The organism is Amycolatopsis sp. EV170708-02-1 (assembly GCF_022479115.1).
Classification (GTDB): domain Bacteria; phylum Actinomycetota; class Actinomycetes; order Mycobacteriales; family Pseudonocardiaceae; genus Amycolatopsis.
Window position 1 is genome coordinate 6,440,520 of the sequence record NZ_CP092497.1, and the last position, 111,962, is coordinate 6,552,481.

Consider the following 111,962-nt stretch of genomic DNA (forward strand, 5'->3'; position numbering starts at 1 on the left):
CTTCCCGTCCCGTTTTTCCAGCAGGGTCACCGAAGTCAGGCCGAAGTTCTCGCGGACCTTCTCCAGCAGCCGCTCGATCGGATTGGTGTGGGTGAGCACGGTCCGCGCGTACGACGCCAGCAGCGCCGCCTCGGTCCGCGCGCGTGCGGCCTGCGTCGCGCGCCGGGCCGCGGTGTCGACGACCGCCGCGACGAGGACCGCCACCAACACCATCGCGATCAGCGTGATCACGTTGCGCGGCTCGTGGACGGTCAGCGTGTACAGCGGCGGGGTGAAGAAGAAGTTCAGCAGTCCGGCCGAGACCACCGCCGCGAGCAGCGCGGGCCCGAGCCCGCCCGCGAGCGCGACGAGGACCGTCGCCAGCATGTAGGCGACCATGTCGGTCGAGAAGTCGAGTTGCTCCTTCAGCAGGACACCGAGCAGCGTCGCCAGGACGGGCAGGACGACGGCGAGCGCCCAGCCGGTCAGCCGCCGCGAAGGCGTGAGCGGGCTCCGGTTGAACCGGGCGCGCAATCGTCCGCCCGCTTCGGCGTGCGTGACCATGTGGACGTCGATCGGGCCGGACCGCTGGACCACGGCCGCGCCGATGCCTTCGTCGAACAACCGCGCCACCCGTGACCGGCGCGAGGTCCCGACGACCAGCTGGGTCGCGTTCACCCCCTGCGCGAAATCGAGCAGCGCCGTCGGCACGTCGTCGCCGACGACGGTGTGGAAGGTGGCGCCGACCTCTTCGGCCAGTTTCCGGTATTTGCCGATCGCCGTCGGCCCCATCCCGGCGAGCCCGTCGCCGCGCAGGATGTGCAGCACCTGCAGTTCGGCGCCCGCGCGGTTCGCGATACGCCTCGCGCGCCGGATCAGCGTCTCGCTCTCCGGGCCGCCGGTGATGGACACGACCACCCGTTCGCGGGCTTCCCACGTGTCGGTGATCTTCTGCTCGGCCCGGTACCGCTGCAGCGCCACGTCGACCTGGTCGGCGACCCACAGCAGCGCAAGCTCGCGCAGCGCCGTGAGGTTGCCGGGCCGGAAGTAGTTGCCCAGCGCCGCGTCGATCCGCTCGGCCGGGTACACGTTGCCGTGCGCCAGGCGCCGCCGCAGCGCCTCGGGTGTGATGTCCACCAGCTCCAGCTGCTCGGCCCGCCGCACGACCTCGTCGGGCACCGTCTCCTGCTGGACGACGCCGGTGATCCGCTCGACGACGTCGTTGAGGCTCTGCAGATGCTGCACGTTGACCGTGGAGAGGACGTCGATGCCGGCGGCGAGCAGTTCGTCGATGTCCTGCCAGCGCTTCTCGTTGCGCGAACCGGGCACGTTGGTGTGCGCGAGTTCGTCGACCACCGCGACCTCGGGGGCACGGGCGAGCAGCGCGTCGAGGTCCATCTCCTCGAACTCGTGCTCCCGGTGCGCCGACCGGCGGCGCGGCACGATTTCGAGCCCTTCGAGAAGCTCGGCCGTCTTCTTCCGCCCGTGCGTCTCGACCAGGCCGATGACCACGTCGGTGCCCCGGTCGAGGCGTCGCCGCGCCTCGCCGAGCATCGCGTAGGTCTTGCCGACGCCCGGGGCCGCGCCGAGGTAGATCCTCAGCTCACCCCGGCGCGGCTTGGTCGTGTTCTCGTCCACGTCTGTCAGTGTGCTCCTCCGGCCGCGTCACGCACGGCCAAGTTGACCTTCAGCACATCGACACCCGGCACACCGATCCCGGCGCCACTCGTGTTCTCCGCCACGAGCTGCCGGATCTTCTCCTCGGGCAGGCCCGTGTTCCTGGCCACTCGCGGGATCTGGAGGTCGGCGTAGGCGACGCTGATCGCCGGGTCCATCCCGGAACTGGACGCCGTCACCGCGTCGGCGGGCACCCGCGACTCCTCGACGCCTTCCCGCGCCGCGATGAGCTTCTTGCGCTCACCGATCGCGGAAACCAGGTCCTCGTTGTACGGGCCCTTGTTCGACGCGCCGGACGACGACGGGTCGCCGGGGCCGAGGACGTCCTTCGATCCCGCGGACGGGCGGTTGTGGAACCACGGGTCCCTGGCCGGGTCGGCCGCGACCGGGTCGATGCCGATCAGGGACGAGCCGACCGCTTGCCCGTCCTGGGTGATGATCGAGCCCTCGGCGTTGCCTTCGAGGCCGGGGATCCGGGAGATCGCCCACACGCCGAGCGGGTAGACCACGCCCAGCAGGACCGTGAAGACGAGCAGGACGCGCAGCCCGGCGAGGGTCTGCTTCAACAGTGCGTTCATGGGTTATCCGATTCCGGGGATGAGGCGGACGAGCAGATCGATCAGCCAGATCCCGAGGAAGGGGCTGACGATGCCGCCGAGGCCGTAGACCAGCAGGTTCCGGCGCAGCAGCGCCGAGGCCGAGGACGGTTTGTACCGGACGCCGCGCAGGGCGAGCGGGATCAGCCCGACGATGATCAGGGCGTTGAAGATGACCGCCGACAGGATCGCCGACTTCGGCGTCGCCAGCTGCATGATGTTGAGCGCGCCGAGCTGGGCGAAGATCCCGGTGAACATCGCGGGCAGGATGGCGAAGTACTTCGCGAGGTCGTTGGCGACGCTGAAGGTGGTCAGCGCGCCGCGGGTGATCAGCAGCTGTTTGCCGATCTCCACGACCTCGATCAGTTTCGTCGGGTCGGAGTCGAGGTCCACCATGTTCCCCGCCTCCTTGGCGGCGGAGGTCCCGGTGTTCATCGCGACGCCGACGTCGGACTGCGCGAGCGCGGGGGCGTCGTTGGTGCCGTCGCCGGTCATCGCGACCAGCCGCCCGCCCTCCTGCTCCTTCTTGATCAGCGCCATCTTGTCTTCGGGCTTGGCTTCGGCGAGGTAGTCGTCGACGCCCGCGTCCTGTGCGATGGCCTTCGCGGTGAGCGGGTTGTCCCCGGTGATCATGACGGTCTTGATGCCCATGGCGCGGAGCTGGACGAACCGCTCCCTCATCCCGGGTTTGACCACGTCGGACAGCCGGATCACGCCGCGCACGAACGCCTTCGCGCCGTCGTATTCCGCGACCACCAGCGGGGTCCCGCCCTGCTGGCTGATCTCGTCGACGACCTTTTCGGTCTCGTCCGGCATGTCGCCGCCGCGTTCGCGGACCCACTCCCGCACCGCGGCGGTGGCGCCCTTGCGGACCTGGCGTTCGCCGATGTCGATACCGCTCATCCGGGTCTGCGCGGTGAACTCGACGAAGTCCGCGAGCTTCTCGTCGTCGGACGCCGTCTCCGCGAGCCCGTGTTCCCGCGCGACGAGCTCGACGATGCTGCGGCCTTCCGGCGTGCCGTCGGCGAGACTGGACAGCCTGGCCGCGTGGGCGATGTCGTCCACAGTGGACGTTCCGACCGGGATCAGCTCGGTGGCCTTGCGGTTGCCGAAGGTGATCGTGCCGGTCTTGTCCAGCAGCAGCGTCGAGACGTCGCCGGCGGCCTCCACCGCGCGACCGCTCGTGGCGAGCACGTTGCGCTGCACCAGCCGGTCCATCCCCGCGATCCCGATCGCGGACAGCAGCGCGCCGATCGTCGTCGGGATCAGGCAGACCAGCAACGCGGTCAGCACGATCACGGACTGCTGGCTGCCCGAGTAGCCCGCCATCGGCTGCAACGCCACCACGGCGAGCAGGAAGATGATCGTGAGCGTGGAGAGCAGGATCGTCAGCGCGATCTCGTTCGGCGTCTTCTGCCGGGAAGCGCCTTCCACCAACGCGATCATGCGGTCCACAAAGGACTCACCGGGTTTGGTGGTGATCTTCACGACGACGCGGTCCGAGAGCACAGTGGTGCCGCCGGTGACCGCGCACCGGTCGCCGCCCGATTCGCGGATGACCGGGGCCGATTCGCCGGTGATGGCCGATTCGTCGACGGTCGCGATGCCCTCGACGACGTCGCCGTCGCCCGGGATGACCTGTCCGGCCTCGACGACCACGAGATCGCCGACGCGCAGGTCGGCGCCCGGCACGGTCTCCTCGTCGCCGTCCTCGGTGAGGCGGCGCGCGACGGTCTCCTTCTTGCTGCGCCGCAAGGTTTCCGCCTGCGCCTTGCCGCGGCCCTCGGCGACGGCCTCGGCGAGGTTCGCGAACAGGACGGTGAACCACAGCCAGATGGTGATGAGGATGGTGAACACGCTCGGATCGGTGATCGCGAAGACCGTGGTCAGCGCCGAGCCGATCCACACCACGAACATGACCGGGTTGCCGAGCTGGTGCTTGGGGTTGAGTTTGCGCAGCGCCTCCGGGAGCGAGGTCAGCAGCTGGCGCGGGCTGAAGATCCCCGCGCCGACCCGGCCCGTGTTCTCCACGTGGTGCTGGGTCGTCTCTTCAGGGGTGCGTTCTTGGGTGGCGGTCATGCGAGTGCCTCTGCGATGGGCCCGAGCGCGAGCGCCGGGATGAAGGTGAGGGCCGCGACGAGCACGATCGTGCCCGCGAGCATCGTGCCGAAGAGCGGTCCGGTGGTGGGCAGCGTGCCGGCGGTCTCCGGGACCTTCCGCTGCGAGGCCAGGGATCCGGCGAGGCACAGCACGGCGAGGATCGGGACGAACCGGCCGAGCAGCATCGCGACGCCGAGCGAGGACTGGAACCAGTCGTTGGTGACGGTGATCCCCGCGAACGCGCTGCCGTTGTTGTTGCCCGCCGACGCGTAGGCGTACAGGACTTCGGAGAGCCCATGGGCGCCCGGGTTGTTCAACGCGGCCAGGTTGCCGGGGTTCATCAGCGCGATCCCGGCGCCGAGCAGGACCACCGTCGGCATGGCGAGCATCGAGACCGCCGCGCAGGTGACCTCGCGTTTGCCGAGCTTCTTCCCCAGGTACTCCGGCGTCCGGCCGACCATCAGCCCGGCGAGGAACATCGCGATCACGGCCATCACGAGGATGCCGTAGAGACCGGTGCCCACCCCGCCCGGAGAGATCTCGCCCAGCAGCATGTTGAGCAGCGCTCCGCCGCCGCCGAGCCCGCTGTAGCTGTCGTGCATGCTGTTGACCGCGCCGGTGGACGTGCCGGTGGTGGCGTTGGCGAACAACGAACTCAGGCCGATGCCGAACCGCTGTTCCTTACCCTCCAGGTTCGCCCCGGCGGCCAGCGGCGCGGGCCCGCTCGCGTTGGCCTCGGACAGCCAGGTCACCGCGAGCATCGCGGTGAACAGCCCGGCCATCACCGACAGCAGGACGTAGCCCTGTTTCGTGTTGCCGACGAGCTTGCCGAACGTCCGGGTGAGCGAGACCGGGATGACCAGGATCAGGAAGATCTCGATCAGGTTGGTCCAGGCGTTCGGGTTCTCGAACGGGTGCGAGGAGTTGGCGTTGAAGATGCCGCCGCCGTTGGTGCCGAGTTCCTTGATGGCCTCCTGGCTCGCGGCCGGGGCGAGCGCGATCTTGCTCGTGCTGCCATCGGGGTTGAGGACGTCGACGCCGCTCTTGAGGCTCTGGACGACGCCGAGCGCGATCAGCACGAGCGCCGCCACGAACGCGATCGGCAGCAGGATCCGGATCGTGCCGCGCGTCAGGTCCACCCAGAAGTTGCCGAGGCGGTCGGTCTTCGAGCGGACGAAACCGCGGACCACCGCGACGGCGACCGCGAGCCCGACGGCCGCGGACAGGAAGTTCTGCACGGTCAGGCCGGCCATCTGCACGAAGTGACCCATGGTCGCTTCGGGGCTGTAGGACTGCCAGTTCGTGTTGGTCACGAAGCTGACGGCGGTGTTGAAGGCGACCGCCGGCGAGACGGGTTCCTTGCCGAGGCTCCACGGCAGGATCGCCTGGAGCCGCTGAAGCAGGTACAGGAGCACGACGGAGACGAACGAGAAGCCGATCACGGCGGACGCGTAGGTCTTCCAGTGCTGTTCCGATCCGGGGTTCACCCGGAACAGGCGGTACAGGCCGCGTTCGGCCTTCGTGTGCTTCTCTGTCGAGAAGACGCGCGCCATGTAATCGCCCAATGGCCGGTAGACCACGGCGAGCGCGACGAGGAGGAGGCCGGCCTGCAAGAGGCCGGCCATCGTGTCTGACATCAGAATTTCTCCGGCCTGACCAGTGCGATGAACAAATAGACGATCAGCCCCAGCGCCAGCAGTCCGCCGACGACGTTGGCAGGAGTTCCCGTGCCGGTCACAGCTTTTCCAGACCGCGAAGGGTCAGGGCGAGAACCACGAATACGCCGATCAGGAGCACGGCGTAGAGCAAGTCGGCCACTAGGCACCTCTCAGGACAGGTCACCCCATCGGTGACCAGGACCCCGCAACACTGCGCCTGGTACAGACCATCGCGACCACGGCCTGACGGCCTCTTGATGCCCCGATCGGGTGCCTTTACGACTTCTTGATGCCCGGTGACGTACCCCACAGACCGTGACGCACTGCGGACGGAGCGTGCAATTCGGGCAGACAAGCCCGCCGAAGCGTGTTACACCAGTGTTACGGATAGTTGTATGCGCTAACTAATCACCGGGAGGTAGCGATGTGCGGAATCGCAGGGTGGGTCTCCTTCGGCACGGACCTGACACAACGCCGTGAGGTCGTCGACGCGATGACCGCGACCATGGCGTGCCGCGGACCGGACGACTCGGGCACCTGGGTCCGGCCGAACGTGGCGCTGGGCCACCGGCGGCTGGCGATCATCGACCTGCCGGGCGGCAGGCAGCCGATGGCCGAGGCCGGGCTGGCCGCGATGGTCTACAGCGGCGAGGCGTACAACTTCACCGAGCTGCGCGAGGAACTTCTCAAGCGCGGCCACAAATTCGAGACCGACAGCGACACCGAGGTCGTGCTCCACGGCTACCTCGAGTGGGGCGACGAGGTCGTCGATCACCTCAACGGCATGTACGCCTTCGCGATCTGGGACGAGCGCGACGAGAAACTCGTGATGATCCGCGACCGCATGGGCATCAAGCCGTTCTACTACTACCCGACCCCGGACGGTGTCCTCTTCGGTTCCGAGCCGAAGGCGATCCTCGCGAACCCCTTGGCGCGCAAGGTGGTCGACACCGACGGCCTGCGCGAACTGATGGCCATGACCAAGACGCCCGGCTGGTCGCTGTGGAAGGGGATGCACGAGGTCGGCCCGGGCACCATCGTCACCGTCGACCGCTCCGGGATCCGCACGCGGACGTACTGGAAGCTCGACGCGAAACAGCACACGGACGACCAGGAGACCACGGTCGAACGCGTCCGCGAGCTGATGACCGACATCGTGCACCGGCAGCTGATCGCCGACGTGCCCCGCTGCGTCCTGCTCTCGGGCGGGCTCGACTCCAGCGCCGTCACCGGTCTCGCCGCCGCCCGGCTGGCCGAACAGGGCGAGCGGCTGCGCACGTTCTCCGTCGATTTCCAAGGCCAGGAGGAGAACTTCAAACCGGACGAGGTGCGGGACACCCCGGACTCGCCCTTCATCCGTGACGTCGCGCAGCTCGTCGGCTCCGACCACAAGGACGTCGTGCTGAACCCGGCCGAGCTCAGCGATCCGGAGGTCCGCCGCAAGGTGCTGGCCGCGCGGGACATCCCGGCCGGGCTCGGGGACATGGACACCTCGCTGTACCTGCTGTTCAAGGCCATCCGCGCCGAGTCGACGGTGGCGCTGTCCGGCGAATCCGCCGACGAGGTCTTCGGCGGATACCGCTGGTTCCACGACGAAGCCGCGGTGAACTCGGGGACCTTCCCCTGGCTCGCCTTCCGGATGGGGCTCACCAGCGAGCGGGGCGCCCTCCTGCGCGGCGAGGTCCAGGAGAAGCTCGATCTGCCCGGCTACATCGCCGACCAATACGCCACCGCCGTCGCCCAGGTCGAGCACCTCGACGGCGAGAGCGAGCAGGACCGCAAGATGCGCACGGTCTGCAACCTGCACCTGAGCCGGTTCGTGCGGATGCTGCTGGACCGCAAGGACCGGGCATCGATGGCCGTCGGGCTCGAAGTGCGTGTGCCGTTCTGCGACCACCGCCTCGTCGAGTACGTCTACAACACGCCGTGGTCGCTGAAGACGTTCGACGGCAGGGAAAAGAGCCTGCTGCGGCACGCGACCGAACACGTGCTGCCGACGTCCGTGCGGGACAGGGTCAAGAGCCCGTATCCGTCCACTCAGGACCCCGGCTACGCGGCCGCGTTGCAGCAGCAGGCCAAGGAGGCCCTGACCGAACGGGACAACCCGGTGTTCGAGCTGGTCGACCGCGACTGGCTGCATCGAGTGTCCGAAGTGGACCCGGTGACGATGTCCTCGGCCCAGCGCTCCGGGATCGACCGGGCGCTGGACCTCTACCACTGGTTCGACCTGTACCGGCCCGAATTGCAGCTCGACTGAGTCCCGGTCCGCCGCCGTCTCAGCGACGGCGGCGGACCGTGCCCCCTGCCGCGACGCCCCCGAGCACCGCGGCCGCGGCGAGCAGGATGCCCGCCTCGGTCCACTGGAACCGCCAGAACCGGCCGGCGGGCTGGTAGACGGTGAAGTCCCGGTAGCCCGCCGCCTCGACGCAGGCGTTCATCCCCTTGCCGCGAGGACATTCGGGCACCTCGTCGAGCAGGCCCAGCTCCCGGCCGTCCGGCGCGACCCGGCCCGCCCGCACGATCAGCCCGTCCTTTGTGGAGGGATCAAGGCCGACCGTCCGGACCGGCTCGGCGTAGTGCGGGCGCAAGAGCATCAGGGCGATCGAGGCGGCGACGAACACCGCGGCCGTGATCGCGATGGCGGGCAAGGTCTTGCGCACCAGCACCCCGCGGCGGTACCGAGGGCGAACGCGAACAACCACCACGCGGCCGGCGCGATGCCGACCGCGCCGAAGTACGACGTCTCGCTGAGCGTCTCCGCCTTGCCGGGGAAGATCTCCAGCCACCGGCCGAACATCTGCCCGAGGCGAGCCCGGCGAGCGTCGCGGCCGCCGCGAGGACGCCGAACTTGGCGCCCAGCCAGCGGCCGCGGCTCACCGACTGGGTCCAGACGAGCTGATACGTGCCCCGTTCGTATTCCCTGGCGAGCAACGGCGCGCCCCAGAAGACGCCCGCCAGCAACGGGACGAACGGCAGGATCACGATCAGCGGGTAGATCTTCTGGTAGAGGTCTTCGAGCCCCGCGTCGTACTCGCGGCAGGGCACGCCGCCGCCGTAGCAGTACGAGGAGATCTTGCCGCTCGCGGCGCCGAGGGCGGCTTGCCCGGACAGGAGCAGGATCCCGCCGACCACGGCCAGGAACCCGAGGGTGACGAGCAGCTGGGTGCGGTGCTGCCGCCAGGTGAGCCAAAGCAACGAGAAGTGCCTTTCTAGGAGCGGCGGCGGATGGCGAAGGTCGCGGCGACGGCTAGCAGCAGCGAGAACCCCGCCAGGATCGCGGCTTCGGTCCATTGGAAGCGCCAGTACCAGTCCTGCGGCAGGACCTTGAGCGCGGTGATCTCCCCAGCGGCGTCCCTGACCATCTCCACGACCCGGCCAACGGGGTCCTTGCCGAGCGGGACGAGTTCGGGTTCCGCGTAGCCGTCACGGAGGTTGCTCAGGCCGATCATCAGGCCCACCGCCACCGCGATGGTGACGGCGATGGCGGGCAGTGTCTTGCGGATGAGCGCGCCCGCGGCGGTGCCGAGCACGAACCCGAAGAGCCACCACGCGCCGGGGGCGACGCCCGTCATCGTGAACAGGACCGGATTGTCGAAGCGGCTGGTGAAGGCGGTGTCGCCTCGATCGGCGGGGAAGACCTCCACCCAGCGCTGCATCATCGCGCCGAACGCGAGCCCGCCGAGGGTGGCGAGAACGGCGAGGAACCCCAGCTTCACACCGAGCCAGCGGAACCGCGAGATCGACTGGGTCCAGGCGAGTTTCGTGGTGCCGCGTTCGTATTCGGCCGCGACCAGCGGGGCGCCCCAGAAGACACCGATCGCCACCGGGACGACCTGGAGCCAGGAGAGGTAGGTGTACAGATCCTTGAAGAGTTTCGCCGGATCCGGGCTGTCCGCGGCGGCGTTCCCGTTGACCAGCAACAGGATCCCGACGGCGACGAGCAGACCGGCCGTGATCAGCAGCTGCATCCGGTGCTGGCGGTAGGTGAGCCAGAACATCGTTCCCCCTTACGCCGAAGCCAGTGTCGGGCGAGGCAGGCTCGCGGAATCGGGCCGTCGCAGGTACGCCAGCACCAGCTCTTCGAGGTTCGCCGGCCGTTCGCTCCACTGTGGACCGAGCGGAACCGGCTCGGTGCGGGCGAAGACGGTCGCCTGTCTCCCCGCGCGGGCCTCGTCCACGACGGTGACCCGCCTGGCCAGCGCGTCGGCCTCCTCCACCGGCCCGGTGAGGGTGCGGTGCCCGGCGACGAGTTCGTCGATGTCGCCGCTGACCTGGACGCGGCCGCCGTTGAGGACGATCAGCCAGTCGCAGGTGTTCTCCAGATCGGAGACGACGTGGGACGAGAGCAGCACGGTCATGCCGGTTTCGGCGACCGCCTCCATCAGCCCGCGCATGACCTCGTGGCGGGCCAGCGGGTCGAGGTTCGCGAGCGGCTCGTCGAGCACCAGCAGGTCCGGGCGTTTCGCGAGCGCGAGGGTGAGCGCGACCTGCGCGCGCTGCCCGCCGGACAGCTTGCCGACCTTGTGGTCCGGCGCGAGGCCGAGCGCGTCGATGCGCTTGAGCGCGAACTCGTCGTCCCAGCCGGGGTTGAGGCGCCTGCCGAACTTGAGCATCTCGGCGATGCTGAAGCCCGGGTACAACGGCTTGTCCTGCGCGAGGAAGGCGGCCGTTCCCTGGATCGAGACCGAGCCTTGCGTCGCCCCGAGCAGACCGACGGCCAGGTGGAGGAAGGTCGTCTTGCCGGCCCCGTTCGGCCCGACCAGCGCGACGACCCGCCCTTTCGGGACGGAGAGGGAGCAGTCGCGCAGCGCCCATTTGCGGCGATAACGCTTGGCGAGGCCGGTCGCCTCGATGACGGGTTTCTCAGTCACGCGGTTCGCTCCCCTCGAAAGCCGTCGACCACCACGGAGGTGAACAGCGCCTCGACGTCTTCCTGATCCAGCCCCGATTCCCGCGCGTCGCGGACCCAAGCCCCCAGGCTCTTCCGCAACCGCGTGCGCTCCGCGAACGAAGCGCCTCCGAGGGTCTTCTGCACGAAGGTGCCGAGGCCCGGCTTCCCTTCGACAAGCCCTTCGCGCTCCAGCTCGCGATAGGCCTTCAGGACGGTGTTGGGGTTGATCGCCAGCTCGGCGACGACCTCCTTCGCCGTCGGCAGCCGGTCTCCCGGCTCCAGCAATCCCAAGCGCAGGGCGTTCTTGACCTGCTGGACGAGCTGGACGTACGTCGCGACGCCCGAGCCCTTGTCCAGGTGGAAGGTGACCACTGGCAACACCCTTTCACTAATTAAGTAGTGAAAGGGTGCAGGCAGACTGGTTCGCCTGTCAAGTGGTGATCACGCGGAAAAGACGTGAAGGCCCCTTGAGGGACTCTGAGTCCCTCAAGGGGGCCTTCACGGACAACCCCAGCCCCAGTCAAAGAAGAAGCGCCAGTTCGACGACACGGGGGAAGACGTCGAGCTGGCACTACCCCCAACCCCCACCGCCGTCAGAGGGCGGTGCCTGTGCAAGTTGAAGGTGCCCACCGTCGTACCGGAACCGAATGGGGGGTCCTGCCCGTCTGGTTGGTTGGGCACGGTTCCGGCGACGGGTCCTCGGTGGACACCCGGCAAGGATCACGCGGTCCGGATGCAGGGCGCTTGCACTACGCTTGCAGGCTCTGACGAGGGTGAGCGGAGGTGGCCGGGTGGAGTTCCGCGTCCTCGGCGCCGTCGAGGCGTGGGCCGGTGGCGTTCCGGTCGATCTCGGCTCGCCCAAACAACGGCTCGTGCTGGCGGTGTTGCTGCTGGAGGCGGGCAAGCCGGTACCGCGCGACCGGATCATCGACCTGCTCTGGCCCGAAGAACCGCCCGCCAGCGCGCGGAACACCGTGCAAGCGCTGGTGTCCAGGCTGCGTGCGGTGTTCCGCGGCGCGGGCGGGCCGGAGATCGTCTCCGAGGGGACCCGGTACCTGCTCAAGGTCGACGCGCGCCAGGTCGACCTGCACCGCTTCACCGAGCTGACGGCGCAAGCCCGCGACGCCGACGACGAGACGGCCGTGGAACTCCTGGACGAGGCCCTCGGCTTGTGGCGCGGCGACGCGTTGTCCGACGTGGTGACCGGCGAGGTCGCCCAACGGCTCCGCGGCGGGATGCACGAGGCACGCTGGACGGCGCTGGAGGATCGCGCCGAGGCGCAGCTGCGGCTCGGCCGCGGCAGGCAGGTCCTCGCGGAGCTGACCGAACTGGTCGCCGCGCATCCCCTGCGGCAGCGGTTCGTCGGGCAGCTCATGCTCGCGCTGCACCGCGAAGGCCGCACCGACGACGCCCTCGAGGCCTTCCGCGCGCTGCGGGACCGGCTCGGGTCCGAGCTGGGTCTCGATCCTTCCCCGAGCTGCGACGGCTGGAAACCGCCATCCTCGGCGAAGATCCCGCGCTGGAACCCTCGACCAGGCCGGAGCCGGTCCGCCCGGCCCAGCTGCCGCACGACGTCCGCGGGTTCGCCGGGCGCGCGGCCGAACTGGAGCGGCTCGACGAGGCGACCCGGCACGCGGGCGAAGGCACCGACATCTGGGTCATCAGCGGGACCGCCGGCGTCGGCAAGACCGCGCTCGCGGTCCGCTGGGCCCATCACGTCCGCGACGCGTTCCCCGACGGGCAGCTCTATCTCGACCTGCGCGGCTTCGACCCCGACCACGAACCGCTCACCCCGGCCGTCGCGCTCACCCAGCTCCTGCAGGCACTCGGCACCGCGCCCAAGGCGATCCCGCCGGACATCGACACGCGAGCCGCGCTGCTCCGTTCCCTCCTCGCCGACCGGCGGGTGCTCCTGGTGCTGGACAACGTGCGCGACAGCGGCCAGGTGCTGCCGCTGCTGCCGCCGTCGGGCACCGTCCTGGTCACCAGCCGCCAGCGGCTCGGCGACCTCATCGCCCGCACCGGCGCCCGCGCGCTCCCGCTGTCGGTACTGCCCGCCGAGGACGCGCGGCACCTGCTGGAAGCCGTGCTCGGCAGTGAGACCGTCGCCGCGGAGGAAGGCGCCGCCGCGGAGCTGGCCCGGCTGTGCGGGCATCTCCCGCTCGCCCTCCGGATCGCGGCGGCCAACCTCGGCGCCAGCGGCGAACCCGAGATCGCCGAACTCGCCCGCGAGCTGGCCGGTGGCGACCCGCTCGCGGAACTGACCGTCGACGGCGCCGAGGAAAGTGCCGTGACCACGGCCTTCGGCGTCTCCTACCGCGCGCTTCCCGAGGAGCATCGCGAGCTGTTCCGCCGTCTCGCGCTCGTTCCCGGCCAGACGTTCACCGCCCCCGCCGCCCAGGCGCTGACCGGTGTCCCGCACTCGAAGGCGAATCAGCAGCTCAAGGCGCTCGCGGCGGCGCATCTGGTCGAGCGCTACACGCCGGGGCGCTACCGGTTCCACGATCTTCTCCGCAGTTTCGCGGCGGGCCGCACCCTGTCGGAGGACACGAAGGCCGAACGCGAGGCCGCGGAGAGGCGGCTCTTCGAGAGCTACCTGACCACGGCCGACGCCGCGGGCCGCGCCCTCATCCCGCATTTCCTGCGCCTGCCGCGCGAAGAACCGGCGGGCGACCCCTTCGCCGACACCGACGAGGCGCTGGCGTGGCTCGACGCCGAGTGGCCGAACCTCGCCGCCGCCGTCGAGCACAGTGCCGAACACGGGCCCCCGAGTTCTCGTGGCATCTCGCCGACGCGCTCCGCGCCTTCTTCCACCAGCGCGGTCATCACGCGGAGTGGATCGACACCGCGTCGACGGCGCTCAAAGCCGCACGCCGCAGCGAAGCCGGGCAAGCACAAGCCGCGATGCACCTGAGCATCGCGCTCGCCTGCGTCAACAGCGGCCGCTACGACGAAGCGCGCGAGCACCTCACCAGCGCCTTGCGCGGCGACCTCCTCGACGGCTGGGACGCCGGCCGCGCGGCCGTGCTCAACAACCTGAGCGCGGTGCACCAGCGGCTCGGCGACCCGCAGGAAGCGATCCGCTGCGGCCTGGAATCCCTGCGGCTGTGCGAAGAACTGAACATGCCCGCCGTCTCGATGGCGCTGGCGAACCTCGGTTTCCCGTACTGGCAGACGGGCCAGCTCGACGAGGCGCTCGCCAACTTCACCCGCGCGCTGGCGGTCTCCGAACGGGACGGCGCGCGGTTCAGCGTCGCGGTGCTGCTGGTCGACCTCGGCAACGTGCACCGTGACCTCGGCCTTCCCGACGACGCCTACGACTTCTACACCCGCGCGCTCGCGGCCAACCGCGAACTGGGCTGCACCTACGGCGAGGCGACCGCCCTGTCCGGCAGGGCCGTGCTCGAAAGCAGGCGCGACCCGAGCGAGCAGAACCGCGCGGACGCGCTCGAAGCGGTCGAACTCACCCGCAAGATCGGTGACCGGGGTACCGAGGCGTGGACGCTCGTCGGGCTCGGCGAGGTCTGCCTGCGGCTCGGCCTGCCCGGCGAGGCGGCCGAGCACTACCGGCTGGCGTTGTCCATCGCGCGGACGACCAGCTTCTTCTGGTGTGAGGCCGCCGCACGGACCGGGCTCGCGGAAACCCTGCTGAAACTGGGGAAACTCACGGAAGCCCGGACGCACGGCGAGCTGGCGCTCGAACTCGCGGCGCGCTCCGGCTACCGGCTCGTCGAAGAACGCGCGAAGCTGATCCTGGACGAGCTCTAGTTCTGTTTCCCCGGCGACTTCACACTGGCGGCGATCGCCGCCGCGACCGCTGCCAGCACACCGAAGACGATCATCAGCGCCATCGCGGTGCTGTCGCTGTCGTCGAAGCTGAAGAGCCACTTGAGCTGAGCGCCGAAGGTCGTGGCCGACACCAGCGGCGTCCCCGCGAAGACCGCCACCACGGAGAACACGCAAAGCCCGAACAGCGTCCACGCGCCCGGAATCGCGCGGGCCAACGTGAATCCCGCGGCCACCACCAGCAATCCCGCGGAGAGGATGCCGAAGACCGTGTTCTGCACCATGATGCCCGACCAGCGGCCGTTCACCTCCGCGGCGACGAAGACGTTGTAGAGCGCGAACCAGACGAGCATGGCGGCGGCGAGCAACGCGAAGACACCGGCGATCACCGCCGCCGGGGCGTTGGCCCGCGGTTTTCGCCGTGCCGCCGGGATCGGCCCGGCGGCCATCGGCGGCTGACCGTACTGAGGAAAGCCGGGCTGCGGTGGATTCGGCTGCATCCGCTCTCTCTCCTCGCGCGTTCGGTCCCTGTCGTTCGCGACCACCGTAGCGGTCGGGTCACCTTGGCGGCGGCCGATGGCAGGAAGCTGCCTTCGTCGCTGATCGCCGACCAGGTCCGTGAGGGACTCCTTACCTACCCTGAAGGTAGTGAAGGAGGCCCTCACGGACGGGGCGAGGTCGCTCCGAGCCGTGTCGCGAAAGCCACTTTCGCGACGTCTGATGTCCCGAAAGTGGCTTTCGCGACATCCTCGTGGGCGTTCGGTTACCTCGACGGGCAGGTCCTGGACCTTCGTGCGTTTCCAAGTACGTGAAGGGGTCCTTCACTGCGCTAGACGCAAGGAAGGTGGCCTTCATGTACTCCGAAGGCGAGGTGCGTACCGGCCGGTGCGCAGCGGGCGGTTTCGCGTGACCGGACGGACGACACGCGTGACCGGGCGGACGGCTCGCGGCGGTGAGTGGCGCCTCAGACGCGGACTTCCTCCACCCGCACGGGGCGGCGTTCGCGGCGCGAGACCTCGCATGCCTCGGCGATGTAGAACGCCTCCAGCGCGTCCGCCGCACCGCACGGGCTCGGCGCGCGGCCGGCCGCGACGTCGAGGAACGCCTTCAACTCGCTGATGTACGCGGGGCGGAAGCGTTCCATGAAGCCGGGATAGGCCGGGCCGGGCAACGGCTGGACGCCGGGTTCCACCGAGGTCAGCGGCGCTCGGTCGTCCAGGCCCACGACGACGTTGCCCGCCGAGCCGAGCACTTCCAGCCGGACGTCGTAGCCCGCGCCGTTGTAGCGCGTCAGCGAAACCACCGCCAGCGTTCCGTCGTCCAGCGTCAGGGTCGCGGCCGCGGTGTCGACGTCACCGGCGTCGGCGAAGAAGCGCTCGCCCTTGTTCGTCCCCACGGCGTAGACCTCGACGACTTCACGGCCGCTCACGAACCGGACGACGTCGAAGTCGTGCACCCCGCAGTCGCGGAACAGGCCACCGGAGTGCGCGACGTACTCGGCGGGCGGAGGTGCCGGGTCGAGCGTGGTCGCGCGCAAGGTGTGCAGCCAGCCGAGTTCGCCCGAAGCCACCGCCGCCCGGGCGGCGGCGTAGCCCGCGTCGAACCGGCGCTGGAAACCGATCTGCACCGGGACGTCCGCACCGGAGATCTTGTCGATCACCGCGAGCGTTCCCGGGATGTCGGCGGCGACCGGTTTCTCGCAGAACACGGGGATTCCCGCGTCCACGGCCTTGAGGATCAGCTCCGGATGCGCGTCCGTCGCCGCGGCGATCACCAATCCGTCCAAAGAGGACGCGAACAGCGAAGGGATGTCCGCCGCCGCTTCGACGCCGAGTTTGGCCGCGGCGGCCTGGGCGCGGGCGGCGTCGACGTCGGCGACGACCACGGACGAAACCTCGTCGAAGCTCTTCAAGGTCTCGGCGTGCGAAGTGCCGATCCGGCCGGTGCCGGCGAGTCCCAACCTCATCTGGTTACCTTTCTGGGGCGGCGGTGGTCGAACGGACCACCAGCGACGGGTGCAGCAGATGCCGGACCGGTTCGGCGCGTTCACCCCGGATCCGTTCGAGCAGTGCTTCGACGGCCAGCCTTCCCATCTCCGTGCGCGGCTGGTCCACAGTGGTCAGTGACAGGTGGCGCAGCGCGGCGAGCGAGGTGTTGTCGTAGCCCACCACGGAAACGTCTTCGGGCACACGCAGGCCTGCCTCTTCCAACGCGGAGATCGCGCCGACGGCGTTGAAGTCGTTGCCCGCCACCAGCGCCGTGGGCATTCCGCCCATCGGCGGGTCGCCGAGCAGTTCGTGCACGGCCTTCTCGCCCGCGGTGTCGGTGTGCTCGCTGTGCACGATCACCGGATGCAGCCGATGCCGCCGCATGGCCCGCAGGAATCCCCGCCGCCGGGCCGCCGCACCGGCCGCGAGCCCACCGTCCAGATGGGCGATCCTTTTGTGCCCCAAGGAGACCAGGTGATCGACGGCGAGCGCGGAACCTGCCTCGCCGTCGTCGTTCACCGTGTCCACGCCCGCGGCACGCGAGGTGCGCGACACCAGGACGACAGGGCTTTGCGCGGCCGCTTCCTCGATCGCCGAAGCGGGGACCACCGGCGACAGCAGGATCACCCCGGCTGGCCGGAAGGACAGCAGGCTCTTCAGCGCGGCACGCTCCCGCGCGGGACTGCGGCCACCGGTGTTGAGGATCAAGTGGAACCCGGCCGCCTCGGCCGCCGCGTCCAGCCCTTCGACCACGTCGGCGAAGAACGCGTTGCGGAGATCGGAGACCATCACGCCGAGGACGGTCGACGTCCGGCTCGCCAGCGACCTGGCCATCGCGTGCGGTTCGTAGCCCAGCTCGTGTGCCGCGCACAGCACGCGCGTGCGCCGTTCGTCGGAGACGTTCGGCGCGTTCCGCATCACCAGCGACACGAGCGCACGGGACACCCCCGCTTTCGCGGCGACGTCCTCCATCGTCGGTCGCGCCATTTCCGCCTTCCCCCTACCCTTGCGCCTCTGCCCTTGACTTTACTGTGACGGACGCTACATGATTAGAGCGCTCTAATCAATAGAGCGCTCTAACCCCGATCCCCCGGAGGCCGCCGATGACAGTCACGACACCCCGGATCCGAATCGCCGCCGCCCCGATCTCCTGGGGTGTCTGCGAAGTCCCCGGCTGGGGCCGTGTGCTCGACGCGGAGACCGTACTGGCCGAAATGGCGGAGCTGGGAGTGCGCGCCACCGAGCTCGGCCCGCCCGGCTACCTGCCGCGAGACCCGGCCGAGCTGCGCGAACGGCTGAGCGGCCACCGGCTCGCACTGGTCGGCGGCTTCCTCGCCGTCGTCCTGCACGAGAATCCCGAAGCCGCGCTGGCGGAGGCCGAAGAATCCGCCGCGCTGTTCGCCGCCTGCGGTGGCGACCTGCTCGTCCTCGCCGCCGCGACCGGGCTCGACGGTTACGACGATCGGCCCGAACTGAGCGACGCCGAATGGACGACCCTCGTGGAAACCTCCGGCGAGATCAGGGAAATCGCCGCGCGGCACGGCCTCCGCACCGTGCTGCACCCGCATGTGGGGACGCATGTGGAGACCGAGCGCGAGGTTGAGCGGTTCCTCGCCGATTCCGATCTCCCGCTGTGCCTGGACACCGGGCACCTCCTGATCGGCGGGACCGATCCGGTCGCACTGGCGAAACGCCATCCCGGCCGGATCGGGCACCTGCACCTCAAGGACGTGCGCGGCGAACTCGCCGAGGACGTCCGAGCCGGAAGGCTTCCCTATGCCGAAGCGGTGGGCAAAGGTCTGTATGTCCCCTTGGGCGACGGGGACGTCGACATCGAAACGATGGTCAGGTTCGTCCACGAGGCGGGCTACGACGGGTGGTACGTGCTCGAACAGGACACCGCGCTGAGCGAGGGGAGCCCGGAGGATCTGCCGAAGCGGGATGTCGCCAGGAGCCTGGCGCATCTCGACGGAATCGTCAGCCGGCTCCCGGCTGCCAGGTAACGGAAGAAGCGAGGAGAGACGACGATGTCCCATCGCTTGAAAGCGGCTTTGGTGGTCGTGGCGGGGCTGTTGCTCCTGTCCGCGTGCACCGGGCCGAAGGCCGAGGAGAAACCCGCCGCCGGCGCGGGCCCGGCGACGACCCAGCCCAGCGGGCCGCTGCGGGTGGCGGTGATCTCGCACGGCACGGCCGGTGACGCGTTCTGGAACGTGGTCAAGAACGGCGCCGAAGAGGCGGGCAGGCAGCTCGACGTCCAGGTCGAGTACAACTCCGACGGAGACCCGGGCAACCAGGCCAAGCTGATCGACAACGCGGTCGCCCAGCGGGTCGGCGGGCTGGTGGTGTCGATGGCGAACCCGGAGGCGCTCAAGACCTCGATCGAGAACGCGGTCCGCGCCGGGATCCCGGTCATCACCATCAACTCCGGCGAGGACAAGAGCGCCGCGTACGGCGCGCTCACCCACGTCGGGCAGAACGAGACCATCGCCGGCGAGGAGGCCGGGAAGAAGTTCCGGGAGCTCGGCAAGAAGAAGCTGCTCTGCGTGGTCCACGAAGCGGGCAACGTCGGGCAGGCTCAACGCTGTGACGGCGCGAAGACCGGCTTCGCGGGCGACGTGCAGACCCTGCAGGTCGACATCAGCAACCCCACCGACGCCGAATCCCGGATCAGGGGCGCCGTGCAGACCGACCCGTCCCTCGACGCCGTCCTGACGCTGAACTCGCAGGTCGCCGCCCGTGCGGTGAGCGCGATCAAGGCGGTCGGCTCGAAGGCCCAGGTCGGCACGTTCGACCTGAACACCGACGTGGTCGGCGCGATCAAGGCGGGCGACGTGGTCTTCGCGGTCGATCAGCAGCAGTACGAGCAGGGCTATCTCCCGGTGCAGTTCCTCAAGCTCTACCGGGACAACGCGAACGTCGTCGGCGGCGGGAAACCGGTGCTCACCGGGCCCGACCTGGTCGACAAATCCACTGTGGACACCGTCGGCCAGTACGTGCAAAGGGGCACGCGATGACAACCACCACCCTCGACGAACGGATCGCGAAACCGCGGCTCCTGGACAGGCTGGTCGTCCGGCCCGAGATCGGCGCGCTGCTGGGCGCCGTCGTCGTCTTCCTGTTCTTCACCGTCGTCACCGACCAGTTCTTCAGCGGCAGCGGCGTGGCGACCTGGCTGGACGACGCCTCGACGCTCGGCATCATGGCGGTCGCGGTGTCCCTGCTGATGATTGGCGGCGAGTTCGACCTCTCGGCCGGCGTCATGACGGCGTCCACCGCGCTCGTCACCGCGACACTGGCGACGCAGGCCGGCTGGAACGTCTGGCTCGCGCTGTTCGCGTCGCTGGTCTTCGCCCTCGCGGTCGGCGCGTTCAACGGCTGGCTGGTGATGCGCACCGGCCTGCCCAGTTTCATCGTCACCTTGGGCACCTTCCTGGCCCTGCAGGGGCTCAACCTCGGCGTCACCCGCCTGGTCACCGGCACCGTCCAGGTGTCCGGGATGCGCTCGACCGACGGCTACGAGTCCGCCGGTTTCGTCTTCGCGTCCACTGTGGACATCGGCGGCACGGCGTTCCAGATCTCGATCCTCTGGTGGATCGGGTTCGCCGTCCTGGCGGCCTGGCTGCTGGTGAGGACCCGCTTCGGCAACTGGATCTTCGCCGTCGGCGGCTCCGCGCAGAGCTCGCGCGCGGTCGGGGTGCCGGTGGTGCGCACCAAGATCATGCTGTTCATGACCACCGCGCTCGCCGCGTGGCTGGTCGGCTCGATCAACATCCTGCGGTTCGCGAGCGTCCAGGCGAACCAGGGCATCGGGCTGGAGTTCCAGTACATCATCGCGGCCGTGATCGGCGGCTGCCTGCTGACCGGCGGGTTCGGTTCGGCGATCGGCGCGGCCATCGGCGCACTGATCTTCGGTATGGCGAGGCAGGGCATCGTGTTCGCCCGCTGGGACAGCGACTGGTTCATGCTGTTCCTCGGGGTGATGCTGCTGTCCGCGGTCCTGGTCAACAACGCCTTCCGGCGGCGAGCGGAAAGGGTCCGGCGATGAGTCGTCTCCTCGAGGTGAAGGACGTCGGCAAGACCTACGGCAGCGTGATCGCGCTGCGCGACGTCTCCACGGTGGTCGACGCGGGCGAGGTCACCTGCGTGCTCGGCGACAACGGCGCCGGGAAGTCCACGTTGATCAAGATCCTGGCGGGCGTCCATCAGCACGACCGGGGCGAGTTCCTGGTCGAGGGCGAGCCGGTCAAGTTCGCTTCACCGCGTGAAGCGCTCGATCGCGGGATCGCGACGGTGTATCAGGATCTCGCGGTCGTCCCGCTGATGAGTGTGTGGCGGAACTTCTTCCTCGGCTCCGAGCCGACGGTCGGTTTCGGCCCGTTCCGCGCGCTCGACCGGAAGAAGGGCCGCGAGACGACCAAGAAGGCGTTGTCCGACATGGGCATCGACCTGCGCGACGTCGAGCAGCCGGTCGGCACGCTGTCCGGCGGCGAGCGACAATGCGTCGCCATCGCGCGGGCCGTGTACTTCGGGGCGAAGGTGCTGATCCTCGACGAGCCGACGGCCGCGCTGGGCGTCAAGCAGGCGGGTGTCGTGCTCAAGTACGTCGCGCAGGCCCGTGATCGCGGGCTCGGCGTCGTGCTGATCACGCACAACCCGCATCACGCGTATCCGGTGGCGGATCGCTTCCTGCTGCTGAAACGGGGCGTTTCGCTCGGCGCGTACGAGAAGTCCGAGATCGACCTGGCCGAGCTGACCAGGCAGATGGCGGGCGGAGCGGAACTGGAAGCCCTCGAACACGAATTGCGAGCCGCGGAGTCCCCTTCATGACCGCTCTCGAAGCACTGACCGTCGGCCGGGTCGGGGTGGACCTCTACCCCGAGCAGAGCGGCGTGCCGCTGGCCGGGGTCAGCACCTTCGCCAAGTCGCTCGGCGGCACCGCGACCAACGTCGCGGTCGCCGCCGCGCGGCTCGGCCGCTCGACGTCGGTGCTGACGAAGGTCGGCCCGGACGGCTTCGGCGAGTACGTGCGGCAGGCGTTGCGGGAGTTCGGCGTGTCCCCCGAGCACGTCGGGACCTCGGCCGGGTTGCAGACGCCGGTGGTGTTCTGCTCGCTGGACCCGCCCGCGGATCCGCCGCTGCTGTTCTATCGGTCCCCGATCGCCCCGGATCTGACCATCGACGAGCACGATGTGCCCTGGGACGTCGTGGAATCCGTTCCGCTGCTGTGGGTCACCGGGACCGGCGTCTCCGTCGAACCGGCGCGCGGCACCCAGCGCAAGATGCTCGAACGGCGCGGACGCCGGTCGCATACCGTGCTGGACCTCGACTTCCGGCCGATGTTCTGGCCGGACGTCGAGGCGGCGCGCGAGGAGATCGGCTGGATGCTCGACCACGTCACGGTCGCGGTCGGCAACCGCACCGAGGCGGAGGTCGCCGTCGGCACGGCGGATCCCGACGAGGCCGCGACCCGGATGCTGGCCAGGGGCGTCGAGCTGGCGGTGATCAAGAAGGGTGCGGAGGGTGTGCTGGTGGCCACCGCCGAGGGCCGCTGGACTGTGCCGCCCCAGCGGGTCGAGGTCGTCTGCGGGCTCGGCGCCGGGGACGGTTTCGGCGGCGCGCTGATCCACGGCCTGCTGTCCGGCTGGGATCCGGTGCGCATCGCCACGTACGCGAACGCGGCGGGCGCGCTCGTCGCTTCGCGGCTCGCCTGCGCCGACGCCATGCCCACCGCCGACGAGATCGAGGAGTTGCTGTGAGCAAGCTGCACCGTCCACTCGGGACGCTTTCGGACGAGCGGGACCCGGTCCGGCTCACCCCGGATTCGGCGGGCTGGGACTACAGCGGCCTGAGGGTCCTCTCGCTGGCCGCCGGTGAGTCCAGGGTCGTGCGCACCGGCGAGTACGAAGCGTTCGTCCTGCCCTTGGCGGGAGCGTGCACGGTCCGGGTCGACGGGCAGGTCTTCGAGCTGGCGGGCCGGGACTCCGTGTTCACCCGGGTCACGGATTTCGCCTACGTGCCTCGCGACGCCGAAGTCGAGTTGTCGACAGCGGCCGGGATCGAGGTCGCGCTGCCGATGGCCCGCTGCGGCCGCCGTCTCGAACCGCGCTACGGGCCGGCCGAGCACGTGCCGGTGGAGGTACGCGGGGCGGGGCAGGCGACCAGGCAGGTCACCAACTTCGGTGTGCCGGGCGTCTGGGACCACGCGGACAAGCTGAACGCGTGCGAGCTGATCACCCCGGGCGGCAACTGGTCGTCGTACCCGCCGCACAAACACGACGAGGTGTCCGAATGCGAAGTGGTCAACGAGGAGATCTACTACTTCCGCATCGCCGGCCGCGACGGCGTGACCCCGTCCCGCGAAGGGTTCGGCCTGCACCGGACGTACACCTCCGACGGTGAGCTGGACGAGGACGTCGCGGTCCGGGACGGGGACGTCTTCCTGATCCCGCGCGGCTATCACGGTCCTTGCGTCGCCGCGCCGGGTTATCCGATGTATTACCTGAACGTCCTGGCCGGGCCCGCCGACGAGCGGTCGATGGCGTTCTGCGACGACCCCGCGCACGGCTGGGTCCGCGAGACGTGGAACGACCAGGAACTCGACCCCCGCTGCCCGGTCACGAGCCACGAAGGGCGGGTCTCATGAAGCTGACCACGGCACAGGCCCTGGTGCGCTGGCTGCTCGCGCAGCGGTCGGAAACCCTGGACGGGCGGGAAGTCCCGTTGTTCCCCGGGGTGTTCGCGATCTTCGGGCACGGCAACGTGCTCGGTCTCGGCACCGCATTGGAAGAGCACCGCGACGAGCTTCCCTTGTGGCGTGGGCAGACCGAGCAGGGCATGGCGCTCGCGGCGGTCGGCTACGCCAAGGCGACGCATCGGCGCCAGGTGGGCGTGGTGACGTCGTCGATCGGGCCGGGCGCGCTGAACATGGTCACCGCGGCCGGGGTCGCGCACGCGAACCGGTTGCCGGTGCTGCTGCTCCCCGGTGACACCTTCACCAGCCGCGCCCCGGATCCCGTGCTGCAGCAGGTGGAGCATTTCGGTGATCCGACGGCCACGGTCAACGACGCCTTCCGCGCGGTGAGCCGCTACTTCGACCGGATCACCCGGCCGGAGCAGCTGCTTTCGACGCTGCCGCAGGTCGCCAGGGTGCTGACCGATCCGGCGGACGCGGGGCCGGTGACGCTGGCGCTCCCCCAGGACGTCCAGGCCGAGACCTACGACTTCCCGGACGCGTTGTTCGCGCCGGTGACCCATCGCCCGCAGCGTCCGCGCCCTGATCGCCGGGCGATCACCGAAGCGGCGGGCGCGCTGCGGGCGGCGCGGAAACCGTTGCTGGTGCTCGGCGGCGGTGTCCGGTATTCCGGCGCGGGCGAGCGGGCGCTGGCCTTCGCCGAACGGCACGGCATCCCGGTCGCCGAAACCACGGCGGGACGCACCCTCGTGCCGCACGGCCATCCCCTGCACGCCGGTCCGCTCGGGGTCACGGGCTCGACCTCGGCGAACGTGCTGGCCGCCGAGGCCGACGTCGTACTGGCCGTCGGCACGCGTTTGCAGGACTTCACCACCGCGTCCTGGACGGTGTTCTCCCCGGACGTCCGGCTGATCACGCTGAACGCCGCCCGGTTCGACGCGGTCAAGCACGGCGCGCTGGCCGTCGTGGCCGACGCCGACGCGGGTCTCGTGGATCTGTCGGCCCAGCTCGAAAACTGGCGGGTCGATCCCTTGTGGACAGAGCGTGCCGCGGCGGAGCGCGGCCGCTGGGACGCGCATATCGACACCCTGCGCGCCGTTTCCGGCGATGTGCCGACGTATGCCCAGGTCGTCGGCGTGGTCAACGATCTCTCCGAGCCGCACGACTACGTGATGACCGCGTCCGGCGGGATGCCGGGCGAACTCATCGGCGGCTGGCGCGGATCGGGCTCGATCAGCATGGACGTCGAGTACGGGTTCTCCTGCATGGGTTACGAGCTCGCGGGGGCCTGGGGTGCGGCGATGGCACACACCGGCGGCCTGGTCACCACGATGCTCGGCGACGGTTCGTACCTGATGCTGAACTCGGAACTGTTCTCGGCCGCCTTCGCCGGGCATCCCTTCGTGGCCGTGGTCTGCGACAACGACGGCTACGCGGTCATCGCGCGGCTGCAGGAGGGACAGGGCGGTAAACCGTTCAACAATCTCCTCGGCGACTGCCGGAGCGCCCACGCCGCGCCCCCTCGGGTCGACTTCGCGCGGCATGCGGAGTCGCTGGGCTGCGCGGTGTTCACCGCGTCCACTGTGGACGATGTGCGCGCGTCCTACGCGAAAGCACGGGAAGCGGCGGTGGCCGAAAAGCGACCGGCGGTGGTCGTGGTGCGGACCCAGCCGGACTCGTGGACCGAAGCCGGCGCCTGGTGGGAAGTCGGCGTTCCGGAGCACCTCTCGGGAAGGGAGGAGATCGAGCGCGGCAAGGCGGCGCAGGTGCGGTACCTGACCGACCGCGTTTAGTCCTCTAGACGCGGTTGGTGGTGAAGCTGGCGAAGTAGCCGGCCGCCATGTCCTCGTCGCCGTGTCCGGCCTCGGACGCGCGTGCGAAGCGGGCTCGCCCGGCTTCGACGGCGTCCATCCGGACGCCCGCGCGGGCCGCGGCCGCCAGGACCAGCCGGGCGTCCTTCTCGGCGTTGTCGACCGAGAAGGCGGTGGTGTAGTCGTCGTTGAGGATCGCGGCGGATTTGGCCTGGAAGTAGCCGTTGTCCATCGGGCCGCCGGTGACGACGTCGACGAAGTGCCGCGGGTCGACACCGAGCCCTTCGGCCAGCGCCAGCGCCTCGCCGACACCGTGGGTCAGCGCGATCACCCAGGTGTTCAGCACCAGCTTGAGCCTGCTCGCCGCGCCGGTGCGGCCGTCTTCGCCGACCCACAGGGTGCGCTTGCCGATCGCGTCGAACAGTGGCTGGACGGTCTCACGCGCGCCGGCCGCGCCCGCCGCCAGCACGATCAGCTGGCCCTGTTCGGCGGGCTGGCGGGTGCCCTGCACCGGCGCGTCGACGAAGACGAGCCCCTGCTCGTCGGCGTACGCGGCCAGCTCGTCGACGGCGTCGCCGACGGTGCTGAGCTGCACCCAGATCGTGCCCGCGGCGGGGGCGGCCGCGCGGATCGCCTCCAGCACCGCCGGGCCGTCCGTGAGGACCGTGATCACGACCGGCGCGCCCTCGACGGCTTCCGCGGCGCTCCCGGCGACCTCGACACCGTGCTCGGCGAGGGCTTCGGCCTTCGCCGCGGTGCGGTTCCAGGCCCGGACCGCGAATCCGGCCTTGCTCAGGTTGCGCGCGACCGGGGCGCCGATGATTCCGGTGCCGAGCACCGCGACGGTCTCCGTCATGAGTTGCCTGCTCCTCGCCGATAGTGGAATGAACGTTAAAGAACGCGGCCCGGAAAAATCCGGGTGCGCGCTGGGGTTCTGTCACGAAACCTGGAACATCACAACGCCTGGATGGTGGTTTCGACTACCTGGGTGAGCGCCTGCCGGTCCGCGGTCTTGCCCAGCACCCGCAGGCCGTACATCGCGGCGAGGGTGAACCTCGCCAACGCCCTCGGATCCCGCTCGCCGCCGATCTCGCCCTGCTCCCGCGCGGCGGCGAACTCGGCGTGGAACGCGTTCTCCACGCGCTCGAAGTTGTGGCGGACGCGGGCGGTGACCTCGTCGTCGATGCCGCCGAGTTCGAGGGCGGCGTTGACCGCCAAGCAGCCGCGATGCGCGTCGGACGAATCCAGCTCGTCGTCGACGACGTCCATGAGGACCCGTCTGATCCGCGCCCGGATGGTGCCCGGCGCGGCCAGCATCTCCTCGACCCGGGTGGCGGACGTCTCCTCGTAGCGGCGAAGCGCCTGGCTGAACAGCTGCTGCTTGCCCGAAAACGTGTTGTACAGGCTGCCCCGCCCGAGCCCGGTGCCGTCGACCAGGTCCTGGGCCGACGTGGCGGCGTACCCCTTGCGCCAGAACGTGCCGACCGCGGCGTCGAGCACCTCGGTGGGATCGAAACCCTTGGGGCGGGGCATGCCGCCAGCATCCCATGTTCTGTAACGATCAGTCAAATACCGGTCAATGCTCCGCCAGCAGGGAGCCGAAGCCGGGTACGCGATCGGCGACACCGTTCTGGCGCAGGGCGTGCCAGTACAGGACGACGTTGTTCGAGAGGACCGGTTTGCCGAGCCAGAACTCGGCGGCCGCCGCGAGCCGCGCCATGGCGACGTTGGTGCCGACCTGCACGATGGCTTCGACGTCGGCATGGTCGATCTCCTTGACCGCGTCACGGAGCACGGTCTCGGGGACGTGGGAGATCATGGCCGGGCTGGGCATGCCGAGGCCGTGGAGGCGCAGCAGGTCGTAGCCGTTGTCGGCGAAGAAGCGGCGCACCGGATCATCGCCGACCGGCAGGTACGGCGTGATGACCGCGATCCGGCGGACGCCGTGTGCCGCGAGCGCGGCGTTGATCGCGTCCGGGCTCATGGTCACCGGACGGCCGCCCGCGGCCTCCCGCATCGTGTGAAGGACGCGGCTGTGCGCCTCCGTTCCCTCCCAATGACTTTCCGGGGAGACCGCGATGATCACACAGTCGGGATCGCAGCCGACGACACCGCGGATCGCCGGCCGTGTGGACCGCCGGATCCCGTGCATGACGTGCTCGAACCCGGGTTCGTCGACCATCGGGTCGTCGTCGATCACCATCCGGCCGGTGTGGTTGGTGACGCCGTCGGGGCGCAGCGCGTCCAGTTCCGGCTGCGCCGAGGTGTTGGTGGACGGGACGACGACGCCGACCTTGAGGCGGGGACCGAGGGAGTCGGGCACTGGCGCTTCTCCTTAGCTCAGCCGGGCACGGATCGCCGAAACCAGTTCGGCGACCCCGTTCTCCTTGAGGACGCTGTAGTGATCGCCTTCGAGCGTCACCACCTCCGGGGGCGTGGCCGAGTACCCGGAGCTGTTCTCGACGAACGAGTAGTCGTCGCCGTCGGCCTTGAACAGCGTCACCCGCGCCGCGATCTGCCGCCGCGCGAGTTCACGGAAGGTGTAGTCGAACTCGTAGGTCTCCTCGACGATCCGGACGATCCGCCGGATCAGCGGCTCGCCGAGTGTGGGCAGCAGCTTCGCCACGAAGGCCACGAAGCCGTCTTCGTCGCGAACGGTTTCCCGGCAGGCCACCGTTTCCGGCCCGGAGATCGATCCGAGGAAGACCGACAGCAGGATCGTCAGGTACGCCGGGTTCGAGTAGCTCGCCACCCGCTCCCCGCCGCCCTCGACCCGGGGATTGCCCGGGCAGATCAGCAGCAGATCGGCCACCCGCTGCCCCTGCTGTTCCAGTTGCCACGCCGTTTCGAACGCCACCCGCGCGCCGAACGAGTAGCCCCACAGCGTGTACGGCCCCTCCGGCTGGACGCGCCGGATCTCGGCGACGTCGGCCTTCGCCATCTCCTCGACGGTGGCGTACGGCGTCTCGCCGGCGTTGATCCCGTGGGCCTGCACGCCGTAGAAGGGCCGCCCCAGGCCGCTTTCCGAAGCGAGCGACCGCAGGTTCATCGGATAGCCGCCGAGGCCGGGCCAGCAGAACACCGGGTGGCCACCGCCGGTCGCCAACGGGACCAGCCGTGACGACGGCTCGGCGGAGTCCTCGCCGATACGGGCAGCCAGGTCGGCCAGCTTCGGGCATTCGAAGACGACCTGCAGCGGCAGCCGGGTGCCGTACTCGCGATTGATCCGGTTCACCAGGGAGACCGCGGTCAGCGAGTTGCCGCCCGCGGCGAAGAAGTCGTCGCGCGCCGAGACGTCGTCGTAGTTCAGTGCCTTGCCCCACACCCCGGCCAGCCAGCATTCATGGCTCGTCGAAGGAGCGACGTACGGCGCGCCCCCGCTCGCGGAGCGGACGGCGTCGGTCTCCGCCAGCGCGTGCGCGTCGACCTTTCCGTTGGCGGTCAACGGCAATGTGTCCAGCACCAGCACCCGGTTCGGGATCATGTAGTCGGGCAGGATGCTCGCGAGTTCGTCGCGGATGAGCTCGGCCGGGCCCTTCATGTGCACGGCGTCTTCGCGCATGCCCTCGCTGAGCACCTGCTCCGGGCTCACCTTGCCGCCGAGGAAGAAGTACGACGGCCCCGGGGCGATCCCTTGCCCGGCGAGGATGTCGTCGACCCGCCGGGCGGCGGGCAGTGGATGGCCGCTCTTCGAGCTGTAGCCCGACGACATGAAACCGAACCCCGAATCGTTGCGCTGCAAGTGATGCAGCTTCGCGCCGAGGCCGATGTACGCCAGCCGCTCGTCGGCCGTGCGGCTCACCGCGGTGATACCGAAGGCGGCGCGCCCGTACACCTGCTGGTTGATCGCGATCACGTGTTTGGCCTCGATCAGGTCGCCGGAGATCCGTTCGAAGTCCCCATCGCGCCAGCGGTAGGTACCGGCGGGCAGGCCCTCGACGCGGCCCGGATGAGCCTGCACGAACAGTTCGATGTCGTCCCACCGGCGCTCGCCTTCGTCGGCGTGCAAGGAGAACGTACCGAGGTAGTGGTCTTCGGCCGCGGCACCCGCCCGCGCGGAGACCGCGGGATCGGACGCCGCCGGGCTGATCGTGAGGCCGTATCCGGGCAGGATCTCCTCGAACACCCCGACCATATGGCCCGTCTCGAATTCGAGGACCTCGCGGATGTTGTTCTTGTAGACCGGTTCGATGGCACCGGTGCGGCCGATGAAGTGCACCGAGTGGCCATCAGCGATGTTCGCGCCGATCCGGACCAGCTTGTGGTCGAGGGGGTGGTAGTAGTACAGCCCGGCGCCGAGGCCGTCGAGACCGCTGGTCTCCAGGTACAGCTGCGTCGCGTACAGCGCGCCCGGCGACGCGTACGCGTACTTCGGCAGCAGCCGCTCGTCGCTGCGGAACCGGCCGAACCACCGCAACAGCTCACCCAGTTCGGCGAACGCGAGTTCGCCGGGTTCGCGCGAACACGTGCGAACCGGCCCCGGTGTCAGGAGCGCGGCGAGGTCGTCGCGGGTGACCTCGCCTCCCTCGTAGTAGCGATACGTCTTGCGGGCGAACACTTCCCGCCGCTGAAGAGCGGTTTCCCGCTTACCCGGCAACGCGACGGCGGGGCGATCGGCGAGGTCGCGGACGCCGGGATTCGACAGCTGCGCCTTGACCTGCAGTTTGCTGGCCTTCGACTGGTGATGCCCGCCGTGGTTGCCCTGATCCATCACCGCGGCTTCGCGCGGATTCAGCTCCACGCAGGCGACGAGAGCCTTCGAGCCGGTCCGCGCGTCGTCGGTCACCACCGCGGCGGCCCGGCGCACCCACGTGTGCTCCTCGATCGCTACCGCGATCTCGTCCAGCTCGACGCGGTAGCCGCGCAGTTTGACCTGGTTGTCGGCGCGGCCGGCGAACTGGAGGGTGCCGTCCGGGTTCCACTGGACGAGGTCACCGGTGCGGTACAGCCGCCCGGTCGGCACGAACGGGTTCGGCACGAACTTCTCGGCCGTCTGCTCCGGCCGGTTCAGGTAGCCCCGCGCGAGCTGCACACCGCCGATGTACAGCTCACCCGTCTCCCCGATGTCGACCGGGGACAAGGCGGCGTCGAGCACGAAGCACTGGGTGTTGTCGACCGGCACGCCGATCGGGACCGTTCCGGCGCTCTCGCCGATCGTTTCCGGATCGACGACGTGGGCGGTCGCGTTGATCGTGCACTCTGTCGGCCCGTAGAGGTTGATCAGCCGTGCCGACGGCAGCTCACCGGCGATCTCCTTGGCCAGCCGCCGGGAGAGCGCCTCGCCTCCGGAGAACAGTTTCCGCAGCGTGGCGCAGGTCGAGAAGCGCTCGGTGTCGAGCAGCGCCTGCAGCAGTGTCGGGACGCACTGCAAAGTCGTGACGCCGTGCTTCACCACCGTGTCGATCAGGGCTTCGGGATCCCGGAAACTCCCGGGCGCGCTCATCACCACGCGGGCGCCGGCGGCGGGCGCGAGGATCTCCCATTGCGCGGCGTCGAAGCTCATCGGTGTCTTCTGCAGCACCGTGACGCTCGGATCCAGGTGACCGCAGGCCTGCAACCAGCGCAGCTGCGACACGACACTGTGATGCTCGATCATCACGCCCTTCGGTTTCCCGGTGCTGCCGGAGGTGTAGATGACGTACGCGAGCGAGTCCGGCCGAGGGCCGCGCGGCGCTTCTCCGGTCGCACCGCAGTCGGTCACCGAGACGAGCCGTGTCCCGGCGGGCACCAGCCCGGCCAGGCGTCCGGCGAGGTGCGGCTGAGTGACGACGACGCCGGTGCCGCTGTCTTCGAGCATGTACCGCAGCCGGTCTTCCGGATATTCCGGGGACAACGGCAGATAAGCGGCCCCGGAGGCGAGAATGCCCCACGCGCCGGTCATCAGGTCCGCGGAGGGCTCGACGTGCAGGCCGACGGTGTCGTCCGCGCCTATTCCCAGATCCGCGAGATACGCGGCGAGTGCCGTGCTCGTTTCTTCGAGTTCGCGAAAGGTCGTTTCCCGGTCGCCGTCGACGACGGCGACCGCCTCCGGCCGCATGGCCGACCAGTACCCGAGCAGATCGGTGAGGCAGGTGCCGGAACGGACACTATGCGGCGGTGCGAGGTTGTCGATCGGTGGCATGGCCATCCCCCAGTACGAATTCCGTGGGTTTCGTTTCCCTTGCCAAAGGAGTGACGCGGTCTTCGCGAGATACCGGCCGCTGAACGAGAACGCACGGCCGTTCCTTCTTTGCCACCCTTTGGGGCGACCGCTCTCTTTCGTGCGCTCGATTCCGCCACAATCGAACGCATGATTCCCACTTTCGTCTTCGTGCACGGTTCGGGGAGCTCGGCGCATTCCTGGTCGGCCACTCAGCGGGAAATGGCGGCCAGGGGGCATCGGACGTTCGCGGTCGACCTGCCCGGCCGGGGCGCGGGATTCACCAGGGCCTATCACGAACAGGACCTCGAAACCTTCGCGGCCGAGCCGTCGGTGATGAGCGGCCTGACCGGGGAGGACTTCGTCCGGCCGGTCGTCGAGGCGGTCCAGCGGGTGCGTCACCACGGGCCGGTCTACCTCGTCGCGCACAGTTTCGGCGGGCTCCCGGTGACCGCCGCCGCCAACGCGATCCCCGAACTGATCGACCGGGTCGTCTACATCGCCGCCCAGTGCCCGGTGGACCGCGCGCCCGGCGAGTACCCGGCGCTGCCCGTGTGGTCGACGTCGGCGCTCTTCCCCGCGACAGCCCCGCTTCTCGTCGGCGACCCGTCGCGACAGGGGTTCGTCCGGGTCAATTGGCGTGGCGCCGACCGGGCCCAGCGCGACGCGCTGCGGAAGGCCATCGCCGCCGAACTCACCGAGGAGGAGTATCTCCAGGTCGTCGTCACGAGCCAGCCGGACGAGGTGTTCTGGCTGACCGGGCAGGAATGGGATCTTCGCGCGGACAAGGACTCCTGGGGCCTGATCCCGCGCACGTTCGTCCGGCTGACCGAAGACCGGTCGATGCCGCTCGCCGCGCAAGACCTCTACATCGCCGAGGGCGACGCGCTCACGCCGGACAACCCGTTCGACGTCCACGACCTCGCGAGCAGCCACGCCGGATTCTTCCGGCGGCCCACCGGCCTGGCCGCGATCCTCGACGGCCTCAGCGTCCGAGCAGGCGCCGGATCTCGGTGACGGCCGCGCGGCCCGCCCGGTTCGCGCCGACGGTGCTGGCGGACGGCCCGTAGCCGACCAGGTGCAGCCGCGGTTCGGCGACGACGCGGGTGCCGTCCATCCGGATCCCGCCCCCGGCGGCACGCAGCCGCAGCGGCGCGAGATGGTCGATCGCGGCGCGGAACCCGGTGGCCCACAGGATGACGTCGGCGGGCTCGAAGGTGCCGTCCGCCCACTCCACACCGTCCGGCGTGATCCGGTGGAACATCGGGCGGCGGTCGAGGATGCCGGCGTCCAGCCCCGCGCGTACTTCGGGGGTCACGGCCAGATCGGTCACGCTGACGACGCTTTCCGGCGGCAGGCCCTGGCGGACGCGACGGTCGACCTTCGCGACGGCCTCACGACCCCAGTCCTCGCTGAAGGGCTCTTCGCGCCACACCGGCGGGCGCCGGGTCACCCAGCGGGTCGAGCGCGCGAACGGCGCGATCTCCAGCAGCAGCTGGACGGCCGACGAACCACCGCCGACCACGACGACCCGCTTCCCGCGGAAGTCCCCGGCGCCGGTGTAGTCGGCGGTGTGCAGCTGGCGGCCGCGGAAGGTCTCCTGCCCGGGATAGTGCGGCCAGAACGGCCGGTCCCAGGTGCCGGTCGCGCTGATCACCGCCCGCGCGGCCCAGGTCTCCGTCGCGCTCGCCACGACCAGCCGATCGTCCTCGGCGCTGACCGACAAGACATCGACCGGACGATGGACCGGGAGGTCGTAGGTACGTTCGAAGCGGCCGAAGTACTCGGAGACGACGTCGGCGGCGGGCAGCTTCGGATCCGGGGTGCCGAAGGCCATCCCGGGGAGGTCGTAGAAGCCGTGCACCCTCTCGACGATCAGCGAAGGCCAGCGGTACTGCCACGCGCCGCCAGGCCGTTTGCCGTGGTCGAGCACGACGAAACCCGCCTCGTTGGCGAATCCCGCGCGGCGCAGGTGATACGCCGCCGACAGACCGGCCTGGCCCGCCCCGATCACCGCCACGTCGACTTCGTGATCCGCCTTCATACCGGGTTCAACGGCTCCCGGAAGCAGCTATTTCGTCCGCTGCGTCACAGCCCGCACGATGGCGACGACGAGGAGCACCCCGGCGAGCACCACCAGCACCGGAGCCACCCGTTTGACCACGGATTCGCCCGCGTACTCCATCAGGTCGATGGCTTCGCCCTCCGTCACCGGCTTGACCGCTTGCAACGGCGGGCGTTCCTGGGGCTTCTCGGGTTCGGGAGTGCCGAGTTTTCCGGACAGGCACTCCGCGAACGAGTCGAGGATCTTGCCGCCGACCTCGGAGATCATCCCCCGCCCGAACTGCGCCGGCTTACCGGTGACCGCCAGGTCGGTGGCGACGGCGCCATGGGTGACGCCGTCCTTCTCGGTCAGGGTGAGCGTCACCGTCGCCGACGCCGTGCCCGCCCCTCGCGCGTCTTTGCCTGCGGCCTTGATCACCACTTTCTTCGCGTCGGCGTCCTTCTCGACGAAATGGCCGGTTCCCTTGTAGAGCAGGGAGATCGGCCCGAGCTTGACCTTCACCGTGCCTTTGAAGGCGTCCCCGTCGACTTCGGTGACGGTGGCGCCCGGCATGCACGGCGCCACCCGTTCCGGGTCGACGACGGCCTTCCAGACCTCGCCGACCGGGGCGGGAACGGTGAATTCGTGGTCGAGCCGCACGGGCCGACCTCCCTTCTGACTCAGCTACCCGCGGCGGCGAGGACCGCGCGGCCGGTGAGCACCCGCGCGAGGTGCTGCCGGTATTCGACGTCGGAATTGCCGTCGGCCGTGGGGTTCGTGCCCTCGGCCGCGCGTTCGGCCGCGCCGCGGATCGCCTCGGCGGTGGCCGCGCAGCCGACCAGCGCCTCCTCGACCCCGGCCGCCCGCACCGGCGTCGAGCCCATGTTGGTGAGCGCGACCCGCGCCTCCTCGATGGTGCCCGCCTCGGTGCGGACGCAGGCCGCGACCGCGACCATCGACCACGCCTGCGCGACCCGGTTGAACTTCTCGTAGTGGGCGTGCCAGCCGGTGTGCTTCGGCACCCGGACCTCGACGAGCAGCTCGTCCGCCGCCAGCGCGGTGGTGAACATGTCCTGGAAGAAGTCCGCCGCGGCCACCGTCCGCCGCCCGCCCGGCCCGGCGACGACGAGTTCGCAGCCGAGCGCGAGCACGGGCGCGAGCAGGTCACCGGCGGGATCGGCGTGCGCGATGGCGCCGCCGAACGTGCCGCGATGGCGGATCTGCGGATCGGCGACCGTGTCGGTGGCGGCCTTGAGCAACGCGGCGTGCTCGGCGACCATCGCGTCCCGCTGGACGTCGTAATGCGTGGTCATCGAGCCGATCACCAGCGCGTCTCCGTCCTCACGGATCCCGCGCAGCTCGGCGACCTTCCCGAGGTCGACCAGCGTGGTCGGGGTGGCGAGCCGCATCCGCAGCACCGGCAGCAGGCTCTGCCCGCCTGCCAGCACCTTGGCGTCCTCACCGGCTTCGGCGAGCGCGGTGACCGCCTCGTCCACTGTGGACGGAGCGACGTAGTCGAACGGGGCCGGGATCACTGGGCACCTCCGGTGGCTTCGAGCGAACCGAGACCGCCACCGGCTTCCGAGCCCAGCCCGCCCGCGGCGGCCGACCCGTGCTGGATGGCGTGCCAGACCCGCATCGGGGTCAGCGGCATTTCGATGTCGTTCACCCCGAAATGCCGGACGGCGTCGACCACGGCGTTGACCACGGCCGGGGTCGAGGCGATCGTGCCCGCCTCCCCGACTCCCTTGGCGCCCAACGGGTTCGTCGTCGACGGGGTCTCGGTGCGGTCGGTGGTGAAACTGGGCAGATCCGCCGCCGACGGGAGCAGGTAGTCGGCGAACGTCCCGGTGGTCAGGGTGCCGCCTTCGTCGTGGACGGCCTCTTCGAACAACGCCTGCGCGATGCCCTGCGCGAGCCCGCCGTGCACCTGGCCTTCGACGATCAGCGGATTGACCGCGACACCGACGTCGTCGACGCAGACGTAGGAGCGCAACCGCACGCGTCCGGTCTCCGTGTCGACCTCGGCCGCGCAGAGATGTGTGCCGTGCGGGAAGGAGAAGTTCTCCGGATCGAACGTGTCCGACGAGTCCAGTGAGGGCTCGACGCCGTCCGGCAGGTTGTGCGCCGAGAACACGGCCCACGCGATGTCCTGGATGGACGTCGAGGAATCCGTGCCCTTGACCGAGAACTTGCCCGCGGAGAATTCGAGGTCGTCCTCGGAGCACTCCATCAGATGCGCCGCGATCGGCTTGGCCTTGGCGAGCACCTTGTCCGCCGCCTTGACCACCGCGATCCCGCCGACCACCAGCGACCGGGAGCCGTAGGTGTCCATGCCCTTGTGCGAGGACTGGGTGTCGCCGTGGATGACCTCGATGTCCTCGAACGGGACGCCGAGTTTGTCGGCGACGATCTGGCTCCACGCCGTCTCGTGGCCCTGTCCGTGCGCGGAGGCGCCGGTGATGACCTCGATCTTGCCGGTGGGCAGCACCCGGATCTCCGCGTGCTCCCAGCCGCCCGCCGCGTAATCCAGCGAGCCGAGCACCCGCGACGGCGCGAGACCGCACATCTCGGTGAACGTCGAGATGCCGATGCCGAGCTGCACCGGGTCGCCCGATTCCCGCCGTTCCTTCTGCTCGCGGCGGAGGCCGTCGTAGTCGAAGAGTTCCTTGGCCTTGGCGGTGGCGGCCTCGTAGTTACCCGAGTCGTAGGTCAGCCCGGCGATCGTGGTGAACGGGAACTCCTCGTGCTTGATCCAGTTCTTCTCGCGGATCTCCATCGGGTCCATGCCCAGCTCGACGGCGAGCTCGTCCATCATCCGCTCGATCCCGAACGTGGCCTCCGGCCGCCCGGCGCCGCGATAGGCGTCGGTGAGCGTGGTGTTGGTGAACACGTTGGTGCAGGCGAAGTGGTACGCCGGGAACTTGTAGATCGCGTTGAACATGAACGCGCCGAGGATCGGCACGCCGGGGCCGACGAGGCCGAGATACGCGCCCATGTCGGCGAGCAGTTCGACCTTGAGGCCGGTCACCGTGCCGTCGCGGTTCGCGGTGATGGTGAGGTCCTGGATCTGGTCGCGGCCGTGGTGCGCGGCGACCATCGTCTCCGAACGGGACTCGGTCCACTTCACCGGTTTGCCGAGCCGCCGCGCGATGAGCGTCGCCATCATCTCTTCGGGCAGCACGGCGATCTTGCCGCCGAACCCGCCGCCGACGTCCGGCGCGATCACCCGCACCTTGTGCTCGGGGAGCCCGAGCGTGGCCGCGGTCATCGTCTTGAGGATGTGCGGGACCTGGGTGGCCGACCACATGACCAGCTGGTTGCCCGTCGGGTCCACGACGCACGCCCGCGGTTCCATGAACGCCGGCACCAGGCGCTGCTGACGGAACCGCCGTTTGAGCACGACCTCGGAATTCGAGATCGCGTCTTCGACGCTGGAACCCGTTCCCGCGTCGGCGGAATCGAAGACCCAGACCGCGTTCTGGTTGGTGCCGAGCTCCTCGTGCACCAGCGGCGCGCCCTCGGCGAGCGCGTTCTCCAGGCCGAGGACGACCGGCAGCTCGTCGTAGTCGACGTCGATCGCTTCGAGCGCGTCGTGCGCTTCGGCCGAAGTGCGGGCGACGACCACCGCGACACCCTCACCGGCGAAGTTCACCGTGTCCGAGGCGAGGATGGGCCGCCGCGGCGACTTCATGTCCGGCGTGATCGGCCACGCGCACGGCATGCCGATGGCGCCCTCGGGGTCGAGGTCCTTCCCGGTGAAGACCGCGACCACACCGGGCGCGGATTTCGCCTCCGTGACGTCGATCGAGACGATCTTGGCGTGCGCGAACGGGCTGCGGAGCACCGCGAGATGCAGCATGCCGGGCAGGGTCAGGTTGTCGGTCCAGCGGGTCCTGCCGGTGATGAGGCGCTCGTCCTCCTTGCGGCGGCGGGACTTGCCGACCTCCGGTTCGATCGTGGAGGTCATCACTCACCACCCGCGCCGACACGGGAGGCGGTGTCCGAGGCGAGCCTCTCGGCCTCGGGACCGGCGCCGGGCCGCATCTCGTGGGCGGCGTCGCGGACCGCGCGGACGATGTTCTGATAGCCCGTGCACCGGCACAGGTTGCCTTCGAGTCCTTCGCGGACCGCCTTCTCGTCCGGATCGGGATTGTCGGCGAGCAGATCGATCGACTGCATGATCATGCCGGGAGTGCAGAAACCGCACTGGAGCGCGTGATTCTCGTGGAAGGCCTTCTGCACCGGGTGGAGTTCGCCGTCGCGGGCGAGTCCCTCGATCGTGGTGACCTCGCAGCCGTCGGCCTGGACCGCGAGCACCGAACAGGATTTCACGCTGTGCCCGTCGAGGTGGACGGTGCAGGCGCCGCAGTTGCTGGTGTCGCAACCGACCACGGTGCCTACCTTCCCGAGCCGTTCGCGCAGATGATGCACGAGGAGGGTGCGGGGCTCGACGTCGTCTGTGTAGCTGGTGCCGTCGACGGTGACGGTGATGCGCATCAGGCCTCCAAAAGCAAGAGAAACCCCGCGCTGGTCCGGGGTCGTTCGGGAGCGGCCGGTCATTCGGTTGTCACGGACCGACCCCGGAGCGACCGTGATCGGACTCACAGTCGAGCGTGCTACGTCGCCCCTGCCAGGGCAACCCCCACCAGGGGGTGACTCGCGAACGGCTCCGCAGATGCGTTGACATCAGCGGAAAAGAGACGCAAGTGCGGGGAAAGCGCGAGTGTCCTTTAGGTACGGACTCGTGAGTGGCAAGGACGGTTAGAACCGTCCTCACCACTCACGAGGCCAGGTGGCGTTCGCACCGGTGATCACGGTGGCGACGCGGTCCCCCGGGACGTCGTGCACGGTCAGCGCGGCCAGGCCGGCGGCGCCCGCGGGTTCCGGGAGGACGCCGAGGGTTTCCGCGCCGAGCCGCATGGCCGCCCGCAGATCGTCGTTCGAGACCAGCACGAAATCGTCCACGAGCGACCGCAGCCGCCGGATGGATTCGGGTTCCGGCGTGCGGATCGAGATACCGCCGGCGAACGAGTCGGCCCGGTCGGCCGTGATCGGCTCGCCCGCCAGCCAGCTCTTCTCCATGGCGGGCGCCGACGTGGTCCCGACGCCGACGATCCGGATGCCCGGTGTGTGCGCCTTCAGCCACAGCGCGACCCCGGCGATCAGCGCCCCGTCGCCGACCGGGAGCACGACCGTGTCGATCCTGTCCTCCCGCGCCAGTTCCAGCCCGATCGTGCCCGCGCCTTCGGAGATCGCGGGTTCACGTCCGTCGACCACGAAGACGCGATCGGGGGCGTCGGCGGCGAAGGCGGCCGCGGCGTCCTTCGCCTCTCCCTCGACCCGGCGCACTCGCGCGCCCAGCGTCTTCATCCGCCGCAGCTTGACCGGGGAGATGTCGGCCGGGACGAACACCTCGGCCCGCAGGCCGTGCTTCCGCGCGGCGAACGCGACGGCCTGCCCGAAGTTCCCGCTGGTCCCGCACACCATCGTCGTCCCCGGCTCCAGCCCGGCGGCGAAGTAGTCCGCGCCGCGGCCTTTGAAGCTGCGCAACGGGTTCAGCGTTTCGATCTTCACCAGCACGTGCCGCCCGAGCCGATCGTTCAGCTGTTCGTCGCTGTACTGCGGGGAGTTCAGGAAAACGGGATCGATCACCTTCGCCGCCTCGGCGACGTGGTCCAGCTTCAGGTCCATGACACTCAAGCTAGGACGGGAGCCGATCATGCCGATTGTAAATTTTCCTGCCCGCGTGCAAAAATCTTGCGTGGCTCTCGACGAACTCGACCATCTGTTGCTCGACCTCGTCCAGGCCGACGCCGCGCGCCCCCTGCACGACTTGGGCGACGCCGTCGGCCTCTCCCCCAGCGCGGTGCAGCGGAGACTGACCCGGCTGCGTGCCGCGGGCGTGATCCGCGCCGAGGTCGCCGTGCTCGATCCGGAGACGCTCGGCGCGGGGATGACCTCGGTCATCCTGGTCGCCCTGACCGACGACGACGAAAAGCACCACACGGCCTTCCGCGAGCGCATGCTGGCCGAGCCCCGTGTGCAGCACTGCTACAGCATCGTCGGGCAGTGGGATTACGTCGTCGTGCTGCTCACCCCGGATCTCAAGGCGAGCCGGTACCTGTCGAGACGGCTGTTCGACAAGCACGTCAAACGGTTCGAAACCCTGCCCGCCTTCGAGGTGGTCAAGTCGAGCCAGGCGGTGCCGGTGCCCGGCGTCAGCCGTGGATCCGGCCGCTGAGCTCGGCGAGCCGCGACCCCGAGCCGCTCCAGCGCAGCGCGATGATCTCCGCCGCGATCGACACCGCGGTCTCCTCGGGGGTCCGCGCGCCCAGGTCGAGACCGATCGGCGAAGACAGCCGTTCGAGTTCCGCCTCGGTGACCCCGGCTTCGCGCAGCCGCGCGAACCGGTCGTCGTGGGTCTTGCGCGAGCCCATCGCGCCGACGTAACCGATGTCGAGCCGCAACGCGACCTCCAGCAGCGGCACGTCGAACTTCGGGTCGTGGGTGAGCACGGCGATCGCGGTCCGGCCGTCGACCCGGCCCGCTTCGGCCTCCGCCTTGAGATAGCGATGCGGCCAATCGACGACGACCTCGTGCGCGTCCGGGAAGCGGCTCTTCGTCGCGAACACGGGCCGCGCGTCGCAGACCGTGACCTGGTAGCCGAGGTACGCGCCCATCTTCGCCATCGCGGCCGCGAAGTCGATCGCGCCGAAGACCAGCAGGCGCGCGGGCGGCTCGAAGGAGTTGACGAAGACCGTCATCCCCTCGCCGCGGCGCTGCCCGTCCGGCCCGTAGTGCAGGGTGCCGGTGCGCCCGCCGGCGAGCATGCCGCGCGCGTCGTCGACGACCGCGTCGTCCATCCGCGAAGACCCGAGCGAACCGGCGACGCGATCCGGCCAGACGATCAGGTGCTCGCCGACCATGCCCTCCCGGTCGTGCTCGATCACCGTGACCACGGCGACCGGCTGTCCACTGTGGACCGATTCGACGACGTCGCCGAGCTCCGGCATCGAGTCGCGGTCGACGTGCTGGACGTAGATGTCGATGATCCCGCCGCAGGTCAGCCCGACGGCGAACGCGTCGTCGTCGGAGACGCCGTAGCGCTGCAGCACAGGTGCCCGTTCGGCGACCACCTGCTGCGCGAGTTCGTAGACGGCGCCCTCGACGCAGCCACCGGAGACACTGCCGGTGACCGTGCCGTCCGGGGCGACGAGCATCGCCGCGCCGGGGCTCCGCGGCGCCGAGGAGAACGTCGCCACCACCGTGCCGACCCCCACCGTCTCGCCTGCCGCCCAGCGGCGGTGCAATTCGTCCAGTACGTCACGCATCGGCGATCTCCACCAGAAGTCGTTCCAATGTGGCCAAACTATGCCCGGCGAGCAGCCGATCGAGGTACGGGAGCGCGGCCACGATGCCGGACTGCACGGGAGCGTAACCTGCCCGCCCCGCGTGCGGATTCACCCAGAATACGACGTGCGCGAGCCGCCGCAGCCTGGCGAGCTGCTCGCCGAGCAGGGCGGTGTCGCCCCGTTCCCAGCCGTCGGAGAACACGGTGACCACGGATCGCCTGGCCACGCCGCGTTGTCCCCACCGGTCGAGGAACGCCCGGAGGGTCTCGCCGAGCCGGGTCCCGCCCGCGAAATCGGGGACCGCGGCGGCCGCGGCGAGCATCGCGTGCTCGGGATCGCGCAGCCGGAGCTGGCGGGAGACCCTGGTGAGCCGGGTGCCCAGGGTGAACACCTCGACCCGGCCGGGAGCGCGCCGGGCGACGACGTGCGCGAACCGCAGCAGCGCGTCGGCGTACGGCCCCATCGAGCCGGAAACGTCGATCAGGAGGACGAGGCGGCGCGGTTTGGTGCTCCGCCGCCGATACGCCAGGCGCACGGGCTCGCCGCCTCCGGCCAGCATCGCCCGCAGCGTGCGCGACGGGTCGAGAGCGCCCCGCCGGGCCGCGCGACGGCGCGGCGACGACCGTGGCGGGAGCGCCGGGCGCAGGTTCGCGAGCAGTTCCCGCAGGTGGGCGCGTTCGGCGACGCTCAGTTCGGCGAGGTCCCGGTGCCGAAGGATCTCTTCCTCGCTCGCCGCCACGCGGAGCTCGTCGGGTTCCGCGCCGGATTCGCCCTGGCCCGCGTGCGCGAGCGTCGCGATCCTGGCCCGCTTCGGGGCCGCCTCGCGGCCTCGCCGCCGCGGTCCGGTTTCCTTTTCGGTGAACCAGCCGTCGAACGCGGCGTCGTAGCGCGGGAGGTCGTCGGGGTCCGCGCACAGCGTCAGCCGTCCGGCCCAGTACAGCTGTTCCGGATCGGCCAGGTCGATCGCGCCGACGGCGTCGAGATACGCCCGCACCCGGTGCGCGTCGCACGGCAAACCGGCTTCGCGCAATGCCTCCGCGAAGCCGACGAAGCCCGCCAGTGGATCGCTCACCCCTCCATTGTGCGCGCGTTTCGTCCTCTGGATGCGGTCCTTGCGCGTGCAAGGACCGCATCCAGAGGACGAAACGCGGGTCAGCGGCGGGCGAAGGCCGGGGTCTTCTCACGAAGTGGGCCGACGCCGCCCAAGAAGGCGGCGAGGGCGGTGAGCTGCGGGAACCGGTCCGAGATCCGGAGGACCAGGGGGATGGTCCGCTCGTTCAGCGTCCCGTCGAGGGCGGGCTCGATGAGCATCTTGTGCTCCCCCAGTTGCTGCATCTGGATCAGGGTGACGGCGAAGTTCCGGCGGCGCTGTACCCGGCCCAGGTCCCGCGCGGTCAGCGTGCCGCGCAGCAGCGGGCCGGCGAGGATCCTCGCGGCCGCCACGGCGTCCTGGATCGCGACGTTGACGCCCATCCCGCCGGCGGGCGACATCGCGTGCGCGGCGTCGCCGATGCAGAGGACCCGCTCGGAGTACCAGTGCGGGAGCTTGGACATCCGGACCTTCAGCAGTTTGACGTCGTCCCAGTCGCGGATCTCGGCGAGTTCGCGCTCTCCCCAGCCGAACAGGCCGCCGATCCGTTCGCGGAACTTCTCGATGCCCTCGGCACGCAGCGCCTCGTCCTGCCCCTTCCTGATCAGGTACGAAGTCTGGTAGTAGTCGCCGCGGTCCATCGTCATCCCGGCGAGGCCGTTCGCGAAACAACCGAAAACCTCGGCCGCTTCACCGGTCTCCCTGAATTTGGGCACGCGGACCCACCACACGTCCATCGGCACGTCGTACTCCTCCGGCACGAGCCCCGCTTCCGCGCGCACCAGGGAATCCCGGCCGTCGCAGCCGACCACGAGCGTCGCGGCCAAGTCCCGTTCCACGCCTTCGGAATCGCGGTAACGCACCCCGCCGCCCTCGCGGAGGCCGATCACCTCCGCGCCCATCCGGAGGGTGAACGCCGGTTCGGCGGCGGCCGCTTCGGCGAGCAGGTTCAGGAAATCCCACTGCGGGACCATCTCGATGTACTTGTGCGGCCCGGGGATCCGGCTGAAATCGGCGGCGACGATCGTCGCGTCGCCGATCAGCATCCGCATCTTCTCCAGCCGTTTCGACGGGAGTTCGGCGAACCGGTCGCCGAGCCCGAGTTCGTCGAGCAGCATCAACGTCGGCGGATGCACGGTGTCACCGCGGAAATCGCGGAAGAAGTCCTTGTGTTTTTCGAGAACGGTGACCTCGACCCCGGCCCGCGCCAGCAGGAGCCCGAGCACCATCCCCGCCGGACCGCCCCCCACCACACAACACTGTGTACGTTCCATATCCGAGTTGTAGCGCGCCCCATGGGCGGTCGCCACGTATTCGGCTTCGAAGAGGACCTAGGTCCCGAGGCCCGCGATGAGGACCTCGACCATCTTGCGCGCGTCGTAGCGCGGATCGCTTTCGGCGCCGATGCAGAGGTTCCCGACGCCGCGCATGACTTCGAGCGCCCCCAGATCGGAGCGGATCTCGCCCGCCTCCGCCGCCGCGTCGAGCAAGCGGGCGCACACCGGCAGGAGGGTGTCGAGGAAGTAGGTGTGCAGCGTCTCGAACCCGGCGTTGTCCGACTGCAGGACCGCGGCCAGACCGTGTTTGGTGACCAGGAAATCGACGAACAGGTCGATCCAGCGCCGCAACGCCTCGTACGGGGAATCGCTCGACGCCAGCAGCTCCGGCCCGGCTTCGGCGCACGCGTCGACCTGATGCCGGTAGACGGCGACGATGAGGTCGGCCCTGGTCGGGAAATGCCGGTAGATCGTGCCCATCCCGACGCCGGCCTTGGCCGCGATGTCGCGGACCGGCGCCTCGACGCCCGATGTGACGAAGACGGCGGCGGCGGCGTCGAGCAGTGTCTTCTCGTTGCGCCGGGCGTCGGCGCGTTTGGCCTTGGTGCCCTCGTCACTCATCACGCACTCCTCCACGAGCTTGCCAAACGGAACACTGCTCCGTATCGTTAGCGGAGCAACGTTCCGCTTGCTCATCTTGCCATGGAGGACATCGTCATGCAGTACCGCACCTTGGGCAGGACAGGTGTCCAGGTCAGCACTCTCGCGCTGGGCGCGATGAACTTCGGCGCGATCGGGCGCACCACCCAGGACGAGGCCACCGCCATCGTCGACGCCGCGCTGGAGGGCGGCGTCACTCTCATCGACACCGCCGACATGTACAGCGCCGGCGAGTCGGAAAAGATGGTCGGGAAGGCCATCGCCGGCCGCCGCGAAGACATCGTGCTCGCCACGAAGGCGAGCATGCCGATGGGCGAGGAGCGCAACCACCAGGGCGCTTCACGCCGCTGGCTGGTCACCGAACTGGACAACAGCCTGCGCCGCCTCGGGGTCGACCACGTCGATCTCTACCAGATCCATCGCTGGGACCCGAAGACCAGCGACGAGGAAACCCTGTCCGCGCTGACCGATCTGCAGCGGGCGGGGAAGATCCGCTACTTCGGTTCGTCGACGTTCCCCGCGTATCGCATCGTGCAGGCCCAGTGGGCCGCTCGCGAACACCGGCTGAGCCGGTACGTCACGGAGCAGCCCAGCTACTCGATCCTGCAGCGCGGGATCGAAACGCATGTGCTGCCGGTGACCGAGGAGTACGGGATGGGCGTGCTGGCGTGGAGCCCGCTCGCGTCCGGCTGGCTGTCCGGCGCGGTCCGGGAAGGCCGCGAGATCACCACGAACCGCTCGGCGGTCCTGCCGCAGCGTTTCGACCTGACCCGGCAGGCCAACCGGGCGCGGCTGGAGGCCGTCGAACGGCTGGCCAAGGTCGCCGATCAGGCCGGGCTGAGCCTGATCCAGCTCGCGCTCGGCTTCGTCGTCGCGCATCCGGGGGTGACGAGCGCGATCATCGGGCCCCGCACGCTGGAGCACCTCAAGTCGCAGCTCGCCGCCGCGGACACGGTGCTGCCGTCCGACGTCCTCGACGCGATCGACGAGATCGTCGCCCCGGGCACCGACCTCGCCCCGGAGGAGAAACACGACACCCCGCCCGCGCTGCTCGACGCGTCGCTGCGGCGGCGCTGAGGGTCAGGCGAGCAGTTTGTCCAGCTTGGCCCGGACCCGGTCCAGGTCTTCGCTGTACTTGAGCACCGAACCGAGGGTCCGGGCGGCGGCCGCGGCGTCCAATTCGGACATTCCGAGCGCGAGGAGCGCCTGAGCCCAGTCGAGGGATTCCGCCACCCCGGGCGGTTTCAGCAGCTCCATCGCACGGAGCCGGTGCACCGCGGTCGCGACCTGGGCCGCCAGCGCCTCGCCGAGACGCGGGATCTTGCGGCGCAGGATCTCGACCTCGCGGCCCAGGTCGGGATGTTCGAGCCAGTGATAGAGACAGCGGCGTTTCAGCGCGTCGTGCACCTCCCTCGTCCGGTTGGAGGTGAGCACCACGAGCGGCGGATGCTCGGCGCGCACCTCGCCGAACTCGGGGATCGTCACCGCGTTCTCGTCGAGGAGTTGCAGAAGGAAGGCTTCGAACTCGTCGTCGGCCCGGTCGATCTCGTCGACCAGAAGGACACACGGCGCGGTCTGCAACGCCTTCAGCAGCGGCCGGGACAGCAGGAAACGTTCGGTGTAGAGGGACTGTTCGGCGGCTTCGACGTCGAGGCCGCCGTCACCGGCGGCTTCCAGCGCCCGCAGGTGCAGCAGCTGACGGGGGAAATCCCATTCGTACAGTGCCTGCGCCGCGTCGATCCCCTCGTGACACTGGAGCCGGATGAGCGGCATGCCGAGCGCTTCGGCCAGTCCCAAGGCGAGGGAGGTCTTGCCGGTACCCGGTTCGCCCTCGCAGAACAAGGGGCGGCCGAGTGCCACGGCGAGGAACCCGGCCGTGGCGATGCCGTCGTCGGCGAGATAGCCGACCGTTTCGAGGGCTTCGGCCAGTTTCTCGGGCGATTCGACGGTCACTCGCCGATGGTAAGCCCCAGTGGGCCGGAGATCAGCCCGGAAGATCCTCGCGGCGGTCCACGTCGCGACCGGTGCCGAGGTCACCGCATTCGACGAGCCTCAGGTCCTGCCGCGTTCTGAGCCAGTCGCGGGCGCCCTTGTCCCCCGACGCGCCTTCGACGATCTCCGGCCACCAGCGACGGCCGAGAACCACGGGATGGCCGGGCACTCCTTCGTAAGCGGCACGCGCGACGGTGTTCTCATCGGCCCCGTCGGCGACCCGGCGCACCACTTCGGCACCGACCCCGGGCAGATCCACGAGATGCACGACGGCGGCTTCGGCGCCGGTTTCGGTGAGCGCGCGCAGGCCCGCGCGCAGTGACGCGCCCATCCCGGACTCCCAGTCCTCGGCCACGACAGCGACCTCGGGATCGGGCAGGAGTGCCCGGACCTGCGCGGCCGAGGCACCCAGCACCACCCGGACCGGGCCGCAGCCCGCTTCGGCGAGCACCCGCAGCGAACGGACCACGAACGGCTCGCCGTCGAGGACCGCCAGCGCCTTCGGCCCACCGAACCGGCGCCCGGCCCCGGCCGCGAGGAGCAGCCCCGCGACCTCAGCCATGCCTCGCCCTGGTCGGCGGCGCCGAGGCCAAATCGGCCTCGATGGCCCGCGCCGCCGAGAGCAGCGACGGCAGCAGTTCCTTCTCGACCGACTCCGGCGTCGTGCGGCTGGCGTGGGTGGAGAGGTTGACCGCGGCCACGACCTTCCCCCGCCGGTCCCGGATCGGCGCGGCGATCGAGCGGAGGCCCTCTTCGAGTTCCTGGTCGACCATCGCGTAGCCCTGCCGGTAGACCTTCTCCAATTCGGCGAGCAGATCCTTCTGCCTGGTCAGCGTGTGCGCGGTCAGTTTCTCGAGTTTGGCCGCGTCGAAGTAGCCGTGCAGGTCGTCGTCCTCCAGGCCGGCCAGCAGGACATGCCCCATCGACGTCGCGTGGGCCGGGAAGCGGGTGCCGACGTTGATGCTGACGGTCATGATCCGCGAGACGGCCACGCGGGCGACGTAGACGATGTCCGGACCTTCGAGCACGGAGACCGAACTCGATTCGTGCACCTCGGCGGAGAGCCGTTCCAGATGTGGCTGGGCGACCTCCGGCAGCGACAGGCTCGACAGATACGAGTAGCCGAGTTCGAGGACCCGCGCGGTGAGCGAGAAGTATTTGCCGTCCGTGCGCACGTATCCCAGGTCGACGAGGGTGAGCAGGAACCGGCGGGCGGCCGCCCTGGTCAGTCCGGTCGCACGGGCGACGTCGCTCAGCGTGAGTTCCGCCGCGTCCGCGTTGAACGCCTTGATCACGGCCAGCCCGCGCTCCAGCGACTGGACATGATGCGCCCCGCGCTCGGTCACCTCGCCTTCGTCCATAGGAGAACCCTAGCTCTCACCCTCCTTCTGAGCCGCAGGCTCACCGAGTTCGGCCAGCACTCGCTGGGCCACGGCGAAGGCCGCGTTGGCGGCCGGGGCGCCCGTGTACACGGCGGTGTGCAGCAGGACCTCGGAGATCTCCCGCGCGGTGAGTCCATTGTGGACGGCGGCACGGACGTGCATCGCGAGCTCGTCGTGAGCGCGCAGCGCGGTGAGCGCGGCCAGGGTGACACAGCTGCGGGTCTTGCGGTCGAGCCCGTCACGCGACCAGACCGATCCCCAGGCACCCCGGGTGATGTAGTCCTGGAACGGACGGCTGAACTCGGTGGTGCGCGCGACGGCTCGATCGACGTGCTCGTCCCCGAGGACCTCCCGGCGCACCCTCATGCCGGTCTCGTACGGGTCTTCGCTCATCGGGCGGCCTCCAGATGGTCGAGGATCAAGGCGCTGAACCGCTCCGGCTGTTCGAAACTCCCCAGATGCGCGGCGTCTTCGACGACCTCGAGCCGTGCGTCCGGGATGCCGCCCGCGATCACCTCGGCGTGCCCGACCGGAGTGGCCGGATCCTCGGCACCGGCGATCACCAGGGTCCGCGCCGCGATCTCGGGCAGGTCGCCGACGAGGTCCATCCGTTCGATGGCCTGGCAGGACGCCGCGTATCCCTCGGCGGGGACGCCGGCGATCATCTCGCGCAGGTACTCGGCCTGTTCCGGATACGCGGCGGCGTATCCGGGGGTCAGCCAGCGGCCGACGCCGGCCTCGGCGACCGCCGCGGTGCCGTTCTCCCGGACCGTCTTCGCCCGGTCCGCCCACATGCTCGGCGGCCCGAGTTTCGCGGACGTGCAGCACAGCACGAGACTCGCGACCCGGTCCGGCGCGTTGACGCCGAGCCACATCCCGGTCATCCCGCCGAGCGAGAGCCCGACGAGATGGGCTCGCCCGGCGCCGTGCTCGTCGAGCAGGGCGAGCAGGTCACCGCCGAGATCCGCGAGCGTGTACGGCCCGGCCGGGACCGGCGACGCGCCATGGCCGCGGTTGTCGTACCGGATCACCCGGAAACCCCGTGCCACCAAGGGTTTCACCTGCGGTTCCCACATGCGGTGATCGCTGCCGAGCGATCCGCTGAACACCACGACCGGGCCGTCGGCTGGCCCCTCCGCGATGCTGTGCACCTTCACCGGCGGGGACATCGAGAAACTAGACATCGAAGAACACCGTCTCCCCTTCGCCCTGCAACCGGATGTCGAACCGGTAGCCGTCGCCGGTCTTGGTGGCGATCAAGGTGCCCTTGCGCGCCTCCGGGACCGACGCCAGCACCGGATCCCCGGAGTTGTCGTTGTCCTCGAAGTAGATCCGCGTGACCACCCGGTGCAGAAGCCCGCGCGCGAACACCGAGACGTCGATATGCGGCGCCTGCGTGCCACCCGCCGGGCCGGGCAGGGAGCCGGGCATGATCGTCCGGATCTCGTAATCGCCGTTCGTGTCGGTGGGACAGCGGCCGAAGCCCCGGAACCCGCTCGTGACCGCTCCGCGCGGGTCGTCCGGGTGATCGAACCGGCCGTCGGCGTCGGCCTGCCAGGTCTCGATCATCGCGTCGGGCACCGGCTCCCCCGCGCCGTCGAGGACACGGCCGTGGACGCGGATCGCGCCCGGTTCGCCCGCGGGGACGACGTCCGGCCCGTCCGGCCAGGGCAAGCCGATGGACAGGTACGGGCCGACGGTCTGGGAAGGCGTCGTCTCCGGCATCAGTGCTCGTCCTCCTCGTCTTCGAAGACCGAAGCCTCCCGGCCGCGCACGACGATGTCGAACTGGAAGGCCAGCGCCCACTCGGCTTCCGTGCGGTCGAGGTCGAAGCGCGCGATCATCCGTTGCCGTGCCTTCTCGTCCGGGATGGAGTTGAAGATCGGGTCCTGCGAGAACAGCGGGTCTTCCGGGAAGTACATCTGGGTGACCAGCCGCTGGGTGAACGCGCTGCCGAAGACGGAGAAGTGGATATGCGCCGGCCGCCAGGCGTTGTCGTGGTTCTTCCACGGGTACGCGCCCGGTTTGATGGTGGTGAAGGTATAGCGCCCTTCGGCGTCGGTGAGCGTCCGGCCCGCGCCGTCGAAGTTCGGGTCCAGCGGCGACGGCCAGCGGTCCCCGGTGTGCCGGTACCGGCCGCCCGCGTTCGCCTGCCAGATCTCCACGAGCGAATCGCGGATCGGCCGCCCGTCGCCGTCGAGCAGCCGCCCGGTGACGATGATCCGCTGGCCCTGCGGCTCCCCCGCGTGGCCCTTGGTGAGGTCGTTGTCGAATTCGCCGATCCGGCCGGGGCCCAGCGCGGGCCCGGTGACCTCGGTCAGCAGATGCGGGAGCACGATCAACGGTTCCTTGGGATGCCGCAGCGCCGTCGACCGGTATCCGGCGTAGCCGAGCGGCGGATGCGTGCCTTCCGGATCGCGCCGGTAGCGCGGGAGACTCAGTTCTGCGGGTGCGGCCATGCTGTTCCCTCCAGCGCTGGTCAGTGGGTCACTGGGCTTCGAGGACGACGGCCAGCCCCTGACCGACGCCGATGCAGATGGCGGCCAGGCCCCACCGGCCGCCGCTGCGGCGCAGGTGGTGGGCCAGGGTGCCGAGGATCCGGCCGCCGGAGGCACCCAGCGGATGCCCGATCGCGATCGCGCCGCCGTTCACGTTGACGATCTCCGGGTCGAGCTTCGACCAGTCCCGCAGGCAGGCCAGCGACTGCGCGGCGAAGGCCTCGTTCAGTTCCACCGCCGCCAGGTCTTCCCAGCCGATCCCGGCCCGCTCCAAGGCGATCTCGGCGGCGCGCACCGGGCCGATGCCGAAGACGTCCGGGTCGACGCCCGCCGCGCCCCGGCCGGCGATCCGGGCCAGCGGCGCCTTGCCGAGCCGCTTAGCGGCCCTCTCGTCGCCGAGCAGCAACGCGGAGGCGCCGTCGTTCAGCGGCGACGCGTTCGCCGCCGTGACCGTCCCTTGTGGACGGAAGACGGGCTTCAGCTTCGCGAGCTTCTCCTGGCTGGAGTCCGGCCGGATGCCTTCGTCGCGGGCGAGTTCGACACCCTCGACCGGGACGACGTGGTCGTCGTAGAAGCCCTCGTCCCAGGCGCGGGCGGCGTTGACGTGGCTGCGGACGGCGAACGCGTCCTGCTCGTCGCGGCCGATGCCGTAGCGCTCCGCGAGCTGCTCGGTGGACTCGCCGAGCGAGACCGTCCACTGCTCGGGCATCTTCGGGTTGACCATGCGCCAGCCCAGCGCGGTGGAGTACAGCGTCTGGTTGCCCGCCGGGAAGGCCTTCTCCGGTTTCTGCATGACCAGCGGCGAGCGGCTCATCGACTCGACGCCGCCCGCGACGGCGAGCGAGGCGTCGCCGACCTGGACCGACCGGCTGGCCTGCATGACGGCGTCGAGACCGGAGCCGCACAGCCGGTTGACCGTGGCACCGGGCACGGTCGTCGGCCAGCCCGCCAGCAGCGCCGCCATCCGCGCGACGTTGCGGTTGTCCTCGCCCGCGCCGTTCGCGTCGCCGAGCACGACCTCGTCGACGGTGGCCGGGTCGAGGTCGTTGCGCTCGGCCAGTGCCCGCAGCACGGTGGCGGCGAGATCGTCCGGGCGTACCCCGGACAGAGCGCCGCCGTACTTGCCGAACGGGGTACGGATGGCGTCGAACAGGAAGACGTCGGTCATGCGCTCGCCCTTTTGAGGTCTCGGAGGATGCGGAGCTCTGTCTCTGTCGGCGCCGGGGTGGTGCCCAGGTCGCCGGACACCTTCAGTTTCCACCCGGTCGCTTCGACGACCTGATCGACCTCGACGCCGGGGTGCAGTTCGGTGAGCGTGAGCTCGGCGGTCTCGGGGTCGGGCCGCATCAGGCCGAGGTCGGTGACCACCAGCGTCGGCCCGGCGCCGGGGAGGCCGAGACGCTCGCGATCGCCCTTGCCGGTGCCGTGGCCGAACGACGTCACGAAGTCGACCTTTTCGACGAACGTGCGGGTGCTCTGCCGGAGCACCACGAACACCTCGCGGCAGGAGGCGGCGATCTCCGGGGCCCCGCCCGCCCCCGGCAGACGCACCTTGGGGCTGCCGTAGTCCGGGCCGATGACGGTGGTGTTGATGTTGCCGAACTTGTCCAGCTGGGCGGCGCCGAGGAAGCCGACGTCGATCCGCCCCGGCTGGAGCCAGTAGTTGAAGACCTCGGGGACACTGACCACGGCGTCCGCGGTGTCGGCGAGTTCGCCGTCGCCGATGGACAGCGGGAGCCTGGTCGGTTTGGCGCCGAGGCACCCGGACTCGTAGATCAGCGTCAGATTCGGCGCGTGCCCGCGGCGGGCCAGGTTGGCGGCCGTGCTGGGCAGGCCGATGCCCACGAAACAGGACATCCCGTCGCCGAGCGCGCGGGCCGCGGCGACGCTCATCATCTCGTCGGAGGTGTACTCGGTCATGCCTTCACTCCCGTCAGCTCCTCGAGCCAGCGGGTGAAGCTCTCCCGGTCCCGGCCGATCTCGTCCCATGCCTGGTAGGCGTCGTTGTCCCGCTCGTAGTAGCCCGCCGCGTACGACGGCCGCGCGCCGCCGGGCACCTCGGCCACCGCGGTGACGGCCCACGACGGCAGCACGATCGCGCCGGGCCGGGGCTCCAGCTCGTCGACGACCTCCTCGACGGTGACCAGCGACCGTTTCGCCGCGAGCACCGCCTCCTTCTGGACGCCGGTGATACCCCAGATCTGGACGTTCCCGGACCTGTCGGCGCGCTGGGCGTGCACGACGGTGACGTCCGGGTTGAGAGCGGGGACGGCGGCCAGCCGCTCACCGGTGAACGGGCAGGTGATGGGTTTGATCGTGTCGGTCTGCGCGGGAAGATCCGTGCCGGTGTAGCCGCGCAGGACGGCGAACGGCAGCCCCGAAGCACCGGCGACGTACCGATTCGCCATGCCCGCGTGACTGTGTTCCTCGATCTCCAGCGGCACCGGCCAGGAGTGCTGGACCGCGTCACGGAACCGGTGCAGCGAGCCGACCCCGGGGTTGCCGCCCCACGAGAAGATCAGCTTGCTCGCACAGCCGGCGCCGATGAGCTGGTCGTAGACGATGTCCGGCGTCATGCGGATCAACGTCAGGCCGGTGCGGCCCTGGCGGATGATCTCGTGGCCGGCGGACACGGGGATGAGGTGCGTGAAACCCTCGAGCGCGACGGTGTCCCCGTCGTGTATCAGCCGTGCCACGGCCTCCTTCAACGACAGCAGCTCCGCCATCCCACCCTCCCAGGCCGTACATGTTCGGATCGCGCACACATGTTCTGCATATGAACATAGCTCAGCCGGCGCGACCGTGCAACCAAGCGCGATAGCGCCGAAGCGCGACGGCCTGCAACAGCGTCTCCACCACGAGCGCCCGTTTCGGGTCGATACCGGGCTTGGTACGCCGTCCCGCGCCGAGCCGGCGCAGCTGGCGCCGGACGCGGGCCATGCTCGCGGCGGACGCGACGGCCTTGTCGCCGATCCGGACCGGCGCGAGTTCCACCCCGGCGTCCGCGTCGTGCCGCCACTTGGCGGGCAGGTCCGGGTCGACGGCCAAGGCGGTGCCCATTCCGACGAGTTCCACGCCGCTCGCCAGGACCTCTTCCGCGACGCGCCTGCGGACCACGCCTCCGGTCAGCATCAGCGGCAGCGCGCTGGTCCGGACGAGCTGTTCGGCGAGAGACAGGAAGTACGCCTCCCGCGCGCGAGTGCGGTCGTCGCCGGACTGCCCGGTCATCGCCGGGCTCTCATAGCTGCCACCCGACAGTTCGACCAGGTCGACGCCGAGCGGTGCGAGCATCGCGATGACCGACGCGGCGTCGTCGGCGTCGAAACCGCCACGCTGGAAGTCCGCGGAGTTGAGCTTGACGGCGACGGCGAACCCGGGCGCCACGACGGCACGGACCGCGCGGACGACGTCGAGCAGGAATCGGGCCCGGTTCTCCAGACTTCCTCCCCACCGGTCTTCGCGACGATTGGCCAGCGGGGACAGGAATTGCGAGAGCAGGTAGCCGTGCGCCGCGTGGATTTCGACGCCGTCGAAACCGGCGCCTTCGGCGCGGCGGGCGGTCTCGGCGAACCGGGCCACGGTCTCCTCGATCCGCCGCGCGGACATCTCGACCGGCTCGGCGAACCGTTCGCTGTTCCTGCCGACGTCGACACGGACGGCCGACGGACCCCAGGCGACGCCGGGCATGTCCGCCCGCACCTGGCGCCCGGGATGGTTGATCTGCATCCACACCCGCGCCCCGCCGCTCTTGGCCGCCGACGCCCACCGGCGGAACGGCTCCAGCGGCGAGTCCGCGTCGAGGACGACACCCGCAGGACCGGTGAGCGCCTCCGCGTGGACCATGACGTTACCGGTGATGAGCAGACCCGCCCCGCCCTCGCTCCACCGTCGATACAGCTCGAACAAGGGCTTGCCGGGCAGCTGCCCCGAGCTCGCCATGTTCTCCTCCATCGCGGCCTTCACCAGGCGATTCGGCAGCGTCGAACCACCGGGAAGGGTGAGCGGCTCGAACACCGGTGAGAAGGTTTTCTCTGCTGCGGATGACATCCTTGCTCCCGAACGAGGTATGTTTACATTGCTCACATGAGCTTAGGAAGGGGATGTAAGCAGTGTCAACATCGACGAAGAGTGGCTACCATCACGGCGACTTGAGGGCGTCACTGCTGACCACGGCGATGCGCATGCTCGAAGCCGGCGAGCAGTTCTCCTTGCGCGCCGTCGCACGCGAGGCGGGCGTCTCTGCGACCGCGCCATACCGGCACTTCGCCGACAGGGACGCCCTGGAGTCGGCGCTGGCCGCGCAAGGATTGCGCGACCTGAAAGAAGATCTCGCGAAAGGGCGCGAGCTCCCGGCTTCCGTGGACGACCTGGCCGAACTCGCGGTCACCTACGTCGATTTCGCCCTGCGCCGCCCGGCGTTGTTCCGGCTGATGTTCGGAAACGCCTGCGACACGGGGAGCGAGGAGCGCGTCCAGGCCGCGGCGGACATTCACGACCTCTTGCGACTGGCGATGACACAGGTGTTCTCCGAACCCTCGGACGCGCTCACCTCGGCGGGCTGGGCACTCGCCCACGGGCTCGCGTACTTGTTCCTGGACGGCAAACTCCAGGTGGAGTCGGACGACGAGATCGCCGAGCAGGTGCGCGCCGCCTTCACCGCGATCCTGGCGGCACGACCGCGCTAACCGGTGTTGACAGTGCTTACATCGAAACCTAGAGTCTCGAATGTAAGCATCGTAAACATTCCAGGAGATCCGATGCCACAGGACACGGTCACCGTCGATCTGGGTGGACACTCGGTCGACGTCCCGAAAGGCGGCCTGTACGACCGCTACCGCATGGACACCGACCTCGACGCGGTCGCCGCCGACCCGCGCGTGAGCGGCGTCGGCTTCTTCCGGCGGCTCCCCAAGGCACGGGTCGAGTCGCCGATCGGCCCGACGCTGACGCCCAACTTCTACTACCGGATCGCGACGGCCCGGCTGACGCTGATCGCGCCCTCCCGGGCGATCCGGCGCCGTCTCCCCGAAGAGCTGTCGCCGCTGGAGATCGCACCGGGCCTCGGCCTGGTGTCGGTGATGATGTTCCGGTACGACGTCTGCGACATCGACTTCTACACCGAGGCCGCCGTGGGCGTCGCGGTCCGTCCCGCCCGGCACGGAGGGCTCGGGTTCTTCGATCTCGTGACCGGGCTCAAGAACGAGCATCTTCACTCGTACGTGCTGTCCCTCCCGGTCAGCAGCGACATCGCCCAGGTCCGCGGCCACGACGGCTACGGATTCCCGAAATGGGTGACGAGCCTCGACGTCGACATCGACGCCGAGCGCACCGAAGCGCGCGTGGCGAACGACCGCGGCGGGACCGACCTCGTCCTTTCCGCGGCGACACCACGCCAAACCACGCACGAGTCCGGCGACCAGGTCTCGAGTCTCACCTCGTACACCACCATCGGGGGCGCGTGGCATGCGACGCTGAGCCAGACGAACGTCCTCTCGGCCGGAAGCACGATGTTCCCGCGTGGTGCCGGCCTCCGGCTGGGCGAGGGACGCCTCTCCGATGACCTGCGCTCGCTCAACGCCCGCAAGCCGATCCGCCTCGACGTGATGACCGAAGGGCAGCTCGCGCTCCACATGCCGGTCCCCACCTCCGTCCGCGAACAGGAGGCCCGCAAATGACCACACGCGTCTTGAACGTCGTCACCAACGTCGGCCACTACGACGATCCGTCCCACCCGACCGGCTTGTGGCTTTCCGAGCTCACGCACGCCCACCACGTCTTCGCCGAACGCGGCTTCGAGCAGACGATCGTCAGCCCGCTGGGCGGACGATCGCCGCTCGAACCCCGATCGCTGAAGTTCCCCAACTACGACAAGACCGCCAAGGCCTGGCACGCCGATCCGGAACGGATGGCGCTGCTGGAGAACACCGCCGCCCCGGACGAGATCGACTCGGCGGATTTCGACGCGATCTACTTCACCGGCGGCCACGCGGTCATGTACGACTTCCCCGGCAGCGAGGGACTACAGCGGATCACCCGCGAGATCTTCGAACGCGGCGGCATCGTTTCCTCCGTCTGCCACGGTTACTGCGGTCTGCTGAACACCAAGCTGTCCGACGGCTCGTATCTCGTCGCGGGACGCAAGGTCACCGGCTTCGCCTGGCGCGAGGAAGTCCTCGCGAAGGTGGACAAGCTCGTGCCCTACAACGCCGAAGAAGAGATGAAGAAACGCGGCGCGCGCTACGAAAAGGCGAAGCTGCCCTTCGTCTCCTACGCCGTGGTCGACGGCAACCTCGTCACCGGCCAGAACCCGGGATCCGCGAAGGAGACGGCGAAGAAGGTGGCGGACCTGCTGTGATCAGCCGATCCCGCTGCCGGGCGGGAACCATTCGACGGCCTTGAAGTCGCCGCTCTCGACCCGTTCGACGGTCGCGCTGCTCAGGCACGGCGGCACGATGTGCTTCTGCTCGGGGTCGGGACCCCAGCTGTAGCCGAGCCTGTCGCGCTTGCCGTTGTCGTACACCGTCATCCCGACCCGGCGGTCCTTGAGGCCGGGGACGTTCGTGTCCTCGACGATGCCCGTGACGACGGCGACCGGACCGCCGACGACCAGGCAGTCGACCCGGCCGCGGAAGTAGGCGGAGAACCCGCCGCCGACGTGGCTCACCCGGAACGTTCCCTTACTCTCCGGGAAGAGACCGTGCGCGTCGAAGGCGAACCGGACGTCCTGGCCGTCCTTGCGCAGCATCTTGGCGCTGCCGACCAGGCTCGGTTCGGCAGGCTTGCCCTTGCCCGCTTCCGCGCCCGACGCCGGACCGGCCGCGACGAGCGTCGTGGCGAGGACCATCGCGGCACCGACGGCCGCGAGTTCTCGTGATCGGTTCATGTTCCACCCCTGGAATCCCCTGGTCACGGAGCTTTTCCGCGCTTCTCACCATCCCGGGGCGCCGGACGATGACGACTCCCCCGCACAGGGGAAGCGCCTCCCTCATAACGGGGATTTCCGGTATTTGGGATACCAAGCGCCGCACACTAGGCTGGGCGGGTGGCCTCGACGATCGCGGTGACCCGGTGGATTCCCGACGAAGCGCTGAAAGTGCTCGCCGAGGCCGGGGAGGTGAAACTGTCGCGCGCCGACCGGCCGCTGACGCCGGACGAACTGCGTGAGTTCGTCCGCGGCTCGTCCGCGATCGTCGGCATGCTGCACGACCGGATCGACGGGGCGGTCGCCGACGCTGCGGGCCCGGCGCTGAAGGTCGTGGCGAACGTGGCCGTCGGCTACGACAACATCGACGTCCCGGCGCTGACCGGCCGCGGGATCACCGTCACCAACACCCCCGGCGTGCTCACCGACGCCACCGCGGATCTGGCGTTCGGGCTGATCCTCGCGGTCACCCGACGGCTCGGCGAGGGCGAACGGCTGCTCCGCTCGCGCACCCCCTGGTCGTTCCACCTGGGCTTCCTGCTCGGCTCTTCGGTGCAGGACAAGACACTGGGGATCGTCGGGCTCGGTCAGATCGGGCAGGCGGTCGCGCGGCGGGCGCTCGGTTTCGGCATGCGGATCGTCTACTCAGGACGGTCGCGGGCCGCCGAAGACGTCGAGAAGACCTTGGGCGCGGAGTACCTGCCCTTCGACGAGCTGCTGCGAAGCTCCGACGTCGTGTCGCTGCACTGCCCGCTCACGCCGGAGACCCGGCATCTCGTCGACGCGGACGCGCTGAAGGCGATGAAACCGGGCGCGTACCTGATCAACACCACGCGCGGCCCCGTCGTCCACGAGGCCGCGCTGGCCGACGCGCTCGAAGCCGGGGAGATCGCCGGTGCCGGCCTCGACGTGTTCGAAGCCGAACCCGAGGTCGAACCACGCCTGCTGGATCGCGAAAACGTCGTCTTGACGCCGCATCTCGGATCGGCGACGGTCGAGACCCGTACTGCCATGGCCGTGCTCGCGGCCGAGAACGTCGCGTCGGTGCTCACCGGCGGAAACCCGCTGACGGAGGTTCGTCCATGACTCGTGTGGTCATCGCGCCCGACAAGTTCAAGGGAAGCTTGACCGCGGTCGAGGCCGCGGAGGCGATCGCCCACGGCGTCCGCGACGCGCTGCCCGAAGCCGAGGTCTCCTCTTGCCCGGTCGCCGACGGCGGCGAGGGAACGCTCGACGTCCTCATCGCGGCTGGTGGCCGTCTCGTGGAACTCCCTGTCCGCGGGCCGCTCGACGACACCGTCGACGCCCGCTACGTGACCCTCGACGGAACGGCCTACATCGAATCGGCCCGCGCTTGCGGGATCGAGTTCGTCGAGCCGAGCCCGGAGGTGGCGCTCGCCGCGCACACCTGGGGCGTCGGGGAACTGCTCGCGCACGCGCTCGACAACGGCGCGCGGCGGCTGGTGCTGACGGTCGGCGGGACGGCGAGCACCGACGGCGGCGCCGGGATGCTCGCGGCGCTGGGCGCCGGGGTCTTCGACGCGTTCGGCGCGCCGGTCGGGCTCGGCGGCGGCACGCTGGGCCGGGTCGCGCTGGCCGAACTCGGCCCGGTGCGGGAACGGCTCGGCTCCGTCGAGGTCGCCGTCGCCACCGACGTCACGAACCCGTTGCTCGGCCCGCGGGGCGCGGCCGCGATCTTCGGACCGCAGAAAGGCGCGGGCCCGCGCGAAGTCGAGCAACTGGACGAGTCCCTGTCCCGCTGGGCGCAGGCGTTGCGGAACGCTGGGGCCCCCGACGTCTCCGACCTTCCCGGAGCGGGCGCGGGTGGCGGGGTGGCCGCGGGCGCGATCGCGGGACTCGGCGCGGGAGTCGAATCCGGATTCCAGCTCATCGCCGGGCTCACCGGTGTCGCCGGCGCCATCGAACACGCCGACCTCGTCATCACCGGCGAAGGCTCATTGGACGAGCAGAGCCTCGACGGCAAGGCCCCGGCAGGCATCGCGGCCCGCGCGCGGGAGCACGCGGTACCGCTGATGGTGCTGGCCGGGCGGATCCAGCTGGACCAGAGCCAGCTCACCGGCCTCGGGGTTGTGGGCAGCGCCGCCCTGATCGACCACGCGCCTTCACTCGACCACGCGCGTGCGCACGCGGCGGAACTCCTGCGCGAGCGGGCCGGCGAGCTGGTCCGCGCCTGGGCCCGGACCTGAGCTTGCCGAATCCGTGAAGGCCTCCTTGAGGGGCATGGATGGCCCTCAAGGAGGCCTTCACGGACCGGACCCGCGACCGGCGCGCGAAGAAGTCTGAGAGTCCTGCGGGCTCAGCTGCCGGGCTGCGGCTGGGCCTGCGGGAGTACGGCGAAGGCGACTTCGCCGGTCTCGTCCTGCTGGACGTCGAGGACCTTGTCGTCGAGCAACGCGGCCGCTTCCGGCTCCAAGAACACCTTCGGCCCGCCGTCGGCGCCGAGTACCTTGTCGCCGCTTTCCGGCTCCGGGGCGACGGAAACCGCGAGCTGAGGACTGTCCCCCTGCTGGGAATGCATGGCGAACCGCAGCCCGCCTCCATCCTGGCCGTTCTCCTGCCCGGTCAGTGCGGTGATCGCCTCGGCGGCGGCTTCGGTGACTGTCAGCATCTCTGCCCTTCCTTCGTCGCGGTCTTGCACTTGACCGACCACGCTAGGGGGTGTCGGCATGGCCCGCCGTGTGAGTGAAGATCATTTTTCGCCGACGTCCGGCTCCTCTTCGGCCAGCCGCATGCCGTGCGACTCCCCTTCGCGGATCTCCGCGGGTGTGGTGCCGAACCGGTCGGCCCCGCTCCAGTGCTCGGGTGGCTCGCCCCCTTCTTCGAGCGGGTCGACACGGAGTTCGTCCTCGTCGAGCGCTTCGCTGGGATTCAGCGTTTCCGGCTCCGCGGTCTCACGGTCGCTCATCGGCCGCTCCCTCCTGGTCGGACGTCGACCGGGGCGTGCTGTACTCGACCCCGTCCCTGTGGCTTACCCGGCGTCTCCGCAGGCCAAACGGCGGCGCTGTCGCGGGGATCACAGTTTCTCAGGTGGTTCATTAGCTTCACAAGTTTGTGAAACAAGGAGTAGCGTCGTCGGTATGACCACCACCAGGTGGGCGCCAGGGCACCGGATCATCCGGCGCGCGCCGGAGCGGCACCACGAACTCGGCAACCATGCCGCTTGGTACGTCGTCGCCGGTGTCGCGGCCACCGGCCTGCAGGCGGTGCTGTTCCTTCTCCTGCAGCCGTTCCTCGGCCCGCAACTGGCCAATCTGATCGCGCTCGCGGTCACGACCGTCGGGAACACCGAGTTCCACCGCCGGGTCACCTTCGCCACCCGGAAGAGCCACGCGGGCAAGCGGCATTTCCAGGATCTGGTGACCTTCGCCTTTTACGCCGCGTACGGCTCGATCGTGCTCGCGTCCCTCGACGCGGTGATCACCGAGCCGACCGCGCTGGAACAGACCGGCGCGCTTCTCGCGGCGAGCGTCGTGGGCGGCATCGCGCGCTTCGCGGTCCTTCGCTGGTGGGTCTTCGCGCGCCGGAACGCCTAGTCTTCATCGCGTGGCAGAGATCAACGGCCCGCACGACGGCGGCTCGGAACCCGATTACCGATTCACGCTCGCCAACGAACGGACCTTCCTCGCCTGGCTCCGGACAGCACTGGGCCTCCTGGCCGGCGGCGTCGCCGTCCACCAGCTGGTCCCCGATCCGACCGCGCTGAGCACCGTCCTGGCGGGGCTGTGCGTCGTACTGGCCGCCGTGCTCGCGGCGAGCGCCTATCCGCGCTGGCGGCAGGTGCAGACCGCGATGCGCGCGGGACGGCCGCTGCCGAAGAGCGGGATGCTACTCCTGCTCACCGCCGGAATCCTCGCGATCACCCTGACGGCCGCGGCGCTGGTGGTCTTCTCGTGAACCCGGCCGATCACGGAGCGCAAGCGGAACGGACCGGGCTGGCGTGGCGCCGGACCGCACTCGCGGCTACTGCCTGCACACTCCTGCTCTTGCACACCGCGGCCCGGCGAGGCTGGGGCACGGCGGTCGTCCCGGTCGCGTTCGCGGGGGCCATGGTGATCACCTTCGCCGCCGTCGGCGCCATCCGTGAACGAGCACTGCGCCGTGCCGGAACTCCGAAACCTCTTAACCCGATCCTTGCTGTCACAACGTCGGCACTCGTCGTAGCGACGGCTGTCGCACTGATCGCGGTGCGCTAAGTCCCGCGCACGTCCAGCGACGCCGAGGCCCCTTTCCGCGACGCAGAGTCTCGGTTGTATTAAGCCGACTCCGGCGAATGGGCTATCTCTAGTTGAAATCTTTACTGCCGCCCGACCGGCGCCTACGATTACGCTGCGTCGCAACGGCGGCAGATGAATCTGATCTTACGGAGCATCTGCCGCCCTCAATCGTTACGGAGTGTTGACCCCTCGACAGCGACGGTCGCAGGGTCGGCCGGGGAGGACGACCATGCAAGGACTTTCCAGCGCGTCCAGAACCGTCACCCCCGATGCGGTCCCCGGATACACGACTCCGGAGAACCTGCCTCGACCGGGCGGACGGCTGACGAAGGAGGATCTCGACCCCCTCGTCAAGGACGCGGGCGACGGGAATCCCGCCGCGATCCAGTCGCTGCTGCGGATGATCGGGCCCGTCGTGGTCCGGTACTGCCGCGCCAGAATGGGTGGCCGCGACCTGTCCTACCTGTCGGCGGACGACGTCGCGCAGGAAGTGTGCATGGCGGTGCTGAAGGCACTTCCCGGCTACCAGGATCGCGGCGGTTCGTTCCTCTATCTCGTGCACGCCATCGCCGCCAACAAGGTCGCCGACGCCTATCGCGCGGTCTCCCGTGACCGGTCGGAGCCGGTACCGGAGCTGCCTGAGCGGCCCATCGGCGACAACGAGCCCGAAACCCACGCCCTGCACCTGGACCTCGGTGCCCGCCTCAGCCGCCTGCTCTCCACCCTCCCGCGGGTGCAGCAGGAGATCCTCGCCCTCCGCATCGCCGTCGGCCTGTCCGCCGCCGAGACCGCCGAGGCGCTCGGGATCTCGGCCGGCAACGTGCGCGTGACGCAGCACCGCGCGCTGGCCCGCCTGCGGACGATGGTCAAGCAGGACGAGTTCTGATCTTCCTTCCCCCTGCCGCAGGTCGTTGATCGGCGGCTCCCAGGCGCCCGGACCCCGCGCCGCCCACTTTCTTCCCTCCCCCGGTTCGGCCGGGGTTTCGTCGTATCTCGTGACTCGCGTGGAGGTGGCGTCCTCGCCAGACGGGCCGAAGGGAGCTTTCGCCGCGTCTAATGCGGCGAAAGGCCCCTTCGCGTCTTTCTGGTGGCGCCCTGTTCGCCTTACCTCCCCCAGATTCGGCGAGTCGAGTGCGCCCCATGTGGCATGGGAGACGGTGAGCGTCCCCGATGCCACATCGGGCGCATCCGGGGAGCGGGCGTTGCGGCGGCTCGGCAAGCGACGGCACGATCGCCTGCCTCCTAACACTCACGAGAGGCGGTAGGCCCGCCGCGCCGTCCCGTCGAAGAAGTCCAGCCGCTCGGCATCGCTCAGCGAGCCGGTCAGCGAAAACGCCGTGTCCACGACGACTTCGTACGCGGCCGCGAGTTCGCAGACCGGCCAGTCGGAGCCGAACATCAGGCGCGAAGCCCCGAACGACTCCAGCACGTGCTCGGCCCAGCGTGCCAGCTGGCCGACCTTCCACCGCGCCCAGTCCGCCTCGGTCACCAGCCCCGAAAGCTTGCAGTACACGTTGTCCAGCTCCCCCAAAGCCGCGACACCGTCCGCCCACGGCTGCCATTCGCCCGAGGCGATCGGCGGCTTCGCGGCGTGGTCGAGCACGAAGACCTGATCCGGCAACGCTTTCGCGGCGGCGAGCGCCGCGGGAAGCTGAGGCGGCTTCACCAGCAGGTCGTACGCCAGCCCGGCCTCGCCGAGGGCGGCGAGCCCGCGCAGCACGTCGGGCCGCGTCAGCCACGACGGGTCCGGCTCGTCCTCCACCTGATGCCGGATCCCCACCAGCGGCCCGGAAAACGAGGCCACGCGCTCGGCGACGTCCGGTGCGGTGAGGTCGGTCCAGCCGACGACACCGGCGATGAGCGGCTCCGCCTGAGCCGCCGAAAGGAACTCGCGTGTCTCCTCCTCCGACGAGACCGTCTGCACCAGCACGGTCCCCTTCACCCCCGCCGCCTTCGTCACCGCGCGAAGATCGTCCACTGTGTACGGACGGCGGATCGGTTCCAGCGCCGTGCCGGTCATCCACGGGTAGTCCCGCCGCGACGGGTCCCAAAGGTGGTGGTGCGCGTCGATCACGGCTGTCCTTCCTCCCGCAGCACGGTGTCCTCACGCAACAGTCCCGCACGGATCAGGTCCGTCCACAACTCGCGCGGCACCGGGCGCCGGAAACGTTCCGCGTTGAGCCGGACCTGGCCGGGATCGTGCGCGCCGACGACGACGGACATCACCGACGGATGCGCGGCGGGCAGCGCCAAAGCGGCTTGCGGGAGTTCGACATCGTGCCGCGCGCAGACGTCGGCGATCCGCTGGGCCCGCTCGACCAGTTCGGCGGGAGCCTCGGCGTAGTCGTACATCGTGCCCGGCGTCGCGGTGGCGAGGATCCCGGCGTTGAACGCGCCGCCAGCCACCACGTCCACGCCGCGTTCCGCGCACAGCGGAAGAAGATCGTCGAGTGCGGGCTGATCGAGCAAGGTGTACCGGCCCGCCAAGAGGATCACGTCGAGATCGAACCGGCGGACGAACTCCGCGAGCATCGGCGCCTGGTTCATCCCGGCCCCGATGGCGTCGACGACGCCCTGTTCGCGCAATTCGAGCAGCGCGGGGAAAGCACCGTCGACGGTGTCCTCGAAATGCTCGTCGGGGTCGTGCACGTAGACGACGTCGACGCGGTCGAGCCCGAGCCGCTCCAGACTGTCCTCAAGCGACCGGAGGATCCCGTCGCGGCTGAAGTCCCAGCGTCGTCTGTACGCGGCGGGAACGACGAAACCCTGCGAGTCGGTGCGCGAAGCGCCGCCGGGATCGGGCTCCAGCACCCGGCCCACCTTGGTCGAAACGACGAAGTCCGCGCGGGGACGAGCCGCGAGCGCCGCGCCCAGCCGTCGTTCCGACAGCCCGAGACCGTAGTGCGGCGCGGTGTCGAAGTACCGGATGCCTTCGTCCCACGCCTGCCGGACGGTCGCTTCGGCCGTCTCGTCGGTGATGGCGTGGTACAGGTTGCCCAGCTGCGCGCAGCCGAGCCCCAGCGGGGACAACGGGATCTTCACGGAAGCTCCCAAACGAGGCCGATACCCGAATCCTTGCCCGAGTAGTCGTCTTCGACGTCGAGCAGTTCCGACATCCTGGCCTGCCAGGGAATGTTGGCCGGATGATCGCGCAGGACCGCGCGCATCTTCGCGTAGTCCTCGACCTCCACCACGTGGAACAGGTCGAGACCGTCCCGCCAGATCCGCCACGAACGCACGCCCGCACCGCGCAGGGCTTCGTCCAGGTCAGGCGGGATGACGGCGTGGACCGACTCGTACTCCGCCTCCTTGCCCGGCTTCAGCCGGGTGTGGAGTGCCACTCTTTGTAGTGCGACATCGTGGGTCACCGCGCCTCCTTCGTTCGAAACATGGCACTCTGTCAACTAACACTCAAACATCCGAGGTCTTCGGGGAGGGCGGTGGAACATGCCGGTCACCGATGTCGCGATCGACAAGATCAAGGACATGATCATCTCCGGCGAGCTGGCTCCCGGCGACAGGCTGCCGAAGGAGGCCGAACTGGCCCAGCGGCTCGGCCTGTCCCGCAGTTCGCTGCGTGAGGCGGTGAAGGCGCTGTGCCTGATCCGCGTGCTCGACGTCCGCCAGGGCGACGGGACGTACGTCACCAGCCTCGAACCGAATCTCCTCCTCGACGCGATGACGTTCGTGGTGGACTTCCACCGCGACGACACCGTGCTCGACTTCCTCGCCGTCCGCCGGATCCTCGAACCGGCGGCGACGGCGCTGGCCGCACTCCACATGAGCGACGAGGACATCGCGGAACTAGGCCGCCTGCTCGACGAACTGGCCGACTCGCCCACGGTGGAGGCGCTGGTCGCGAACGACCTGCAGTTCCACCGCAAGATCGCCGACGGCTCCGGCAACCCCGTGCTGTGCTCGCTGCTGGACAGCCTGTCCGGCCCCACCGCGCGCGCCCGCATCTGGCGCGGACTCACCCAGGAGGGCGCGGTCGCGAAGACCCGCGAGCAGCACACGGCGATCTACGAGGCCATCGCGGCCCGTGAGCCCGAGCTCGCGCGTTCGTGGGCCACCGTGCACGTGGCGGGGGTGGAGCAATGGCTCCGCAACGCGCTCGGCACGGCCGACGACCCCACTTCGGCCGCGGAAGCCTCCTGACACCGCTCTCTCCTCCGTTCGTCCCGTGAAGGCTGCTAGGTCTGGGCCTTCCCGCCGGCATACCGCGAGATGATCAACGCGACCAGGATGATCACGCCGTAGATCGCCTTCAGCCATTCCGGCGGCACCTGCGCCACCTGCAGCAGGTTGGTGACGGTCTGCAGCAGGAGCACGCCGGTGAGCGCCCCGACCAGAGTGCCCTTCCCACCGTCCAGTGAGACACCGCCGATCACCGCAGCGGCGAACACCTGAAGGATCAATCCGTCGCCCTGATCCGCGCCGAGCGCGCCGACGTAGCCGGTGTACGCGAGCCCGCCGAGCGCGGCCAGCACACCGGCGACCACGAAGACACCCCACGAGATCCGGTCGACGCGGATGCCTGCGGCCCGCGCGGCCTCGCGGTTGCCGCCGATGGCGTACAGCGACCGGCCGATCCGGTGATATCGCAGCCCGAGCCCGAACACGGTGAACAGCGCCGCGGCCAGCCACACCGACATCGGCAGCCCGATGAACGTCGTCGTGGCCAGCGCGGTGAACACGTCCAACTGGTCGAAGAGCGTCTTCCCCTGGGTGGACCCGATCTGCGTGCCGCGCAGCACCGTCAGCATCGCCAGGGTGACGATGAAGGCGTTCAGCTTCAGTTTGACGATCAGGAAACCGTTCACGAAGCCGACCGCGGCACCGGCCACCAGCACGGCGAGGATGCCCGCGAAACCGGGGATCTCGGTACCGAAACCCGACGAGGCCACCGGGATGACCAGCATCGCGCCCAGTGCGGGCGCCATGCCCATGGTGGATTCCAGTGACAGGTCGAACTTCCCGGTCAGCAGCACGAGCGATTCGCCAAGCACCACCATCGACAACGCGGCCGAGGCGGACAGGATCCCGACGATGCTGCCGAAGGTCAGGAACGTGTCGCTGATCAGTCCTCCGATGATCAGGACCACGATGAGCGCCGGCACGAGCGCGAGTTCGCGCAGCCAGCGGAACTTCCGGCGCTTCGGCGGGGCCGCGAGCGTCGAAGTCTTCGGATCGGTCATCAGCTCGGTCACCGTTCGACTCCTTCGATGTCGGCCACCAGGTCGCCGTCGGACCAGCCCGCCCGGTGTTCGGCGACCACGGCGCCGGCGCGCAGCACCAGCACCCGGTCGCTCAGACGAAGATCGTCCAGCTCGTCGCTGACGATCAGCACCGCCTTGCCCTCGGCGCGCACCCGGTCGACGACCGCGAGCAGCGCCTCCTTCGATTTCACGTCCACCCCCGCGGTCGGGTTGATCAGCACCACCAGGCGCGGGTCACCGGCCAGCGCGCGGGCCAGCACGACCTTCTGCTGGTTGCCGCCGGAAAGGTCGGACACCGGCTGGTCCGCGTCGGCCGCGACGATGTCGTAGTCCCGCAACGCCCGCGCGGCCCGGCCGTACCGCGCACCCGGTGCCGCGAGACCACCCTTGCCCATGCGATCCAGAATGGACAGTGTGGCGTTGTCCGCGATGGAATGCTCCAGCACCAGTCCCTCGTGATGCCGGTCCCTGGGCACACAGCCGATTCCAGCGCGGATGGCGGCCGGGATGTCGCCGGGTTTCAGCGGTTTCCCGTCCACCCGTACCGTGCCGGAGGACGGGGACCGCAGTCCGTACACGGTTTCGGCGACCTGGTGCTTGCCGCTGGCGTTGCTGCCCGCGAGCCCGATCACCTCGCCGCGGTGGATCCGGAACGTCACGCCGGAGAAGCCGTCACCGGAAAGCCCGTCGACCGCCAGCACCTCGTCGGCGTCCGCGTCCAACGCCTCGCGCGTGGCGGCGTCACGGACGGAAAGACCGCCCTGTTCGCCGGTCATCGCGTCGATCAGTTCGGCACGGCCGACCTCCGAGACCGGCGCCGTCAGGATGTGCTTCGCGTCGCGCAGCACGGTGACCGCCTGGCAGACCTCGTACACCTCGTGGAGGTGATGCGAGATGAACAGGAACGTCACCCCGTTGGCCTGCATCTGGCGCATCCGCGCGAAAAGCCGGTCGATCGCCTGGCTGTCCAGCTGTGCCGTCGGCTCGTCGAGCACGATGAACCGGGCACCGTAGGAGAGCGCCCTGGCGATCTCGACGAACTGCCGGTCCTCGACCGAAAGCTCGCCCGCCGGGGTGTCGACGTCGACGCCGACGTCCCAGGAGTCGAGCAGTTCCCGTGCCTGACGGCGCAATCGCTGCCAGCCGATCGCGAATCCCTTGCCCGATTGCCGATTGAGGAACAGGTTCTCCGCGACGGTCAGCTGCGGGACGACCATCGCGTGCTGGTACACGCAGGCGACCGCGCGTTTCCAATCGTCCTGCTTGGACAGCGGCGGCGCCGGGACACCACCGAACTCGACGTGCCCGGTGTCCGTTTTGGACAGTCCGGTGAGGATGGAGACGAGCGTCGATTTCCCCGCCCCGTTGCGGCCGACAAGCGCGTGCGACTCGCCGGGGTGCACGGTGAGGCTGACGTCGGACAGCGCCACGGTCGGCCCGTAGCGTTTGCCGACACCCTGTGCGCTGACCACCGGCACGGCGGCGGACCCGGCGGGCAGCGCGCTCACAGGTTGTTCCCCCAGAGTGCCTTGTCGTCCACGTTGTCCTTGGTGACGACGGGCGCGGGGAGCTGGTCTTCGAGAGTTCCCGGCCGGACCTCGACGACGGTGCTGCCGTGTTCGGTCGGCCCGGCCTTGAAGGTCTCCCCCGCCATCGCCTTCTTGATCCAGTACATGCCGTACTTGGCGTAGTCGTCGGCGGGCTGGGAGACGGTCGCGTCGAGTTCGCCCGCGCGGATCGCGGCCAGCTCCTGGGGGATCCCGTCGTTGCTGACCAGCACCACATGCTTCGGGTCACCGACCGGGAAGTAGAGGTTCTTGCGTTTGAGCGCCTGCTGCGTCGGCGCCAGGTACACACCGCCCGCCTGCATGTACACGGCCTTGATGTCCGGGTTCGCGGTCAGCAGGCTGTCCAGGCCGGACGAGGCCTTGTCCGCCTTCCATTCGGCGGCGACCTCCAGCACCTGGACGTCCGGGAACTTCGTCTTCATGCACTGCCGGAACGCTTCGGAGCGGTCGCGGCCGTTGACCGAGGCAAGGTCGCCCATGACCTGCACGACCTTGCCCGAGGTGACCTTCGCGCCGATCGCCTCGCAGGCCTTGGTGCCGTACGCCTTGTTGTCCGCGCGCACGACCATCGCGACCTTGCCGCCCTCGGGCGCGACGTCGACGGCCACCACCGGGACACCCTTGTTCTCCGCCGCCTTGAGACCCGCCACGACGGCGGCGGAGTCCAGCGGTGTCACAACCAAACCCTTGATGCCCTGGTTGAGCAGGGTGTTGATGTCGGTGATCTGCTTCGCCGGATCGCTGTCGGCGTTGACCGTCGGCAGCGCCTCGACGCCCTGTTCCTTCGCCTTCAGCGGTACGTAGTTGTTGTAGGCCTGCCAGAACGGCGAGGTCAGCAACGGGATCGTCGCGCCGACCTTGCCGCCTCCGCCCGCACCCGGTTGGGGAGCATTGTCCTTTGTGGACCCACACGCCGACAGGGCCAGCCCGAGCACGGTGGCCGCGGCGGCCACGTTGATCACCCTCGTACGCACCGCATCCTCCTTGATGACAGCGAAACTACTGGTGGTGGACCGGGCCGCGCGGACGCAACCCGTACATCCCTCCGTCGACGGCGAGAGCCGTTCCGGTGGTCGAAGCCGAAAGCGGGCTGGCGAGATACACCACCGCGTTCGCGACCTCGTCGGCGGTGACCAGCCTGCCCATCGGCTGACGGGCGGCCAGCGCGGCGCGTTCGGCCTCCGGATCGGCCGCGGCGTCGAGCAGCCTGCCGACCCACGGGGTGTCCGCGGTGCCGGGGCAGACGCAGTTCACGCGGATCCGGTCGGCGAGGTGGTCGGTCGCCATCGCCAGGGTCAGCGAGAGCACCGCGCCCTTGCTGGCCGAGTACAGCGCGCGGTTGGGCAGGCCCGCCCACGCGGCGATCGAACAGGTGTTGACGATCGCGGCCGACGGCGAGTTCTTCAGATGCGGCAACGCCGCCCGCGCGAGCCGCACCATGCCGACGACGTTGATGTCGAGCACCCGGTGCCATTCGTCGTCGCCGTTGGCGGTGACGTCGCCCTGCGCGCCGATGCCCGCGTTGTTGACCAGGACGTCGAGGCGGCCGAACCGGTCGGCGACCGCGGCGATCGCCGACCGGACCTCCTTGTCGGAGCCGACGTCGCAGCGGAATCCGGTGAGACCTTCGGGAAGGTCGCCGGGATTCAGGTCGAGCACCGCGACCTTCGCCCCGCGTGCGGCGAGCAGGTCCGCGGTGGCCCTGCCGATTCCCGAGGCACCGCCGGTGACGGCGGCGACGAGGCCTTCGAACTCACTCACTGGTTTGTCTCCGTCCACTCTGGACCGTCGGGGAAGGTGAACCGGCGCAGGGTCGCGTCGTGCATCCGGGCGGAGAAGCCCGGCGCGGACGGGGCGACGTAGCGGCCGTCGACGACGGCGGCCGGATCGGTGAAGTGCTCGTGGAGGTGGTCGACCCATTCGATGGACCGGTCGGTGTCGCTCCCGGACACCGCCACGAAGTCGAACATCGACAGGTGCCGGACGAGCTCGCACAGCCCGACCCCGCCGGCGTGCGGGCACACCGGGACGCCGAATTTGGCCGCCAGCAACAGGATCGCCAGGTTCTCGTTGAACCCGCCGACCCTGGCGGCGTCCAGCTGCAGTACCGAGATCGCGCCCGCCTGCAGGAGCTGTTTGAACACCACGCGGTTCTGGACGTGCTCGCCGGTGGCCACCCGGATCGGGGCGAGCGCCTTGGCGATCGCGGCGTGCCCGAGCACGTCGTCCGGGGAGGTGGGTTCCTCGATCCAGTACGGGTCGTACGGCGCCAGCGCGGTCATCCAGGTGATCGCGGTCGAGACGTCCCAGCGCTGGTTCGCGTCGACGGCGACCCGGATGTCCGGGCCGACGGTCTCGCGGGCGAGCTTCATCCGGCGGACGTCGTCCTCCAGATTCCCGCCGACCTTCAGCTTGATCATCTCGAAGCCGTCCGCGACCGCCTGTTCGGCGAGCCGGACGAGTTTCGCGTCCGAGTAGCCGAGCCAGCCGGGGGAAGTGCTGTACGCGCGGTAGCCGTCGCGCTCGATCTTGGCGATCCGCTCGGCGCGGCCGGGCTCCGCCGCGCGGAGGATGTCGAGCGCTTCCTGCTCGGTCAGCGCGTCGGAGAGATAACGGAAGTCGACGAGGGAGACCAGGTCCTCGGGCGACATCCCGGCGGCGAACCGCCAGACGGGCAACCCGGCGATCCGCGCGGCGAGATCCCACGCGGCGTTGACGACCGCGCCGATCGCCATATGCGCGACCCCCTTTTCCGGGCCGAGCCAGCGCAGCTGCGAGTCGCCGACCAGTGCCCGCGAGAGGTCGCCGAGCGCGGCCGCGTCGGTGGGCACGTCCCTGCCGACGACGTGCGGTTCCAGCGCGCGGATCGCCGCGGCCTGGACGTCGTTGCCGCGCCCGATGGTGAAGGCGAGCCCGTAACCGTCCGGGCCGCCGTCGGTGTGCAGCACGACGTACGCGGCCGAGTAGTCCGGGTCCGGGTTCATGGCGTCCGAACCGTCCAGCTCCCGCGAAGTGGGGAAGCGGACGTCGAGCACCTCCATGCCCACGATCTTCGCCATCACGCCTGCCTGACGTTCTGGCGCTGGCGGCCGAGGCCGTCGATCTCGAGCTCGATGACGTCACCTTCGCGCAGGTACGGCTTGGGGTCCTGCTGTCCGAGCGCGACACCCTGCGGGGTGCCGGTGTTGATGAGGTCTCCGGGGCGCAGCACCATGTACTGGCTCACGTAGTGCACGATCTCGGCGACCGAGAAGATCATGTCCTTGGTCGACGAGTCCTGCTTCTTCTCGCCGTTGACCCACAAGCGCAGGCCGAGGTCCTGCGGGTCGGCCACCTCGTCGGCGGTGACCAGCCACGGGCCGAGCGGGTTGAAGTTCTCGCACGACTTGCCCTTGTCCCAGGTGCCGCCGCGTTCGAGCTGGAACTCGCGCTCGGACACGTCGTTCGAGACGGTGTAGCCGGCGACGTACTCCAGGGCTTCTTCGGCGCTTTCGAGGTAGCGCGCGGTCTTGCCGATGACGACGCCGAGCTCGACCTCCCAGTCGGTCTTGGCCGAACCACGCGGCACGAGCACGTCGTCCTCCGGACCGACGACGACGTCGGGGGCCTTCATGAAGACGACGGGCTCGGCCGGGACCTCGGCACCGGACTCCTCGGCGTGCTGCCGGTAGTTGAGGCCGATGCAGACGACCTTGCCGGGCCGCGCGATCGGCGCGCCCACCCTGGCCCGCGCGGATTCGGGACCGGCTTCGGGCAGCTCACCGGCGGCCAGCGCGGCCGCGACCCTGGCGACGCCGTCGCCCGCGAAGAAGCTGCCATCGATGTCGGCGGTCAGCGCCGAGAGGTCGCGCAGCGTGCCGTCCCCGGCACGTACGAACGGACGCTCACTTCCCGGCTCCCCGAGTCGCAACAGCTGCACGGATTTTCCCTTCCAACCGAACCGTCAAGAATCAACGGTTCCCAACAGACATCCGATGTATACCCGACGACCTTCGAGGAGATCTAGGGGTCGCCGGGATTTGTCCGGAAAAGTGATCGGATCAGTCTTGTGAAGTCCGGGTGGCGAGACTCACAGCGGGAATAGTTACCTACTCTAAGCAAGTTATTCCTCGCGGAACCATGACTGGGGAAGGAACGAGCATGACCATCGCGCCCGAGCGAGTGGAAGAACCTGTCGCGCGGCCTCTCACGACCGGACGCGCCCGGTTCGTCCTGATCCTCGGCGGCCTGTCCGCCTTCGGGCCCCTGTCCATCGACATGTACCTGCCCGCGCTGCCGCAGATGGCGGGCGAACTGCGCGCCGCGGACGCCACCGTCCAGCTGACGCTGAGCGCGTTCATCATCGGGCTCGCCCTCGGGCAGCTGATCCTCGGACCGCTGTCCGACGCGATCGGCCGCCGCAAACCGCTCGTGGCCGGGCTCGCGCTCTACATGGTCGGCTCGATCCTGTGCGCCGTCGCCCCGACCGCCGAACTGCTCATCGCCGCCCGCGGGGTCCAGGCCTTCGGCGCCGCGGCGGGCATCGTGATCGCCAGGGCGACCGTGCGCGACCTCTACTCCGGCACCGCGATGACGAAGTTCTTCTCGCTGCTCATGCTGGTCAACGGGCTCGCCCCGATCCTGGCGCCGATCATCGGCGGCCAGATCCTGAACTGGACGTCGTGGCGAGGCGTGTTCGTCTGCCTGACCGTGTTCGGCGCGGTCCTGCTGGCCGTCGTCTTCTTCCTCCTGCCTGAGCCGCTGCCCGTGGAGCGCCGCACGCCGGCGCGGTTCGGCTCGGTGCTGCGGAAGTACGCGAGCCTGCTGGGCGACCGCGGCTTCCTCGGCTACGCGCTGGCCTCCGGGCTCATGTTCGGCAGCCTGTTCGCCTACATCTCCGGCTCGTCCTTCGCGCTGCAGGGCGTCTACGGGCTCAGCCCGCAGGCGTACAGCCTGGTGTTCGGGCTCAACGGCATCGGCATCGTGGCCGTCGGGCAGCTGAACGGGCGCATCGTCGGACGTTTCCCGGAGCGGACGCTGCTGACCGTCGGTCTCGTCATCGCGGCGGTGGCCGGATTCGGCGTGCTGGCCGCGACGGTGCTGGACCTCGGGCTGATCGGGCTGCTGATCCCGCTGTTCATCCTGGTGTCGAGTATCGGCATGGTCGCGCCGAACGCGAGCTCGCTGGCGCTCGCCGAACAGGCGCGGTCCGCCGGTTCGGCGTCGGCGCTGCTGGGCGTGCTGCAGTTCGTCGTCGGCGGGCTGGCGACGCCGCTGGTCGGGCTGGGCGGTCCGGGGACCGCGGTCCCGATGGGGATCGTGATGGCGGGCTTCGGCGTTCTCGCGCTGCTGGCCTTCGGGACCATGACGCGACCCGCGACGGCAGCCTTGGCGGTCGCGCAGGCGTAGGGGCTCGTGAGTGGCTAGGACGGTTCTAACCGTCCTAGCCACTCACGAGTCCGTTGAGGTCGGCGGTCCTCAGCTGCTCCGCGGTCACGCTCGTGCGTCCCTCGACCAGGGCCTTCAACGCGTCCCCGTCGTCCCATTGGTTGACGTTCATCGCGGCGGCCACCTGCCCGTCCCGCAGCCAGAACGCCGTGAAGTCCCGCGCCGCGAGATCGCCCCGCACCACGAGCTCGTCGCTTTCGGGATCGGCGAGGCCCCGGTACTCGCACCCGAGGTCGTACTGGTCCGAGAAGAAATACGGGCTCCGCAGGTACGGCTCGTTCTCGCCCAGCAGGTTCCCGGCAACGTGCTCGCCCTGCCACTTCGCGTTCGACCAGTGCTCGACGCGGACGCGTTTTCCGTAGCGGGGGTGGAAATGCGCGGCGATGTCGCCGATCGCGTAGACGTCGGGCGCGGCCGTCCGCAGGCCGGCGTCGGCGCAGACACCGCCGTCGTCGGACAGTTCCAGCCCGGCGGCGTGCGCGAGGTCGACCCGCGGCGCCGCGCCGACGGCCACCAGCACCACATCCGCGGGGAGCTCGTCACCACTCTGAAGGCGGACGCCGGTCACCCCGTCCGGGCCGCCGGTGAATCCCGCGACACCTTCACCCAACCGCCAGTTCACGCCGTGCTGGGTGTGGAGGTCCTTGAAGACGCCGGACACCTGCTCGCCCAGTACCGCGAGCAGCGGCGAGCCGACCTGGTCGACCACGGTCACCTCGGCGCCGTGTTCCCTGGCGGCCGCCGCGGCCTCGGTCCCGATCCAGCCCGCGCCGACGATCACCACCCGCCGGGCGTCCTTGAACGCCGAGCGGAGCGCCAGCGCGTCGTCGAGGGTGCGCAGGGTCCGCAGCCCCGGCAGATCCCCGCCGGGTACCGGCAACGAGCGCGGCCGGGAGCCGGTCGCGAGCACGAGCCGGTCGAAGCGGTGTTCGCCGCCCTTGTCGTCGTGCACGAGCCGCGAGCCGAGCTCGATCTTGGTCGCGGTCGCGCCGCCGGAGAACGCGATGTCCTTCTCGCCGTAGAAACCCTCGTCGTGCACCCAGTCGGGTTCATCCGTCTTGCCCAGCAGAAGCCCCTTGGACAAGGGCGGTAATTCGTACGGGCGATGCGTATCGGTGCCGAGGAGCACGACTTCGCCCTCGTAGCCGCGTTCACGCAGCGTCCCGGCGGCCGTCGCCCCGGCGAGACCGGCGCCGACGATGACGATCTTCCTGGGTTCGGACATCCATGACCTCCCAAGCAGTCCCTCCCTCGGACGCTACTCCCGTTCCTCCCCATCCGGCCTAGCGAGAGCGGAAGTCGATCACGATATGAAGGATCGGTTAACCCATCAGTAGGAACATGGGGTAACCGGCGTCACGCCCCCGAAACCGCCCCGTCCCAGCCTCGGACGAGAAAGGGAGATCATGGGATACGGGAGGATGAGGACGTTGGCACCCCGGGACGAATGGTCGGTCGGCTGCCGGGATCTCGCGGGCAGGCGCAGGGACGTGACGGTGTTCGTGAGCAGCGACAAGATCGTGCTCGTGGCGCCGCCCGGAGAGGCCGCCGTACTCGGGCCGCTGGACGTGGGGCGCCTGCGCGCCGCGCTCCGCGACGCCGTGGTCGCGGTGGCCGAACATCCGGACCACAGCGAATGACAACTACCGTTCCTACTTCTGAGTAGGTAGAGTCGGCTCCGTTCGGAAGGAGCCGGCCATGACCACCTACTTCGTGACGGGCGCGACGGGCTTTCTGGGAAAACGCCTGGTCGCGCGCCTACTACGGCGACCGGAGACCGTAGCCGTCCACGTTCTCGTGAGGGAGACCTCACGCGGGAAGCTCCCGAGCCACGAGAAGCTCGTTCCCGTCACCGGCGATCTGACCGAACCCTCGCTGGGCATCGATCCCGCCCGCATGGGCCATCTCGACCACGTCGTGCATCTCGGCGCGATCTACGACCTCACCGCGGACGAGGCGGCGAACCGCGCGGCCAACGTCGACGGCACCCGCAACGTCCTGGAGTTCGCCGCCGCCGCGAAGGCCGGGCTCTTCCACCACGTCTCTTCGATCGCGGTCGCCGGGCAGTACGCCGGGCGCTTCACCGAGGCCGACTTCGACCTCGGCCAGGGTTTCGCGTCGCCGTACCACGCGACGAAGTTCGAGGCGGAGAAACTCGTGCGACGGCACGGGAAAACACCGTTCCGCGTGTACCGGCCGTCCGCCGTGGCCGGTGATTCGCGCACCGGTGAGATGGACAAGATCGACGGCCCGTACTACTTCCTTCCCGCGATCTCGCGGCTCGCCACGCTGCCCCGCCGGCTCCCTCTCGCCGCCCCGGATCTCGGCGCGACGAACCTCGTCCCGGTCGACTACGTCGTCGAGGCGATGGAACACCTCATGCACGTCGACGCGCCCAGTGGCAGCACGTACCACCTCGCGTCGCCCCGGCCGCAGCCGCTGCACGAGGTCTACAACGCCTTCGCGCGGGCCGCGGGCGGGCCGAAGATCTCCGCCGTCCTTCCCGCCCGGCCGTCCGGAGCCCTCAAGCGCGCCGGCACCCGGCTGGCGAAATCCACGGCCGCCGGATTCGACCGGGTCCCCGGCGGGCGGTCGGCCCGCGCGGCGGTGCTCGCGGAGCTCGGCATCCCGCTCGAAGTCCTGCCGCATCTGAGCATGGAGGTCGACTTCGACACGAGCGCGACCACGGCCGCGCTCGAAGGCAGCGGGATCACCTTGCCTCCACTGAAGGAGTACGCCGGTCCGCTCTACCGGTACTGGCTGGAGCACCTCGATCCCGATCGCGGGCGCCGGCGTCCCGGGCCGGAGCCGCTGGTCGGCCGGAAGGTCCTCATCACCGGCGCGTCCTCGGGGATCGGGCGCGCGTCCGCGCTGGCCGTCGCCGCGAAGGGCGGCGAAGTGATCCTCGTGGCCAGGCGTGCCGACGAACTCGAAGAGGTCCGCGAGCAGATCGTCGCGGCGGGCGGCAAGGCCTCGGCGTACCCGTGCGACCTCACCGACGGCGGCGCCGTCGACGCTCTGGTCAAGGACGTGCTCGCCGCCCACGGCGCCGTCGACATGCTGGTCAACAACGCGGGCCGCTCGATCCGGCGGTCGCTTTCGCTGTCCACCGAACGGTTCCACGACTTCGAGCGCACGATGGCGATCAACTACTTCGGGCCAGTGCGGCTGACGCTGGGGCTGCTGCCGTCGATGACCGCGCGCGGCTTCGGGCACGTGGTCAACGTGACCACCCAAGGACTGCAAACGGACACACCGAGGTTTTCCGCTTACCTGGCCTCGAAGGCCGCGCTGGAGGAGTTCGGGCTGACCGCCGGCCGGGAAACGCTTTCCGACGGCGTCACCTTCACCTCGGTCCGGATGCCGCTGGTGCGCACCGACATGATCGCCCCGACCGGCTCCTATCGAGGCATGCCGTCGAGCTCCCCCGAACGCGCCGCCGCGCTCGTGGTGAAGGCACTGGAGAAACGACCGGAGATCCTGAACCTGCCCGAGGGCACGGCCGCCGAACTGGTGACGCTCGTCGCACCGAAGACGGCGCGGTTCTTCGCCCACCTCGTCTACCGCGCGATGCCGGAGTCCGCGCCGGAATCCCGTGGCCTGCCCCGGAAGGCCCCGCTCGCCTCGGTGGCGGGCGCGGTCACCCGGCTGGTCTGGCGCCGTCGTCCCTGACGTCCCGCCGCCGGGGCTCGATCGGGGGACGCCCCCGGCCGCTACCATCGGTTTCCGATACGCCGGGGGGTCGGCGGGCACGGGCCGAGGTAGGGACGACCGGGAAGGGGCAGTGTGGACGTCGCCAGTCCCCCACTGTCGGCCGGACCGGATGCCGAGGTGGTACGTCCGTCCAGGACAGTGCTGCGGCTTTCCCTGCACGCGGCGTGGGTGCTCGCGCTCGCCGTCGCCACCGAACTCCGGGTGGGGCGCTTCGGTTTCCACCCGTCGGACCAGGGTTTCATCCTCGCCCAGGCCTGGCGGGTGCGGCACGGGGAGGTCCCGCACTCGGACATCATCTCCGCGCGGCCGCTGGGTTCGGCGTACCTGCACATCGTCGATTTCCTGGTGCCGGGGCCGCTGTTCTTCGTCTCCAGCGTGCTCAGCATGCTGGAGATCATCCTGGCGACCATCGCGTTCGCGGTGCTGGTCACCCGCCGCCGCGTCCGTGACTGGGGGCCGGGGCTCACCGGGCTGACGGCGGCCGCGTCGCTGCTGAACCTCAACGCGTTCCCGCTGATGGCGTGGCACACGATCGACGGCATCTTCCTGACCGCGTGCGGCGCCTGGGCGCTGGATTCGGGGCTGCGCAACGGCAAGGCGTGGCCGCGACGGCTCGGCCTGGTGCTGCTGGGCACCTCGGTGTTCGTCAAGCAGAGTTTCGCGCCGGTGCCGCTGATCGCGTTGTGCTGGCTGCTGCTGCACCCGTCGCTGCGCGAGGGCGCGTTCCGCACCGGCCGCTGGTGGGGGCGGCTGGCCTGGGATCTCTTGGCACTGGGCGCTTTTCTGCTCTTCTACGTCGGAATCGTCACCCTCGACGGCGGGCTCGGCGCGATGGCGGAGCAGCTCACCGGCGGTCTGCCCGCGTACGGCGAGCGGCTTCTCGGGCTGTGGCTGGAAAATCCCGCGTCCCTGCTGAGTCCACCGGTGCGGGGCTTGACCTTCTTCCTGATCGCCGGGGTGTTCCTGGCCCTGCTCGGGATCTTCCGCGACCGTGCCGGTTTCACCGGGGCGATCCTCGCCCGGCTGCTGCTCCTGGCGGGCGTGGCGGTGGTGGTCGGTACGGTCGTCGACGGGCACTTCACCGGCGCGTCGCGCTGGGCGGACGTCCTCTGGTGGATCCTCGGTGTGGCGCTGCTGGTGAACTGGGCGTCGGCGCGGCGGTTCTCACGTATGGGCGCGCTGGTCTTCGCGACCGGCTTCATGACCAGCCTGTCGTGGGGGAACGACACCCCGACGTTGTTCACCGGGACACTGGCGCTGACGGCGATCCTGCTGCTGGCGGACGCGCTGCCGCCGCTGCCGGCACCGTCTCGCCGGATCGGTCTGGCGGGGGCCACGGCGATGGGCCTGGTCGCGGTGCTGGCGTCGGGCTGGGCCGTGGTCGCGCATCACGACGAAGCCGCGTACCTCGACATGGCGCACGAGAAGCTGACCGGCGACCTCGGCAAGGTGACGCCGTCGATGCGCGGGATCCGGACGAACCCCGGCACCTTCACCTACATCTCCCAGATCCAGGACTGCGTCACGCGTTTCCCCGCCGGGCGCACGGCCGTCCTGCCCGACAACCCGTTCGCCTATCCCGCCTTCGGCCTGCGCAACCCGTTCCCGCTGGAATGGCCGCTGCCGCTGGAGATCGTCGCCGACGCCCCGGAACGCATGCTCGCGACGGCCGACGGGCTCAACCGCGACGGCGACTACCTGGTGCTGTTCCAGACCGTGAGCATGCCCGCGCTGGCCAAGGGCGGGCCGGTGCCCGCGCAGGTCGCGGGGGACGCGCCGATCTTCGACTACCTCGGGCTGGAGAACGCGCTGCGGTCGCGGCTCACCGGGCAGACCGTCACCTGCGGCAGCTTCATCGGCAAGTGGGCGCCGCGCCCCTGACGCGTTTCGTCCTCTGAATGCGGTGGTTGGCGACGCGAACTACCGCATTCAGAGGACGAAACGCGAGGGGGATCAGTCGACGCCGGCGTCCTCGGGGCGTCCGGAGGCGAGTCCGGCGAGGACGTCCAAAGCGGCCGCGAGCGTTTCGAGCGGCGGCGACGAGACGGCGAGCCGCACCGCGTTCGGGGCGTGACCGGGGACGACGGCGAACGCGGCCGCCGGGGTGACCGCGATCCCGCGTCGCGCGGCCGCGGCGACGAAGGTCTCGGCGCGCCAGTGTTCGGGGAGTTCCCACCAGCAGTGGTACGCCCGCGGATCGGCGCGCAGGGTGAACCCGGCCAGGCGCTCCGCCGTCACCCGCTGGCGTTCCGCGGCGTCGAGGCGTTTCGCCCGTTCGACGGTTTCCAGCGTGCCGCCGGTGATCCACCGGGTGGCGGCTTCGACGGCGAGCCGGGGTGCGACCCAGCCACCCGAGCGCACGGCCGCGGCGAGCCGTTCCGTCCATGCCGCCGGGACGGCGAGGAAACCGGTGGTCAGTCCCGGGGCGAGCCGTTTGGACATGCTGTCGGTGAACACCGTGCGTTCCGGCGCGTACGCCGCGAAGGGACGGACCTCGGGCCGGAGGAAGGTGTAGATCCCGTCCTCGATCACCGGGATGTCCATCCGGCGCACGGTTTCCGCCAGCTCGACGCGGCGCTCTTCGTCCATTGTGGACCCGAGCGGGTTGTGCAGCGTCGGCTGGACGTACAGGGCGCGAACGGACGCGGCTTCGAGCGCCTCGGGGATGAGGCCCCTGTCGTCGGTCTCGACGGGCACCAGCTGGACACCGAGCCGCCCGGCGAGCGCCTTGACCACGGGGTACGTGACGGCTTCGACGGCGAGCCGTTCCCCCATCGGCACGAAGGCGGCGATGGCGGCCGCGATGGCCTGGCGCCCGCTTCCGGCGAAGAGGATTTCAGGCGTCCAGCCGTCCTTCGCGAGTAGCCCGGCGACGGCGTCACGCGCCTGCTTCGAGCCCGAGACGCTTCCAGGCCGCAACGCCGCTGTCAGGACGTCTTCACGCAGGAGCGGCTCGAGCGCCTTCCCGACCAGCGCGGACTGTTCCGGGAGGACGGCGAAGTTGAGTTCGAGGTCGACCGTCGCGCCGCCCGGTTCGGCGAGCGCGGTCTCCAGCGGCGGGCGCCCGGCGCGCACGAACGTGCCCCGCCCGACCTCGCCGACCACGACACCCCGCCGGACGAGTTCGCCGTAGACCCTGGCGGCGGTCGAGTTCGCGATCCCGCGTTCGCGGGCGAACCGCCGCTGCGGGGGCAGCCGGTCGCCAGGACGGAGCCTCCCTGCCTCGACGTCGGCGGAGATCTCGTCCGCGACTATCCGGTAGTCCTCCATGCCGTCCTTCGATCGCACCGAGTGCATTCACACGATTGCACCGCGGATCATGCCATCGAAGCACGACTGCGACGTACGGAACACCACAACTGCGGACTCCTAGGTTAGCCTAACCTGCGTGGAGACCGTGGAAACCCTCACCGAGCAGAGCACGACGTCCCGCCTGCACGCGGACGCGCTGACGCTCGCCTACGACGGCCGTACCGTGGCCGAAGACCTCGGGGTGGTCATCCCCGACCGGTCGTTCACCGTCATCGTCGGGCCGAACGCCTGCGGCAAGACGACCCTGCTGCGCGCGCTCGCGCGGATGCTCAAACCGCGCAAGGGTTCGGTGTTCCTCGACGGCCAGGTGATCAGCTCCTTCCCCGCCAAGGAGGTCGCCCGGCGGCTCGGCCTGCTGCCGCAGAGCTCGATCGCGCCCGACGGCATCACGGTCGCGGACCTCGTCGCGCGCGGCCGGTACCCGCATCAGCGCCTGCTGCGCCAGTGGTCCCGTGAGGACGCCACCGTGGTCGCGGAGTCCATGCGCGCCACCGGGGTCGACGACCTCGCCGAGCGGCTGGTCGACGAGCTGTCGGGTGGCCAGCGGCAGCGCGTGTGGATGGCGATGGCCCTCGCACAGGAGACTGATCTCCTGCTGCTCGACGAGCCGACGACCTATCTGGACATCGCGCACCAGATGGACATCCTCGACCTGTGCGCGGAACTGCACCAGGAGCAGGGCCGCACGCTGGTCGCGGTGCTGCACGACCTCAACCACGCCGCCCGCTACGCGACGCACATGATCGCGATGCGCGGCGGAGAGGTCCTCGCGACCGGAGCGCCCGAAGAGGTCGTGACCGCCGCGAACGTCGAGAAGATCTTCGAGCTGCCCTGCCGGGTCATGCCGTGCCCGGAAACCGGTACCCCGCTGGTGATCCCGAAAGCCGGACGCCGCGCAGCCTGACCGCCTCGGAGTAGGTTGGCGGCGGAGGTGCCATGTCACAGCAACTGTGGTCCGAAGTGGACGACTATCTGTCCGGGGTGCTCGTCCCGTCCGATCCCGCCCTCGAAGGCGCGCGGCAGGCGTCGGACGAGGCCGGGCTGCCCTCGATCGCCGTCGCGCCGAATCAGGGCAAACTGCTCAACCTGATGGCGAGGATGATCGGCGCCCGGTCCATCCTGGAGATCGGCACGCTCGGCGGGTACAGCACGATCTGGCTCGCCCGTGCCCTGCCGCCGCAGGGCAGGCTCGTCACCCTCGAATACGACCCGAAGCACGCCGAGGTCGCGCGCGGCAACATCGAAGCGGCCGGGCTCGGCGGCCTGGTCGACGTCCGGGTCGGCAAGGCGCTGGACCTGCTGCCCTCGGTCGAGGGCCCGATCGACCTGGCGTTCATCGACGCCGACAAGGCCAACAACCCGGCCTACTTCGAGGCATCGCTGAAGCTCGTCCGGCCCGGCGGCGTGATCGTGGTCGACAACGTCGTCCGCGGCGGCGCGGTGACCGACGCCGCCAGCGAAGACCCGAACATCCAAGGCATCAGGCGGCTGCACGAGATGATCGCCGCCGAACCCCGCGTCGACGCGACGGCGATCCAGACGGTCGGCAGCAAGGGCTACGACGGCCTCACCGTCGTACTCGTGAAGCCCTGACCCAGGCGCCCGCGCGTGCCCGAAGGCGTAACTCGCGTGTCTGAAGGCGTAACTCGGTGTGCGGCCCCTGAGCACGCGAGTTACGTGTCTGAGCACGCGAGTTACGTGCCGCGTCACGCCGAGGTCATCGCGGAGCCGTCGTGGCGGGCCGCGGGCCGGAGCCGTCCGGCCAGCGCGCCGGCTGTCCTCGGTGGACACCGTTCATGAAGCCCTGCCAGATGTCCGCCGGAAGGGTCCCGCCGGTCAGTTTCTCCCCGGCGGCGTCCCGCATCCGGCGCGGCTCGTCGGAGCCGACCCAGACCGCGGTCGCGAGTTGCGGCGTGTAGCCGGCCGCCCAGCCGCCGGCGTTGTCGTCCGTCTCGTTGAACCGGAAGTCGCCGGTCTTCAGCGCCGCCGGGCGATCCTTCAGACCCGTGGCGAGCACCTGGCTCATCGTGCCCGCGATCCGGCGGCTCAGCGCCTCGTCGCCCTGGAACGCGGGCGTCTTGTCCGACGGCCGTTCCCACACCACTTCGCCGTTCTCGTCCCGGATCTTCGACACCAGATGCGGGGTGGCGCGCATACCGTCGGCGGCGAAGGTCGCGTACGCACCCGCCATGTCACTGGGGCGTAAGGGATACCGGCCGACCGCGATCCCCGGTCCGATCAGGAACCCGTCCTTCTCGCGCAGGGTCACGGCGCCGTCGACGGCTTCGGGGATCCCGGCCGCGCGAGCGCCGTCGCGGACCGCCTCGGCGCCGAGCTTCTTCGCCAGGTCGACGAACGGGCCGTGAGCGCCCCGCCCCATCGCCTCGCGCAGCGTGCACTTCCCGGCTTCGCCGCACTGGTCCTGGAACTGGAAGGTCTCGCCGAGGAAGTCGACCGACGCCGGTGCCTTCAGCGGTTCGTCCACGTTCACACCCCGTTCGAGCCCGGCGGCGAGGATGAAGGGCTGGAACGTCGAGCCGGTGCCGTACGGGGTGCCCGCGTAGTCGTGCACGCTCCAGCCGCCGCCGTTGTAGGCGCGGATGGCCCCGGTCCCGGGTTCGACGGCGACCAGCGACGCGCGGAAGTGCTCCGGCTGCCCCTTCAACCGCTCCTTGACCGTCTTCTCGGCTTCGGCCTGCGCACGCGGATCGATGGTCGTCTCGACCTTCATCGCGCCGCCGCGGAGCCGGTCGAGCGGGTAGCCGACCTGCTCCAGTTCCGCGAGGACCTGCTGCTTGATGTGGTACTGCTCGTAGGTGACGCGACCGGCGCGGGTCTCCGACGGCGCCTGGATCGCGTCCTCCGGATAGGTCATGGCGACCGCTTCGGCCTGGCTGACGTAGCCGCGCGCGACCAGTTTGTTCACCACGTAGGACCAGCGCTTCATGGCGTGCTCGTGGCTGGAGGCGTACGGGTCGTGCACCGAAGGCGACTGGATCATGCCCGCGAGGAAGGCCGCCTCGCTCCAGGTCATCGAGTCGTCGAGTTTGCGGCCGAAGTAGGCGTTCATCGCCGACGCCGGGCCGTAGGTGCCGCGGCCGAACGAGATGATGTTGACGTAGCTTTCGAAAATCTCTTTCTTGGTCTGCTGCTGGGTGATCTTCGTGGCGAGCACGAGCTCGGAGAACTTCCGCGTGAGGGTGGCGTCCTCGTTGCCGGTGGACTTCTTGATGTACTGCTGGGTGATCCCCGAGCCGCCGCCGACGCCGGTCACCAGCGCGCGGCCGAGCCCGGTGAGGTCGAAACCCTCGTTGTCCCAGAAGGTCGGGTCCTCGGTCGCGACGATCGCGTCGCGCAGTTTCGCGGGGACGGCGTCGTAGGGCACGAACAGCCGGTCGCCGCCGGGCGGGACCACCTTGAGCAGTTCGGAACCGTCGGCGTTCTGCAGGACGACGGTCTTGTCGAGATCGGCGAGCACCTCTTGCGGGCTGCGGACGTCGAGCAGGACGTACGCGAGCCCGAACGCGACGACCGGGATGCCGATCACCAGGCCGAGCGTCCAGGCGGCGACCCGTCGCCACCTGCGCTTCTTCCGTTTCGGCTCCGGGGTGGCCGTGGTCTCCGACTCGGGTGCGTCTGCCTCATCCGGGTTTTCCACGCCAGGTTAGACGCCCGAACGAGTGAAAAGGTTGTGGGAAAGTCACCGAATGGCCACCGGTTCACGACTTGAAGAATTCTTCATTTGATAATGTGCTCAGATGCCCGTCCCCCTGTACCAGGCGAAGGCGGAGTTCTTCCGCATGCTGGGCCATCCGGTCCGGATCCGTGTACTGGAGCTGCTCGCCGAAGGCCCGAAGGCCGTCCGTGAACTGCTCGCGGAGATCGAGGTCGAGGCCTCCAACCTCTCGCAGCAACTTGCCGTCCTGCGCCGGTCGGGCATCGTCACCTCGACCCGCGACGGCTCGACGGTGGTGTACGCGCTCGCCGGCGGCGACGTCGTCGAGCTCCTGCGCGCGGCCCGGCGCATCCTCACCGAGCTGCTGGCCGACCAGAACGTCTTGCTCGCCCAGCTCCGCGACGCGGAGTGACGCCGTGGCGGGTCTGAGACTTTCGGAACTGCGCTCGCTCCTGCCCGGACGCGAAGACCTGCGGACGCTCAAACGCGCTCCCCGGCGCGACCTCACGGCAGGCCTGACCGTCGCGATCGTCGCCCTCCCGCTGGCGCTGGGCTTCGGCATCTCGTCCGGGCTCGGCGCCGAAGCCGGGCTGGTCACCGCGATCGTCGCCGGCGCGCTGGCCGCGATCTTCGGCGGCTCCAACCTCCAGGTCTCCGGCCCGACCGGGGCGATGACCGTGGTGCTGGTGCCGATCATGGCCACGCACGGAGCGGGCGGCGTGCTGACGGTGGGCCTGCTCGCCGGGGTGTTGCTGCTCCTGCTCGCGGTCGCCCGTGCCGGCCGGTACATGCGCTACGTGCCGACGCCGGTGGTCGAAGGCTTCACGCTGGGCATCGCCGGGGTGATCGCGTTGCAGCAGGTCCCCGCCGCGCTCGGCGTCGCCACCCCGGAAGGCGAGAAGGTGGCCGTCGTCGCGGCGAAGGCGGTGGCCGATTTCGCCGCGCATCCGGCCTGGCCGTCGATCGCGGTCGCGGCCGGCGTCGCCGCCCTGATGCTGCTCGGCGCGAGGTGGCGGCCGTCGATCCCGTTCTCGCTGGTCGCGGTGGCCATCGCGACCCTCGTGAGCCACTTCGCGCAGCTGCCGGTCGCACGTATCGGCGCCCTGCCCAACGGTCTTCCCGCGCCTTCGCTGGACTTCCTGGATCTGTCGACCCTGGGCGCGTTGGCGCCCTCCGCCGTCGCGGTCGCGGCGCTGGCCGCGCTGGAAAGCCTCCTCTCGGCCACGGTCGCCGACGCGATGAGCGTCAACGAACGCCACGACCCGGACCGGGAACTCTTCGGGCAGGGTCTCGCGAATCTCGTCACCCCGCTGTTCGGCGGCGTACCCGCCACCGCGGCGATCGCGCGCACCGCGGTCAACGTCCGCGCCGGGGCGAAATCCCGGCTCGCCTCGTTCACCCACGCGTTGGTGCTGGCGGTGATCGTCTTCGCGGCGGCGCCGCTCGTGGCCACGATCCCGATCGCGGCGCTCGCCGGGGTGCTGCTGGCCACCGCCGTCCGCATGGTCGAGGCGGGCTCGGTCCGCGCGCTCCTGCGCTCCACCCGGCGTGACGCGCTGGTCCTCGTGCTCACCGCGGGCGCGACCCTGATCCTGGATCTGGTCACCGCGGTCATCCTCGGCCTCGTCGTGGCGGGCGCGCTGGCGCTGCGGGCGATCGCGAAGGCGGCTCGCGTCGAAGAGGTCGCGCTCGACCACGCCGATCACGCGGCCGAGGAGCGGGCGCTGCTGGACGAGCACATCGTCGCGTTCCGGCTCGACGGACCGCTGGTCTTCGCGGCGGCCCACCAGTTCCTGCTGGAGCTGTCCGAGGTGGCCGACGTCCGGGTGGTCATCCTCCGGATGTCACGGGTGTCGGCCATCGACGCCACCGGCGCCCTCGTCCTGCGCGACGCCATCGAACGCCTCGAACATCGCGGGATCACGGTCCTGGTGTCGGGGATCAGGCCGGGCCACGAGAAGGTGCTCGACGAACTCGGCGTCGCGGACCGGCTCCGCGCGGAGGGCCGGGTGTTCCCGGATACGCCGCACGCCATCGATTTCGCGCACGCGCTGCTGACCTCAAGCGAGGAAGGCGCGAAGCAGTGAAGCGGTCCCTTCGACGTGTTCCGTCATCGCCCGGCGGGCCGCCTCGGAGTCCCCGGCGAGGATCGCGTCGACGATGGCCTCGTGCTGGGCGTTGGAATGCTCCAGATTCGGTTCGAGCAGCGGGATCATGTCGAGCAGCTGGTTGACCCGCATCCGCGCGTCGGCCATCGCGGTGGTCAGCGAGCCGGACGCGGTGACCTCGGCGATCGCCAGGTGCAGCCGCGAATCCTTGCGTCGGTAGTCGCCGACGTCGGCCGCCGCGGCCTCGGCGAGCGTGCTGGTCAGATGCTGCCGGTCGGCCGGGCTGAGCGAACGCGCGGCCGCCATCTCGGCGGCGCCGGTCTCCAGGACGTGCCGGAGGCCGAGCACGTCCTCCAGCGTGGCGTTGTCGACCTTCCGGCCGTCGGCGGCGGGCGGGTCGGGCAGGACGTCGTTGACGAACGTGCCGCCGTACCTTCCACGCCGCGACTCGACGTATCCCGCGTCGGACAGCGCGCGGATGGCCTCGCGCAGCGTCACCCGGCTGACCCCGAGCCGCTCGGCGAGCTCACGTTCCGAAGGCAGCCGCTCCCCCGCGCCCACCACGCCCAGCCGGATCGCCTGGAGCAGCCTTTCGACGGTCTCCTCGAAGGCGTTGCCCGCGCGCACCGGGCGGAACAGCGCGTCACCCGCGTTCGCGACCGTGCTCGACTCCACTCTTCGAGTTTAGGCGGCCCGCGATTCGTCCTCTGGATGCGGTACTTGCGTGTGCAACTACCGCATCCAGAGGACTAAACGCGGGGCATCAGCATTCGATGACGTTCACGGCGAGGCCGCCGCGAGCTGTCTCCTTGTACTTCACGCTCATGTCGGCACCGGTCTCGCGCATCGTCTTGATCGCCTTGTCCAGCGTCACGACGTGCGAACCGTCGCCGCGCATCGCCATCCGCGCGGCGTGGATCGCCTTCGACGCGCCGACGGCGTTGCGCTCGATGCACGGGATCTGCACCAGGCCGCCGACCGGGTCGCAGGTCAGCCCCAGGTGGTGCTCGACGCCGATCTCGGCGGCGTTCTCCACCTGCGCGGGTGAACCGCCGAGGACCTCGGTGAGCCCGGCGGCGGCCATGGCGCTGGCCGAACCGACCTCACCCTGGCAGCCGACCTCGGCGCCCGAGATCGAACCGGTCTGCTTGAGGATCGAGCCGATCGCGCCCGCGGTGAGCATGAACGTCACGATGCCGTCGTCCGACGAGCCCCGGATGAACCGCTGGTAGTAGTGCAGGACGGCCGGGATGATCCCCGCCGCGCCGTTGGTCGGCGCGGTGACGACACGGCCGCCCGCGGCGTTCTCCTCGTTGACCGCCAGCGCGTACAGGCTCACCCAGTCCATCGCGTACAGCGGGTCGCCGACGCCGTCCTCGGCGAGCAGCTTCTCGTGCAACGCCTTCGCACGCCGAGGCACCTTCAGGCCACCCGGCAGGACGCCCTCGTGCTCGCACCCGTTGCGCACGCATTCCGCCATGACCTGCCAGATCTCCAGCAGCCCTTCGCGGATCTCCTCGCGCGTGCGCCACGAAAGCTCGTTGCGCAGCATGATCTCGCTGATGGGCAGCCCGGTGTCCTCGCAGTGCTTCAGCAGATCCGCGCCGGTGCGGAACGGAAACTCCAGCCGGGTCGAGTCCTCGACGACGACGGTGTCGGTCTCGTAGGACTCGTCGCGCACGAACCCACCGCCGACGGAGTAGTAGGTGCGCTCGCGCAGCACCTTCCCGTCGGCGTCGAACGCGCGGAAGATCATCCCGTTCGGGTGCGCCGGCAAGGACTTCCGCCGGTGCATGGTCAGGTCGGTGTCCTCGACGAACACGATTTCGTGCTCGCCGCGCACCCGGAGCCTGCCCGATTCGCGGATCGCCGCGATCTTGCCGGGCACGGTGTCGGTGTCGATCTCCTCCGGCCGCTCCCCGGACAGCCCGAGCAGCACGGCCTTGTCGCTGCCGTGCCCGAACCCGGTCGCGCCGAGCGAGCCGAAAAGCTCACTCTGGACGCGGGCCGTTGCGGCGAGGTCACCGTCCGCCGCCAGACCGTCCACAAAGGTCAGCGCGGCGCGCATCGGGCCCACCGTATGGGAGCTGGAGGGGCCGATGCCGATCGAAAACAGGTCGAAGACGCTGATCGCCATTGATCTGCCCTCCTTCCTATCTGGCCAGCAGTGAGCTGGCCTCTTGGGCCGCGGGCCCTTCGGCGGCGAGATGGGCCAAATTCTCCGACAGCGGTTCGCCGCGGTGGGCCTTCGTCTGGGCGAAAAGGCGACCGGCCCGATACGACGAGCGTACGAGCGGCCCGGCCATCACACCAGCGAAGCCCATCGCTTCGGCCGCCTTCGAATGCTCGACGAACTCCTCCGGCTTGACCCACCGGTCCACCGGATGATGCCTGGGCGAAGGGCGCAGGTACTGGGTGATCGTGAGGATCTCGCAGCCCGCGTCGACCAGGTCCTTCATCGCGGGCGCGACCTCCTCCGGCGTCTCGCCCATGCCGAGGATGAGGTTCGACTTCGTCACCAGGCCCGCCTCACGGGCGCGGGTGATGACCTCCAGCGACCGCGCGTACCGGAAACCCGGCCGGATCCGCTTGAAGATCCGCGGCACCGTCTCGACGTTGTGCGCCAAAACCTCCGGCCGCGAGCCGAACACCTCGGCCAGCTGGTCGGGATCCGCGTTGAAATCCGGGATCAACAGCTCGACACCCGTACCCGGGTTCAACGCGTGGATCTGCCGCACGGTCTCCGCGTACAGCCACGCGCCGCCGTCCTCCAGATCGTCACGCGCGACGCCGGTCACCGTCGAGTAGCGCAGGCCCATCGCCTGGACGCTTTCGGCGACCTTGCGCGGCTCGGTCCGGTCCAGCGCCTCCGGCTTGCCCGTGTCGATCTGGCAGAAATCGCAACGCCGCGTGCACTGGTCCCCACCGATCAGGAACGTCGCCTCACGGTCTTCCCAGCATTCGTAGATGTTGGGACACCCGGCCTCCTCACACACGGTGTGGAGGCCTTCGCGCTTGACCAGTCCCTTGAGCTCCGTGAACTCCGGACCCATGCGGGCCCGGGTCTTGATCCACGGCGGCTTCTTCTCGATCGGGGTCTGCGCGTTGCGGACTTCCAGCCGGAGAAGTTTGCGCCCCTCGGGGAGCGCGCTCATCGGTTGAGGTCCGCGTACAACGGGTGCTTCTTGGCCAGCAGTTCGACCCGGGCGGACAGCGACTGGCGCAGGTCCTCGTCGAAGTCCGGACGCAGCGCCTCGGCGATGATGTCGGCCACCTCGGCGAAGTCCTCGGCGCCGAAGCCGCGGGTCGCGAGCGCCGGGGTGCCGATCCGCAGGCCGGAGGTGACCATCGGCGGGCGCGGGTCGAACGGGACGGCGTTGCGGTTGACCGTGATACCGACCGAGTGCAGCCGGTCCTCGGCCTGCTGACCGTCCAAAGTGGAGTTGACCAGATCGACGAGCACCAGGTGCACGTCGGTGCCGCCGGTCAGCACGCGGACGCCCGCTTCGCTGCAGTCCGTGCGCGAAAGGCGGTCGGCCAGGATCTTTGCGCCTTCCAGCACACGCTGCTGGCGCTCGCGGAACTCCTCGCTCGCGGCGATCTTGAGCGCGACGGCCTTGGCGGCGATGACGTGCTCCAGCGGACCGCCCTGCTGGCCGGGGAACACCGCCGAGTTGATCTTCTTGGCGAGTTCCTGGCGGGACAGGATGATGCCGCCGCGCGGGCCGCCGAGGGTCTTGTGCGTGGTCGTGGTGACGATGTCGGCGTAGGGCACCGGGCTCGGGTGCAGCCCGGCCGCGACCAGACCGGCGAAATGCGCCATGTCGACCATGACCTTCGCGCCGACCTCGTCGGCGATGCGGCGGAACTCGGCGAAGTCGAGCTGGCGCGGGTACGCCGACCAGCCGGCGATGATCAGCTTCGGCTTGTGCTCCTTGGCGAGGCGCTCGATCTCCTCGATATCGACGATCCCGGTCTCTTTGTCGACGTGGTAGGCGACGACGTTGTAGAGCTTGCCCGAGAAGTTGATCTTCATCCCATGGGTCAGGTGCCCGCCGTGGGCGAGGTCGAGACCGAGGATGGTGTCGCCGGGGTTGAGCACCGAGACCATGGCGGCGGCGTTGGCCTGCGCGCCCGAATGCGGCTGGACGTTGGCGTGCTCGGCACCGAAGAGGGCCTTCGCGCGGTCGATCGCCAGCTGCTCGATCACGTCGACGTGCTCACAGCCGCCGTAGTAGCGGCGGCCGGGGTAGCCCTCGGCGTACTTGTTCGTCAGCACCGAACCCTGCGCCTCGAGCACGCCCACCGGGGCGAAGTTCTCCGAGGCGATCATCTCCAGGGTCGACTGCTGCCGGTCGAGTTCGGCCGCGACGGCGGTGGCGACCTCGGGGTCCACTTCGGACAGGGCAGCGTTGAACATGTCAGTTCTCCTGGGTAAGCACGGCGTACGCCTGGGCGTCGAGCAGGGCGGGCACGTCGCCGGTCAGACGCACCTTCAGGAGCCATCCTTCGGCGTACGGGTCCGAGTTGATGAGCTCGGGGGTGTCCGTTGTGGCCTCGTTCACCTCGACGACCTCGCCGTCCACGGGTGCGTACAGCTCGCTGACCGATTTGGTCGACTCGACCTCGCCGAACACCTCGCCCGCGGTGACGGTGTCGCCGACCGAGGGAAGCTGGACGAACACGATGTCACCGAGCGACTCGGCGGCGAAGGCGGTGATGCCCACGGTGGCGACGCCGTCGGCGACGTTCAGCCACTCGTGTTCCTTCGTGTACTTCAGGTCCTGGGGATGCTCATGATCAGAGGAGGGCCTTTCAGGCGCGGGAGTAGAAGGGCAGGGCGACGACCTCGACGGGCTCGATACGGCCCCGGATGTCGACGGAAAGCTCGGTGCCGGGCTCGGAGTGCTCCCGATCCACGTAGGCCATGGCGATCGGATAACCCAGCGTCGGCGAAAGGGCACCGCTGGTGACCTCGCCGATCTCGGTCTCGCCGGCCAGGACGGTGTAGCCGTGGCGCGGGGCGCGGCGGCCCGAGCCCTTGAGCCCAACGCGAACGCGGGGAACGTCCTTCTTGGACAGCTCTTCGAGCGCGGCCTTGCCGACGAAGTCGTTCGGCTTCTCGAATTTGACCACGCGGCCGAGGCCGGCCTCGAACGGGCTCAGCTGGAGGCTGAGTTCGTTGCCGTACAACGGCATTCCGGCTTCGAGACGCAGGGTGTCGCGGCAGGCGAGGCCCGCCGGGAGCAGGCCGTGCGGCTCGCCGGCGTCGGTCAGGATGCGCCAGACGGCGGGAGCCTCACCGGCCGGGACGTACAGCTCGAAGCCGTCCTCGCCGGTGTACCCGGTGCGGGCGAGCAGGACGTCGTGCCCCTTCACGACGGCCGGGACGCTCGCGTAGTACTTGAGCGCGCCCAGGTCGGCGTCGGTGACGGCGCCGAGGATCTCGACGGCCTTCGGGCCCTGGACGGCGATCAGCGCGACGTCCTCGGACTTGTTCTCGACCACCGCGTCGAAACCCGAGACCCGCTCGGCCAGCGCTTCCGCGACCACGGTGGCGTTGCCCGCGTTGGCCACGACCAGGAACTTCTCGTCGGCGAGCCGGTAGACGACCAGGTCGTCGAGCACGCCGCCGTTCTCGTCGCAGATCATCGTGTAGCGCGCCCGGCCCGGCTTCACGCCCGACAGGTTGCCGACCAGCGCGAAGTCGAGGGTGTCGGCGGCCTGCGGGCCGGTCACCTCGATCTCGGCCATATGCGAGAGGTCGAACAGCCCGGCGGCCTCGCGGACCGCCTTGTGCTCCGCCAGTTCGCTGGAGTAGCGGATCGGCATCGACCAGCCCGCGAAATCGGTGAACAGCGCACCCAGTCCTTTGTGGACTCCGTGCAGGGACGTCTCTTTCGACATCAAGTGCCTCAGTTCTCGTAGGCGTTGAGCGGCGGGCAGGAGCAGACGAGGTTACGGTCCCCGCGCGCACCGTCGATGCGGCGCACCGGGGGCCAGTACTTGGACTTGCGGTTCACCCCGGCGGGGTACACCGCCAGTTCGCGGTCGTACGGCAGGTCCCAGTCGCCGACGAGGGTCTCCGCGGTGTGCGGGGCGTTGCGCAGCGGGCTGTTGTCCGCGGCCCACTTGCCCTGCGCGACGGCGTCGATCTCCGCGCGGATGGCGATCATGGCCTCGATGAAGCGGTCGATCTCGCCGAGGTCCTCGGACTCGGTCGGCTCGACCATCAGCGTGCCCGCGACCGGGAACGACATGGTCGGGGCGTGGAAGCCGTAGTCGATCAGGCGCTTCGCGACGTCGTCGACACTGACGCCGGTCTCCTTGGTGAGCCCGCGCAGGTCGAGGATGCACTCGTGCGCGACCAGGCCGTCCTGTCCGGTGTAGAGCACCGGGTAGTGCTGGTTGAGGCGCTTGGCCACGTAGTTCGCCGCGAGGACGGCGACCTGCGTCGCCGCGGTGAGCCCGCCAGCGCCCATCATGCGGACGTACGCCCACGAGATCGGCAGGATCGAGGCCGAGCCGTACGGGGCGGCGCTGATCGGGCCGACACCGGTTTCGGGACCGGCCTTCTCCAGCAGCGGGTGGTTCGGCAGGTACGGCGCGAGGTGCGCGCGGACCGCGACCGGGCCGACGCCGGGGCCGCCGCCACCGTGCGGGATGCAGAAGGTCTTGTGCAGGTTCAGGTGCGAGACGTCGCCGCCGAACTCACCCGGTTTGGCGAGACCCAGCAGGGCGTTGAGGTTCGCGCCGTCGACGTAGACCTGGCCGCCCGCGTCGTGGACGATCTTGGCCAGCTCGTCGATGCCGTTCTCGTACACACCGTGCGTGGACGGGTACGTGACCATGATCGCGGACAGCGTGTCGCGGTTGGCCTCGACCTTGGCCCGCAGGTCTTCGAGGTCGACGTTGCCCTCGTCGGTGCACTTGACCACGACGACGCGCATCCCGGCCATCACCGCGGAGGCGGCGTTCGTGCCGTGCGCGGACGACGGGATCAGGCAGACCTCGCGCTCGGCCTGACCGTTCGCGTGGTGGTACGCACGGATCGCGAGGAGGCCGGCGAGCTCACCCTGGCTGCCCGCGTTCGGCTGCAGCGACACCTTGTCGTAGCCGGTGACCTCGGCGAGCCAGCCGGACAGCTGCTCGACCAGGGTGTGGTAGCCCTCGGCCTGGTCCGCGGGCGCGAACGGGTGGATCCCCGCGAACTCGCGCCAGCTGATCGGCTCCATCTCGGTGGTGGCGTTGAGCTTCATCGTGCAGGAGCCCAGCGGGATCATGCCGCGGTCGAGCGCGTAGTCCAGATCGGACAGTCCGCGCAGGTAGCGCAGCATCGCGGTCTCGGAGCGGTGCGAGTGGAAGACCTCGTGGGTGAGGTACTCGCTCTCGCGGCCGAGGCCGGCGGGCAGCGCCTGGGCGCTTTCGGCCTTGTTCTCCACGCCGAACGCGGCGAGCACCTTGGCGATGATCGCGGGCGTGGTGACCTCGTCGACCGCGATACGGACGTGGTCGGCGTCGACCGGGCCGAGGTTGATCCCGTTCTCCCGCGCGACCGCGACGACGGCTTCGGCCTGTCCGGGCATGCGGGCGAGGACGGTGTCGAAGAAGCCCTCGTGGACGACCTCGACGCCGGCCGCACGGAGCGCGCCCGCCAGCCCGGCGGCGAGCTCGTGGACGCGGGTCGCGATGCGCTTGAGGCCGTCCGGGCCGTGGTAGACCGCGTACATCGCGGCGAGCACGGCGGGCAGGACCTGCGCGGTGCAGATGTTGGAGGTGGCCTTCTCACGGCGGATGTGCTGCTCGCGGGTCTGCAGGGCGAGGCGGTACGCGGGGTTGCCGTCGGCGTCGACCGAGACCCCGACCAGGCGGCCCGGCAGCGAGCGCTCGAGCCCGGCGCGGACGGCCATGAACCCGGCGTGCGGGCCGCCGTAACCGAGCGGGACACCGAAGCGCTGGGTGGATCCGGCGGCGATGTCGGCGCCGAACTCACCCGGCGCGGTGATCAGCGTGAGGGCGAGGAGGTCGGCGGCGACGGTGTACAGCGCCCCGGCGGCCTTCGCCGTCTCGGAGATGGCGGAGTAGAAGCCCGCGCCGCGCAGCACGCCGGAAGCGCCCGGGTACTGGACGACGACGCCGAAGAACTCCTCCGGCAGGCCGGTGAGCAGGTCGCGGACCTCGACCTCGACGCCCATGGCCTCGGCGCGGGTGCGGACGACCGCGATCGTCTGCGGCAGGCACTCGGCGTCGAGGACGACCTTGTTCGACTTCGCCTTCGACGCGCGGCGCATCAGCATGACGGCTTCGGCGACGGCGGTGGACTCGTCGAGCAGGGAGGCGTTCGCGGTGGCGAGACCGGCCAGCTCGGAGACCATGGTCTGGAAGTTGAGGAGGGCTTCGAGACGGCCCTGCGAGATCTCCGGCTGATACGGCGTGTAGGCCGTGTACCAGGCCGGGTTCTCCAGCACGTTGCGGCGGATGACCGCCGGGGTGACCGTGTCGTGGAAGCCGAGGCCGATCATCTGCGTCATCGGCTTGTTGAGCGCGGCGAGCGCGCGAAGCTCGGCGATGGCGTCCTCTTCGGACGCGGCGGGGGGAAGTTCGAGGTCGCGGGTGACGCGGATCGCGGACGGCACCGCGGCCTGTACCAGGGCATCGAGACTGCCGTAGCCGACCTCGGCGAGCATCTTGGCCTGCTCGGACTCCGAGGGGCCGATGTGCCGGTCGTCGAAGGACGTACTGGTCAAGGGAGCTCCTTCAATCAGGCGCCGGATAGACCGGTGCGCTGGGAACTCCCCCTCTGTCATGGCACCTGAGAGTTTCACCACCGTCGAGGGTGGCTTTCACCTTGGGTGAGGCGCACTTGCGCGCCTGCTTTCCAGAGTGGCCTCGCGTGAAGCGGTAGTGGGTACCTGAGAGATTCCGGGGAGTTTGCTCCTTCGGTGCCCCACCACGTTCGTGGGGGCTCTCCCGCTCCAGCTCGACGGCCCTGTCTGAAGTTGTGCGCACACCGTACCTGGCCTGTTCAGCGCGCGTCTACTTACCACCGGCCACGTCACTCGCGTGTCTGGAGCCGTAACTCGTGAGTTACGCCTCCAAGCACGCGAGTGACGCGCCTGATCACGCGAGTTACGCGTTCTCCATCATCATCTCGGCGGTGATGGTGCCGCAGAGCTCGGCGCAGCGCATCATCATGCCCGCCGCGTCGGCGAGCTCGGCGTCACCGGTCTTGGCGCACTCGTCGGCGCACATGCGCATCATCTGGGAGGCGAGGCCGCACATCTTCGCGCACATGCGCATCATCTCGAGGTCGGCGACCATCGCGGAGCAGCGCATCATCATGTCGGCGCACATACGCGACATGTCCGCGCAGGTCACCATCATCATCCCGAGCTTCGCGCCGCCCATCTCCATGCAGCGCGTCATCATCTCCTCGCACCGGACATGACACTCGTTGCACAGGTCGATGCAGTCACGCATGGCGGTGCTCATCTGCCGGGTCATTCTGGGCCTCCTGGGTGGTCCTGGATGCTGGCTCGCGCTGTCAGGACTACAGCGCAGGTCAGCGGCCCGCCATCCCAGCCACCGGGACGAGTGACGCACACCCTGGGCCCGGTCCGTGAAGGCCTCCTTGAGGGACTCTGGGTCCCTCAAGGAGGCCTTCACGGACAGCTGCCCGAGGTCAGAGCGGGGTGACGTAGGCGCCCGAGATGCCCCCGTCCACCAGGAACTGCGAAGCCGTGATGAACGAGGCGTCGTCGCTCGCCAGGAAGGCGACCGCGGCCGCGATCTCCTCCGGCTCCGCGAACCGCCCGACCGGCACGTGCACCAGCCGCCGCGCGGCCCGCTCGGGGTCCTTCGCGAACAGCTCCTTGAGCAGCGGCGTGTTCACCGGACCCGGGCACAGCGCGTTCACCCGGATGTTCTCCCGCGCGAACTGCACGCCCAGCTCCCGGCTCATCGCGAGCACCCCGCCCTTGGACGCGGTGTACGAGATCTGCGACGTCGCCGCACCCATCACCGCGACGAACGACGCCGTGTTGATGATCGAGCCCTTGCCCTGCCGCTGCATATGCGGCAGCACGGCCTTGCAGCACAGGTACACCGACGTCAGGTTGACCTTCTGTACCTTCTCCCACGCGTCGATGCCCGTGGTGAGGATCGAGTCGTCCTCGGGCGGGGAGATGCCCGCGTTGTTGAACGCGACGTCGACCGAGCCGAAAGTGTCCACAGTGGTCTGGAACAGGGCCTCGACCTGCTCGGCGTCGGTGACGTCGGCCTGCACGAACAGGCCGCCGACCTCGTCGGCCGCGGCTTTGCCCGCGTCGGCGGAGATGTCGCCGATGACGACCTTCCCGCCTTCGCTCGCCAGCCGCCGCGCGGTGGCGAGGCCGATCCCGCTGCTGCCGCCGGTGATGACCGCGACGCGGCCTTCGAAACGCTGAACCATTCCTATTCCTCCGTGCTGATGAAGACGTTTTTGGTCTCGGTGAAGGCGTCGACGGCGTCCGGGCCGAGCTCCCGGCCCAATCCGGACTGCTTGAACCCGCCGAACGGCGTCCAGTACCGGACGGACGAATGCGAGTTGACCGACAGGTTCCCGGCTTCGACACCGCGCGCGACGCGGAAGGCGCGGCCGACGTCGCGGGTCCAGATCGAGCCGGACAGCCCGTACTCGGTCCGGTTGGCCATGGTCACCGCGTCCGCCTCGCCGTCGAACGGGACCACGGCGACGACCGGGCCGAAGATCTCCTCGGACGCCAGCGGATGCCGCAGGTCCGGCGGGGTGACGACGGTCGGCGCGAACCAGTATCCGGGCCCGGCGGGCGCGCTGCCCCGGAAGGCGACCGGCGCGGCATCGTCCACATAGGACGACACCTTCGCGTGATGCCCGGCCGAGATCAGCGGCCCCATCTCGGTCACCTCCAGCCGCGGATCACCGACGACGACGCCGTTCACGGCGGGTTCCAGCAGCTCCATGAACTTCTCGTACACGCTCGACTGCACCAGGATCAGCGACCGCGCGCAGCAGTCCTGCCCGGCGTTGTCGAAGACGCCATACGGCGCGGTGGCCGCGGCCTTCTCCAGGTCGGCGTCGGCGAAGACGATATTCGCGTTCTTGCCGCCCAGCTCCAGCGTCACCCGCTTCACCTGCGCGGCGCAGCCCGCCATGATCTGCTTGCCGACCTCGGTCGAGCCGGTGAACACCACCTTCCGCACCGCCGGGTGGTCCACGAAACGCTGCCCCACCACGGATCCCTTGCCGGGCAGCACCTGGAAGACGTCTTCGGGGATCCCCGCCTCGCGGGCGAGTTCGCCGAGGCGGATCGCGGTCAGCGGGGTGAGCTCGGCGGGTTTGAGCACGACGGTGTTCCCGGCGGCGAGCGCCGGTGCGAACCCCCAGCCCGCGATGGGCATCGGGAAGTTCCACGGCACGATCACCCCGACCACGCCGAGCGGCTCGTGGAACGTCATGTTCACGCCACCGGGCACCGGGATCTGCTTGCCGCTCAGCCGTTCGGGCGAAGCCGAGTAGTACGTCAGCACGTCGCGGACGTTGCCCGCCTCCCAGCGCGCGTTGCCGATCGTGTGGCCGGCGTTGGCGACCTCCAGCGCGGCGAGGTGCTCGATGTCGGCGTCGACGGCGTCGGCGAACCGGCGCAGCAGCCGCGCCCGGTCACCGGGGGCCACGGCACGCCAGGCGGGGAACGCCGCGTGCGCGCGGGCGATCGCCGCGTCGGTCTCCTCGGCCGAGGTCAGCGCGACCGACCTCACCACCTCTTCGGTGGCGGGGTTGATGACCTCGAAGGTGGTCACTTCATCTCCTTCGCAGCTTCTACCAGCGCCTCGAAAAGCCTGGTGTCGTCGGGATTCTGTTCGGGATGCCATTGGACGCCGAGCACGAACCCGTCGCCGGGCAGTTCGGCCGCCTCGATGGTCCCGTCGGCGGCCCAGCCGACCGGGATCAGGCCGTCGCCGAGCTTGTCGATCGCCTGATGGTGGTAACACGGCACCTTGGTCTCGGCGCCGAGGATCGACGCGACGCGGCTGCCCTCGGCAAGCGTCACCGTAGTGGTGCCGAAGCTACCCGGCGCGGGCTGGTGATCCGCACTGTCCAAAGTGTCCGGCAGGTGCTGGGCGAGCGTGCCGCCCAGCGCGACGCTGAGCACCTGCAGCCCGCGGCACACGCCGAGCACCGGTTTCCCGCTGTCCAAAGCGGACCGCAGGAGGCCGAACTCGAACGCGTCCCGGTTCGGCCTCGTGTACGTCGTCGCGTGCTGTTCCTGGCCGTAGCGCGCCGGGTCGACGTCCGCGCCGCCGACCAGGACGAGACCGTCCACGGCGGACATCAGCCGATCGTGTGCCGTGCTCACCGGCGGCAGCAGGACCGGGATCCCGCCCGCCGCGACGATCCCGTCGACGTAGACCCGGTGGAGCAGCGCCGCTTCGGTCTCCCACACCAGGAACTTCGCGGGTTCCAGATAGGACGTGAGCCCGATCAGGGGTTCAGAGACGTTCGAAGCCACGGATCCTCTCCCAATCGGTGACGGCGGCGTCGTACGCGGTGAGCTCGACCTTCGCCGCGTTCAGGTAGTGGTCGACGACCTCGTCCCCGAACGCGGACCTCGCGAGTTCGCTCCCGTCCAGCAGCGTCGCGGCCTCCCGCAGGGTGGTCGGCACGGTCGGCTTGGCGGAACCGTAGGCGTTGCCGTGGAACTCCGGCTCCAGTTCCAGCTCGTTCTCAATGCCGTGCAGCCCGGCCGCGATCAGCGCGGCCACCGCGAGGTACGGGTTCACGTCGCCACCGGGGACGCGGTTCTCGGTGCGCAGCGAGTCGCCGTGCCCGACGACCCGCAACGCGCACGTGCGGTTGTCGGTGCCCCAAGCGACGGCCGTGGGCGCGAAGCTCCCGGGCACGAAACGCTTGTAGGAGTTGATGTTCGGCGCGAAGAAGTAGGTCAGCTCACGCAGCCCGGCCAGCTGACCGGCGAGGAAGTGCTCCATCAGCGGCGAGAACCCGCCGGGGCCGTCGCCTGCCAGGACGGGCTCGCCCGCGGCCGAGCGCAGGCTGATGTGGATATGACAGGAGTTGCCCTCGCGTTCGTTGTACTTCGCCATGAACGTGAGGCTCTTGCCCTCCTGTGCGGCGATCTCCTTGGACCCGGTCTTGTAGACGCTGTGGTTGTCGCAGGTGGTCAGCGCGTCGGCGTAGCGGAACGCGATCTCGTGCTGGCCGGGATTGCACTCGCCCTTGGCCGACTCGACGTACAGTCCCGCCCCGCCCATGTCGTTGCGGATGCGGCGAAGCAGCGGCTCGATCCGGGCGGTGCCGAGCATCGAGTAGTCGACGTTGTACTGGTTGGCCGGGCGAAGGTCCTGATAGCGCTTGTCCCAGGCCGATTCGAAGGTGTCGTCGAAGACGATGAACTCCAGTTCGGTGCCGACGTAGGCGGCGAGACCGCGCTCGGCGAGCCTGTCGAGCTGGCCGCGCAGGATCTGGCGGGGCGAGGGGGCCACCGCGCCGCCCTGCACGCGTTCGAGGTCGGCGAGGACCAGCGCGGTGCCCTCCTGCCACGGGAGCAGGCGCAGCGTGCCGAAGTCCGGGCGCATGACGAAGTCGCCGTAGCCGGTCTCCCAGGACGACATCGCGTAGCCGTCGACGGTGTTCATGTCCACGTCGACCGCGAGGAGGTAATTGCACGCCTCGGTGGCGTGCTCGACGACCTCGTTGAGGAAGTACTCGGCGGCGCAGCGTTTGCCCTGCAGCCTGCCCTGCATGTCGGTGATCGCCACCAGCACCGTGTCGACGGTGCCGTCCTCGACCAGTTCCCGGAGCCGATCCAGCGTGAGCATGCCGCGCCTGTTCGCCATCAGCCTCACCTAAAGGTTCGAAGCGGTACCTTTGCGGGTTCTTCCTACCGGGTCGGCCGAACCCGGTCAACTCGGTCAATGGTCTGGTTCGTTATCCATTGCTGACCGTAGGTGATCCCTGGGCGGATTGTCTGCGATGCCCGGCTGAGAAGATGCTGTGAATCCCGCCGCACCGGGAGGAGATCCGCGCATCCGGGACGTTGTACGGATCAAGAGAGGTGAGAAGGAATGACACAGGCATTCACGCAGCAGACCACGTTCACCGAGCCCCAGGGGCGGGCTCAGCTCCCGACGCTGCCCAGCGGGTGGCCGATCGGCTCCTACGAGTCGTACTCCGAAGCGCAGCGTGCCGTCGACCACCTCGCGGGAACGGATTTCCCGATCACGGACGTGACCATCGTCGGGGTCGAGCCGATCCTCGTCGAGCGCATCGCGGGACGGATGGGCTGGAGCAAGGTGCTGACCAGCTCGGCGCTGTCCGGCGCGATGTTCGGTGTGTTCCTCGGGCTCGTGCTGAGCCTGCTGAACCCGGGCGCCGGGCTGGTGCCGATCATCGTCGGCCTGGTCGGCGGTATCGGGTTCAACCTGCTGTTCGGCGCGCTGGGCTACGCGTCGTCGAAGAACAAGCGAGGGTTCATCTCGCAGAGCCAGCTGGTCGCCCGGCGTTACGACGTCCTGGCCCAGCCGCGCAACGCCGAGAAGGGCCGCGCCCTGCTGGCCGACCTGGCCGCCAGGAGCGCGTTCAACCACTGAGCCTCACCCCACGCGAGCCGGCACCTCTCCGCGAGGTGCCGGCTCGCGGCTTTCACGGGGTCAGGCGGTGCAGGTCTCGCGGGAAGAGCGTCGCCTGACGGACGTTGGGCAGCCCGAGCAGCCGGGCCGTCCAGCGTTCGAGCCCGAGCGCGAACCCGCCGTGCGGCGGCATCCCGTGCGCGAAGACGGCCAGGTAGTCCCGGTACGGCTCGGTGGATTCCCCGCGTGCCGTCAGCGCGGCGACATAGTCCGCGTGCCGGTGCAGCCGCTGTCCCCCGGTCACCAGTTCCAGCCCGCGGAAGAGCAGGTCGAAACTGTTGGAGTACCCGGGCCGCGCCGGTTCCGGATGCGTATAGAACGGCCGCTTCTCCATCGGATACCCGGTGACGAACAGGAACTCGGATCCGTGTTCGCGCAGTGCCCACTCCGAAAGCAGCCGCTCGTGCGCGGGCGCGAGGTCGGGCTCGCCGCGCGGGTCTTCGCCCGACAGCCGCGCGATCAGCTCCTGAGCCGCCGCGAAATGGATCTCCGGGATCTCCTCGGGTACTTCGACCCCCGTCTCCGGAACCGCGGCGGCCATTCCCGCGATCACTTCCCGCAGCACCGCCATGACGTCGCGATGGTCGTCGATGAAGCCGAGTTCGGCGTCCAGGCTCGTGTACTGCGCGAGATGCCGCGCGGTGTCGTGCGGCTCGGCGCGGAAGACCGGGCCGACCTCGTAGACCCGTTCGAAAACCCCGACCAGTGCCTGTTTGTAGAACTGCGGGGACTGCGCCAGAAAGGCCCGGCGGCCGAAGTAGTCGATGCCGAAGACGTTCGCGCCGGACTCCGTGGCCGACGAGACGATCTTGGGCGTATGGACTTCGGTGAACCCGAGCCCGTCCAACGCCGACCGGAACCCGGCGACGCTCGCCGCCGCGATCGCGAAGACCTCTTTCAGCCGCGGATGCCGCAACGCGACGGCGGCGTTGTCCAGCACCGTGGGCAATGCGGCGGGCACCGACGGACGGTAGAGGTCGAACGGCGGTGGTTCGGCCGGCTCGGAAAGCAGCCTGACAGACGGCTCGGTGAGTTCCAGGCCGCCCGGCGCCTGAGGATTCGCGGTGACGAGACCTTCGACCTCGACGACGGTCTCCTCCGGTGGGACGCCGGGTTCGGCGAGGACCACCTGCACGAGTCCGGAGCGGTCCCGGATCACGAGGAAGGTGACGGTTTTCAGGCGGCGCCGGCGGTGCACCCAGCCGGCGATACGGACGCGGCCACCGACGTGCCGGGGCAGGTCGGCGGCGAGGACACGCGAGATCATCACAACTCCAGTACGGATGTGCGCGACCCCTTGGGAGTGCGGGCGAGAAGGGAACTCGCGGTACCACCGCACTTTCGCCGCCGTGAGCGGCGGCCTCGAAGGCCCGTGACGAGGGCCGGACGGCGGGGCATGGGGCGCGGACGCCGTTCCTCCCCGCACTCGGGAGGGTCTTCACCGAAAGGCGCGAGGCCGCCTTCACAGCTACCGGCGGCTCTCTGGGCTCGCGTGATCTCTCGGCTACTCGTCTCCGTCAGCGCGTTGCCCCGGAGGTTACGTCCCCTTCGGCGCTTCCCGCATCCGCATTTCGTCCTCTGGATGCGGTAGTCGGCGACGCGAACTACCGCATCCGGAGGACGAAACGCGGGTGGAGGCGCCCCCGACAGCCGCCTCCACCCGGACCACCTAGCGCGTCGGCTGGGTGGGGTTCGACGGCGGCGCCACGGAGGACGACGGCGGCGCCTGGGCGGTCGTCGAAGGCGGCACCGGCGCACCCTTCGGGATCGCCGCGCTGAACGGCACTTCGGCCTTCTCCTGGCAATAACTCCGGGAACCGTTGTAGCCGTTGAGGTTTCCGTCGTTGTCCTGGACTCCCCGTTCGAGCCGCGGCCGCGGATAGCGGTTGTCGTCGCCGATCCTCCGCTTCTCGCCCGTGCTCCGCTCGCAGGCGTACCGGGTCGTGCTGAGCGGACGGCCGTTCTCGTCGTAGAGGTAGATCTCGGTCAGCGGCTTGCCCTCGGCGTCGAACGCGTAGATGTTCTCCACGTCCTGGCTGCCGTACATCAACTGCGGGTTGCCGTAGTTGTCGTTGTAGCTCGGCGTGTAGCCACTGTTGTAGGAACCGTTGCCGTAGGAGCGTTTCGCGATCAGATCGACCGCCGCGCCCGCCCCGCCGAGCATGCTGCCGATGACGAACGCCGAGATCGGCACGGCCAGCCACAGCAGCCGCCGGTCGGTCTTCAGTTTCGGCCCCGCCCAGACCACCGCGACGGCGGCCAGCAGCATCAGCGGCAGCAACAGCACGGCCTCGGTGTCGCGGAGCACGAGCAGCAGGCCGAAGATGACCAGCACCGCCGCGCACAGCACCCACCACGCCGGTTTGAGCGTGCGGAAGTAGTTGATTCCCTTGCCGTTCCGGTTGTTCTGGAACGAGGTCGCGATCTCGCGGAGCTTCACCACCTCGGGCAGCTCCGTGATCGGCGCGACTCCCTTACGCACCACGTAGGCGACGCTGATCGCGAGCACGGGTGCGACGAAAAGCAGGCCCAGCAACGGTTCCACCCGCACCCACACCGCGGCCGCGAAGCCGAACAACGCGAAACCGCCGACGGAGAACACCAAGCCCCAGAACGCGAACCGCGCTCCGCCGATCCCGGTCTTCACCTTCAGCACGGTGGTCTTGTCGCCCGCGTCGGGCGGACGCGGCGGGTAGCCACCGGACGCCCGCAATTCCGCGGCGTAGCCTTCCGGGCTTCCCAACCGCTCGATCAAGGCGTCGACCTTGGGGTTCTCCCCCAGCTCCGCCTCCATCTCGGCGAGATGAGGCCGGACGTCTTCGAGGATCTCCTCGACTTCGCTCTCGGGCAGGTCGGCGAGCGCGCTCCTGACCCTCGCCAGATACACCCGCACGGCGGTCGGATTCTGCGTGCTCATGCTGCCTCTCCCAACAGGCTGTTCATTGTCGTGGCGAAAGTCCGCCAGGTCTGCCCCGACTCTTCGAGGCGCTGACGACCCGGCTCGTTGAGGCTGTAGTACTTGCGGTGCGGGCCTTCCTCGCTCGGCACCACGTACGACGTCAGCAGGCCCGCCTTGTACAGCCGCCGGAGCGTCCCGTACACCGAAGCGTCGCCCACTTCCTGCAACCCCGCGATACGGAGTCTTCGGAGTACGTCGTAGCCGTAGCCGTCCTCTCCGCGAAGCACCGCGAGAACGGCGAGGTCCAGCACGCCTTTGAGTAGCTGACTGATCTCCACAGTCGCGTCCCTCCCAGTCTTACGCAACAGAAGGTACCACGCATTGCACAGTAGTGCGCACGGCGGAAGCCACTTGCGTCCATCGGGTGGTTCATGGGTTACTTAGTCCAGTAATGAACCACCGCACCCCGTGAGGGTGCCCGAAGACTGGGGACGGAGGTGTCGTGCTCGACGAAGGAACACCCCTGTTCGTGCAGATCGCCGAACAGATCGCCGACGACATCGCCGAGGGAAGCCTGGCCGAGGGGGAACGCGTGCCGTCAACCAACGAACTCGCCGCCTTCTACCGGATCAATCCGGCGACGGCGGCCAAGGGGATCAACCTGCTCGCCGACGACGGCCTGCTCGAAAAACGGCGCGGTATCGGCATGTTCGTCGCCGCCGGCGCGCGGCAGAAGCTGCTCACCGACCGGCGGCAGCGGTTCGCCGAGCAGTACCTCGACCCGATGCTCATCGAAGCGAAGCGCCTCGGCATCGACGACGAAACCCTGATCTCGCTCATCCGCGGGAACGGACACCGGAACGGAGGACCCGCCGCATGACGCCGACCATTTCGACCACCGGCCTGACCCGGCGCTACGGCGACCACACCGCGCTCGGCGATGTCTCGGTCGACATCGAAGAAGGCAAGATCACCGGCCTGCTGGGCCGCAACGGCGCGGGCAAGAGCACCTTCCTGCGCATCGTCACCGCACAGGAGTTCGCCAGCGCCGGCTCGGTCCGCGTGTTCGGCGAGACCCCGGTCGAGAACGAACGGGTGCTGCGGCGCCTGGTGCTCGTCCGCGAAGACCAGCAGTTCCCGGACTTCAAGGTGAAGCACGCCCTTTCGGCGGCGTCGTGGTTCTACCCGAACTGGGACGCGGAACTGGCCGAAACCCTGCTCCGCGACTTCGACCTGCCGACGAAACGCCCGATCAAGAAGCTCTCGCGAGGGATGCGTTCGGCGCTGTCGATCACGATCGGGCTCGCGGCACGAGCGGAACTCACGCTGCTCGACGAGCCGTACGCGGGCCTGGACGCCGTCGCGCGTCAACTGTTCTACGACCGGTTGCTCGACGACTATTCGGCCCATCCCCGCACGATCCTGCTCTCCACGCACCTGATCGACGAGGTCGCCGATCTGCTGGAGCACGTGGTGATGATCGACAAGGGCCGTGTCGTCCTCGACGCGCCCGCCGACGAACTGCGCGGCACGGCCGTCACGGTTTCCGGCCCCGCCCTCGCGGTGGACGACTTCGTCTCCGGCCGCCGGGTGCTGCACCGCCGCAAGATCGGGTCGCGGGCTTCGGTCACCGTCGCCGACGCGCTCGACCCCTCCGCCAAGGCGAAGGCGAAAGCCCTGCACCTGAAGCTGGAGCCGCTTTCCTTGCAGCAGTTGATGGTGCACACCTCCAACGGACAGACCGCAGAGGAGGCGTCCGCATGAACACCCTGGTCAACGTCGCGCGCTACCACCTGGTGGACCGGCTCCAGTACGTCGTCCTCCCGGTCGGCATCACGTTCTTCGCCTTCGGGGTGAACCTCGCGATCTTCTCGCTTCTCCCCGAGACACCCGAGGAGAACTACTCCGGCGGCCTGTTCACGCTGTTCGTGTTCATGCTCGTCTGCGGCGCCTTGAGCATGACGAAATCGCTCCCGTTCGGCCTCGCGCTGGGCGTGTCGAGGCGGTCCTACTATCTGGGGACGCTCCTGCTGGTCGCCGGGCTCTCGGCGCTGTACGCGGTGGGGATCGCCGTGTTCCAGGTGGTCGAAGACGCGACCGGGGGCTGGGGGCTCGGGCTCAACTATTTCCGCGTTCCCTGGTTGCTCGACGGTCCCTGGTACCTGACCCTGCTCACCTCGTTCGTGTTCCTGGTGCTGATGTTCGTCTACGGCATGTGGTACGGCCTGATCTACCGGCGCGCCGCGGTGGTCGGTGTCGTCCTGTTCGGCGCGGCGCAGGTGCTGGTGGTGCTGGGCGCGGTGCTGCTGCTCAGCTGGACCGATTCCTGGTCGAAGCTCGGCACGTTCTTCAGCACGCTGACCGTCGGCGGGATGACCGGGGTGCTCGCGCTGCTGGTCTGCCTCGCCGGAGCGGGCGGCTTCGCCACGATGCGCCGCGTCACCGTCTGAGAGTCCTTTCACACCAAGGAGTTCCGTCATGGCCGTGGCTCATGTGGTGCTGTCGGTGCTGCTGATCGCGATCTTCGCCGTACTGGGGGTGGCGAAGGTCCTGCGTCAGCCGGCGTTGGTCTCCCGGACCGAGAGGCTCGGCTTCTCGGTCCGGGGGATCCAAGGGATCGGCGCGCTCGAGATCGCCGGGGCGGCGGGCCTGGCGGCCGGATTCTTCTGGCCGCCGCTCGGGATCGCCGCGGCGATCGGCCTGGTGGCGCTGCTGATCGGGGCGGCGATCTCCCACGCCCGGGCGGGCGACGGGATCAAGGACATCGCCCCGCCCGTCTGGCTCGCGCTGATCTCCGCGGCGGCCGCCGTCACCGCGATCGTCTAGGCGGAACTCGCGTACTTGGGCCCGTAACTCGCGTGCTTGAAGGCGTCATACACGAGTTACGGCTCAAAGCACGCGAGTTGCGGATTCGCGCGCCCGGTCGCGGATACGCCCGACCACGGCGGACCGCCGCCAGGCGCGCGTGACCTCCACCAGCCACGCCGCTTCGGTGGCGATGTCGGGCTCGTCGAGGTAGGTCGCCGGAACGTCGTCGGGGGCGTACCGGCGGCCCGCCTCGGCGGCGGCGAGCGCGGCGGCCAAGGCCGCGGCCTCGACCGTCGCGGCGACGCGGGCTTCGGGGATCTTCGCCTTGCGCGCTTCGGCTTCCGCGACCGGCGGGAGGTCCGGATCGAAGTAGGGCCGCAGCGCGAGATGGCCGTCCCGGATCTCGATGACCCTGCGATACAAGGCGAATTCGACGCCGCCCGGCATACCGGGGCCCGGGTCCAGCGCGATTCCCGGGACGGCTTCGCGCAATGCGGCCCACAACGGTTCGATCCGCCGGTAGGTCCGGTACATGCCGATCAGCCGGAACGGGGTGGCCAGCGCGGGCCCCCACACGCTGAGCGTCGCGCCGGCCCCGGCGAGCCCGACGCTCAGCGCCGCCAGGATCGCCGAGAGCGTGTCCTCGCCGGCGTCGACCGCGCCGGTGGTGGCGAGGATGTAGATGTCGTCGACGTCCCAGAAAGTCCAGCCCAGCGCGGAAACCCCGCCACCGACGAGCAGCCACAGCCCCGTGCGAAGCGGGCCGGGGTCGGCATGCCGCGCGAAGCGGGCGAAGACGATCGAGAACGTCAGCAGGCTGATCAGACCGTAGACGAGGAAAAGAACGTTGTACGCGACGAACCAGCCGAGCCCGCCCGGCCCGGCGGCGGTGTGCTCGCCGACGCGGTAACTGCCGGAGAGGAAGAAGAGCGCGATCTCGGCGGCCACGACGGTCCAGGACAGCACCGCGTGCCAGCCGATCCGCCTGTCCTCCCCCAGTTTCAGCGAATGCGCGAACGCGACCGCGAAGGCCATCGCGCCGATCTTGAGCAGATCGGCCGCGAGATTCAGGAGACTGCCGATGGGCTCTTCGACGCCGACGGCGTTCTCCATGGCCGGGGTGAGCAGCATGATGCCGCCCGCGATACACATCCCGAAGCCGCTGAGGAACCACATCCGCCGCCGAGGCTGGGTGTGCCCGGCCTGGATCAGCTTGTAGCCGAAACCCGCGAACGCCACCACGCAACAGAAGTACGCGATGGTCTCGGTCACGGCAGGCGCCGTTTCCGGCTGCCGAAGAGGTCGTCGACCCTCGCCAATCCGCCGGCGAGATCACTTCCGCTCTCGCTGTGCCTGGCCGCGCCGCGTACCGACGTCCGCGCGACGCGTTGCGCGAGGAGGCTGGCGAGCAGTTCGGCCTCCTGCTCCTCGACGGCGCTGTAACTCGTGCGGCCGAGGACCCGGCGGACGAGTTCGGGCGACAGGTTCGGCATGAGGGCCTTGCCGGCGGCGGCGTCGAGCGCGATCCCGGCGGCGCCCGCGTCCGAACCGATGTGGCCGCACAACAGATGGCCGACCTCGTGGAGCAGGATATGCCGCCGGTGCAGGGCGGTGGTGTTGGCCGGATAGAGGATGTAGTCCGCGCGCTCGGTGCTCATCAGCAGCCCGCATGGACCACTGGAGGGGACGCTGACCTGCATCAATTCGATCGGACGGCCGCGTTCGGCGGCCAGTTCGGCGATGAAGGCCCCGGCGTCGAAAGGTTCGGGAAGGGCCACGCCGTCGGCGAGACTTCGGCAGCGGCGCCACAACTCCTTACGACGACGGTCCACTCACGACTCCTTCTTCGGGCCGCCCCGTCCGGATTCCCTGCGGGCGATCGCGTCGATCATGTCGCTGATGGTGTCGAGTCCGTCGGGGGAAAGCGTTACGGCCCGGAGCGCGACGTCGCGGACACCGGCGTCGCGAAGGGCGCCGAGGAGCGCGAGTTCCTCGGCGATCTTGGCGCTCTGCTCGTCGTCGAAGAAGTACGCGGGCGAGACGCCGAAGAACTGGGCGAGCGCCTCGAGGTGGCGTTTCGTCGGGTTGTCGCGGCGACCGGTGCGCAGCTGCCACAGGTACGTCGTCGAAAAGCTCTCGCCGGTGGCCTCACGGCACGCCTTGGCGACCTCTTCGTGGCTGTACGGCTCACGATCGGGTCTGAGCACGATCTGGAACAGCTTGTCGATCTTCTCGGCGAGCGTCGTCTTACCGGGCTCGGTCGCGGCCACCATCCCACTCCCTACCTCTCGTGCCCGTTCATGCTAGTTGACGCGGGCCCCGCGCCGTACACGACAGTTTTCACCTCAAGCGCGGCTTCGGCTGGCAACGCGGGCAGGAGAACGACGAACGGTTCATGAAGGGATCGCGCCGGATGGCCGTCCCGCACCGGCCGCAGGGCAGTCCTTCCTGGCCGTAGGCGTCGAGCGAGCGGTCGAAGTATCCGGACTCGCCGTTGATGTTGACGTAAAGCGCGTCGAACGACGTCCCGCCGACGACCAGCGCCTCCGCCATCACCTCGCTGGCGGCGGTGAGCACGGTGCGGCCGTGGGCCGCGGTGAGTTTGTCGGTCGGGCGGGCCCAGTGGAGCTTGGAGCGCCAGAGCGCCTCGTCGGCGTAGATGTTGCCGATCCCGGAGACGAGCGTCTGGTCGAGCAGGGCGCGTTTGAGCTCGGTCCGCCTCGACCGCAGCGCGCGGACGGCCTGGTCGAGGTCGAACCGCGGATCCATCGGGTCGCGGGCGATATGCGCGATGGTGCCCGGCAACGCCGTCCCGTCGACCTCGGTGAGTTCGGCGAGCGCGAGCCCACCGAAGGTCCGCTGGTCGACGAAGCGCAACTCCGGCCCGTTGTCGGCGAAGCGGAACCGCACGCGAAGGTGCTTCTCGTCTGGCGCGTCCCCGTGCTGGACGAGCATCTGGCCGCTCATGCCGAGATGCGCGAGCATGGCCTGGCCGTCGGAAAGCTCCAGCCACAGGTACTTGCCGCGGCGCCGGGCGGCGGTGATCTTCACGCCGGAAAGCCGTCCGCTGAAGTCCTCGGCGCCGAGTTCGTGGCGGCGGATCGCGCGGGCGTGGAGGACTTCGACCTCGGTGATCGTCCGGCCGGAGACATGCGCCTCGAGCCCGGCACGGACCACCTCGACCTCGGGGAGTTCGGGCATACGGACGATTCTCCCACCGGGCGCCTCGTGAGTGGCGAGGACGGTTCTAACCGTCCTCGCCACGCACGAGGGGGTCAGGGAGCGAGCGGCCCGACATCCGCCTTCGTCAGGGCCTTCCGCGCCCCGCCGGGCAGCAGTTCGTCGGCTCCGACGTCGTACTTCCCGGACCGCGCCTGCAGATCGAAGTCGGTGCCCGCGTACGGATAGGAGCCGACACCCGCGTCGACCGCGGGGCTCCCGGACGACAGGCGGTACAGCCCGTCCTGAACCAGCTTCGGATCGACGGCCCGGTAGCCGGACGGCATCCCCGCGGGCCCGCCCCAGGCGATGTTCCCCTCGTACCTCACGTCCGAACCGCCCGGCATGCTCACGAGCTTTCCGGTCCCCTGCAGGATGTTGTTCGCGAGCACGCAGTCCTTGGGCTTGAAATCGCCGCCGTCGCCGTGAATGCCGTCGGTGGTCCCGACGACGGTGTTGTACGCGACCACGACCCGATCGGGCCGGTCGTGGAGTTTGCTGTCCGGACCGCTGTCCGCCTCGTTGCCCGATCCGAAGACGATCCCGCGGTTCGCCGTGGTGTGCACGTAGTTATTGACGATCTTGTGGTCGTTGCCGTGGAAGCGGATCCCGGACCCGCCCAGCAGGATGTTCCCCTCCACCACGCTGCGATCCCCGTGGCGCAGCACGATGAAGCCGCGGCTGTCGCGGATCGTGTTGTACCGGACGACGTTGTCCGACGACTTCACGGAGATCGCCTCGGAATCCCCGTCGGCCTTCTCGAACAGGTTGTACTCGACGACTCCGCCCGCCGAGTACTTCTGATGGTGACTCAGCCCGAACCGGATCGACTCGCCACCGTTCGACCCGGTGAACTTGTGGTTCGCGAAGTAGTTGTGGTGCACCTTGACCCGCTTCGCCATGTCCTTGGCCGGGCCGAGCACCTGCAGGAAGACCCCTTGCGTGGTGCGGTTCTGCAGGACGTTGTGGTCGAACTCGGTGTCGTCGCCGTTGAGCGTGACCCAGTTGCCGCCGCCGGAGAGCTGGACGTCGAGCCGGGTCAGCCGGTTGTGCGTGCTGCCCACCGGCACGCTCATCGAGCCACCGTGCCGGAGCTTGAAGCCGCGCAGCACGACATGCGAAGCGCCCGAGGAGAACGAGAAACCCGCGGATCCCTTGATCTCGGCCTTGCCGACGTGTTCGGCGGTGATCGTGATCGGCGCGTTCGCCGTTCCCGACCGTTTGATCGCGATGGCCGAGCCCGCCGAATAGCTTCCGTCGGCCAGCCGGATCTCGTCGCCGGGGCTGGCTTTGTCGATCGCGGACTGCAACGCGCCCAACGACGTCACCCGGACGACCTGGGCGGCCGAAGCCGTGGCAGGAACTGTCACCAGCGCCAAGATCGTCGCTGTGACCAGGCAGAAATGACGCATCCGCCGACCTCTCGACAGGCGACCCGGAAGGTCGCGTCAGTGGCGGCGGACTGCGATGAGGTTACTGATTCACCGACTCGTGCGTCAACGAGCCGTCCCGATCAAGGGGACTCAGGTCGTCTTCGGCGGCTGCTCGATGTCGAGCTCGGCCGAAAGCTGGCGCCAGGCCGTCTCGGCGGCCTTCTGCTCGGCTTCCTTCTTGGTCGTTCCCGAGCCGTAGCCGAGTTCACGCCCGCCGACGAGGACGGTGGCGCTGAACTCCTTGCGGTGATCGGGCCCGGTGTCCTCGACCTTGTACTCGGGCACGCCGAGCCCGGCCGACGCCGTCAGCTCCTGGAGGCTGGTCTTCCAGTCCAGGCCGGCGCCACGCAGCGGCGCCTCGGCGAGCAGGCCGTCGAACAGGTGGTGCACGAGCTTGCGCGCGACGTCGATGCCGTGCTGCTGGTACGCGGCGCCGATGACGGCTTCGAGCCCGTCGGCGAGGATGCTCGCCTTGTCCCGGCCGCCGGTGAGCTCTTCGCCCTTGCCCAGCAGCAGGTGCCTGCCCAGCCCGCCTTCGCCGAGACCGCGCGCGACCCTGGCCAGCGCGTGCATGTTGACCACGCTGGCCCGGAGCTTCGCGAGCTGACCTTCGGCCAGTTCGGGATGGGTGTTGTAGAGGTGGTCGGTGACGACCAGGCCCAGCACCGCGTCCCCGAGGAACTCCAGACGCTCGTTCGGCGGCAACCCACCGTTCTCATAGGCATAAGAACGGTGGGTCAGCGACAGCGTCAGCAGCTCGGGCTCGATCGTGATCCCGAGTGCTTCGAGCAGTGGTGCGGGGTCCGCGGGTGGTCCACCGGCCGACTTGCCCCCCATGTCGTCAGCTGCCGATCAGGCGGGCTCGACGACCTGGCGACCGTTGTGCTGGCCGCAGGCCGGGCACGCGATGTGCTGGAGCTTCGGCTGCTTGCAGGCGCGGTTGGAGCAGGGCACCAGCTGAACCGGAGCCGCCTTCCACTGGCTGCGGCGCGCGCGGGTGTTGGATCGCGACATCTTCCGCTTCGGGACGGCCACGAGTAGATCTCCTTCAGACGGTCTGCCCGCGGTCGCGAGCGAACTTGCTTCTCCGGATCGAGCTGGTGCTCGTCAGGCTTGCTTTCCGGGGCCATCGGCCTGGTCATCG

The 111,962-nt window shown here is 69.6% G+C and carries 110 protein-coding genes, 2 pseudogenes and 1 riboswitch (2 of these 113 cut by a window edge); of the genes and pseudogenes, 36 read left to right on the forward strand and 76 right to left on the reverse strand.

The features are described from left to right. The 5 genes in view from MJQ72_RS29205 to kdpF are tightly spaced (at most 5 nt apart) and all read right to left on the reverse strand, a layout consistent with a single transcriptional unit that may run on beyond the window. Positions 1-1,617: the 5' portion of a sensor histidine kinase KdpD gene (locus MJQ72_RS29205; protein ID WP_240594283.1), read on the reverse strand. It extends 969 nt beyond the left edge of the window; only the first 1,617 of its 2,586 coding nucleotides appear in the window; it begins with the start codon at positions 1,615-1,617; its stop codon lies beyond the left edge, outside the window. 5 nt (positions 1,618-1,622) lie between these two features. Next, positions 1,623-2,234, reverse strand: coding sequence for a potassium-transporting ATPase subunit C (locus tag MJQ72_RS29210; protein WP_240594284.1), 612 nt, complete (start codon positions 2,232-2,234; stop codon positions 1,623-1,625). Between the two features lie 3 nt (positions 2,235-2,237). Further along, positions 2,238-4,331, reverse strand: a complete 2,094-nt coding sequence (gene kdpB / locus MJQ72_RS29215) for a potassium-transporting ATPase subunit KdpB (protein ID WP_240594285.1) — start codon at positions 4,329-4,331, stop codon at positions 2,238-2,240. Beyond that, positions 4,328-5,989, reverse strand: coding sequence for a potassium-transporting ATPase subunit KdpA (gene kdpA, locus MJQ72_RS29220; RefSeq protein WP_240594286.1), 1,662 nt, complete (start codon positions 5,987-5,989; stop codon positions 4,328-4,330). Before kdpA ends, kdpB begins: the two co-directional genes overlap by 4 nt. Further along, positions 5,989-6,090, reverse strand: coding sequence for a K(+)-transporting ATPase subunit F (kdpF, locus tag MJQ72_RS29225; RefSeq protein ID WP_240594287.1), 102 nt, complete (start codon positions 6,088-6,090; stop codon positions 5,989-5,991). Before kdpF ends, kdpA begins: the two co-directional genes overlap by 1 nt. A gap of 344 nt (positions 6,091-6,434) precedes the next feature. Between kdpF and asnB the strand changes: the two genes are divergently transcribed. Beyond that, complete coding sequence (gene asnB / locus MJQ72_RS29230; RefSeq protein WP_240594288.1) at positions 6,435-8,267, forward strand: asparagine synthase (glutamine-hydrolyzing); 1,833 nt, start codon at positions 6,435-6,437, stop codon at positions 8,265-8,267. Between the two features lie 19 nt (positions 8,268-8,286). Here the strand turns inward: asnB and MJQ72_RS29235 are convergent, their stop codons facing one another. The 5 genes from MJQ72_RS29235 to MJQ72_RS29255 are packed head-to-tail and all read right to left on the reverse strand — an operon-like array spanning position 8,287 to position 11,273. Continuing rightward, entirely contained in the window at positions 8,287-8,604 is a 318-nt protein-coding gene (locus MJQ72_RS29235) for a hypothetical protein (RefSeq protein WP_240594289.1), read from the reverse strand. Next, positions 8,555-9,205, reverse strand: coding sequence for an ABC transporter permease (locus MJQ72_RS29240; RefSeq protein ID WP_240594290.1), 651 nt, complete (start codon positions 9,203-9,205; stop codon positions 8,555-8,557). Before MJQ72_RS29240 ends, MJQ72_RS29235 begins: the two co-directional genes overlap by 50 nt. 14 nt (positions 9,206-9,219) lie before the next feature. Beyond that, entirely contained in the window at positions 9,220-10,008 is a 789-nt protein-coding gene (locus tag MJQ72_RS29245; protein ID WP_240594291.1) for an ABC transporter permease, read from the reverse strand. 9 nt (positions 10,009-10,017) lie between these two features. Next, the gene (locus MJQ72_RS29250) at positions 10,018-10,881 is read right to left on the reverse strand and encodes an ABC transporter ATP-binding protein (RefSeq protein WP_240594292.1); all 864 of its coding nucleotides are present in this window, start codon (positions 10,879-10,881) and stop codon (positions 10,018-10,020) included. Next, positions 10,878-11,273, reverse strand: coding sequence for a GntR family transcriptional regulator (locus MJQ72_RS29255; protein ID WP_016336295.1), 396 nt, complete (start codon positions 11,271-11,273; stop codon positions 10,878-10,880). Before MJQ72_RS29255 ends, MJQ72_RS29250 begins: the two co-directional genes overlap by 4 nt. 275 nt (positions 11,274-11,548) lie before the next feature. Here MJQ72_RS29255 and MJQ72_RS29260 point away from each other — a divergent pair. The 3 genes and pseudogenes from MJQ72_RS29260 to MJQ72_RS29270 all read left to right on the forward strand — a co-directional run. Further along, positions 11,549-12,319 (forward strand): annotated as a pseudogene (locus MJQ72_RS29260) (BTAD domain-containing putative transcriptional regulator); the annotation flags it as partial. Between the two features lie 242 nt (positions 12,320-12,561). Continuing rightward, a complete protein-coding gene (locus MJQ72_RS29265) occupies positions 12,562-13,815 on the forward strand; it encodes an NB-ARC domain-containing protein (protein WP_240601447.1) in 1,254 nt (417 codons plus the stop codon). Further along, entirely contained in the window at positions 13,806-14,669 is an 864-nt protein-coding gene (locus MJQ72_RS29270; RefSeq protein WP_240594293.1) for a tetratricopeptide repeat protein, read from the forward strand. Before MJQ72_RS29265 ends, MJQ72_RS29270 begins: the two co-directional genes overlap by 10 nt. Here MJQ72_RS29270 and MJQ72_RS29275 read toward each other — a convergent pair. The 3 genes from MJQ72_RS29275 to MJQ72_RS29285 all read right to left on the reverse strand — a co-directional run bounded on the left by MJQ72_RS29275 (position 14,666) and on the right by MJQ72_RS29285 (position 17,662). After that, positions 14,666-15,187 (reverse strand): hypothetical protein, encoded by a 522-nt coding sequence (locus MJQ72_RS29275; protein ID WP_240594294.1) that lies wholly within the window; start codon positions 15,185-15,187, stop codon positions 14,666-14,668. The two genes, MJQ72_RS29270 and MJQ72_RS29275, sit on opposite strands and share 4 nt — an antisense overlap. Positions 15,188-15,651: 464 nt before the next feature. After that, positions 15,652-16,653: a Gfo/Idh/MocA family oxidoreductase gene (locus MJQ72_RS29280; protein WP_240594295.1), complete on the reverse strand. Its 1,002-nt coding sequence runs from the start codon at positions 16,651-16,653 to the stop codon at positions 15,652-15,654. Positions 16,654-16,657: 4 nt separating this feature from the next. Then, entirely contained in the window at positions 16,658-17,662 is a 1,005-nt protein-coding gene (locus MJQ72_RS29285) for a LacI family DNA-binding transcriptional regulator (RefSeq protein WP_240594296.1), read from the reverse strand. Positions 17,663-17,778: 116 nt separating this feature from the next. Between MJQ72_RS29285 and MJQ72_RS29290 the strand changes: the two genes are divergently transcribed. From MJQ72_RS29290 to iolD, 7 genes are read left to right on the forward strand one after another with little or no spacing between them, the layout of a single operon-like run. Next, positions 17,779-18,678: a sugar phosphate isomerase/epimerase gene (locus MJQ72_RS29290; protein ID WP_240594297.1), complete on the forward strand. Its 900-nt coding sequence runs from the start codon at positions 17,779-17,781 to the stop codon at positions 18,676-18,678. 24 nt (positions 18,679-18,702) lie between these two features. Then, complete coding sequence (locus tag MJQ72_RS29295) at positions 18,703-19,689, forward strand: sugar ABC transporter substrate-binding protein (RefSeq protein ID WP_240594298.1); 987 nt, start codon at positions 18,703-18,705, stop codon at positions 19,687-19,689. After that, a complete protein-coding gene (locus tag MJQ72_RS29300; protein WP_240594299.1) occupies positions 19,686-20,720 on the forward strand; it encodes an ABC transporter permease in 1,035 nt (344 codons plus the stop codon). Before MJQ72_RS29295 ends, MJQ72_RS29300 begins: the two co-directional genes overlap by 4 nt. Then, complete coding sequence (locus tag MJQ72_RS29305; RefSeq protein WP_240594300.1) at positions 20,717-21,502, forward strand: ATP-binding cassette domain-containing protein; 786 nt, start codon at positions 20,717-20,719, stop codon at positions 21,500-21,502. The genes MJQ72_RS29300 and MJQ72_RS29305 overlap by 4 nt, the downstream gene beginning before the upstream one ends. After that, positions 21,499-22,431 carry a 5-dehydro-2-deoxygluconokinase gene (gene iolC / locus MJQ72_RS29310; RefSeq protein ID WP_240594301.1) on the forward strand — a complete coding sequence of 311 codons (933 nt, stop codon included), beginning with the start codon at positions 21,499-21,501 and terminating at the stop codon, positions 22,429-22,431. The genes MJQ72_RS29305 and iolC overlap by 4 nt, the downstream gene beginning before the upstream one ends. Beyond that, positions 22,428-23,318 (forward strand): 5-deoxy-glucuronate isomerase, encoded by an 891-nt coding sequence (gene iolB, locus MJQ72_RS29315; protein WP_240594302.1) that lies wholly within the window; start codon positions 22,428-22,430, stop codon positions 23,316-23,318. Before iolC ends, iolB begins: the two co-directional genes overlap by 4 nt. Continuing rightward, positions 23,315-25,159 (forward strand): 3D-(3,5/4)-trihydroxycyclohexane-1,2-dione acylhydrolase (decyclizing), encoded by a 1,845-nt coding sequence (iolD, locus tag MJQ72_RS29320; RefSeq protein ID WP_240594303.1) that lies wholly within the window; start codon positions 23,315-23,317, stop codon positions 25,157-25,159. Before iolB ends, iolD begins: the two co-directional genes overlap by 4 nt. Before the next feature lie 4 nt (positions 25,160-25,163). Here the strand turns inward: iolD and MJQ72_RS29325 are convergent, their stop codons facing one another. The 4 genes from MJQ72_RS29325 to MJQ72_RS29340 form a co-directional block, all read right to left on the reverse strand. Further along, a complete protein-coding gene (locus tag MJQ72_RS29325; protein ID WP_396427011.1) occupies positions 25,164-26,063 on the reverse strand; it encodes an NAD(P)-dependent oxidoreductase in 900 nt (299 codons plus the stop codon). 68 nt (positions 26,064-26,131) lie between these two features. Then, positions 26,132-26,710 carry a TetR/AcrR family transcriptional regulator gene (locus MJQ72_RS29330; protein ID WP_240594305.1) on the reverse strand — a complete coding sequence of 193 codons (579 nt, stop codon included), beginning with the start codon at positions 26,708-26,710 and terminating at the stop codon, positions 26,132-26,134. A 43-nt stretch (positions 26,711-26,753) separates the two neighbouring features. Beyond that, the gene (locus MJQ72_RS29335; RefSeq protein ID WP_240594306.1) at positions 26,754-27,500 is read right to left on the reverse strand and encodes an arylmalonate decarboxylase; all 747 of its coding nucleotides are present in this window, start codon (positions 27,498-27,500) and stop codon (positions 26,754-26,756) included. 12 nt (positions 27,501-27,512) lie between these two features. Continuing rightward, complete coding sequence (locus tag MJQ72_RS29340) at positions 27,513-31,298, reverse strand: amino acid adenylation domain-containing protein (protein ID WP_240594307.1); 3,786 nt, start codon at positions 31,296-31,298, stop codon at positions 27,513-27,515. Between the two features lie 168 nt (positions 31,299-31,466). On the opposite strand from MJQ72_RS29340, the gene MJQ72_RS29345 reads away from it, so the two are divergent. After that, a complete protein-coding gene (locus tag MJQ72_RS29345; protein WP_240594308.1) occupies positions 31,467-32,333 on the forward strand; it encodes an alpha/beta hydrolase in 867 nt (288 codons plus the stop codon). Here the strand turns inward: MJQ72_RS29345 and MJQ72_RS29350 are convergent. From MJQ72_RS29350 to MJQ72_RS29375, 6 genes are all read right to left on the reverse strand, one after another. Further along, positions 32,302-33,360, reverse strand: coding sequence for an NAD(P)-binding domain-containing protein (locus MJQ72_RS29350; protein WP_240594309.1), 1,059 nt, complete (start codon positions 33,358-33,360; stop codon positions 32,302-32,304). The two genes, MJQ72_RS29345 and MJQ72_RS29350, sit on opposite strands and share 32 nt — an antisense overlap. Before the next feature lie 27 nt (positions 33,361-33,387). Further along, a complete protein-coding gene (locus tag MJQ72_RS29355; RefSeq protein ID WP_240594310.1) occupies positions 33,388-34,020 on the reverse strand; it encodes an SRPBCC family protein in 633 nt (210 codons plus the stop codon). 20 nt (positions 34,021-34,040) lie between these two features. Next, positions 34,041-34,895 (reverse strand): xanthine dehydrogenase family protein subunit M, encoded by an 855-nt coding sequence (locus MJQ72_RS29360; protein WP_240594311.1) that lies wholly within the window; start codon positions 34,893-34,895, stop codon positions 34,041-34,043. Next, positions 34,892-37,330 (reverse strand): xanthine dehydrogenase family protein molybdopterin-binding subunit, encoded by a 2,439-nt coding sequence (locus MJQ72_RS29365; protein WP_240594312.1) that lies wholly within the window; start codon positions 37,328-37,330, stop codon positions 34,892-34,894. The genes MJQ72_RS29360 and MJQ72_RS29365 overlap by 4 nt, the downstream gene beginning before the upstream one ends. Continuing rightward, positions 37,330-37,860: a (2Fe-2S)-binding protein gene (locus MJQ72_RS29370; RefSeq protein ID WP_016336316.1), complete on the reverse strand. Its 531-nt coding sequence runs from the start codon at positions 37,858-37,860 to the stop codon at positions 37,330-37,332. The genes MJQ72_RS29365 and MJQ72_RS29370 overlap by 1 nt, the downstream gene beginning before the upstream one ends. A 276-nt stretch (positions 37,861-38,136) precedes the next feature. Continuing rightward, on the reverse strand, positions 38,137-39,054 hold the full coding sequence (locus MJQ72_RS29375) for a threonine/serine dehydratase (RefSeq protein WP_240594313.1): 918 nt from the start codon (positions 39,052-39,054) through the stop codon (positions 38,137-38,139). Positions 39,055-39,124: 70 nt separating this feature from the next. Between MJQ72_RS29375 and MJQ72_RS29380 the strand changes: the two genes are divergently transcribed. After that, on the forward strand, positions 39,125-39,604 hold the full coding sequence (locus MJQ72_RS29380) for an Lrp/AsnC family transcriptional regulator (protein ID WP_240594314.1): 480 nt from the start codon (positions 39,125-39,127) through the stop codon (positions 39,602-39,604). Here the strand turns inward: MJQ72_RS29380 and MJQ72_RS29385 are convergent. The 4 genes from MJQ72_RS29385 to MJQ72_RS29400 form a co-directional block, all read right to left on the reverse strand. Beyond that, complete coding sequence (locus MJQ72_RS29385) at positions 39,582-40,694, reverse strand: XdhC/CoxI family protein (RefSeq protein WP_240594315.1); 1,113 nt, start codon at positions 40,692-40,694, stop codon at positions 39,582-39,584. The genes MJQ72_RS29380 and MJQ72_RS29385 overlap by 23 nt on opposite strands. After that, positions 40,687-41,787: a VWA domain-containing protein gene (locus MJQ72_RS29390; RefSeq protein ID WP_240594316.1), complete on the reverse strand. Its 1,101-nt coding sequence runs from the start codon at positions 41,785-41,787 to the stop codon at positions 40,687-40,689. The genes MJQ72_RS29385 and MJQ72_RS29390 overlap by 8 nt, the downstream gene beginning before the upstream one ends. 80 nt (positions 41,788-41,867) lie before the next feature. Then, positions 41,868-43,079 carry an FAD-dependent oxidoreductase gene (locus MJQ72_RS29395; RefSeq protein WP_240594317.1) on the reverse strand — a complete coding sequence of 404 codons (1,212 nt, stop codon included), beginning with the start codon at positions 43,077-43,079 and terminating at the stop codon, positions 41,868-41,870. A gap of 57 nt (positions 43,080-43,136) precedes the next feature. After that, positions 43,137-43,703 (reverse strand): TetR/AcrR family transcriptional regulator, encoded by a 567-nt coding sequence (locus tag MJQ72_RS29400; protein WP_240594318.1) that lies wholly within the window; start codon positions 43,701-43,703, stop codon positions 43,137-43,139. Positions 43,704-43,799: 96 nt separating this feature from the next. Between MJQ72_RS29400 and MJQ72_RS29405 the strand changes: the two genes are divergently transcribed. After that, positions 43,800-44,819, forward strand: coding sequence for an aldo/keto reductase (locus tag MJQ72_RS29405; protein ID WP_240601448.1), 1,020 nt, complete (start codon positions 43,800-43,802; stop codon positions 44,817-44,819). A gap of 3 nt (positions 44,820-44,822) precedes the next feature. On the opposite strand, the gene MJQ72_RS29410 is transcribed toward MJQ72_RS29405, so the two are convergent. The 11 genes from MJQ72_RS29410 to MJQ72_RS29460 all read right to left on the reverse strand — a co-directional run bounded on the left by MJQ72_RS29410 (position 44,823) and on the right by MJQ72_RS29460 (position 53,661). Beyond that, on the reverse strand, positions 44,823-45,695 hold the full coding sequence (locus MJQ72_RS29410) for a MoxR family ATPase (protein ID WP_240594319.1): 873 nt from the start codon (positions 45,693-45,695) through the stop codon (positions 44,823-44,825). Positions 45,696-45,726: 31 nt separating this feature from the next. Further along, the gene (locus MJQ72_RS29415) at positions 45,727-46,296 is read right to left on the reverse strand and encodes an NTP transferase domain-containing protein (RefSeq protein WP_240594320.1); all 570 of its coding nucleotides are present in this window, start codon (positions 46,294-46,296) and stop codon (positions 45,727-45,729) included. Continuing rightward, a complete protein-coding gene (locus MJQ72_RS29420) occupies positions 46,289-47,095 on the reverse strand; it encodes an IclR family transcriptional regulator C-terminal domain-containing protein (protein ID WP_240594321.1) in 807 nt (268 codons plus the stop codon). The genes MJQ72_RS29415 and MJQ72_RS29420 overlap by 8 nt, the downstream gene beginning before the upstream one ends. A gap of 9 nt (positions 47,096-47,104) precedes the next feature. Continuing rightward, positions 47,105-47,509 carry a 4-carboxymuconolactone decarboxylase gene (pcaC, locus tag MJQ72_RS29425; RefSeq protein WP_240594322.1) on the reverse strand — a complete coding sequence of 135 codons (405 nt, stop codon included), beginning with the start codon at positions 47,507-47,509 and terminating at the stop codon, positions 47,105-47,107. Next, positions 47,506-48,285, reverse strand: coding sequence for a 3-oxoadipate enol-lactonase (gene pcaD / locus MJQ72_RS29430; protein ID WP_240601449.1), 780 nt, complete (start codon positions 48,283-48,285; stop codon positions 47,506-47,508). Before pcaD ends, pcaC begins: the two co-directional genes overlap by 4 nt. A 7-nt stretch (positions 48,286-48,292) precedes the next feature. Then, positions 48,293-48,841, reverse strand: a complete 549-nt coding sequence (gene pcaG / locus MJQ72_RS29435; RefSeq protein WP_240594323.1) for a protocatechuate 3,4-dioxygenase subunit alpha — start codon at positions 48,839-48,841, stop codon at positions 48,293-48,295. Continuing rightward, positions 48,841-49,575, reverse strand: coding sequence for a protocatechuate 3,4-dioxygenase subunit beta (gene pcaH / locus MJQ72_RS29440; protein ID WP_240594324.1), 735 nt, complete (start codon positions 49,573-49,575; stop codon positions 48,841-48,843). Before pcaH ends, pcaG begins: the two co-directional genes overlap by 1 nt. Before the next feature lie 28 nt (positions 49,576-49,603). Continuing rightward, complete coding sequence (locus MJQ72_RS29445) at positions 49,604-50,782, reverse strand: thiolase family protein (protein WP_240594325.1); 1,179 nt, start codon at positions 50,780-50,782, stop codon at positions 49,604-49,606. Beyond that, positions 50,779-51,534 (reverse strand): CoA-transferase subunit beta, encoded by a 756-nt coding sequence (locus MJQ72_RS29450; RefSeq protein ID WP_240594326.1) that lies wholly within the window; start codon positions 51,532-51,534, stop codon positions 50,779-50,781. The genes MJQ72_RS29445 and MJQ72_RS29450 overlap by 4 nt, the downstream gene beginning before the upstream one ends. Next, positions 51,531-52,340, reverse strand: a complete 810-nt coding sequence (locus tag MJQ72_RS29455) for a CoA transferase subunit A (protein WP_240594327.1) — start codon at positions 52,338-52,340, stop codon at positions 51,531-51,533. The genes MJQ72_RS29450 and MJQ72_RS29455 overlap by 4 nt, the downstream gene beginning before the upstream one ends. A gap of 61 nt (positions 52,341-52,401) precedes the next feature. Beyond that, positions 52,402-53,661, reverse strand: a complete 1,260-nt coding sequence (locus tag MJQ72_RS29460; protein WP_240594328.1) for an NADH:flavin oxidoreductase/NADH oxidase family protein — start codon at positions 53,659-53,661, stop codon at positions 52,402-52,404. A gap of 101 nt (positions 53,662-53,762) precedes the next feature. Here MJQ72_RS29460 and MJQ72_RS29465 point away from each other — a divergent pair, with 101 nt between their 5' ends. The 3 genes from MJQ72_RS29465 (at position 53,763) to MJQ72_RS29475 (ending at position 55,969) form a co-directional block, all read left to right on the forward strand. Further along, entirely contained in the window at positions 53,763-54,299 is a 537-nt protein-coding gene (locus MJQ72_RS29465) for a TetR/AcrR family transcriptional regulator (RefSeq protein ID WP_240594329.1), read from the forward strand. Positions 54,300-54,371: 72 nt separating this feature from the next. Then, entirely contained in the window at positions 54,372-55,289 is a 918-nt protein-coding gene (locus tag MJQ72_RS29470) for an acetoacetate decarboxylase family protein (protein ID WP_240594330.1), read from the forward strand. Continuing rightward, positions 55,286-55,969, forward strand: a complete 684-nt coding sequence (locus MJQ72_RS29475) for a type 1 glutamine amidotransferase domain-containing protein (RefSeq protein WP_240594331.1) — start codon at positions 55,286-55,288, stop codon at positions 55,967-55,969. The genes MJQ72_RS29470 and MJQ72_RS29475 overlap by 4 nt, the downstream gene beginning before the upstream one ends. Here MJQ72_RS29475 and MJQ72_RS29480 read toward each other — a convergent pair whose 3' ends face one another. Next, on the reverse strand, positions 55,970-56,497 hold the full coding sequence (locus tag MJQ72_RS29480) for a hypothetical protein (RefSeq protein WP_240594332.1): 528 nt from the start codon (positions 56,495-56,497) through the stop codon (positions 55,970-55,972). Positions 56,498-56,656: 159 nt separating this feature from the next. Between MJQ72_RS29480 and MJQ72_RS29485 the strand changes: the two genes are divergently transcribed. Both MJQ72_RS29485 and MJQ72_RS29490 read left to right on the forward strand, forming a co-directional pair. After that, on the forward strand, positions 56,657-57,622 hold the full coding sequence (locus MJQ72_RS29485; RefSeq protein ID WP_240594333.1) for a D-glycerate dehydrogenase: 966 nt from the start codon (positions 56,657-56,659) through the stop codon (positions 57,620-57,622). Continuing rightward, on the forward strand, positions 57,619-58,743 hold the full coding sequence (locus MJQ72_RS29490) for a glycerate kinase (RefSeq protein ID WP_240594334.1): 1,125 nt from the start codon (positions 57,619-57,621) through the stop codon (positions 58,741-58,743). The genes MJQ72_RS29485 and MJQ72_RS29490 overlap by 4 nt, the downstream gene beginning before the upstream one ends. A gap of 110 nt (positions 58,744-58,853) precedes the next feature. Here MJQ72_RS29490 and MJQ72_RS29495 read toward each other — a convergent pair whose 3' ends face one another. Next, positions 58,854-59,165 carry a hypothetical protein gene (locus MJQ72_RS29495; RefSeq protein WP_005153325.1) on the reverse strand — a complete coding sequence of 104 codons (312 nt, stop codon included), beginning with the start codon at positions 59,163-59,165 and terminating at the stop codon, positions 58,854-58,856. 81 nt (positions 59,166-59,246) lie between these two features. Beyond that, complete coding sequence (locus MJQ72_RS29500) at positions 59,247-59,462, reverse strand: hypothetical protein (protein WP_396426884.1); 216 nt, start codon at positions 59,460-59,462, stop codon at positions 59,247-59,249. Positions 59,463-59,634: 172 nt separating this feature from the next. Here MJQ72_RS29500 and MJQ72_RS29505 point away from each other — a divergent pair, with 172 nt between their 5' ends. The 3 genes from MJQ72_RS29505 to shbA all read left to right on the forward strand — a co-directional run bounded on the left by MJQ72_RS29505 (position 59,635) and on the right by shbA (position 61,657). Next, positions 59,635-60,090 (forward strand): GtrA family protein, encoded by a 456-nt coding sequence (locus MJQ72_RS29505; protein WP_240594335.1) that lies wholly within the window; start codon positions 59,635-59,637, stop codon positions 60,088-60,090. A gap of 10 nt (positions 60,091-60,100) precedes the next feature. Further along, a complete protein-coding gene (locus MJQ72_RS29510) occupies positions 60,101-60,451 on the forward strand; it encodes a YidH family protein (RefSeq protein WP_240594336.1) in 351 nt (116 codons plus the stop codon). Positions 60,452-61,000: 549 nt separating this feature from the next. Next, the gene (gene shbA / locus MJQ72_RS29520; protein WP_240594338.1) at positions 61,001-61,657 is read left to right on the forward strand and encodes an RNA polymerase sigma factor ShbA; all 657 of its coding nucleotides are present in this window, start codon (positions 61,001-61,003) and stop codon (positions 61,655-61,657) included. A gap of 363 nt (positions 61,658-62,020) precedes the next feature. Here shbA and MJQ72_RS29525 read toward each other — a convergent pair whose 3' ends face one another. From MJQ72_RS29525 to MJQ72_RS29535, 3 genes are read right to left on the reverse strand one after another with little or no spacing between them, the layout of a single operon-like run. Next, positions 62,021-62,845 (reverse strand): amidohydrolase, encoded by an 825-nt coding sequence (locus tag MJQ72_RS29525; RefSeq protein WP_240594339.1) that lies wholly within the window; start codon positions 62,843-62,845, stop codon positions 62,021-62,023. Continuing rightward, complete coding sequence (locus MJQ72_RS29530) at positions 62,842-63,813, reverse strand: aldo/keto reductase (RefSeq protein WP_240594340.1); 972 nt, start codon at positions 63,811-63,813, stop codon at positions 62,842-62,844. Before MJQ72_RS29530 ends, MJQ72_RS29525 begins: the two co-directional genes overlap by 4 nt. After that, on the reverse strand, positions 63,810-64,112 hold the full coding sequence (locus MJQ72_RS29535) for an L-rhamnose mutarotase (protein WP_063274963.1): 303 nt from the start codon (positions 64,110-64,112) through the stop codon (positions 63,810-63,812). Before MJQ72_RS29535 ends, MJQ72_RS29530 begins: the two co-directional genes overlap by 4 nt. A gap of 106 nt (positions 64,113-64,218) precedes the next feature. Here MJQ72_RS29535 and MJQ72_RS29540 point away from each other — a divergent pair, with 106 nt between their 5' ends. Further along, positions 64,219-64,929, forward strand: coding sequence for a FadR/GntR family transcriptional regulator (locus tag MJQ72_RS29540; protein ID WP_063274964.1), 711 nt, complete (start codon positions 64,219-64,221; stop codon positions 64,927-64,929). A gap of 35 nt (positions 64,930-64,964) precedes the next feature. Here MJQ72_RS29540 and MJQ72_RS29545 read toward each other — a convergent pair whose 3' ends face one another. From MJQ72_RS29545 to MJQ72_RS29570, 6 genes are read right to left on the reverse strand one after another with little or no spacing between them, the layout of a single operon-like run. After that, positions 64,965-65,981: an ABC transporter permease gene (locus MJQ72_RS29545; protein WP_219149632.1), complete on the reverse strand. Its 1,017-nt coding sequence runs from the start codon at positions 65,979-65,981 to the stop codon at positions 64,965-64,967. After that, complete coding sequence (locus MJQ72_RS29550) at positions 65,978-67,498, reverse strand: sugar ABC transporter ATP-binding protein (RefSeq protein WP_240594341.1); 1,521 nt, start codon at positions 67,496-67,498, stop codon at positions 65,978-65,980. Before MJQ72_RS29550 ends, MJQ72_RS29545 begins: the two co-directional genes overlap by 4 nt. Then, positions 67,495-68,532, reverse strand: coding sequence for a sugar ABC transporter substrate-binding protein (locus MJQ72_RS29555; RefSeq protein ID WP_240594342.1), 1,038 nt, complete (start codon positions 68,530-68,532; stop codon positions 67,495-67,497). The genes MJQ72_RS29550 and MJQ72_RS29555 overlap by 4 nt, the downstream gene beginning before the upstream one ends. A 25-nt stretch (positions 68,533-68,557) precedes the next feature. Continuing rightward, positions 68,558-69,319 carry an SDR family NAD(P)-dependent oxidoreductase gene (locus MJQ72_RS29560; RefSeq protein WP_240594343.1) on the reverse strand — a complete coding sequence of 254 codons (762 nt, stop codon included), beginning with the start codon at positions 69,317-69,319 and terminating at the stop codon, positions 68,558-68,560. After that, positions 69,316-70,617, reverse strand: a complete 1,302-nt coding sequence (locus MJQ72_RS29565; protein WP_240594344.1) for an enolase C-terminal domain-like protein — start codon at positions 70,615-70,617, stop codon at positions 69,316-69,318. The genes MJQ72_RS29560 and MJQ72_RS29565 overlap by 4 nt, the downstream gene beginning before the upstream one ends. Next, complete coding sequence (locus tag MJQ72_RS29570) at positions 70,617-71,477, reverse strand: fumarylacetoacetate hydrolase family protein (RefSeq protein ID WP_240594345.1); 861 nt, start codon at positions 71,475-71,477, stop codon at positions 70,617-70,619. Before MJQ72_RS29570 ends, MJQ72_RS29565 begins: the two co-directional genes overlap by 1 nt. Before the next feature lie 221 nt (positions 71,478-71,698). Between MJQ72_RS29570 and MJQ72_RS29575 the strand changes: the two genes are divergently transcribed. Next, positions 71,699-72,946, forward strand: coding sequence for a Bcr/CflA family multidrug efflux MFS transporter (locus tag MJQ72_RS29575; RefSeq protein ID WP_240594346.1), 1,248 nt, complete (start codon positions 71,699-71,701; stop codon positions 72,944-72,946). Positions 72,947-72,980: 34 nt separating this feature from the next. Here the strand turns inward: MJQ72_RS29575 and MJQ72_RS29580 are convergent, their stop codons facing one another. Next, entirely contained in the window at positions 72,981-74,210 is a 1,230-nt protein-coding gene (locus MJQ72_RS29580; protein ID WP_240594347.1) for an NAD(P)/FAD-dependent oxidoreductase, read from the reverse strand. Positions 74,211-74,406: 196 nt separating this feature from the next. Between MJQ72_RS29580 and MJQ72_RS29585 the strand changes: the two genes are divergently transcribed. The 3 genes from MJQ72_RS29585 (at position 74,407) to MJQ72_RS29595 (ending at position 78,580) form a co-directional block, all read left to right on the forward strand. Next, positions 74,407-74,625, forward strand: a complete 219-nt coding sequence (locus MJQ72_RS29585; protein WP_039922712.1) for a hypothetical protein — start codon at positions 74,407-74,409, stop codon at positions 74,623-74,625. 58 nt (positions 74,626-74,683) lie between these two features. Then, the gene (locus MJQ72_RS29590; RefSeq protein WP_240594348.1) at positions 74,684-76,657 is read left to right on the forward strand and encodes an SDR family oxidoreductase; all 1,974 of its coding nucleotides are present in this window, start codon (positions 74,684-74,686) and stop codon (positions 76,655-76,657) included. Between the two features lie 114 nt (positions 76,658-76,771). After that, a complete protein-coding gene (locus tag MJQ72_RS29595) occupies positions 76,772-78,580 on the forward strand; it encodes a hypothetical protein (protein WP_315860767.1) in 1,809 nt (602 codons plus the stop codon). Positions 78,581-78,652: 72 nt separating this feature from the next. On the opposite strand, the gene MJQ72_RS29600 is transcribed toward MJQ72_RS29595, so the two are convergent. Continuing rightward, positions 78,653-79,969, reverse strand: a complete 1,317-nt coding sequence (locus tag MJQ72_RS29600) for a PLP-dependent aminotransferase family protein (RefSeq protein ID WP_240601450.1) — start codon at positions 79,967-79,969, stop codon at positions 78,653-78,655. A 118-nt stretch (positions 79,970-80,087) separates the two neighbouring features. On the opposite strand from MJQ72_RS29600, the gene MJQ72_RS29605 reads away from it, so the two are divergent. Together MJQ72_RS29605 and MJQ72_RS29610 are read left to right on the forward strand one after the other, a co-directional pair. Further along, entirely contained in the window at positions 80,088-80,915 is an 828-nt protein-coding gene (locus tag MJQ72_RS29605; protein WP_240594350.1) for an ABC transporter ATP-binding protein, read from the forward strand. 32 nt (positions 80,916-80,947) lie between these two features. After that, entirely contained in the window at positions 80,948-81,604 is a 657-nt protein-coding gene (locus tag MJQ72_RS29610) for an O-methyltransferase (RefSeq protein ID WP_240594351.1), read from the forward strand. A 124-nt stretch (positions 81,605-81,728) separates the two neighbouring features. Here the strand turns inward: MJQ72_RS29610 and MJQ72_RS29615 are convergent, their stop codons facing one another. Further along, entirely contained in the window at positions 81,729-83,669 is a 1,941-nt protein-coding gene (locus MJQ72_RS29615; RefSeq protein WP_240594352.1) for a transglycosylase domain-containing protein, read from the reverse strand. A gap of 100 nt (positions 83,670-83,769) precedes the next feature. Here MJQ72_RS29615 and MJQ72_RS29620 point away from each other — a divergent pair, with 100 nt between their 5' ends. Further along, positions 83,770-84,099, forward strand: a complete 330-nt coding sequence (locus MJQ72_RS29620; protein ID WP_240594353.1) for a helix-turn-helix transcriptional regulator — start codon at positions 83,770-83,772, stop codon at positions 84,097-84,099. 4 nt (positions 84,100-84,103) lie between these two features. After that, the gene (locus tag MJQ72_RS29625) at positions 84,104-85,774 is read left to right on the forward strand and encodes a SulP family inorganic anion transporter (protein ID WP_240594354.1); all 1,671 of its coding nucleotides are present in this window, start codon (positions 84,104-84,106) and stop codon (positions 85,772-85,774) included. On the opposite strand, the gene MJQ72_RS29630 is transcribed toward MJQ72_RS29625, so the two are convergent. From MJQ72_RS29630 to MJQ72_RS29685, 12 genes and pseudogenes are all read right to left on the reverse strand, one after another. Next, positions 85,748-86,470, reverse strand: a complete 723-nt coding sequence (locus tag MJQ72_RS29630) for a FadR/GntR family transcriptional regulator (RefSeq protein WP_240594355.1) — start codon at positions 86,468-86,470, stop codon at positions 85,748-85,750. The genes MJQ72_RS29625 and MJQ72_RS29630 overlap by 27 nt on opposite strands. An 88-nt stretch (positions 86,471-86,558) precedes the next feature. Then, the gene (locus MJQ72_RS29635; RefSeq protein WP_240594356.1) at positions 86,559-87,932 is read right to left on the reverse strand and encodes an L-serine ammonia-lyase; all 1,374 of its coding nucleotides are present in this window, start codon (positions 87,930-87,932) and stop codon (positions 86,559-86,561) included. A gap of 16 nt (positions 87,933-87,948) precedes the next feature. Next, complete coding sequence (gene lipA / locus MJQ72_RS29640) at positions 87,949-88,950, reverse strand: lipoyl synthase (protein WP_240594357.1); 1,002 nt, start codon at positions 88,948-88,950, stop codon at positions 87,949-87,951. After that, on the reverse strand, positions 88,947-90,215 hold the full coding sequence (gene glyA / locus MJQ72_RS29645) for a serine hydroxymethyltransferase (RefSeq protein ID WP_016336368.1): 1,269 nt from the start codon (positions 90,213-90,215) through the stop codon (positions 88,947-88,949). The genes lipA and glyA overlap by 4 nt, the downstream gene beginning before the upstream one ends. A 1-nt stretch (position 90,216) precedes the next feature. Next, a pseudogene (gene gcvH / locus MJQ72_RS29650) lies at positions 90,217-90,585 on the reverse strand (glycine cleavage system protein GcvH); the annotation flags it as partial. Between the two features lie 25 nt (positions 90,586-90,610). Continuing rightward, positions 90,611-91,702 carry a glycine cleavage system aminomethyltransferase GcvT gene (gene gcvT, locus MJQ72_RS29655; RefSeq protein ID WP_240594358.1) on the reverse strand — a complete coding sequence of 364 codons (1,092 nt, stop codon included), beginning with the start codon at positions 91,700-91,702 and terminating at the stop codon, positions 90,611-90,613. An 8-nt stretch (positions 91,703-91,710) separates the two neighbouring features. Continuing rightward, entirely contained in the window at positions 91,711-94,542 is a 2,832-nt protein-coding gene (gene gcvP / locus MJQ72_RS29660) for an aminomethyl-transferring glycine dehydrogenase (RefSeq protein ID WP_240594359.1), read from the reverse strand. Between the two features lie 43 nt (positions 94,543-94,585). Continuing rightward, a riboswitch (glycine riboswitch) is annotated at positions 94,586-94,687 on the reverse strand. A gap of 237 nt (positions 94,688-94,924) precedes the next feature. Next, entirely contained in the window at positions 94,925-95,299 is a 375-nt protein-coding gene (locus tag MJQ72_RS29665) for a hypothetical protein (protein WP_240594360.1), read from the reverse strand. Positions 95,300-95,477: 178 nt separating this feature from the next. Continuing rightward, positions 95,478-96,245: a 3-oxoacyl-ACP reductase gene (locus MJQ72_RS29670; RefSeq protein ID WP_240594361.1), complete on the reverse strand. Its 768-nt coding sequence runs from the start codon at positions 96,243-96,245 to the stop codon at positions 95,478-95,480. 2 nt (positions 96,246-96,247) lie between these two features. Beyond that, the gene (locus MJQ72_RS29675) at positions 96,248-97,612 is read right to left on the reverse strand and encodes an aldehyde dehydrogenase (RefSeq protein WP_240594362.1); all 1,365 of its coding nucleotides are present in this window, start codon (positions 97,610-97,612) and stop codon (positions 96,248-96,250) included. After that, on the reverse strand, positions 97,609-98,322 hold the full coding sequence (locus MJQ72_RS29680) for a gamma-glutamyl-gamma-aminobutyrate hydrolase family protein (RefSeq protein WP_240594363.1): 714 nt from the start codon (positions 98,320-98,322) through the stop codon (positions 97,609-97,611). Before MJQ72_RS29680 ends, MJQ72_RS29675 begins: the two co-directional genes overlap by 4 nt. Next, positions 98,303-99,667 carry a glutamine synthetase family protein gene (locus MJQ72_RS29685; RefSeq protein ID WP_240594364.1) on the reverse strand — a complete coding sequence of 455 codons (1,365 nt, stop codon included), beginning with the start codon at positions 99,665-99,667 and terminating at the stop codon, positions 98,303-98,305. The genes MJQ72_RS29680 and MJQ72_RS29685 overlap by 20 nt, the downstream gene beginning before the upstream one ends. A gap of 228 nt (positions 99,668-99,895) precedes the next feature. Here MJQ72_RS29685 and MJQ72_RS29690 point away from each other — a divergent pair, with 228 nt between their 5' ends. Then, on the forward strand, positions 99,896-100,420 hold the full coding sequence (locus MJQ72_RS29690; protein WP_038509609.1) for a general stress protein: 525 nt from the start codon (positions 99,896-99,898) through the stop codon (positions 100,418-100,420). Positions 100,421-100,472: 52 nt separating this feature from the next. Here MJQ72_RS29690 and aspS read toward each other — a convergent pair whose 3' ends face one another. From aspS to MJQ72_RS29705, 3 genes are all read right to left on the reverse strand, one after another. Then, positions 100,473-101,726: an aspartate--tRNA(Asn) ligase gene (gene aspS, locus MJQ72_RS29695; RefSeq protein WP_240594365.1), complete on the reverse strand. Its 1,254-nt coding sequence runs from the start codon at positions 101,724-101,726 to the stop codon at positions 100,473-100,475. Positions 101,727-102,128: 402 nt separating this feature from the next. Beyond that, complete coding sequence (locus tag MJQ72_RS29700) at positions 102,129-103,376, reverse strand: DUF1700 domain-containing protein (protein WP_240594366.1); 1,248 nt, start codon at positions 103,374-103,376, stop codon at positions 102,129-102,131. Continuing rightward, a complete protein-coding gene (locus tag MJQ72_RS29705) occupies positions 103,373-103,696 on the reverse strand; it encodes a PadR family transcriptional regulator (protein ID WP_034323457.1) in 324 nt (107 codons plus the stop codon). The genes MJQ72_RS29700 and MJQ72_RS29705 overlap by 4 nt, the downstream gene beginning before the upstream one ends. Before the next feature lie 164 nt (positions 103,697-103,860). Between MJQ72_RS29705 and MJQ72_RS29710 the strand changes: the two genes are divergently transcribed. The 4 genes from MJQ72_RS29710 to MJQ72_RS29725 are packed head-to-tail and all read left to right on the forward strand — an operon-like array spanning position 103,861 to position 106,184. Next, complete coding sequence (locus tag MJQ72_RS29710; RefSeq protein ID WP_240594367.1) at positions 103,861-104,238, forward strand: GntR family transcriptional regulator; 378 nt, start codon at positions 103,861-103,863, stop codon at positions 104,236-104,238. Beyond that, the gene (locus MJQ72_RS29715) at positions 104,235-105,122 is read left to right on the forward strand and encodes an ABC transporter ATP-binding protein (protein ID WP_240594368.1); all 888 of its coding nucleotides are present in this window, start codon (positions 104,235-104,237) and stop codon (positions 105,120-105,122) included. Before MJQ72_RS29710 ends, MJQ72_RS29715 begins: the two co-directional genes overlap by 4 nt. Beyond that, positions 105,119-105,808, forward strand: a complete 690-nt coding sequence (locus MJQ72_RS29720; protein WP_240594369.1) for an ABC transporter permease — start codon at positions 105,119-105,121, stop codon at positions 105,806-105,808. The genes MJQ72_RS29715 and MJQ72_RS29720 overlap by 4 nt, the downstream gene beginning before the upstream one ends. A 28-nt stretch (positions 105,809-105,836) precedes the next feature. Continuing rightward, entirely contained in the window at positions 105,837-106,184 is a 348-nt protein-coding gene (locus MJQ72_RS29725; protein WP_240594370.1) for a DoxX family protein, read from the forward strand. Positions 106,185-106,247: 63 nt separating this feature from the next. Here MJQ72_RS29725 and MJQ72_RS29730 read toward each other — a convergent pair whose 3' ends face one another. The 8 genes from MJQ72_RS29730 to MJQ72_RS29765 all read right to left on the reverse strand — a co-directional run. Then, positions 106,248-107,438, reverse strand: coding sequence for an MAB_1171c family putative transporter (locus tag MJQ72_RS29730; protein ID WP_240594371.1), 1,191 nt, complete (start codon positions 107,436-107,438; stop codon positions 106,248-106,250). Next, entirely contained in the window at positions 107,435-107,998 is a 564-nt protein-coding gene (locus MJQ72_RS29735; RefSeq protein ID WP_240594372.1) for a hypothetical protein, read from the reverse strand. Before MJQ72_RS29735 ends, MJQ72_RS29730 begins: the two co-directional genes overlap by 4 nt. Next, positions 107,999-108,439 (reverse strand): helix-turn-helix domain-containing protein, encoded by a 441-nt coding sequence (locus tag MJQ72_RS29740; RefSeq protein ID WP_034323476.1) that lies wholly within the window; start codon positions 108,437-108,439, stop codon positions 107,999-108,001. A gap of 67 nt (positions 108,440-108,506) precedes the next feature. After that, positions 108,507-109,367 (reverse strand): bifunctional DNA-formamidopyrimidine glycosylase/DNA-(apurinic or apyrimidinic site) lyase, encoded by an 861-nt coding sequence (gene mutM / locus MJQ72_RS29745; RefSeq protein WP_240594373.1) that lies wholly within the window; start codon positions 109,365-109,367, stop codon positions 108,507-108,509. Positions 109,368-109,441: 74 nt separating this feature from the next. Continuing rightward, complete coding sequence (locus tag MJQ72_RS29750) at positions 109,442-110,797, reverse strand: polysaccharide lyase 6 family protein (RefSeq protein WP_240594374.1); 1,356 nt, start codon at positions 110,795-110,797, stop codon at positions 109,442-109,444. Positions 110,798-110,908: 111 nt separating this feature from the next. Then, positions 110,909-111,655: a ribonuclease III gene (rnc, locus tag MJQ72_RS29755; protein WP_172843579.1), complete on the reverse strand. Its 747-nt coding sequence runs from the start codon at positions 111,653-111,655 to the stop codon at positions 110,909-110,911. Positions 111,656-111,670: 15 nt separating this feature from the next. Beyond that, complete coding sequence (rpmF, locus tag MJQ72_RS29760; RefSeq protein WP_005160412.1) at positions 111,671-111,853, reverse strand: 50S ribosomal protein L32; 183 nt, start codon at positions 111,851-111,853, stop codon at positions 111,671-111,673. 72 nt (positions 111,854-111,925) lie between these two features. Next, positions 111,926-111,962, reverse strand: partial view of a DUF177 domain-containing protein gene (locus MJQ72_RS29765; protein WP_240594375.1) — the end only. The gene runs 581 nt beyond the window's last position; the window shows 37 of its 618 coding nt (coding positions 582-618); its start codon lies beyond the right edge, outside the window; it ends in the stop codon at positions 111,926-111,928.

Bases quoted from the DNA above. Each gene is read 5' to 3' on its own strand.
- MJQ72_RS29210 (WP_240594284.1), bottom strand. From the start codon at position 2,234: ATGAACGCACTGTTGAAGCAGACCCTCGCCGGGCTGCGCGTCCTGCTC.
- kdpB (WP_240594285.1), bottom strand. From the start codon at position 4,331: ATGACCGCCACCCAAGAACGCACCCCTGAAGAGACGACCCAGCACCAC.
- kdpA (WP_240594286.1), bottom strand. From the start codon at position 5,989: ATGTCAGACACGATGGCCGGCCTCTTGCAGGCCGGCCTCCTCCTCGTC.
- asnB (WP_240594288.1), top strand. From the start codon at position 6,435: ATGTGCGGAATCGCAGGGTGGGTCTCCTTCGGCACGGACCTGACACAA.
- MJQ72_RS29235 (WP_240594289.1), bottom strand. From the start codon at position 8,604: ATGCTCTTGCGCCCGCACTACGCCGAGCCGGTCCGGACGGTCGGCCTT.
- MJQ72_RS29245 (WP_240594291.1), bottom strand. From the start codon at position 10,008: ATGTTCTGGCTCACCTACCGCCAGCACCGGATGCAGCTGCTGATCACG.
- MJQ72_RS29270 (WP_240594293.1), top strand. From the start codon at position 13,806: ATGCACCTGAGCATCGCGCTCGCCTGCGTCAACAGCGGCCGCTACGAC.
- MJQ72_RS29275 (WP_240594294.1), bottom strand. From the start codon at position 15,187: ATGCAGCCGAATCCACCGCAGCCCGGCTTTCCTCAGTACGGTCAGCCG.
- MJQ72_RS29280 (WP_240594295.1), bottom strand. From the start codon at position 16,653: ATGAGGTTGGGACTCGCCGGCACCGGCCGGATCGGCACTTCGCACGCC.
- MJQ72_RS29285 (WP_240594296.1), bottom strand. From the start codon at position 17,662: ATGGCGCGACCGACGATGGAGGACGTCGCCGCGAAAGCGGGGGTGTCC.
- MJQ72_RS29290 (WP_240594297.1), top strand. From the start codon at position 17,779: ATGACAGTCACGACACCCCGGATCCGAATCGCCGCCGCCCCGATCTCC.
- MJQ72_RS29295 (WP_240594298.1), top strand. From the start codon at position 18,703: ATGTCCCATCGCTTGAAAGCGGCTTTGGTGGTCGTGGCGGGGCTGTTG.
- MJQ72_RS29300 (WP_240594299.1), top strand. From the start codon at position 19,686: ATGACAACCACCACCCTCGACGAACGGATCGCGAAACCGCGGCTCCTG.
- MJQ72_RS29305 (WP_240594300.1), top strand. From the start codon at position 20,717: ATGAGTCGTCTCCTCGAGGTGAAGGACGTCGGCAAGACCTACGGCAGC.
- iolC (WP_240594301.1), top strand. From the start codon at position 21,499: ATGACCGCTCTCGAAGCACTGACCGTCGGCCGGGTCGGGGTGGACCTC.
- iolD (WP_240594303.1), top strand. From the start codon at position 23,315: ATGAAGCTGACCACGGCACAGGCCCTGGTGCGCTGGCTGCTCGCGCAG.
- MJQ72_RS29330 (WP_240594305.1), bottom strand. From the start codon at position 26,710: ATGCCCCGCCCCAAGGGTTTCGATCCCACCGAGGTGCTCGACGCCGCG.
- MJQ72_RS29340 (WP_240594307.1), bottom strand. From the start codon at position 31,298: ATGCCACCGATCGACAACCTCGCACCGCCGCATAGTGTCCGTTCCGGC.
- MJQ72_RS29345 (WP_240594308.1), top strand. From the start codon at position 31,467: ATGATTCCCACTTTCGTCTTCGTGCACGGTTCGGGGAGCTCGGCGCAT.
- MJQ72_RS29350 (WP_240594309.1), bottom strand. From the start codon at position 33,360: ATGAAGGCGGATCACGAAGTCGACGTGGCGGTGATCGGGGCGGGCCAG.
- MJQ72_RS29365 (WP_240594312.1), bottom strand. From the start codon at position 37,330: ATGACCTCCACGATCGAACCGGAGGTCGGCAAGTCCCGCCGCCGCAAG.
- MJQ72_RS29370 (WP_016336316.1), bottom strand. From the start codon at position 37,860: ATGCGCATCACCGTCACCGTCGACGGCACCAGCTACACAGACGACGTC.
- MJQ72_RS29375 (WP_240594313.1), bottom strand. From the start codon at position 39,054: ATGGACCTGAAGCTGGACCACGTCGCCGAGGCGGCGAAGGTGATCGAT.
- MJQ72_RS29385 (WP_240594315.1), bottom strand. From the start codon at position 40,694: ATGCGTGACGTACTGGACGAATTGCACCGCCGCTGGGCGGCAGGCGAG.
- MJQ72_RS29395 (WP_240594317.1), bottom strand. From the start codon at position 43,079: ATGGAACGTACACAGTGTTGTGTGGTGGGGGGCGGTCCGGCGGGGATG.
- MJQ72_RS29400 (WP_240594318.1), bottom strand. From the start codon at position 43,703: ATGAGTGACGAGGGCACCAAGGCCAAACGCGCCGACGCCCGGCGCAAC.
- MJQ72_RS29405 (WP_240601448.1), top strand. From the start codon at position 43,800: ATGCAGTACCGCACCTTGGGCAGGACAGGTGTCCAGGTCAGCACTCTC.
- MJQ72_RS29415 (WP_240594320.1), bottom strand. From the start codon at position 46,296: ATGGCTGAGGTCGCGGGGCTGCTCCTCGCGGCCGGGGCCGGGCGCCGG.
- MJQ72_RS29420 (WP_240594321.1), bottom strand. From the start codon at position 47,095: ATGGACGAAGGCGAGGTGACCGAGCGCGGGGCGCATCATGTCCAGTCG.
- pcaC (WP_240594322.1), bottom strand. From the start codon at position 47,509: ATGAGCGAAGACCCGTACGAGACCGGCATGAGGGTGCGCCGGGAGGTC.
- pcaD (WP_240601449.1), bottom strand. From the start codon at position 48,285: ATGTCCCCGCCGGTGAAGGTGCACAGCATCGCGGAGGGGCCAGCCGAC.
- pcaG (WP_240594323.1), bottom strand. From the start codon at position 48,841: ATGCCGGAGACGACGCCTTCCCAGACCGTCGGCCCGTACCTGTCCATC.
- pcaH (WP_240594324.1), bottom strand. From the start codon at position 49,575: ATGGCCGCACCCGCAGAACTGAGTCTCCCGCGCTACCGGCGCGATCCG.
- MJQ72_RS29445 (WP_240594325.1), bottom strand. From the start codon at position 50,782: ATGACCGACGTCTTCCTGTTCGACGCCATCCGTACCCCGTTCGGCAAG.
- MJQ72_RS29450 (WP_240594326.1), bottom strand. From the start codon at position 51,534: ATGACCGAGTACACCTCCGACGAGATGATGAGCGTCGCCGCGGCCCGC.
- MJQ72_RS29455 (WP_240594327.1), bottom strand. From the start codon at position 52,340: ATGGCGGAGCTGCTGTCGTTGAAGGAGGCCGTGGCACGGCTGATACAC.
- MJQ72_RS29460 (WP_240594328.1), bottom strand. From the start codon at position 53,661: ATGTCATCCGCAGCAGAGAAAACCTTCTCACCGGTGTTCGAGCCGCTC.
- MJQ72_RS29470 (WP_240594330.1), top strand. From the start codon at position 54,372: ATGCCACAGGACACGGTCACCGTCGATCTGGGTGGACACTCGGTCGAC.
- MJQ72_RS29475 (WP_240594331.1), top strand. From the start codon at position 55,286: ATGACCACACGCGTCTTGAACGTCGTCACCAACGTCGGCCACTACGAC.
- MJQ72_RS29480 (WP_240594332.1), bottom strand. From the start codon at position 56,497: ATGAACCGATCACGAGAACTCGCGGCCGTCGGTGCCGCGATGGTCCTC.
- MJQ72_RS29490 (WP_240594334.1), top strand. From the start codon at position 57,619: ATGACTCGTGTGGTCATCGCGCCCGACAAGTTCAAGGGAAGCTTGACC.
- MJQ72_RS29495 (WP_005153325.1), bottom strand. From the start codon at position 59,165: ATGCTGACAGTCACCGAAGCCGCCGCCGAGGCGATCACCGCACTGACC.
- MJQ72_RS29500 (WP_396426884.1), bottom strand. From the start codon at position 59,462: ATGAGCGACCGTGAGACCGCGGAGCCGGAAACGCTGAATCCCAGCGAA.
- MJQ72_RS29505 (WP_240594335.1), top strand. From the start codon at position 59,635: ATGACCACCACCAGGTGGGCGCCAGGGCACCGGATCATCCGGCGCGCG.
- shbA (WP_240594338.1), top strand. From the start codon at position 61,001: ATGCAAGGACTTTCCAGCGCGTCCAGAACCGTCACCCCCGATGCGGTC.
- MJQ72_RS29540 (WP_063274964.1), top strand. From the start codon at position 64,219: ATGCCGGTCACCGATGTCGCGATCGACAAGATCAAGGACATGATCATC.
- MJQ72_RS29565 (WP_240594344.1), bottom strand. From the start codon at position 70,617: ATGGCGAAGATCGTGGGCATGGAGGTGCTCGACGTCCGCTTCCCCACT.
- MJQ72_RS29575 (WP_240594346.1), top strand. From the start codon at position 71,699: ATGACCATCGCGCCCGAGCGAGTGGAAGAACCTGTCGCGCGGCCTCTC.
- MJQ72_RS29580 (WP_240594347.1), bottom strand. From the start codon at position 74,210: ATGTCCGAACCCAGGAAGATCGTCATCGTCGGCGCCGGTCTCGCCGGG.
- MJQ72_RS29585 (WP_039922712.1), top strand. From the start codon at position 74,407: ATGAGGACGTTGGCACCCCGGGACGAATGGTCGGTCGGCTGCCGGGAT.
- MJQ72_RS29590 (WP_240594348.1), top strand. From the start codon at position 74,684: ATGACCACCTACTTCGTGACGGGCGCGACGGGCTTTCTGGGAAAACGC.
- MJQ72_RS29600 (WP_240601450.1), bottom strand. From the start codon at position 79,969: ATGGAGGACTACCGGATAGTCGCGGACGAGATCTCCGCCGACGTCGAG.
- MJQ72_RS29610 (WP_240594351.1), top strand. From the start codon at position 80,948: ATGTCACAGCAACTGTGGTCCGAAGTGGACGACTATCTGTCCGGGGTG.
- MJQ72_RS29620 (WP_240594353.1), top strand. From the start codon at position 83,770: ATGCCCGTCCCCCTGTACCAGGCGAAGGCGGAGTTCTTCCGCATGCTG.
- MJQ72_RS29635 (WP_240594356.1), bottom strand. From the start codon at position 87,932: ATGGCGATCAGCGTCTTCGACCTGTTTTCGATCGGCATCGGCCCCTCC.
- lipA (WP_240594357.1), bottom strand. From the start codon at position 88,950: ATGAGCGCGCTCCCCGAGGGGCGCAAACTTCTCCGGCTGGAAGTCCGC.
- glyA (WP_016336368.1), bottom strand. From the start codon at position 90,215: ATGTTCAACGCTGCCCTGTCCGAAGTGGACCCCGAGGTCGCCACCGCC.
- gcvT (WP_240594358.1), bottom strand. From the start codon at position 91,702: ATGTCGAAAGAGACGTCCCTGCACGGAGTCCACAAAGGACTGGGTGCG.
- MJQ72_RS29665 (WP_240594360.1), bottom strand. From the start codon at position 95,299: ATGACCCGGCAGATGAGCACCGCCATGCGTGACTGCATCGACCTGTGC.
- MJQ72_RS29670 (WP_240594361.1), bottom strand. From the start codon at position 96,245: ATGGTTCAGCGTTTCGAAGGCCGCGTCGCGGTCATCACCGGCGGCAGC.
- MJQ72_RS29685 (WP_240594364.1), bottom strand. From the start codon at position 99,667: ATGGCGAACAGGCGCGGCATGCTCACGCTGGATCGGCTCCGGGAACTG.
- MJQ72_RS29690 (WP_038509609.1), top strand. From the start codon at position 99,896: ATGACACAGGCATTCACGCAGCAGACCACGTTCACCGAGCCCCAGGGG.
- aspS (WP_240594365.1), bottom strand. From the start codon at position 101,726: ATGATCTCGCGTGTCCTCGCCGCCGACCTGCCCCGGCACGTCGGTGGC.
- MJQ72_RS29700 (WP_240594366.1), bottom strand. From the start codon at position 103,376: ATGAGCACGCAGAATCCGACCGCCGTGCGGGTGTATCTGGCGAGGGTC.
- MJQ72_RS29715 (WP_240594368.1), top strand. From the start codon at position 104,235: ATGACGCCGACCATTTCGACCACCGGCCTGACCCGGCGCTACGGCGAC.
- MJQ72_RS29720 (WP_240594369.1), top strand. From the start codon at position 105,119: ATGAACACCCTGGTCAACGTCGCGCGCTACCACCTGGTGGACCGGCTC.
- MJQ72_RS29725 (WP_240594370.1), top strand. From the start codon at position 105,837: ATGGCCGTGGCTCATGTGGTGCTGTCGGTGCTGCTGATCGCGATCTTC.
- MJQ72_RS29740 (WP_034323476.1), bottom strand. From the start codon at position 108,439: ATGGTGGCCGCGACCGAGCCCGGTAAGACGACGCTCGCCGAGAAGATC.
- mutM (WP_240594373.1), bottom strand. From the start codon at position 109,367: ATGCCCGAACTCCCCGAGGTCGAGGTGGTCCGTGCCGGGCTCGAGGCG.
- MJQ72_RS29750 (WP_240594374.1), bottom strand. From the start codon at position 110,797: ATGCGTCATTTCTGCCTGGTCACAGCGACGATCTTGGCGCTGGTGACA.
- rnc (WP_172843579.1), bottom strand. From the start codon at position 111,655: ATGGGGGGCAAGTCGGCCGGTGGACCACCCGCGGACCCCGCACCACTG.